Origin of the sequence: Haloferax litoreum (assembly GCF_009674605.1) — an archaeon.
Taxonomy (GTDB): Archaea; Halobacteriota; Halobacteria; order Halobacteriales; family Haloferacaceae; genus Haloferax; species Haloferax litoreum.
Genome location: NZ_WKJO01000001.1, coordinates 54,927 through 166,998 on the forward strand (window position 1 = coordinate 54,927; position 112,072 = coordinate 166,998).

Below are 112,072 nucleotides of genomic sequence, written 5' to 3' on the forward strand. Positions count from 1 at the left end.
CGCGCGCGACCCGGTCGGCCTCCTCGCGAACGTCGTCTGTCGTCCGTGCCGGGACGACGGTTTCGCGGAGAATCTCTTCTTCGTGGACGTTCTCGCCGACGGGAAAGGTGCGAATCTCACCCTCACCGCGGACGCCGATGACAGAGAGTTCGCGCTCGAAGTCCACGAACGCCTCGGCCATCGCCGGGCCGCCGACTTCCTCGATGGCGGCCTCCGCGTCCTCGGGGTCGGTGACGGGGACGTTCCCGCGCCCATCGTAGCCACCGGTTCGGGCCTTCAGCATGACCGACCCGAACTCGTCGAGTGCGGCGCGCAGGTCGTCTGCGTCGTCGACGCGGTGGAACGGCGGAATCGGGATGTCGGCCTCGCCGAAGGTCCGCTTCTGGACCAGTTTGTCCTCGATGGTCCGAAGCGCGTCGGGCGAGGGGTGGACGTCGATTCCCTCTTTGGCGGCGAGTTCGTCGAGCAGGTCCGGGTCCGCGAGTTCGATTTCGAACGTCAGCGCGTCGGCCCGCGCGGCGAGTTCGGCCATCGCCTCAGGGTCGGTGAAGTCCCCGACGATTTGGTCGGCAACTGCTGCTGCGGGACAGTCAGGTGTCGGGTCGAGAACCACGATGTCGACGCCGAGTGGGGCGGCGGCCTCGCCGAGCATACGGCCGAGTTGGCCCCCGCCGACGACGCCGAGCGTGGGTCCGGGTACGGTGACGGTCACGGTCGGCGGTTCAGTACGTCGGTGCATAAATGTTGCCACCTCGAGTGGTAAAATACCCACATTCGTGTGTATCTCCCGGCGCGTCACCCGATAGATTCGACTCCGAGAGAAGCGCGCGCGACGAAACCGAGCGGTGCTGTCGGTCGACTCTCGGCTTCAGGACTGCAACTGCGTCGATGCGTCGAGTGCGTCTTCGTCGATGAAGACGACGACGTCCTCGTTCCAGAGTTTGAACGCGTGCTGGCGGACGACGTACCCGTCGAGTTCCGATTCGAGTTCGTCGCGGTCCCACTCGTAGGCGACGACGACGGGCGGTGCGTCTGCCGTCGCGTTTCCGACGCCGGCATCTGGAGGACTACTCGTTCGGACCACGTCTGCACCTTCGAAGTACCACGGAAGCGGGAGGCGACTGTGCCACGACGGTCCGCCGAGAGGATTTGACTCGTTTTTCACGTAGAAGTGCGTCACGTCGCTGTCCGGCGGGTGCGTGCCGTAGAGCAACACGTCGTTTCCGTCGTTCGTCGCGGCGACTCGTTCCACGTCGCCCAGCGTGGTTTTCAGGTCGTTTTCGGGTTGTGCCCACTGGAGTATCTCTTTGTCCTCGTCTGTGGACGCGTTCCAGTAGTCGACGTTGGCGGCGGCGACACCGCCGACAGACGCGAGAACGACGAGTGCAGCGAGGCCGATACCGACCGTATCGCGGGCGTCGTAGGCTTGCCGTGCGGAGCGGAAGACGAACGCGGCACCCACCGCGGCGGGGATAGCCAACGGGACGACGGCGTGGACGACGACCCACGGCGCTTGAATGTCAGTCGCCAATGGGTAGCCGAAGATGCTCACGACACCCCAGTACGTCGCGAAGGCGACGAGCCATCGCAGTCGCTCGGTGACGACGCCGTACCGGTCGACGACGATACCGACGAGTGCGAAGACGATGAGCACTGGCGCGCCGTAGACGAACGTTTCGAGGAAGTCCTTCAGGTACGGAAGGTACTCGTGGGACTGGTGACCGCCGCCAATCCAACTATCGACCATCTCGGTGACGGCACCGACAGTCCCCGCCTCGACGACGCCGGGGAACGCCGCCGGGTTCCCGAACGCGTTCCAGAGGTCCGGTCGCGGGGCATAGAAGAACACGAACACGACGATGAACGCGGCGAGTCCGCCGACGATACCGGCGGCGTATCGGAACGCACCGGACCCGAGACTGCCCGCGCCGCGTGTGCGAAGGCGGTCTGCGATACTCTCGGGAACCTCCGCGAAGAGAATTGCGCGCGACGAGTCACCCGACGAGGTGCGGGCGACGAGTCGGTGGTCGAAGACGAGGAACGCCGCGCCGAGGAAACAGAGGAGGTAGACGACGTAGTTCTCTTTCGCGGCCGCACCGGTCGCGAACGACGCACCGGCAGGAATCAGATACGCGAGGCGGCCGGTGTCGTACGCGCGGACCACGAACCCGAGTGCGATAAACGAGAACGCCGCCACGAGCACGTCGTTGCGCATGAACCGCGAGTAGTAGACGAGAAGCGGGTTGGCCGCGAAGAAGAGCGCGAGGGCGACCATCTCATCGCGGCGAAGGTGTTCCCGGAACAGCCACACCGAAAGCGGGAGCAAGGCACCCACGACGGCGACGGGGAGGCGCGCGGAGAAGTCCGTCGCCGGGAGAACTGCGAAGACGTAGTCGTTGACGATGGGCAAGAACGGCCCGTGGATGATGGGTCGATACGTGAACTCTCCCGTCTCGTGATAGCGGAGAATCCAGTAGCCGACGCGCCCTTCGTCCCAGTGGAAGATGCGGTCACCGAGGCTCACGACGCGGACGAGGAGCGCGATAGCGGCGGCGGCGACAATCGCGAGGAGGGCGTGAGACCGAGTGAGCAGTTCGGTCTCAGTGTCAGCACTCATGTACACACATCCATACGCCGACAATACAACAGTTTTGTTTGGGAGTGGCCGCCACGGCGACACCCAGTGCGTCGCTTGCACGGCCAATTTCGGTGGGTGTCGGTAGTTCTTTTAGCCGCCACGGGAAGGGTCGGCTATGGTCTCTCTCGGACTCGTAGTGGCCCGATTCAACTCGTCGGTCACCGAACAGATGGAGGAGGCGGCCCACGATGCCGCCGCCGAACGTGACGCCGAGGTGGCGGAGACGATTCACGTCCCCGGCGCGTACGACTCACCCCTCGCGGCGGACCGACTCGCCCGCCGCGACGACATCGACGCCGTGGCCGTCGTCGGCGCAATCGTCACCGGCGACACCGACCACGACCGAGTCATCGCCGACGCGACGGCGAGGTCGCTGACCGAGGTGTCGCTCGACCGTGACAAACCCGTCACGTTCGGCGTCTCCGGCCCCGGAATGAGCGGTGCCGAGGCACGCGAACGCGTCAGCAAAGGTGCGGAAGCGGTTTACGCCGCGACCGAGATGGTGGAGGCGTTGGCATGAACTTCGAATTTAGCGAGCGCGTGGGACGGGTCGAACCCAGCGCCACCCTCGCCATCTCGAACCTCGCAAGTGAACTGGAAGCGCAGGGCGAAGACGTGGTCGACCTCTCGGTCGGCGCACCGGACTTCCCGACGCCGGAGAACATCGTCCAGGCCGCCAAAGACGCGATGGATGCCGGGCACACCGGCTACACGTCGTCGAACGGCATCCCGGCGCTCAAGGAAGCTATCGCGGAGAAACTCCGCGGCAACGGCGTCGACGCCGAGGCTGACGAAGTCATCGTCACGCCCGGCGGCAAACAGGCGCTCTACGAGACGTTCCAGACGCTCATCGACGACGGCGACGAAGTCGTCTTGCTGGACCCCGCGTGGGTGTCCTACGAGGCGATGGTCAAACTCGCCAACGGGTCGCTGAAGCGCGTCGACCTCGCACCGCACGACTTCCGTCTCGAACCCGCACTCGACGAACTCGCAGACACCGTCTCCGACGAGACCAAACTGCTCGTCGTCAACTCACCGTCGAACCCGACGGGTGGCGTCTTCTCCGACGAGGCACTCGAAGGTGTCCGTGACCTCGCCGTCGAACACGACATCGCCGTTATCTCCGACGAAATCTACGAGCGCATCACCTACGACGGATTCGAGCACACCTCGCTCGGTTCGCTCGACGGGATGGAAGACCGAACCATCACTATCAACGGCTTCTCGAAGGCGTTCTCGATGACTGGCTGGCGACTCGGCTACCTGCACGCGCCGTCGGACCTCATCTCGCAGGCGGGCAAGCTTCACTCGCATTCTGTCTCCTGTGCCGTCAACTTCGTCCAGCACGCCGGCGTCGAAGCGCTCTCCGAGCGTACCGACGACACCGTCGAAGAGATGCGCGAAGCGTTCGAGGGTCGCCGCGACATGCTCGTGGACCTCCTCGCCGAACACGACGTCGACGTCGCCGTCCCGAAGGGCGCGTTCTACATGATGCTCCCCGTCGACGACGACGACCAGGCGTGGTGTGAGGGCGCGATTCAGGACGCGAAGGTCGCAACCGTCCCCGGAAGCGCCTTCAACGCGCCGGGCTACGCCCGCATCTCCTACGCTGCGAGCGAAGAGCGCCTCCGTGAAGCAGTCGAGCGTCTCGCCGAACACGACTACATCTAAGCGCAGTTCTCCCTTCTTTCGTCGACTGCCGAGTGAGTAGCTGATGCGCGCGGTGACGCAACGAGGACTCTCAGGTCACTTCCGTAACGCTTCGACCGGGCGCTCGTTGGCCGCTTTCCACGCCGGATACAGCCCCGAGAGGATACTCGTCCCGATACCGAACCCCACCGCGAGGGCGATGTAGAGGAAGTTGATGGGTTGGAACGTCGCCAGCGGGTCGTTCAGGACGAACGAGTTGAGTGCGATGCCCGCACCGACGGCGAGAATCGCACCGATGACGCCGCCCGCGACGCCCAGCAGACCCGCTTCGGCGAGAATCATCCGAATCACGTCCCCTCGCTGGACGCCGACGGCACGGAGGACACCAATCTCTTGCCGGCGCTCGATTGTACTCATGAGCATCACGTTCAGGATGCTCACGCCGGCGACGACGAGCGAGATAGAACCGATACCGATGAGGAACGTGTTGATGATGCCGAAGAACTGGTTGATTCCGGCGGTGATTGCTTGCAGTTCGAACACGTTCACGCGCTCTTCGCGTTCGTTCAGCGACTCGCGGATAGCGACGGCGGACTCGTTCGCCGCCTGCCCTGACTCCGAACTCACGACGACCTGCGAGTAGCCAGTTCCGTTCACGTCTTCGAGTGGAACGATGACGGCGTTGTTCGGGCTGACCAGCGAGATGCCCTGTTCTTCGGCGAGAACCGCGGCGATTCGGTAGGTTCGGCCATCGACGGAGATGGTGTTTCCGGGTTCGACGTCCAGAATCTCGGCGGTCCCCGACCCGATGAGTGCGCCCTGTCGGAGTCTATCGGGTATCCGACCTTCTTCTGCCTCGTACAGCGCACCCGGATTCTCCATCCCGTATATCGTCGCCACCGTCTGTTGTTGTCCCCGCGACACCAACGCCGACTCAGACCGGAGCGGGACGACTTCACCGTCGGTGACCGCCCGTTCGATTTCGTCTACGTCCCGGTCAGTCAACTCCTCGATACCCTCCTGAAGGTTGGGCGAGATGCTGATTTCGTTGCCAATCTCACCGAGTTGTTGACTCGCACCCACGCGGAGCGTCGTCCCGAACATCCCGAGCGACGCGATTGCGAGAACACCGATGATGATGCCGAGGACGGCGAGACCGGAGCGAATACGGTTCCGTGAGAGGTTTCGTCTCGCCATCAACAGCGCCGGGACGCGCCGAAAGAGGTCGTCGAAGAAACTCATTGAATCCTCCCGTCGACGAGTTGGACGGTCCGGTCTGCGTACTCACCGAGTTGCGGGTCGTGCGTGACGGCGATGACGGCCACGTCGTCTTCGCGTCGAATCTCGTCGAACAGGTCGAGGACGCTCCGGCCGGTCTTTCGGTCGAGGTTGCCCGTCGGTTCGTCGGCGAGGAGAATCCGCGGTTCGTTCACGAGGGCGCGGGCGACGGCGACACGCTGTTTCTGCCCGCCGGAGAGTTGGTCCGGCCGGTAGTGGAGTCGGTCCCCGAGTCCGACGCGTTCGAGGAGGTCAGTCGCTCGCTCTCGCGCCGTCGGGTCGTCACCGAAGAGGGTCGGTACCTCCACGTTCTCCAGCGCCGACAGCGTCGGAATCAGGTGGAAACTCTGGAAGATGAACCCGATGAACTGCTTTCGCTGGGTCGTCATCTCGTGGTCCGAGAGGTCGGTCACGTCCTGTCCGTCGAGGAGGACGGTCCCTTCGGTGGGTGTGTCGAGTAACCCGAGGACGTTGAGCATCGTGGACTTCCCACTCCCCGAGGGACCCATGACTGAGACGAACTCGCCGGGGTCCGCATAGAAGTCGACGTCCTTCAACGCCTCGACGACTTCACCGCCGGTGTCGTACCGCTTCCAGACGTGCTGGAGTTCGATGATGTGTGTCATCTCGAATCAGCGCCGTCGATACGCGAAGATGCCGACGCCGACCACGACGAGGAGTGCGACGACTCCGCCGACGAGGAGCAACGTGGAGTTGAGTCCGCTACCACTGTTCTGGTCGGGGGTTTCCGAGAGGCCTGACACGTCGACTTCCGTCTGGACCGTTCGCTCCGTGCCATCGGTGAGGTACGTGACTTCCACGGGAACCGTCGTCACGTCGTCGTCCACGGTTGCGTAGAGGTCGAACGACGCGAAGTCACTCGCGGGGACGCTCCCAACGAAGTATTCCTTGTACGGGCGGGCGGGAACGACGCCATCAGTGGGGATGACCCGAACGACGACGCTCTGGGCGTCGCTGAGACCGACGTTACTCGCACTCCCCGAGATGTGCACGTCACCGTCTTCCAGTTCCACGTCGATACCGGTGAGTTCGATTTGTCCCGGTGACGCCACGTATTCGACCGACGTTTCCGCTGTTCCATCTTGGCCGCCAGTCTCGTAGGCGGCGACCACGTCGAGCGTCGCTCGGTCAACCGAACTGACGTTCAGTCGGACCGCCCGTTCTGACTCGGCCGGGACGGAGGCGACTGGTTTCCTGAGAACCACCGAATCACCGTCTCGAACTGTGAGAACGAGGTTTTCGAGCGGTGCGTTCCCGAGGTTTGTTACGTCTACCTCGATGGCCGGGCGTGCGCCGTCACCGAGCGATGCATCCAGACGGACCTCCTCACGGAGTGGGTCGGCGAGGAGCGGTGCTGATGCCGTCGCTGTCCGTGCGTTGCCGTCGGCGGTGGTGTACTGCAGACTCGCAATTAGTTCAGATTCTTCGGTCGTGGGGTTGACGCTGAACTGGAACGTCCTCGCCTCGCCTGACTCCAGTCGCGGGACAACGCGCGTGTCGTTTTCGACCGTCACGCTGTCGCCGGCTAGCGAGAGGCGAACGTTGCGAGCGATTGCTTCCTCGCCGTTCGAGACGGTGACCTGTACTGGCGTGTCGGTGCCGATGACGGCGTCACCGACTTCGACCGAGAGTTGTGGGCCACCCTCGCGAACGCGGACGACCACGGGGTACTGGAGTCGCTGTGTCTGCCCGTCGCTCCGCCCCACGACGGTCACGCGAAGGTCGTAGGTTCCTTGGTCTTCGAGTCGGGCCGAGAGCGGGATTCTGAGGTCACTTCCGGGGGGGATGACGCCGAGGTCTTCGACTCGCGCGAGGTCTCTCGTTCCGTCAGCGGTCCGGACGAACACGTCTGTGACTTCGAGGTTCGCCTGACTGTTCTGTGCGTTCACGACGACAGTCGTGAGCGTGAACCGTTCGCCCGGCGTCGGTTGGGCCGGCGAGACGGTCACGTCGTCGATGTAGGCGGTGGCCTCTTGGCCGAGCGTCGGGGCCGGAACGCCGGCCAGAACGACGAGGGCGAGGAGGACAACCGGGAGGGCGCGTCTGCTCATGTTACTCGACTCACTTATCGTACAGACGACGGAAATACCTGCCGAGTAATACTATCACATGAGACTGAATGCACTGGTTCTGCGTTCGAATTGCCACCGACCAAATGTGTTCTCGACCGGCGAAGATATTTAAGTGAATCCGGACCCAGTGTGTGACAGATGCGCGTGCGTGACCTCCCGTTGTCGGCGACCCTGGTCTCTCACTACGAGTCGAACGGTATCGAGGAGTTGTACCCACCGCAGGTCGCCGCCGTGGAGGCCGGTATCGCCGACGGCGGGCGAGTCGTCGCCGCGATTCCGACGGCCAGTGGCAAGACGTTCATCGCCGAGTTGGCGATGCTCACCGCCGACGGCCCGGGCCTGTACATCGTCCCACTCCGCGCGCTTGCCCGCGAGAAGTACGAGACGTTCGCCAAACTCCCCGGCGTGAGCGTCGGCATCTCGACCGGTGACTTCGACTCGGCCGAAGAGGACCTCGGCGAGTACGACATCGTCGTCGCCACGAGTGAGAAGGTCGATTCAGCGATTCGAAACGGGGCGTCGTGGGTCGAAGACCTCGCGTGCGTCGTCGTGGACGAGGTACACCTCCTCGGCGCGCCCGGACGTGGGCCCACGCTCGAAATCACGCTGGCGACGCTCCAGCGACGCGTCCCCGACCTGCAACTCGTCGCACTGTCGGCGACAGTCGACAACCCAGAGGTCATCGCGGCGTGGCTAGACGCCGAACTCGTCGAGAGTACGTGGCGGCCTGTCTCCCTCCGAACGGGCGTCTACGCCGACGGGACCGTCGAGTTCGACGACGACTCGTCGCTGTCCGTGGATGTCCCGCCGATTGGACCGAACGACGACGGTGCCACCGAGGCAACTGTCTCGCTCGTCGCCGACGCCGTCGAGAACGGTGGCCAGTGCCTCGCGTTCGTCCGGTCGCGCCGGGAAGCGGAGACACTCGCCGACAGACTCGCCGACGAAGACCTCTCGCCCGCCCCCGAACTCGGCGACGAACTCGCCGAACTCGGCGGGACGACGACAGGAGAACGCCTCTCTGAATGCGCACGGACTGGCGTCGGATTCCACCACGCCGGCCTGCGAAGCACGCACCGCGCCGCCGTCGAAAACGCGTTCCGCGACCGGCGACTCTCGGTCATCTGCGCGACGCCGACGCTCGCGGCGGGCGTGAACGTCCCGGCCCGGCGGGTCGTCATCCGGGACCAGAAGCGCTACACCGGCGACTCGATGACGTGGATACCCGTCCTCGACGTCCACCAGATGTGCGGCAGAGCAGGCCGTCCCCACCTCGACCCATACGGTGAGGCAGTCCTCGTCGGCGACGAGTCGGTGAAAGACGAACTCGTCGAACGGTACGTGACGGCGGACGCAGAGGCGGTCGACTCCCAGTTCGCCGACCCCGAAGCACTCCGCACGCACGTCCTCTCGGTCGTGGCCTCTGGATTCGCCGACTCTCTGGACGGCATCGCCGACGTGTTCTCTGCGACCTACTACGCGCACCAACACCCGAACGTCTCGCTCGCCGACCTCGTCGCGGACGTCGTCTCCGACCTCGAATCGATGGAGATGCTCGCCGTCGACGGCGCGTCGTTGTCGGCGACGACGCTCGGTGCGCAGACCTCGCGGCAGTACGTCTCGCCGACGACTGGCGCGCGAATCATCGCCGGTGTTCGGACAATCTCCGAGATGGCCGACGAGAACGTGACGGCGCGAACCGCACTCGAAGTCGTCTGCGACACGCCCGACATGCACGACACGTACCTCGGGAACCGAGAACGAGCGCTCATGTACCAGTACGCCCGGACGCACGCCGCCGAGTTCACCACCGCGATGCACGAGGCCGACCCGTTCGAAGACTGGTTGACCGCGGTCAAGACCGCTCGCATCCTCCACGAGTGGTCCGAAGGTGCGGACATCGAAACCCTCGTAGACCGCTACCGCATCGGGCCGGGGGACCTCGAATCGCGCGTCGAACGCGCCGAGTGGCTTTTGGGTGCCGCGGATGCGCTCTGTGCCGCACTCGACACCGACGTTCCCGAGTTCCGTGAAGTTCGAGCGTTGCTCTCTCCGTGAATCACTGAGGCAGCATCCACGCGTTCGACCCGACAGTTTACGTCGTCTCACTGAGACGTTCGCCTCACGAGATGATAGTCGAGGCTACGTTGTTCGTCGCTGGCCTCGCCACCCTCGTCTTCGGTGCCGACCGGGCCGTCACCGCGGCAGCGAAAGTCGCGCGGTTCTACGGCGTCTCAGAGTTCTTCATCGGGGTGACGCTCATCTCTGTGGGAACGTCGCTTCCGGAGATGACCACCTCCGTCATCGCCGCGTCCTACGGCGCGGGCGACATCGTCGTCGGGAACATCGTCGGGTCGGAGACGTCACAGATTACCCTCGCTATCGGCATCGTCGCGCTTATTTCGCCAATCGTGGCGAAGCGCCGTGAGGTGATGGTCTACGGCGGGGCGATGACGCTCGCGATGATTATCATGCTCCTCACGCTCGAAGACGGCGTCGTCCAGCGCTCCGAGGGCTTTCTGATGATGCTCGCGTACGTGAACTTCGTCTACACCCTCTACACCAACGAAGGCGGGGCGGAAATCGCCGAAGAAGTCGTCGAAAAAGAAGAGACGCCCGAGCGAGGACTGCCGCGCGTCGCGTTCGGCCTCCTCTTGGTCGTCGTCGGAGGACAGGTGATGGTGACGAACGGCATCGCTCTCGCCCGTCTCGTCGGTATCTCCGAGTATTTCGTCGGATTGCTCACCGGTCTCGGGACGACGGCCCCAGAAATCGTCGTCGCCGGCATCGCCGCAAAAGAGGGCCGCGGCGGTATCTCGGTCGGCGCGATTCTCGGGAGCAACATCACCGACCCTGTCTTCTCGCTCGGTATCGGCGCGTTGGTCGCTGATGTGGTCGTCACCGACCTCGCGTCTGTGACACTCTCCGGTGTCTACATGCTCGCCGTCTCACTGGTCGTGTTAGCGCTGTTCTACTGGCGTGAGGGAATCGACCGACGGGCGGCACTCCTCTGTATCGGCCTGTATCTTCCGACGTTCGTGGTGTTGTGAGGCTGGGTCGTGGCCCACGACGGCGGGTGGGCATCGAACCGTACTGATTGGTCCCCACCCGAGAAAGTCGCTTCGGGATGGCGTTTTAAGATTCGTCGGGCCGTAGGCGAAGCTATGGGCATCACATACGAGGACTTCCTCGACCTGGACTACGAACCGTCTGCCGAGGAACTCGTCTGCACCTTCCGAATCGACCCCGCGACCGGAATGACGCCCGAGGCGGCAGCGAGTCGCGTCGCCTCAGAGTCCTCCAACGGAACGTGGGCCGCACTCCAGACCGGCGACGACTTCACCGACATGGGTGCCACGGCGTTCTCCATCGACGGTGACACCGTCAAGGTCGCGTACCCCGCCGGCCTGTTCGAACCCGGCAACATGCCGCAGGTGCTCTCGTGCATCGCCGGCAACATCATGGGGATGAAAGCAGTCGACACCATCCGACTGATGGACTGCGAGTGGCCGGAGTCCATCGTCTCGTCGTACCCCGGTCCCCTCCACGGGTCGTCGGTCCGAGAGGAGATATTCGGCGTCACCGACCGTCCCATCACCGCGACGGTCCCCAAGCCGAAAGTCGGTCTCTCGACGAAGGCGCACGCCCAAGTCGGGTACGACGCGTGGGTCGGTGGTGTGGACCTGCTGAAAGACGACGAGAACCTGACCGACCAGGACTTCAATCCCTTCTCCGACCGCCTCACCGAGTCGCTGTCACTCCGTGACGACGCCGAAGACGAGACTGGGGAGACGAAGTCGTACCTCATCAACGTCACTGGGGACACCCAGACGATGCTGGACCGCGTGGACGAGGTGGCCGCACAGGGCGGCGAGTACGTCATGGTGGACATCATCACCGCGGGATGGGCGGGCCTCCAGACCGTCCGCGAGCGAACCGAAAAACACGGCATCGCTATCCACGCCCACCGTGCGATGCACGCCGCATTCGACCGCATGCCGACCCACGGCGTCTCGATGCGCGTCCTCGCACAGGTCTCCCGTCTCTGTGGGGTGGACCAACTCCACACGGGGACTGCCGGCCTCGGCAAACTCGCCAACGAAGACACCGTCGGCATCAACGAGTGGATGCGGAGTGACCTCTACGGCATGACCGACGTGTTGCCCGTCGCGTCCGGTGGTCTCCACCCCGGCCTCTTGCCTGACCTGCTCGACGCCACGGGGACGAACGTCTGCGTCCAACTCGGCGGCGGTATCCACGGCCACCCGGACGGGACTCGCGCAGGAGCAGTCGCGCTTCGGGCGGCCATCGACGCCTACGTCGACGGAAAACCGATTACCGAGGCCGCAGAAGAGACACCAGAACTCGCCGTCGCCCTCGACAAGTGGGGCACAGAGACGCCGCGGTAACGGACCCGAATCTCGTTTCTCGTTTTTCTTGGCTGTCGTCACGACGCGTACGAGCGCCGTCGCCCTCGTGAACCGATTGGGTTCTGCGAGCGACCCAACGGTTATTCGTGTGATACATTTACAACATCAGTAAATAATTCACCCCGATATCGCGGGGATGGATGCGATTTGCGCACCAGCCAATATCAGTGACGATAATTGGTGCGAGAGGTTTAACCGGCCGTTTTTTCTCGGCTACAATAGCAGCCCGCAATTTACCACAGAATCGCCGTGACATGGGTTCTCTGTCAATAATTGCGGGAACTACAATCACAGATACCAGCAATGAAAATTCGGACAAAACTCGTCGCGTTGTGCCTCGCTATCTCTCTGATACCAGTTTCGGTAGTCGGCGTGGCAGGCGTACAGAACATGCAGTCAGTTGGGTCGTACGCACAAGACCAGAGTACGGACCACCTCGAAGGACAGATTACAGGCGAACTGAACAACACCGTCGACGCGAGACAAGAGGGGATTCAGAATCTGCTCAACTCGCGGCAGGTGAACGCACGCTCACTCGCGGACTCCGCGCCGGTGCAGAACTATCAAGCCGCGAGTGCGGGAGAGATGGAACTCGTCAAGCGTCAAAGCCAGAAACAACTCGGCTACACGGCACTCCAACTCCACGATACCATCGAGACAACCAAGCAGACTATTCTCGAATCGGAGTACGACGGTCGGGCGTGGGAGGAACTCAGCCCAGACGAGCAACGTCGAGTCGAGGACAGAGTCGAGCGAATCATCTCTGGGACGGACGGAGACGGCGTAGCCCAGCGTGGCACGGCGGCCGAGATGTTCCAGCCAGGATACATCGGTACGGGCGGGTACGTGTTCATCACCGACCTTGATTCGAACGTCGTCGTCCACCCGGCACTTCCGGATGGTTTCAACGCGAGAGAAGAGGCGTCGTTGACGTTCTTCGAGGAGGTCAAAGAGGAAACTCGTTCGACGCCCGCCATTCAGAGTGGTGAGGAGTGGGGTATCGCCGAGTACGAGTGGGAAGACACGACCCAAGCAGGAAATCCGATGGAACAAAAAGTCGTCGCGTACACCTACTACGAGGACTTCGACTGGGTTCTCGCACCGAGTGTCTACTACTACGAACTCCAGAAGACGGCCCTCGCCGACGCAGAGGCAGGCATCGAGGACTCCTTCGAGAACTACCTCCGGACGCGAACCGTCGCAGTCAACGGCGAAGAACTGCCCGCGTACGACGAGATTATCCTCACCGACGAGGACGGGAACGGAATCGTCCGTGCGGCACGAACCGACGGCGACGTCGTCGCCGAGTCTGTCGACACGTCGTACTCGAACAGTAACTGGTTCGGCGCGACGAAGTCGCTGGAGAAAGGCACAGTACACGTCGGCGAGGTCCGAACGGTCGACGGGAAGGCGAAAGGATACATCTCGACACCCGTCTACCGTGATGGCGAGTTCGCAGGAGTCGTCGCACTCAGACTCGACTACGAAGTCTTCAACGCGGTGCTCGACGACATCACCGTCGGCGAAACCGGGCACCTGACCATGGTGAACGACAGGGGGAAACTCATCACCGACGGCGCGACCAACTTCGGAGAGGTCGAATCAGCGGTTGCGACCACGGATTACGTCCTCTCGGACACGAAGGGACTCCAGACCTACGAACAATCGACCGACAGTAGTGCCGGTGACAGATACTACGTCGGGCACGCGCCACTCGACTTCGGTGACACGCAACTCACACTCGTCGCGACGGTTCCGGAACAGGACGTGACGGCACCGAGCGAACAGTTGGGAGACGCGCTTCGTGACCGAACCGACTCCGCGCGGAACTTCCTGCTCTTGCTCGTCGGCGGCATCGTCGTCGTCGTCGTCGGACTCGGGTTCGCCGCGGCGAGGTACTTCTCGGAACCCATCGAAGCACTCCGAGACCAAGCGCAACTGCTCGCCCGGGGACGATTCGAGGACGATATCGACGTCGACGCCACCGACGACGAACTCGGCGAACTCGTCGTCGCGTTCGAGGACATGCAAGAGAACCTGCAACGACAGGTATCCGAACTCCAGACCGTCGGCGAAGAACTGGGTGACGGAAACCTCGACCAGGAACTCCGCACGGACCTCCCCGGTGCGTTCGGCGCGATTATGACCGACCTCGAAGCGGGTATCGAGAAGTTACAAGACGGGTTCGTCGAGGTGCAATCGGTCGCCGACGAGTTCGCGGAAGTGAGCACGGAAACGGTCGCCAGTGCCGAGGAAATCGAGTCTGCGAGTCAGGAGACTGCGCAGTCCGTCGAAGAGATTGCCCACGGTGCAGAACAGCAGACCGAACAACTTCAGGTCGTGGCCAACGAGATGAACGACCTCTCGGCGACCATTGAAGAAGTCGCCGCCTCCGCCGACGGTGTCGTCCAGACGGCGAATCAGGCGGTAGACCTCGCTGAACAGGGCCGCGAACACGCCGCGGACGCCACAGACGAGATTTCGACCATCGAGGCGGAGGCCACCGACGCCGTCGAACAGGTCGAATCCCTCGGCGACCAAATCGGCGAAATCAACGAAATCGTCCAACTCATCACCGACATCGCCGAGCAGACGAATCTGCTCGCGCTGAACGCCTCCATCGAGGCCGCACGTGCGGGTGAGGCAGGCGAAGGCTTCGCCGTCGTCGCGAACGAAATCAAGGCACTCGCGAACGAAGCGAGCGAGGCGACCGACGAAGTCGAAGCGCGCATCGACGAGATTCAGGACCGAACCGACGACACCGTAGACGACATGCAGGAGATGCACGAGAGCGTCGAAGCAGGGTCCGAGACTATCGAGGACGCTATCGAGATGTTCGACGATATCTCCGATGCGATTCGAGAGGCCGAACACGGCGTCGCGGAGATATCCGAGGCCACCGAAAATCAGGCTGTCTCGACCGAAGAAGTCGTCTCGATGGTCGACGACGTGTCGAGCGTCAGCGAGGAGACCACGTCCGAAGCGAGCACTGTCTCGGCGGCGACCGAAGAACAGACGGCGGCACTGAACGAAGTCACGAAGAACATCCAGCAGGTGTCGGCGTCTGCACAGTCGCTAAACGACCTCGTCGGCGAGTTCGACGTTGGAGCAACCGAAACCGGCACACGGACCGCAGATGCCACGACCGGTGCAGCAGCTGACGCGCAGGCGAACGTAGCAGGGAGCGCAGCACGCGACGTCGATGCCGCCCTCGCAGACGGTGGGTCTGCCTCTCCGTCACGCACGGACGACTGAGACCTCCGGAGACCGACACCGGGTGTCTCCTGTTCGGCATCACCGGTCAACTTCGCCCATAATCGTATCGAGACTCCCGAGCGACGCGATGAGGTCCGGAATGTACTCACCTTCGGCCATCTCTGGAAGCGCTTGAAGGTTCGAGAACGAGGGGCCACGAATTTTAAACCGGGCCGGTTTGTCTGTCCCGTCGGCACGGATGTAGATGCCGAGTTCACCTTTTGCGGCCTCGACAGCGCGGTAGACCTCAGTATCGTCTTCCGGTTTGATGGTCCGAGGGACGTTCGCCTGAATCGTCCGCTCGTCTGCTGGCCAGTCTTCGAGCAGGTCCACACATTGGTCGATAATCTTTGCAGACTCCTCGACCTCTCGGAGTCGAACGAGCAGGCGCGCGAAGTTGTCGCACTCCTCTTCGACGACGACGTCCCAGTCGAGTTCGTCGTAGTAGCCGTAGGGGTCGTCGCGACGCAGGTCGTAGTCGATGCCTGACCCGCGGGCGACGGGACCGGTGACGCCGTAGGATTTGGCGACGTTCGGTGGGAGGACACCCGTATCGACCGTCCGGGCCTGCAGAATCTCGTTCGCAGTCAGCAGGTCGTGATACTCTTCGAGTTTCGCGGGCAGGCCGTCGACGAACGTCCGAATCTTCTCGAAGAACTCCTCGCGCGGTTCGGGGAGGTCCCAGACGACGCCACCGAGGCGGAAGTAGTTGAACATCAATCGCTGGCCCGTGAGGTCTTCGAGGATGTCCTGGACGAGTTCGCGGTCACGCAGGGCGTACTGGAACGTCGCCGTGAAGTCGCCGATGACGTCAAGGGCGTACGCGCCGACGGCGAGCATGTGTGAGAGAATTCGACTCAACTCGGCCGCAAGCGTTCGGACGACTTGCGCGTACTCCGGCACCTCGATGTCTGCGAGTGCCTCCGCAGTCCGTGCATAGGCCCACTCGTTGAGGAGGCCTGCACCACCCCAATCCCAGCGGTCGGGATACGGCATAATCTGGTGGCGGTACGTCCCCTCTTGACACATCTGCTCTTCACAGCGGTGGATGTAGCCGATGTCGGGTTCCACGTCGACGACTTGCTCGCCGTCGAGGACCACCTGGAGGTGCATCACCCCGTGGGTCGCCGGGTGGTGCGGGCCGATGTTGAGGAGCATCGTGTTGTCCTCGGCCCACCCGTCTTTGTGTAGCGGGTTCGCGTTCTCGTCGTACGGGACGATTTGTGGTCGCTGTTGGTCGTAGTCGCGGCTGAGTGGATGCCCCTGCCACGTCTCGGGGAGGAGGATGCGGCGAAGGTCCGGGTGGTCGTCGTACTGGATACCGACGAGGTCGTACGCTTCGCGTTCGTGCCACGCCGCCGTGTGAAAGACGGGCGCAGCAGACTCACTCACTGGTTCGGACCGAGGCGTGGGAACGACGACACTCAGTTCGTGTGTTGGGTCGTCGTACGACTTCAGGTGGTAAATCGACTCGTAGCGGTCTTCGTACTCCTGTGCGGTCACACACGAGAGGTGGTCGAACCCCAGTTCGCCTCGAAGTGTCGAGAGGACCGCCTGCACATCGTCGGGGCGAATCGTCACTTCCGGGGCGTGAACGTGCGTGTCGAGGTCGACGATGGCATCACCGACGTGGCGCCGGAGTCGGTCGGGAAGCGACACCACCGTCGACGACACCTGTGGAGGATTGGATGACATACCGGGTTCGATACGCTAGTGTTGGTTCACGAACCAGTTCGGCGTTCTGCCTCACTGGTGCGGCGGGTATTTATTGAGGAGTGTAGTCAACTGACTCACATGAAGTCGCTTCGGTTACGTCTCCACCCGGACGACGAACAGATGCATCCGATGCACGCATTTGTGGTCGAACACGAAGCGTTCGAGCAGACGCGATTGCTCCACTGGAACCCCGCTGTCAGCGAGGTGAACACCATCATCTTCGAAGTCGTTGGGACCGACGTCGAGGCGTATCGGGACGCGCTCGACGCGAGTCCGTCTGTCCTGTCGTACGAAGTGGTTCCGACGGGTGGCGAGACGTTTTATCTCTCGGTTCAGGACCGACTCGACGTGACGGCTGCCGAGCAGACGACTGCGTTCACGCAGGACGGTCTCGTCGTCGTCCCGCCGGTCGTCTTCGACGGCGACGGGTCGATTCAGGTCACTGTCGTCGGCACCACCACCGCGTTGCAGTCGGCAGTCGACGAGACGCCGGACGGTATCGACGTCGAAGTGCTCCAGATTCGACAGTACGCCGGTGAAACAGAGCTATCTGCCCCTGCTCTCTCGCGTCGCCAACGAGAGGCGGTCGACGAAGCGGTCGCCTGCGGTTACTACCGAGAACCGCGCGAGGGAACAGTCTCGGAAGTGGCAGACAGACTCGGTTGTTCAGCGGGGACTGCGGCAGAGCACCTCAGGAAAGCGGAGATGAAGGTCATGTCTGCTGTCGCCGACGAACGTGGTGTCGACTGATTACGGTTCGACCCACGGTTCGGTCGTCCCTTCGCCGAACAGTTCACGCATCAAGATGACGATGCTCTCGGGCGGGAACTGTCCGCGCTCGGTGACGATGGCGTCCACGTAGCGCGGGGGCGTCACGTCGAACGCCGGGTTCTTGACGGTCGGATTCCCCAACTCTGCGAGTGTCTCGTCGTCGATGACCTCGTCCGTGTCTCGCATCTCGATATCGACGGTGTGGCCGGTCATCGTTCCCGGATGGAGTTTGAGTGTCTGTGCGGCGACCATGATTGGCGTGCCTCTGTCGCGGGCGTTGACCGCGAGGCCACTCGTCCCAATCTTGTTGATGACGCTCCCGTCCGCGGCGACGGCGTCCGCACCGACCAGCACGTGGTCCACGTCGTTGAGGTAGCGTCGGGCCGCCGAGTCGACGATGAGCGTCACGGGGACGCCCATCTCGTGGAGTTCGCTCGCCGTGATGTGCCCCTGATTCCGCGGGCGCGTCTCTTTGACGATAGCCTCGATGTGTTTTCCTTGCTCGACTGCGGCTTCGACGCACGCGAGGGCGTCAGTCGAGTGACAGTGGGTCATGATGACGTCCCCATCGCGGAGGCGGTTCGCACCGACGTGGCCGAGGTCGGCCTGTGCCCGGTCGAGACGCGCACAGAACTCGTCTGCCGATTCGACGACGTTCTGTCGGAGTCCTTCGACTGTCGTACTCGACATTCCACGGAGGACGTACCGGAGGGCGTTGGGGAGACTCACGGCGGTCGGACGGGTCTCGTAGAGTGTCCGGGCCGCAGCACGGAGTTCACCCCGAAACGCTCCCGGGTCGATGGCGTCGCTCTCTTCGGCCTGCGTTCGGAGGGCACGGGCCACCGCGTCGGCGATGGTCGCCGCACCGCGAATCTCCATCGTGTCGATTTCGTCCGCGATGCGTCGCACCTCGGGGTGTACGCGCTCGTCCATACGCCGAACTACGTCGGTAGAGTGGAAAAAAGGTCGCTGCGGTGGTGGGTTCTGAGAGACGCGACCAGCGAGGTCGGATTATACGCGGTCGACCAACGCCTCGTCGGGGTGTCGGACGCGAACCATCTCGACGCGTTCGGTCAGGTCGACCGCGTCCGCGAGTTTGTCCGGCGACTCCGCGTGGATGGTAAAGAGCGATTCACCTTCGGCAGCCATGTCTCCAGTCCGGAGGTGGAGTTCGATTCCCGCCCCGGCGTCTCTCGGTGCGCCCGCGCGTCTGGCGATTTCGTTCACGAGGCGGTTGTTGATGTGGGTGACCACGCCGTCTCTGTCGGCACGGACGGTGTGCGTGTGCCGACCGGGAACGAGGTCCGCCGCCGTCACGTCGGGGTCGCCGTTCTGCGCCGCGAGAATCTCGTTGAACGTCTCACGGGCAGTCCCAGAGTCGAGTATTTCGGCGGCGTCGGCATCGACGCCCGCAGACTCGAACAGGAGGTCGGCGAGGCGAATCGCTTTCACCCGGAGGTCGTTGGGGCCGCCACCCGCGAGTGTGGCGAGTACCTCGCGCGCTTCGAGGACAGGACCGACACCGCGTCCGACCGGTGCGACGCCGTTCGTAATCGCGCACTCGATTGCTATCCCGAGGTGCGACCCCACGCGGTTGAAGTCCTCGGCGAGTTCGCGTGCCTCGGCGAGACTCTCGACTTTCGCCCCCTCGCCGTAGGGGATGTCGACCACGACGTGCGTCGACCCGGCACTCTTCTTCTTCGAGAGGACAGAGGCGATGAGTTGCCCCCGGGGGTCGATAGAAAGCGGCGTCTCTGCGCGGATGATTCGGTCGTCGACAGGCGAGAGGTTCACCGCGCCACCCCAGACGAGACACCCGCCCGTCTCGCCGACGATGTTGCGAATCTCTTCGACAGAGAACTCCACGTCGCAGAGGACTTCCATGGTATCGGCGGTTCCTGCGGCGGACGTGACCGCCCTCGACGACGTTTTGGGAATCTTCAGACCGGCGGCGGCGACGATTGGGACGAGAATCGGGGTGACACGGTTGCCCGCGACGCCGCCGATAGAGTGCTTGTCTGCGATTATCGACTCGTCCCACGTAATCGACTCACCCACGTCGGCCATGCACTCGGTGAGGTGGAGCGTCTCTTCCATCGACAGACCGTTGGTGTACGTCGCGGAGACGTACGCCCCGAGTTCCACGTCTGCGAGACGCTCTTCGTAGATGTCGCGAACGATACGCGAGAGTTCGTGTCGTTCGAGTTCGATGTCGTTGAGTTTCTTTCGGATGTAGTAGACCGAGTTGGGTTGGGGTGCGACAGAGACGTCGATTGTGCCGTCGATGTGTCCGAGTCGACGTGTCACACCGAGCGTCCCTTCCGAGACGAGTTCGTCGGTCAACTCCACGATGCCGATGGTGGTTCGGTTGTCGTGCCGGAGTTGGATGCGTTCGAGGGCGTGCACACCGAGTTCGGCCGCGTCCGACTCGTTGAGGATGACCGTGGGAGAACGCGTCCCGATGTCGATGGGTTCGGCGACGAGTTGCATAGGTGAACTTCGAGCGAGTGTGACATAAACGAACCTCGCGGAGTCTCAGTTGGTACGTCACGATTCCTCAGACGCGAGAACCACGTCGCCGTTATATCGGATTTCCGGGCGTCTTGACGACTAGAGGTGTACGTCACATGGCAACGAACGATTTCGAGAGTACCGTCGCGGGGGTGACCGTCCACGCAGAGGCGCACCCACTCAGCGTGTGGTTCGTCCTCGCGCTCAGACTCGTGATGGGTATCGCATTCGCCGTCTCAGGCGTCGAGAACATCGGTAGTGGGTTCGATGCACGGAATTATCTCCTGTATTCCGTCGTCGAAAACGGGAGTCCCGTCGCCGACCTGTTCGTCGCACTGGGTGGGAACGACCTCTTCGTCCAGTTCGTCAGCGTCGTCGTCCCGTGGGGTGAGTTGTTCGTCGGTCTCGCACTCGTCTTCGGCGTCGCGACTCGACTGGCGGCCTTCTCCGGTGCGGTGATGATGGCCCTGTTCTATCTCGGGAACTGGAACGTCGAAAACGGCGTCGTCAACCTCACCTACATCGTCGTCTTGCTCGCAATCGCGGCGTTCGGTGCGGGTCGTATCCTCGGCCTCGACCTGTTCGTCGAACGGTACCGCGTCGGCGGCGTCCCACTCCTCGAACGGTATCCTGCGCTCGATTACGTCCTCGGGTGAAGAACTGCGCGTACGAGTGTCTCTGTGTCGGTGTGGAGGTGGGCGGCGAAGAACGCCGCCCAGCATGGTGGTGGAAAATCGAGGAGGTGGCGACCCATATGGAGGGCCGCCAGCACGGTGCTGACGCGGGTGTTCTGGATTGGTGGTGTTTCAGATGCCTACGGACAGTCTCGCATCGACGTGTGGTGGTGGTGTTGTGGTGGTGATGGGGGAGCCGTCGATGCAGACTGAAATACCGAGTGGTGGGTGGTGGTGATGGGCCGATGGAACGTCTCCCACTCGGTACAGTCACGTCAGCACGCAGGTGGGGGGGCCGATTAGGCGAGGTGGGAGTCGATGAGACCCTTCAGGTCGTCGTATCCGCGGACGCCGACGATTTGCTCGGCGACTTCGCCGTCGGCGAAGAGGACCATCGTCGGGACGCCACGAACCTGATACTGCGCGGCGAGTTGCTGGTTCGCGTCGACGTCGACTTTCACCATCGCGGCGTCGGTGTTCTCGGCGAGTTGCTCGACGGTGGGTTCGAGCATCTTGCACGGTCCACACCAATCTGCGTAGAAGTCGGCGAGGACGACGTCGTACTTCGAGACGGCGTCGTTCAGCTCGTCGGCACCGTTTACGTAGATTGGCTCGGAGGGCGCTTCGGAGACTTCCTCGACGGCACCACTGCCGTCACCGCGGAGCTGGGATTCGAGTTGTTCGCGTTTTTGCTGGCGAATTTCGTTCAGTTCGTCGTCGGACATACCTATCGGTATCGTCCGCACCCTAATAACGGTTTTGCACATTTCGAACAATAGTAATCGTGAGACGGTATGGCATCTCAGAGGTAGAGACGAGTGAAGAAAAGCGGCGGGTCGCGGGTCGCGACGAGCGCTACTCGACGTAGAGCGAGTAGGTGATGACTGCGAACCCGATGAGCGTCAATATCGCGTCGATGAGGACGCCCGTCGCCAAATCGACGGCGAGGAGGACGTCGAAGGCACCGGCGAGGAGAGCACCCGAGGTGACGACTCCGAACCCGATAGCCAACGCCCGAAGCGACGGCGAGCGAGTTCGTCTGTACGCCTTGTAGCTGAAGTAGGTGATGAGGCCGCCGAGGACGAGGATTGCCGTCTTGACGACGATGATGAACGTCGTAATCGTCGGCGACGCGGTCAGGTGTCCCATCTACGTCTCCCTCCGGACTTGCGTCCAGATGTCTGCAATCCGTTCTTCGGGCGTCTGTTCGGGTCGGCCGACGGCCACGTCGAAATCCCGGTCTTCGTTGAGGGCGATTCGTACCTCGTCGAACGCTACCTCGTACGTCGTCGCGTGGTGACCATCGGCCCGAATCTGCGTTCCTTCTGCGAGGAGCGCTGCATCGGTGAGTAAGTCCAACTTTCGGTACGTGGTCGAAAGTGGGATGTCACACGTATCTGATATTTCACTTGCCGTCATGGGTTCTTCGAGTCCTCTGATGATGGCTCGTGCGTCCGCGTCGTCGAGCGCGTTGAGCACCGCCGTTAGTTCGGCCGACTCCATCGCGGACCGGTCGCGCGCCATTATCCTGACACTCCGGCGAGAGCCTTATTAACCCACCGGGTCATCGTCGTCTCTTGCCCCGATTTCGGTGGGTCTGGTGTATGAACCCTCCTTTCTGTGGGTTCCCGCCCGGCGCAGCACCGCGGGCGTCTGGCAGACGCCGCTCACACCCGTCACCTGCGGCACCGCGCAGTTGTTGCAACTCTCGCAGACGACGCGCGTGTCGCTCGACACGCCGGGTCCGAGGAGTCGCGCCGGGAGTTCGGGTTCCGCGTAGAACGGCCGGGCCATCCCGACGGCGTCGCATGCATCTCCGAGGAGGTTGTCGATTTCGCCTCGCTCGCGGATGCCCCCCTCACAGAACACGGGGACAGAGACTTCCTCGCGGACCCGACGACACAGTGAGGCGTTCCACGCCGGGTCGAAGTCGTACCACGCCGCTTCGATGCGACTCCCAAGTTCCACGAGTCGTGCCCGAATCGGTCCGCCGAACGCGTCCGCGTACCCCTCGCGGTACCGTTCGTCTCGCCACGCGCGCGCCGGGAACGACCCGCGGACGATACTCGCATCCCAGAAGACGGACCCCGAGACGGGTACCAACGCGTCGTACCCGTAGTCTGCCAGTCGACGACAGATGTCGACTGCGTCGTCTTCGGTCAAGTGGGGGCGAAGTCCCGGCGGGGCGGCAGTCTCGGCGGGCACTTTCGTCATCAGCGGAACGTCGCCGGCCTGCGCTCGAATCTCGTCGGCGACGACTTCGAGGAACCGGACGCCGTCTGCGAATTCGTCGTCGCGGCGGTTGTAGAACGGTGAGAGGAACTGGTGGACGATGCCCATATTCGCGCCGGCGATGTGAATCACGTCGTACCCGGCGTCGACGGCCATCGACGCGGACCGCCCGAAGTCGGCGGCGAGGTCGTACACCTCCTCGGTGGTCAACACGTGCGCGTCGTAGTCGAGAAAGCCGAGTGCGTCGAGGAGTCGGAGGAGACGCGGCGGGCGAGAGACGGCGAGTTGACGAAGCGCGGGGTGTTTTCGGCGATACTCGGCGTGCCACGTCTCCATACTCCGTAATCCGCCGTGTTCCAACTGGATGGCAATCGCCGACCCGTGGGCGTGGACTCGGTCCGTCACCGTCTGGAGGGCCTCGACGAACGCCGGGTCGGCGACGCGAGTCATCCCCGGCGCGGCGCACCCACCTGTCTCCCTGACGATGGTCGCCCCCTGACAGACGAGACCAGCGCCGGCCTTCGCAGCGGGGGCGAGTTCGGACGCCAGTATCTCGGGGGCGTCCGCCCCGTTCCCGGCGCATTCGAGTAACGGTGCGCGGTACAGTCGGTTCCGGAGTGTGAACCCACCGACGTCGACTGGGTCCTCGAGTCGAGGGGTGGTCATACCGGGGACGTAGGGTTCGAGAGAGGTAAACTAGCACACTCGGGCAGGTAACTGGCAGTTCCGCCGCTGGTCAATCTTCTTACCAGTCGCTCCCCTCTGCCGTCTCATGGAGTCCAAACCGTTCCGCTACGACTCGGAGGTCCCCCCGGGCGAAGTGCGGCACCTCCGCTACGAGATTAGCGAGACCTATCTCGGAGACCCAGTCGAGATTCCCGTCACTATCATCAACGGTGAGCACGGCGGCCCCTCGGTGTTCATGAACGCCGCCCTCCACGGCGACGAACTCAACGGTGTGAAGGTGATGCAGGAAGTGGCGAGTCGGTACGACCCGTCAGACATCCACGGAACGCTCGTCTGCATCCACGTCGCGAACGTCCCCGGCTATCTCGCCCAACAGCGCTACATCCCTATCTACGACCTCGACCTGAATCGGTCGTTTCCCGGGCGAGACGGGGCCAACACCGCAGAGCGAATGGCGAACCAGATTTACCGACACTTCGTCGAACCCTGCGACATCGGCATCGACTTCCACACCTCGACCCGGAATCGGACGACGATGTATCACGTCCGCGCCGACATGGCACGCCCCGACGTCGCCCGTCTCGCCCGGGCGTTCGGTGCCAACCTCATCCTCTCTGGAGAGGCCGAAGCGAGTTCTCTGCGGACCGTCGCCACCAACGACGGTATCCCGACGATTACCGTCGAGATGGGTCGCGCCCACCGATTCCAACCGGCGCTGGTGGACCGGGCGCTCGACGGCGTCGAGAGCGTGCTCGCCGAGTACGGCGTCCTCCCCGACGTTCCCGTCAGTTGGCCGGGGTGGACGCGCATCATCGACTCCGCGAGAGACAAGACGTGGCTTCGCGCAGACGTGGGCGGACTCGTCGAGATGCAGTACGGCGAAGTCCCACTCGTCCACGAAGGCGAGACCATCTGCACCATCTCCGACCACTTCAAGACGAGGGAGAAGCGCGTCGCGGCACCCTTTACCGGCCTCGTCGTGGGCGTCCTCCAGAACCCAGTCGCGGCACCGGGCCACCCGTTGTGTCATCTCGTGAGCGTCGACGACGCGACACTCCGCGAGATAGAACGCGAAATCGAGGCTGGAGAGTTCACCGAACGGCCGTGGAGTTAGGATTCACTCGTCTGTCCCCACTTGTTCGTGCGTGTGGTGGAAGAACTGGACGTGTGGGCGACCATCACGTTCCACCGGGTCGAAACAGACCCGGCGATAGCGAGCGTTGTCGAGCAGATTGACCATCAATCCGTGGTCGTGAATCGACACGGAGTCGTACGCCGTCGAGCAGACGGGGCACCGGTCGGTGGTCGGTGAGGGAGTCGAATCTGGCACAGTTCCTCTCCACGTCGATTCGGGCGCAAAAACGAAGACAGTTTGTGGAAGTCGACTCCGCAGTCAGAGCGTGTTAGTCATGCCGCCGTCGACGACGAGCGACTCTCCGTTGACGTAGTCTGCCATGTCGCTCGCGAGGTACAGCGCCGCGTTTGCCACGTCGTCGGGATGACCCTCACGTCGTGTCGGAATGGTCTCGATGTATCCCTCTTCGGCTTCGGTGCCGAAAATCGGGACGTCCTCAGTCGTCATCGTCGTCTCGATGAGGCCGGGGTGAATCGCGTTGACTCTGATACCCTCGGGACCGAGTTCTGCGGCAAGTGCGTAAGTCAGGAGTCGCACCGCACCTTTCGAGGTGTGGTAGGCCGAAAAGCCCGCCGACCCGCGGAGCCCAGCGACGCTGGACAGGTTGATGATGGACCCTCCTTCGCCGCTGTCGACCATCTTCTTCGCCGCCTCTTGTGCGCCGAAGTACACCCCCTTGACGTTGATGTCCATCAACTGGTCGTACTCCGCTTCGGTCGCTTCGAGGAAGTCGTGTTGTCGGAAGATACCCGCGTTGTTCACCATCACGTCGACGCCTCCGAACTCGTCGGCCGCGTCGACGGCGGCGGCGAGTTGGTCGAGGTTCGTCACGTCGCACTCGACGAACGTCGCACTCGCGTCTGTCTCTTCTTCGACGTACTCGTGGGTCGGGGTCCCGCCTTCCCGCGGGTCTGACTGGATATCTGCGACCACCACGTTGCAGCCTTCACGAGCGAACGCCATCGAAATCGCGCGTCCGTTCCCACTTGCACCACCTGTTACCACGGCCGTCTTGTCTGCCAAGAGAGACATGTAATCTCGTACTACATGACAGGTTTTCAATCATTTTTCACGATTTCCGACGGGTTCGTTCTGCGTCCGTAGACGTCACTCGACTGCCTCAGCAACCCGGGCGATGGTGGCGTACTCGTCGTCACTGTAGGCGACGAACCGAACGTCACGGAGCGAGTCGGGGTCGAAGTCGCGAATCTCCTCGGCGATGAGGCGGGCACCGTCTTCGAGGTCGAATCCAGCGACACCGCACCCCAACGCCGGGACGACGACGGACTCGCAGTCCCGGTCGTCTGCGGCCTGTAAGGCGTTCCGCGTCGCGTCGCGGAGGCTCTCTTCGGTCGCTCTCCCGTCCCCGTAGTGAGGCATGGCCGCGGCGTGAACGACGTACTTCGCGTCCAAGTCGAACGCGTCGGTAACCGCGACCTCTCCGAGGTCGATAGGTCCCTTCGCCATCGCGGCCTCGTTCAACTGTGGGCCGCCCCTCGCCGAAGCGCGCCGGCGACACCGGACCCCATGCGAAGACTCGTCCCGGCGGCGTTCACGAGGGCGTCCGCCGACAGCGTGGCGATGTCGCCCTGTACGACGATGAACTGCATGGTCACTCGTCGAGGCGGGCCATGTCCTCGTCGTCGAGGCCGATGTGCGATGCAGCGATGTTGTCGCGGAGGTGCGACACGCTCGCGGTTCCGGGGATGGGTAACATCACGTCCGACCGGTGGAGCAACCACGCGATTGCGATTTGCTGGGGGGTGCTGTCGTGCTTGGTCGCGACTGCGGAGACGGCATCCGCTTTGTCGCCGAGGTCACCTGCACCGAGGGGGAACCACGGGATGAAGCCGATGTCGTAGCCTTCGCAGGCGTCGAGTACCGCCTCGAATTCCCGGTCTGCGACGTTGTACCGGTTCTGAACCGTCGCGATATCGACGATGTCGCGTGCGGCGTCGAGTCTCTCGACCGAGACGTTCGACAACCCGACGTGTCGAATCAGCCCTTCGTCTTTCATCTCTGCGAGCGCGTGGACCGAGTCCTCGAAGGGGACGTGCGGGTCCGGACGGTGTAGTTGGTACACGTCGATAGTGTCGACGCGAAGTCGGTCGAGGCTTCCGAGGATGGCGTTCCGGAGATAGTCGGGGTCGCCGTTCGGTTTCCAGTCGCCGTCGGTGTTCCGGAGCAACCCTCCCTTCGTGGCTACGACGAGGGTGTCCGGGTAGGGTGCCAGCGCTTCGCCGATGAGACGTTCGGAGACGGCCGGGCCGTAGGAGTCCGCCGTATCGATGAGATCGACACCGTGTGCGATGGATTCGTGGAGAACTTTCTTCGCGTTCTCGACGTCGTCGGGTTCGCCGATGATGTCGTCACCGGTGATGCGCATCGCGCCGAATCCGAGTCGGTGGACTGTCAACTCGCCGCCGATGTCGAAGGTTCCGCTCGCGTTCTCGACCATGGTAGATGATAGACGGCCAACAAAGTGGTCGTTTCGGCGAATCCGGGGCGACGCACGCGCGTCCGACCACCGACTGCCGAAATCGACTCCCGTCACCAGCTCCTACACCTCGTATGGACCTCCTCTCGATGCGGTGGCGAGACACGCTGTTCGCCCACTGGCCAGTGGACCCAGAACTCGTCCAGTCTCACCTCCCGGAGCACCTCTCCGTCGCGACGTACGATGGGGACGCGTGGCTTGGCGTCGTCTCGTTCGACATGGTGGATATCCGTCCGCGCGGGTCGCCGCTTGGCCTCTCGTTTCCCGAGGTGAACCTCCGGACGTACGTCGAACCCGCCGATGGAGGTGAACGGGGCGTCTACTTCTTCACCCTCGAAGCGGCGGACCGACTCGGTGTGCTGACCGCGCGGCTGGGCTTTCGACTAGCGTATCACCACGCGACGATGTCCGTAGAATCACGGGACGGCACCGTCGATTTCCAGAGTTATCGACCTGCCTCTCGCGACTCGCCCGCGGCGCACTTCGACGCGACGTACCGGCCAGTCGGCGACCCAGAACCACCAGAACCGGGGTCGCTCACCGAGTTCCTCGTCGAGAACTATCGGTTCTACACCGACGAGTGGCCCGTCGTCGTGGGCGTCATCGACCACGACCCGTGGCCGATACAGGGAGTCGACGTCGAGATTCGAGCCAACACGCTGTTCGAAGCCTGTGGATTCGACCACCCCGGAAGCGACCCACTCGTCCACTACGCGCGAGAAATCGATGTGACGGCGGAACCACCGGCGATACTCCGGTGACAATCGTCGCCACGGTGGAGTACCACCCAGGACGAAGGTGAAACCTTCAAGCATCGGTGAACGAACCTCACGGACATGGCACTCATCGACACCGTGATGGCAACAGTCCACCTGCTGGTCGGCGGCCTGTGGACCGGGAGCGTCCTCTTTTTCGCACTCGCAGTCCTGCCCACCGCGCGCGCCGGGAACATCCGCGCCGCCGCGTTCGAATCGATAATCTCTCGGCTCACCATGGGGTCGCGCGTCTCTGCACTCCTCATGTTCGTCACCGGTGGTCACCTCGCCGGGACCCGCTACACCGTCGGGAGTCTCTTCGGGTCGGGTCGCGGCCACCTCGTCCTCACGATGCTCGCCCTCTGGTTGGTCCTGACCGGACTCGTCGAAGTCGGTCGGAGTCGGGCGGTAGACGGACTCGTCGAGAAGAAGGTTCGTACCCCTGCGGAGAACGCTGCACCGTTCTACCTCGGTGCCGCCCTCGTCGCCGTCTTGCTCCTCCTCGACGCCGGACTCCTCCTCAATTGAACTATTGAGGACTCTGTAGAATATCTATAACTATAATCTAAAATATATATTCTGTGCGATATGTTTATCATTCCGCTACTGGTGGATACGCGTGTATGCAAGGGGACGAGTCAGGCGTCGTCGATACGTCACTTCGAATCGAGTTGTGTCCCGACACCGGAGAGATTCGCGTCCACAGAACGACCGAACTGGGCACGTACACCCGAACGATAGACCGATGAGGTGGGACGGGTCCCCCTCCGCCGGACCTGTGCTCGCTCGACTCGCACGGCCGGTTTCGCGGACACCGACTCGACTCGCCGTCGTCTCGGACCCGCACGTCACCCCGACGGGGTCGGGAACGTGGAAAGTGTACCACCGAACCGAGACCAGACTCCGAACCGCCGTCACGACCATCACGGACCTCGACGTCGATGCCACCGTCCTCCTCGGTGACCTGACGCGAGACGGCCGGCCCAGCGAGTACGACGTCGTCGACGAGATTCTCGCAGACCTCCCGGCCCCGTGGGTGTCGGTTCCCGGCAACCACGACGTGCCGAAGCAGTGGGACGACTACGACGCCCCGACGCCGGACGCATTCGCCGACCGATACTCGACTGGCGAGTTCCCGTTCGTCCACCGCGTGGGTGGCGTCGACATCGTCGGCCTCGACTCCGCCAGCGGCGGTCCTGCCCTCGACCTGTACGACTCGCACGAAGGAGTCATCCCCGACCAGCACCTCCGCTGGTTGGACGAACACCTCGCTGACGCGACGACACCGCTCGTCGTCCTCCACCACAACCTCTTCCACCCCCGCCAACACACCGGTCAGTTCCCCGACGGCGACTTCTATCAACTCCGGAATGCTTCGGCCCTGACAGAGATTCTCGCCACACACCGTGTTCCACTCGTTCTCTCTGGACACATCCACTGGTCCGCGACTGCCGTTCGAGACGGTGTCCGGGAGATAATCGCACCTGCCACGTGTTCGTTCCCACAGTCGTTCCTCCTCGTGGACATCGACCGGATGGGAACAACGATTCGACTCGTCCCCCTCGCCGGTCCGAAGGGAATCGCCGAGGCGTACACCCTCGCCAGCAGGGGCGCAGCACACGGACAGGGAATCGCTGCCCACGCCGACCGTGGCCTCCTCTCGTCGCTCCCGTTGGTCGACGAACGAACGCCGCCAAACCGACCCGTCGGGTCGGACGTTCCGGGGGCGGTTCGATGGCGGTGAGTCTCACCCGACTCGACGCCGCTCAGGAGGCACTTCGACAGGAACGTCGCCGATGCGTGGACGAACGGGAAGCGTTTCGCGCGTTCCGAAGCGACCTCAGCGACCTGACGGCGACGGCACCGGCGCGGACACCGATGGCCGCGCAATCACTCGGACACGTCCAGGCGAACGACGGGTCACTCACTCGTGTCCGGCGGTCATACGAACGGACCGTGATGTCGGTTCCGCACTACGACGAAGAGTACGGCGACACGTTCGAAGATAGCATGGTCGCCGAGTTCGGACCCGACGTAACCGTGGCGTTCCAGTCGGCGAGTGTCTTCTCACCTGCACTCCACCAGACAGTCACCTCCTCCGCGGCCACAGCAGTCTCCGAGCGCGACGAGTTCATCGAGGTACTCGACGACGAAACCGCGTCTGTCGAGTCCATGCGGGAGCGTCTCTCCTCACTTCTCGACCGACTCGTGGCGCTCGACGACCGGCCACTCTCCGAGCGTGGGTTCGGCGAGTTGCTGGCGCTTCACGAGCAGGTTTCGGTCCTCCGGACGCGACTCGAAACCATCGCCTCGGACAGACAGGAGACACTCGTCGCGCACCGTCGTGCGCTCTCGTCGTTGGTACCTGACGTGACCGAGTTTCTGTACGAGGACCTTCCGTGTCGCTACCCCGTCTTAGCGACCATCGCCGACGTGAGAGAGACACTAGACACTGCCGAACGGCGCGTCGAACGCCACATCGCTTCGACACCGTAGGTCGATTCGGCCACAGATATTTATCTACTCACGGCGACCCCTGAACTATAGTATGTTCACGCCTGCGGAGGGGTTCCGATGAATCGCCTCCACCCTCGTATTCGTCTCCTCTGGGTCGCCCGCGCAGTCGTCTTTGCACTTCTCGTCGGTGGTGTGGCAGCAGCAGGAGTGTTGTTTACGCCGCTTCCGATTCCGACACTCGCCCCGGTGGCGATTAGTTTCGTCTTGCTCGTCGTCGGCGTCGGGTACGCCCTGCTCCGCTACCGCGCGTGGGGGTACGAGGTTCGAGACGACTCGCTGTACCTCCAGCGCGGCGTCCTCACCAAAGTCTACACCGTCGTTCCGTACGTCCGCGTCCAGCACGTCGATTCGGCGCGTGGCCCCCTCGAACGTCTGGCGGGTCTCGCTTCGACTATCGTCTACACTGCGGGGTCACGCGGGGCCGATGTCTCGATTCCCGGATTGACACCTGAAGGTGCAGAAGACCTCCAAGACCGCCTGAAGCGACTCGCCATCCGGGCCGAGGGCGACGACGCGGTATGACCCACCTCTCGCCACTCTCGGTCCCGTATCGGGCGGCACAGCGGAGCATCAGCATCGTCTTCGCACTCGCGTTTCTCGCGTTCTCCGGTGGTGCTGCGTTCGGTGGATTCCTCGGCGGCATCGGCGCGGTGGCACTCGTCGGGTTCGCCGTCCTCGCTATCGCGGGGTACGAGTTCGCCTACTACCAGCGGTTCGAGTACGAACTCACCTCGGACACCCTCGACATCCGGTCCGGCGTCTTCTCACGTCGCAACCGCGAGATTCCGTATCGTCGCATCCAGAACGTCGATATCTCCCGCAACGTCGCGCAACGACTCTTCGGCCTCGCCGCCGTCGACCTCGAAACCGCCGGTGGCGGCGGCACCGAAGGAAGTCTCCGCTTCGTCACCTACGAAGAAGCCCTGCGCATCCAGAAGGAAGTCGCTCGTCTGAAGCGTGGCGACACCGCACCGGACGCTCCCGAACCGGACCGCGACGTCCTCTTCGAGTTGACGCCGCGTGAACTCGCCATCGTCGGCGCACTCTCGTTCGACCTGCGCTTGCCCGGCATCGTGTTCCTGTTCGCGACGAGTGTCTTCCCCATCGCCGCCTCGTTCGTGGACGTTCCAATCCCCACGAGGGGTATCGCCGCAGGAGTCGTCGGCGCGGCCACCATCGCCTTTCTCATCGCCGCGGCCTCGTGGGTCGCTGGATTCGCCTCGTCGGTGGTGAACTACTACGGGTTCAAGTTGACCCGCGTCGGTGACGAACTCCAGTACGAACGCGGCCTCATCCAGCACTACACCGGGTCGATACCAATCGATAAACTCCAGACGCTCACTATCGAGGACAACCCGCTGAAGCGGCGATTCGGCTACGCGACGCTCCTCGTAGAGACGGCGGGATACGCTCCCAGTGCGGACAACGGCGCCAGTGCGAGTCGTTCGCGCCGCGGGTCGGAGGCGGCGATTCCACTCGCCACCCGTGACCGGGTGCAAGCACTCGTCGAAGAAATCGAAGGCGTCACCGAACCGAGCTTCGAGCGTCCGCCGACGCGCATCCGTCGCCGGTACGTCGTCCGGTACCTCCTCGCTATCGGTGCCATCGTGCTCGGCCTCTACGGGGCGAACACCATCTTCGGCGGGATTCCGTGGTACACACCGCTGATACTCGCTCCCGTCGCCGCCGTGGCCGGCGTCTACCAGTGGCGGCACCGCGGCCGCGCCCTCACCGAGAACCACTTTGTGACCCGAAACGGCTTCTGGAAACGCGAGATTCGGTTCGTCCCGTACTACCGCATCCAGACGACAATCGAGACGCGGACTATCTTCCAGCGTCGCTGGCGCGTCTCGACGGTTACGGCCGACACCGCCGGGAGTCTCTCTCTCGTCGGCGGTGACGCGGCAGCGGTCGATATCGAAGTCGCCGCCGCCACAGACCTTCGGGACGAACTCGACGACCGACTCCGTGACGCACTCGCCGCACGTCGTGAAGAGCGGAGACTGGCCCGGCAACGAGCACTCGGCATCGACCCGACTGGCGACAGTCACACGCAGACGGACGCGCCCGACACCGACGACCGGTCGCCCGACGACCTGACGGACCCATTCGTCTACCGCACCCCCAAATCACGGACGGAGCAACAAGAGAGGGTCAGCGACCGACAGGTCGACGACGACGCAGGTGCGGAGACCGGTGACGACGCCGACTCGAACGACGACGCGAGGGGCGGCACGGACAACCGGTGACCGACTCGGGAGAGCATAATATCTTTCTCACGTCCTGGAGACGTACAGACATGGCCGACCACCGCATCGACGACGTGGACCGCGCGATTCTCCACGCCCTGCAAGAGGACGCGCGAAATCTGTCGTCGGGCGACATCGCAGAGCGGTCCGGAACGTCCGACAGCACCGTTCGAAAGCGCATCAAGCGCCTCGAAGAGGAGGGTGTTATCAAAGGGTACAACGCCGCCATCGACTACCCGAAGTCGGGGTTCCCGTTCAAGATGCTCCTGTTTTGTACCGCACCGATTCCCAAACGAGGAGAGATGATAGAGGACGTGTTGGCAATCGATGGCGTCGTCTCCGTGCAGGAACTCGTTACCGGCGAGAAAAACCTCCTCGTCACGGTCGTCGGCGAAAACGACGACGACGTCACACCGGTCGCACAGGAGTTACTCGAACTGGGACTGACCGTCGCCGACGAGGTGCTCGTTCGAACCCACAAGACGACGGCGTTCGGCGGGTTCAAGAGCGACCAATCTACAGAGACCGAGTGACTGACCCCCAGCGCCACCGCGAACACCGCTGTCTTTTCGCACCGACGTAACCGAGACTGCACAGTTCGCTCGATACGTCTCGACACTCGAACAGCGGTGCAACCGGAGAGGGATGCGCTATCGACGACGAGCGATGTGGTGCCCCCCGAAGAACAGGGCCGAACAAGACCATAGATACGGGCAGACCCGACCATCTGGTAATTGTTAACAATGACTATGATGTTCTCCCAATGGCTGTTTTGCGAACAAATTGTTCGGATGGGAGTTTTTATTAACTAATACGTTCGTACTAAGGGTGAACAAGACGGTCTGTGGTCGGCTCACTCCCGAGGTGGAGAGACTCACGGACTGTCGACAGCCCACGAACGATGACAGACGAGACGAGATTACCCCAGGTCGGACCGCTTCCGAAGACGACGACTGCGACAACACGGGTCCCGGTTGCTCTCACGCGAATCGTGTGGCTCCTGTGGACGGTGAGTCTCAGTCTGGCGATACTCCGACTGTCGAGTTCCGAGAGCTGGTCGCTGCTGGGTGTGTTCTCGGTCGACGGGCTGACCGTCGTGATGTGGGTCGTCGTGACGTTCTTCAGCGGAATCGTCCACAGTTACTCGCGGCGCTACATGGCGGGAGACAGTGGGCTCACCAGATTTTTCGGCACCGTGTTCGCGTTCACGCTCGTCGTGATGGCGCTCGTCGCGGCGGATTCACTCGTCGTGTTCGCGGCGCTGTGGTTGACGATGGGGCTGGTGATGGCCACCCTCATCGGTCACGTCGATTCGTGGCAACACGCGCGCACGGCCGCCACATACGCCCGTCGCGCCTTCGTTGGAAGCAGTACGTTGCTGGCCGTCTCCTTCGCGACGCTGTGGTGGCACACCGGCGCGACGACCATCTCCGGTCTCGCCTCAGTGCAAGTCACACCCTCTGCGACTGTTCTGTTCGCAGTTGTGATGCTTCTGCTGGCGGCGATGATTCAGTCCTCACTGCTCCCGTTCCACACGTGGTTACTCTCGTCGATGACCGCGCCGACGCCCGCGTCGGCACTCATGCACGCCGGATTCGTCAACGCAGGGGGAATCCTGTTACTTCGGTTCGCACCGGTCGTCACTGCTGACGGCGGCTTCATGCTCGCAATCGTCGTCGTGGGCGCGACGAGTGCCCTCCTCGGAAAACTGCTGAAGACCGTGCAGACGGACGTCAAGAGTCAACTCGGCTGTTCGACCGTCGGACAGATGGGGTTCATGTTCATGCAGGCGGGACTCGGCTTCTTCGGTGCCGCCATCACGCACCTCGTCTTGCACGGCTTCTACAAGGCGTACCAGTTCCTCTCGTCGGGGAGCAGTGTCGAACACGGAAGCCCAGATGGAAAGTACGCTGTGACACAGTCAGCGGGAATCACCGGTGCCGCCGCGACGGTGCTGACTGCACTCGCAGGTGGTGTCTTGTTCGCCGTCACGACCGGCGAAGGACTGGCGTTCGATAGCGGACTGATTCTCGCAGGACTCGTCGTGCTGACCACGATGCACGCTACCCGCGAGACGGTTCACCACACGGCGCTCCCAACGGTCCTTCGCTACGGCACCATCCCGCTGGTATTCCTGCCAGCAATCGTGGTGTACGCGGCGGTGTACAAGCTCATCGAGCACGCGTTAGTCGGGGTCCCTATCGTTACGGCACCAACCGAACTGACGCCCGTCCACGTCGTCGTCGCCGCGGCGTTCGTCTTGTCGTACGTCGTTATCGAGAGCGGGTTCTACCGCCGCAGCACTCGCCTGTACGTAACACTCGTGAATGCGACGCGCCCCGCGTCAGGGACTATCGTGACAACCAGAGAGGAGTACAATGAACACTAACGAACCAATCCGCGACACCATCGAACAGGCTGCAACGACCGTCGGGTCGGTCTGGCCGCTTCACTCGTTCGTGACGGCGAACCCCCTCAGTGGCTTCGAAGACGACCCGTTCCACGAGGCCGTCCAACAGGCCGAACGCCTGTTCGGCGGTCGCGGCTACCCGAGTGCGGACGTGTTCCGCGCCGCGCTCGAAACGGGACAAATCGACCCCGAGACGCTTCGGAGCGAACTGCGTGCACACGGGTACGAGGAGGACCCAAAGACCCTTCTGGCGCGCATGGAGACCGACGAAGAGCCGACTTCCGAAACTGACGAGTCGAGTCCACACGACGCCGTGGACACGGTACTGACGAAGTGGCTCGCCGCCTTCCTCGACGAGGAACAGGCGACGTGGTCGATGCCGAACCGCGAACGTGGGTTCTACGCCGCATTCCGCTCTGTGGCGCGCTACGACGCGTCGCTCCCGGACCAGAGTGCGGTCACGGCCTTCCCGGACGACCCAGTCGAGGCAATCGAACAGGTCGTCTCGACGTACCCACGAGAGCAATTGCCCGACCTCTTCGAGTTCCACCTCGGGAAACTCCCGGGATGGACCGGGTTCATCAAACAACGGGCGGCCAGTGGCGGTTCCTGGCAAGCGACGTACCCCATCACGCTCACGGAGTATCTGGCGGTACGGTTAGTTCTCACCGACTGCTTCGATGTACCGCTCGGCCCGCCGACGGACGCATCAGAATCGACACGTACCGAACGGAGCCTGCAAAACGACGACGGCCTCCCGCTTCCGGAAGTCTGGTTGAACGCGTGGGAGGACACGTATCGCACGCAACTCGTCGAGGCGATAACCGAACAGCGCCAGTCGTCGTCAGCATCCGAAGACGGCGAGAAAGCGGTCGCTCTCGAAGATGGGGGGCGTCCGGACGCCCAACTCGTCTTTTGCATCGACACACGCTCGGAGGTCATCCGTAGGCACGTGGAGAACGTGGGTGCCTACGAGACCTACGGCTACGCGGGCTTCTTCGGCATTCCGATGCGCTACGAAGCTTACGACTCCGGGGTCACGATAGACGCATGCCCGCCCATTCTCGATGCACAACACTACATCGCAGAGAATCCGGCCGAGGGGTGTGAACCCGAACACGGACGCTACGAGACGTGGGCAACGGGCACCCGTGCTGCCTCGAACGTCCTCAAATCGCTCAAATCCAACGCCTCGACCGTGTTCAGTTTCGTCGAGAGTGCCGGGAGTGGCTACGGTCTGGCACTCACCGCACGGACGCTCTTCCCGGCGCGGGTGTACGACTTCCTCACCGCTACGTCGAAGCGGGTCCCCAGCGAGCCGGACTTCTGTGAACCAGCACTCGACCACGACCCGAGCGCCGAGGGTAACCTGCCACGCGGACTGTCCACTGCGGAGAAAGTCGAGTACGCCGCAACTGCGTTCGAACTGATGGGGTGGGACGAATTTGCCCGCGTCGTCGCGTTCGTCGGCCACGCCAGTCAGACGGCGAACAATCCGTTCGAGTCCAGCCTCGATTGCGGTGCTTGTGCCGGGAACGCCGGCGGCCCGAGCGCTCGCGTCCTCGCGGCCATCTGTAACGACGACGCGGTCAGGTCCGCACTCCGCGAACGCGGGTTCGACATTCCGTCGGACACCGTCTTCGTCGCCGGCGAACACAACACCACGACGGACGAAGTGACACTCTTTACGGCGTCTGTTCCGGAGAGCCACGAGGCCGACGTCGAACAACTTCGGTCTGACCTCGAAACTGCCCGTGAGGGCTCGACCGCAGAACGCACCGAGTCGATGGACGTGTCGTCGCCGGGGCCGCGCGAGACCGAACGCCGCGCCACAGACTGGGCCGAGACGCGGCCCGAGTGGGGACTGGCCGGCAACGCAGGCTTCGTCGTCGGTCCCCGGTCGCTCACACAGGGACTCGACCTCGACGGTCGTTCGTTCCTCCACTCGTACGACTGGCGGAACGACGACTCCGGCGAGGCACTGGCGGCCATCGTGGGCGGACCGATGGTCGTCACCCAGTGGATAAACATGCAGTATTACTTCTCGACTGTGGACAACGCAGTCTACGGCAGTGGGTCGAAGATTACCCACAACCCGGTCGGGAACGTCGGCGTCTATCAGGGGAACGGCGGCGACCTGATGACGGGCTTGCCGCTCCAGTCGGTCATGGCGGCCGACGACGACCCGTATCACCAACCGCTGCGCCTCTCGGTGGTGATTCACGCACCGGTCGAGCGTGTGACCACCATCCTCGCCGAGAATTCAGACGTGGCCGAATTGCTTGACAACGGCTGGCTCTCGCTGACCGTCGTCGACCCGACGCAAAACGGGGCATCGTTCCAGTACGACGGGAACCTGACGTGGGTCGCCGACGAGACGACCGATGCGGCCGAGGAACCGAAACGGACGGAAGAACCGGTCGTCCCACCGATGGCGGCCGACGACTGACCGGACGGCCTGCCGGTCTCTCGGTCGGCGTGAATCTTCGTCTCTTTCCCCGGTATTTACCTCTCCGGGGCGATAGTCAATCGCAATGGCGAATTCGGTACTGGAAGCGCTCATGACCGGAAACGAACACTACGTCGAACACCTCGACTCGGACCACTTCGAGGGAGTCCGAGACGTGCAGAAACCGCCAGTCGTTTCCGTCGGGTGCGCAGATTCTCGCGTCCCGGTCGGGGCGCTCTGGGCGACCGATGAAGCAGGGAAACTCTTCAAATCGGTCAACATCGCCAATCAGGCGTGGACGACCATCGACGGCCGACTCGTCGTCAACGACGTCGTCGGCTATGCAGTCGCAGAACTCGGCGTCTCGGATATCGTTATCCTCGGACACACGGGGTGTGGCGGGGTCACGTCGGCTTACGAGTCCGTCGTCGGAGACGGGTCGAAAGACCTGCCAGTCGCCGTCGAGGAGGCAGTCTCGCGTCTCGTCCCACTGGTCGAAGAGGCACGCGAGTTAGGCCTCTTCGACGAAGAGACACCCACGAAAGACGCCGTCAACCGTCTGGTCGAGTACGCCGTCGTCCGGCAAGTCGAGTTCCTCACCGAGAGCGACGAGGTACCCGAAACCACCGACTGCTGGGGCTTCGTCTACGACTTCCAGCACGTCTACGGTGACGACGACGGCGCGGCGTACCTCGTCGCCGCGAACGGCGACTCGGACCCGGACCTCGTCGCCGAGTGGGTCCCCGACGAGTTCGCGGGGCGTGTAAAATCGATACGGTGACAAGGCGATTCGAGGCGGTTACTCGTCTCTCGCGCCGTCGATAATCTCGGAGAACTCGCGGGCCATCTCGGTGATGACTTCGAAGTCGCCGTTCTCGATGGCCTCGTCGTCCATGAGTGCGCCGCCCGCACCGACGACGACTGCTCCCGCCTCGATGTAGTCGGCGGCGTTGTCGAGGCCGACGCCACCAGTCGGCATCATCGGAATCTGCGGAAGTGGGCCCTTCATGCTCTTGAGGTGGCCCGGCCCGAGCGACGAGGCGGGGAAGACCTTCACGAGGTCGGCACCGGCCGAGTAGGCGTCGACGGCCTCTGTCGGAGTCATGATACCCGGCGCGACGAGCGTGCCGTACCGATTGCACGTCTCGACGACGCCCTCGTCGAAGTTCGGGCCGACGACGAACTCCGCCCCGGCCTGAATCGCCGCGTTGGCCGTCGGCGCGTCGAGGACGGTCCCTGCACCGACGATAGCCTCACGGTCCGAGAACGACGCCGACACCTCGCTGATGAGGTCCATCGCGTCGGGGTTGTCGGCCGTAATCTCGTAGGCGGTGACACCACCTTCGTTGAGGGCGTCGGCGACGTCGATGATGGTGTCGGCGTCTGCGCCGCGCATCACCGCGACGACACCACTGTCGGCGAGTCGTTGCATGTTCTCGTGTACGTCGAGCGTGACCATTGTCGACCCGATATTTACTACAGAAGTTAATAAATTGAGGGTCCGCGATATCTGACGGTCGATGTGTCGTCTGCTGGCCAACGTGCCAACTCGACGGGGAACCGTCACGGGCCGCGTCGATATCGACGTGTCTGATTCACGTCCACGGTGACTGTCATCACACGACATGCTCAAATTCTCCGGGCACTAACCCGAGGTAAGCGACCGCCGGACGGCGTGTGTCGTCCCGCTTTCGCACCATCATGTCCACTCACCTCGATTTCGAAGGACTGTACCGCGACGTCATCCCGTCGGTCGTCTCCGTCTACGTCGGCGGGCGACGTCGCCCCGGCGGTGCCGGCAGTGCGTTCGTCTACGACGACCAGCACCTCGTGACGAACGAGCACGTCTCCAGACTCGCCGACCGCGACTCGAAGCGCGTCGAACTCCGGTTCGCCGACGGGTCGTGGCGCGTGGGCGACGTCGTCGGTGCCGACGCGTACACGGACCTCGCCGTCGTCGCCCTCGACGACCTGCCCGACGACGCCGTAGCACTCCACCTCGCGACACAAAACCCGGCCCCGGGCCGTGCAGTCGCCGCCCTCGGGAACCCACTCGGTCTCGACGGGTCGATATCCGCCGGCATCGTCTCCGGAGCGAACCGGTCGCTCCCCACCTCGAACGGGTTCGCTATCCCCGATGTCGTCCAGACTGACGCACCAATCAACCCCGGAAACTCCGGTGGTCCACTCGTCGGGATTACGAGCGACGGCGACGGCCCACCCTACGAAGTCGTCGGCGTCAACCGGGCGAAGCAGGGCGACAACATCGGATTCGCCGTCTCACCAGTCATCGCGAGTCGCATCCTCCCTGACCTCGTCGCCGATGGCTACTATCGCCACTCGTATCTCAGGGCGCGGACCCTCGACGTGACGCCTACTATCGCAGAGGTAAACGGCCTCGACGCGCCTCGTGGCGTCCTAGTCGTCGGGTCTGCCTCCAGCGATGGCGGTGACGCCGTTCTCCGTGGATGCACCGACAAGGCGGTGTTCCGTGGCTGGGAGATTCCCGTCGGCGGCGACGTCGTCGTCGCCATCGAAGGGAACCCGGTCCGGACACACGAGGAGTTGATGCGCTACCTCATCACCGAGACTCGGCCCGGCGAACCCGTCGCAATCGACGTCCTCCGCGAAGGCGACCCGATGACGCTCGTCGTCGAACTCGACGAACGGCCGTCTGCGACCCGAGACAACCGGGACGGTGGGAGCCAAATCCCCATCGAGTGAGTACCATTTTGACACTACTTCCACAATATCGTGGTCGTGTCTTCACGCTTCGACCACTCGACTGACGACGCTCCGACGGCAGTCCCGCCCGACGCCTCACTGTTCGACGAAATCGCCCCGCTCAGACTCGCCATCGGCGTGGTGTTCAGTGCGTTCGCTGCCCTCGCCGTCGTCACAGGATGGCTCTCACCCCTCTCTCCCGATGCTGTCGGCGTCGTCCTCCTCTGTCTCGTCTTCCTCTCGGGAGGGTTCGTCCCGTTCAACTCGACGCTGGCGTACAACGTCAGCCAATCCGCGGCGTTCATGCTCTGGGGAGGTCTCAGATTGCTGGTCGTCGGGTTCGACGTGATTCCACTCCTCCTCGGTGGGTTCGGCGTCGTCAGCCTCGTCTTCTACGGCCGGCGAGCACTCACCGACGGACTACGGGCGTACGCCTGAGTGGCCCAGTCGGGACTGCCGACAGCGAACGCTCCGCTACTCGCGAACGGTCAACACCGGAACCTCGGAGAGTCGAACGACTCGTTCGGTCGTACTCCCCAAAATCGCGTGTTCGAGGCCGGTCCGACCGTGTGTCGCCATCACGACGAGGTCGGCACCGACTTCCTCGGCGTAGTCGAGTATCTCACGGTGTGGGACGCCGATTCGGACCGCTGTTTCACAGGGGAGGCCGGCGTCGTCGGCGAGCGACGCGATTTCTTCGACGGCCATCTCTGCGGCGTCGCGAAGACTCGCCTGAACTCGTTCGACCGGCACGTCGGCGGCGGTCCAGAGACCGAGGTCACTGGAGTCGATGACAGACAAGACGCGAATCGTCGCGTCGTAGGTGTCGGCGATGTCGATAGCACGGCGGGCGGCGGCGAGAGAACGGGCGCTCCCATCGGTAGGGACGAGGACTGAATCATACATGTCGTACTGTTTGCGTGCTGCGGCTATGGTTCTTCGCGTCGGATTTCGGGCGTCTCGCGGCCGCGAAGCTACGGTGTGTCAACTATCGTCGTGAGAATGGAGGTTACCGGGGGTGTCGGATTCAGACGCGGGTGCGCGGCCGTGGCACTGCCTTGCGGACTGCCGCGGCGGACGCGACAAGAAGTCCACCGAACAGGATGGAGACGAACAGTTCGGGCGCGACAGTCAGGCCAGCCACGCCACCGACGGTGGCGAACAGTGCGTACCCGGCGACTACCGTGAGGGTGATGCCGATGACGACTGCGAGGCCGATTCCGACTTTCATCAAGTCGAGTTTCATGGTCACCTCTGTCTACGCCACAGAATTCCATATATAGGCAGATTGGTTCCCAGTCACCGGGAAACTGCCGGGATTCCCCCACGTTATCGAGGGGACATTATATGCGCTCTTCGCTCGTCGAGAGCTATCGAAAAAATCGCAGCAAAACCGGTCTCGACGACCGGCGATTACGACGCCGACTCCGATCCCTCACCGTAGAGTCCGTACAGCACGAACATCAAGGCGAGGAACAGGAACTCGATGACTGCGATGGCGATGAGGGGCAAGTCGATGTTGAAGAACCCCGCAACAGTCCGGAGTTCGATGGCGATGGGAACGCTGAACGCGATGATGACCAGCGCTCGTGCCTTGGTCAACTTCATGCGGCCACCTCCAGCAGGGTGTTGACCGTCGTGGTAACCAGCGTCGTCACGAAGTCGAGACCCGCCGAGACGGTAGCCGGAATGGGCAGGCCACCGCCGAACAGGCCGCCACCGTTCTGGATGATGCCAGCGAGCGGAAGCGTGTAGGCGAGGATGACGAGGACGACGGCGATGCCGGTCCACAGACCAAGGTTGTCGAGGACGCGCGGACTGCCCTCGGGACCCGAGAGCGGTTCGGGGAGGTACTCGTCGACCGGACGGTCGGACTTCTCACCGAGCGAGGTCAGGAGCATGTTGAACAGGAACAGCACCACCGACAGGAACAGGAGCGTTCCGCCGAGGGCAATCTGCACACGTAGTTCGAAGATGCTCCCGATTGGCGTCAGGAACTCGAAGTTCTGGTACTGCGGTTCTGCGGTCCGACGCGGGATGCCAGCGAGGCCGGCGCGGTGCATCGCGTTCGACATGAAGACCATGCCGATAAACCACATGATGACCTGCAGGAGGCCAATCGGTCTGCTGTAGAGTTTCGTCCCGGTGAGTTGCGGAACCAGCCAGTAGGACCCTGCCATCATGGTCAAGGCGACGGCAGTCCCGACGGTGAGGTGGAAGTGACCGGGGACCCACAGCGTGTTGTGGATGAGGTAGTTGATGTTCATCCCGGCGTTGATCATACCGGAGAATCCACCTGCGGCGAACAGAATCCCGGCGAGGGCCATGCCGGTGAAGGCAGGGTCACGCCACGGGAGTGCACCAAGCCAGCGAAGGTAGCCTTCGCCACCACGCTGTCGTGCACCGTGTTCCATGCTGGCGACGGCGGTGAACGCCGTGAGCAGCGACGGAAGCAGCAGGAACATCGTGTTCGTCATCGCGATGAACTTGAAGCCCTCTGCGATACCCGGGTCGAGGTACTGGTGGTGAATTCCGACCGGCGTCGAAAGCAAGAGGAACAACAGGAACACCACGCGTGCGAGGGGGTCACTGAACAGGCGACCACCCGAGAGTTTCGGGAGGATGGTGTACCACATCATGTACGCCGGCATCAGCCAGAAGTACACGATGGGGTGCCCGAAGTACCAGAACAGCGTCCGCGTGAGAAGCGGGTTGACACTCGGAATCAGTCCGAGCGACCACGGGATGAGGAAGAACACCACCGAGACGGCGACACCGAGCGTCGCGAGGTACCACATAATCATGGTCGTCAGGACCATGAACATCTGCAGCGGGATGCGCTCGCCCTTGTTGTCGCTCCGCCACGCGCGGTACGAGAGGAACCAGTCGGCACCTGCGAGCCACGTTCCGACGATGAACATCGCCAGCCCGATGTAGAATATCGGGTGGGCTTGCAGCGGGGCGTAGAACGTGAACAGCACGTCTGCGCTAATTCCAAGGTTCGGGACGAGGCCACCGAGAATCGCGATGGTGGCGAGGACGGTTCCGGTCGTCATCAGTCCGAACCACGCCCACGAGTACAGCGTACTCACGGCCGGTTGGTCCAAGCTCCGGGCGGTTGCCCAGTGGAAGAACCCGGTGAGGAAGAAGATGGTGAACACGATTGCCAAGAGGACACCGTGCCCAGTCAGCATCGTGTAGTAGTCCGCGGAGTCGATGACGCGAAGGATGTCTGTCCGGTGGAGCGCCTGAATGAGGCCGAAGAACGCCCCGATTCCGAGTGCGACGAACGAGACAAGGAGGTTCGCCTTGATGACACCTGCCTCGGAAGGGAACCTCTCGACGAACGTCCGGGCCGGGCCAGAAGCGGTCGCCATCAGTTACTTCCCTCCTGTTGCTGCTGTTCGTACCAACTGTCGAATTCACTCTGTTCCATGACGACGAGTTTGCCTTCCATGACGTGGTGGCCTGAGCCACAGTATTCGTTACAAACCAGACCGTACTCACCGGCCTCGTCGAACTCGACGGTGAACTTAGCCACTTGGCCGGGAATCGCCATCGTGTTCGCGTTGGTTCCCACAACGTTGAAGCCGTGGATGACGTCTGCTGCGGTCACGTAGAACGTGACGGTACTCCCTTCGGGGACGCGGATGGGTTGCGTCGTGCCGGGTTCGAAGACGAACTGTCGAGCGACGACGTACACGTCGTAGGAGTTCTCACCGGTCTGTTCGACGCCCGGGTCGCCGAACTTCGGGTGGTCGTCGAGCGTTGCCGGGTCGACGGTTCCACCCTCGTCGTCTATCATCTCGATACCGACGCCGGCAGCGCCGTACGTAATCGTTCCAATGAACCCGACAATGAGGACGAGTGCGAGTGCCAGCCAGAGTTTCTCGTACGTGTGTATCTCCATCTGTCACCCCACCACCGTCAGACCCCGACCGAGGAACTCGATGAAGTACATGAACACCCACATCGAAAGCAGGATGACCATGTAGATGATGACGAGAATGAGTGTCCCGACTGGGTCGAAATCGTCGTGCCCAATTTGCCGTACGATACCGTCGTCGGCCGTCCCGACGATAGAATCTACAGGTGGTTCTGACGAACCACGTTGAGTCGCCGCATCTGCTGGCACGTCTCCAGAGCCTGAAGCCTGTGAGACAGGGGCCGCGGCGCTCCCCTCTGCTGTCGAATCAACGGCCATACCCGGTCATGAGCAAGAACGTACCTTCAAAGCATCAGGCGATTCTCACCACGTTGGAATGAGCGAAATCCGAAACAATACCACCGCGTATCAACCGATATGGAACTCACTCCGCGTCTCGCCGGAACGGTCGCACTCCTAGCACTCTTGCCAGCAATCGTCTTCGGTGTCACGAACAACCTACTCGCGGGCGTCGTCACGGCTATCAACGTGCTTCTCATCTCGGCGATTATCTACCTCCTCATGAGTCCGACCGAGGGTGGACACGAACACGAGACCGAACACGACGTCGAGCAGGAACAGGCAGTCTAAGATGGACGGAGGGGTGACACCGCCCGTCCTTTCCGCGAACCCACCGGAGGCCGCCGCCTTTCTCCTCGTTGGCCTCCTCGGTGGCGCGCACTGTCTGGGGATGTGCGGACCACTCGTGAGCGTCTACGCCGACCGACTGAGCGGCCGTGCTGGGACGGACTCACTCACACTCTTCCACGTCCGACAGCACGCGCTCTTCAACGTCGGCCGGGCGCTTAGCTACGCCACTATCGGGGCACTCTTCGCCCTCGTCGGTGGGTTGTTCTTCGGTGCGTTCGACTCGCTCGCAACCATCGGGAATGGTGTCCGTGCGACGACGGGTCTGCTCGTCGGGACGGCAATCATCCTCACTGGCCTCGGCTACGTCGTCGGGCGTTCGGCCGCACTCGACCGACTCACGCCCGCGCCCGTGACACGGCTATTCGGCCGCGTCAGTGGGTGGGCGACGGCACGGGTCGACCGACTCGTCGGTGGCCCGCGAATCCTCGGACTCGGAGCGATTCACGGACTGCTCCCCTGTCCCATCATCTATCCAGCGTATCTGTACGCCTTCGCTACCGGTGCCCCGGTTCGGGCCGCCGCGTTGCTTGGCCTGCTGGGACTCGGGACGATACCGACGCTGTTCCTGTACGGAACGCTGCTCGGTACGGTCTCGGCGCGTCGTCGCGCAGTCCTCCACCGGGCGCTCGGAGCGGCGTTCCTCGTCCTCGGGTACATCCCGCTGTCGCACGGGCTGATGCTCCTCGGCGTCTCGGTCCCACACCTTCACGTCCCCTTCTACCAACCCTTGGGGTGAGCATGGCGACGAAGACGCAGTCGCGTGGCGCAGGTGACGACGAAGCCAGCGGATGCGACCTCTGTGGGTTGCCGACGCCGACACCGCCCGTGACGGGCGACGACGTCGATGGCGAGTTCTGCTGCCGTGGCTGTCTCGAAATCACGCGCACGCTTGGCGACGCCGCGAGCGCCGACCCAGAGACGGTCGAGCAAGAACTCGCCGGCGAGGCAGAGGCGGTCCCAGAGGGTGCCGAACGTACCTACATGTCCGTCGACGGGATGCACTGTGCCACGTGTGAGGCGTTCGTCTCCGGAACGGCACGGTCCTGCGACGGTATCTACGCCGCGGACGCGAGTTACGCCAACGACATGGTCCGTGTCACCTACGACCCGGAGACCGCTGACCTCGATGGGCTCTCGGGGACGCTCTCGCGGTACGGGTACGGAACGCGCGACCCGAACGAACGTGAGGCCGCAGAGCGCGGCGACAACCAAGTCGCGCGGTTCGTCATCGGCGGCGGCGTCTTCGGGATGATGGTGATGATGTGGTACATCCTCTTTCTGTACCCGACCTACGTCGGATTCTCGCCGGTGGTCGAACTCGGTGTCTTCGACGGCATCTACATCGTCGCCAACATCTGGCTGATGACCTCTATCGTCCTGTTCTACACTGGGTTCCCCATCCTTCGGGGGGCCGTCGTCAGCCTTCGGGCGGGCCAACCGAACATGGACTTGCTCGTCTCTCTCGCGGCAACGAGCGCGTACGTCTACTCGACGGCCGCCATGGTCGTCGGCGAGACGCACGTCTACTTCGACGTGACCGTCGCCATCATCCTCGTCGTGACGCTCGGAAACTACTACGAGGACCGAATCAAACGAAAGGCGGCCGGGATGCTCTCGGACCTCGCCGCGTCGCGCGTCTCCGAGGCCCGACTGCGGACCCCCGACGGCGTCGAGTCTGTCTCTGTCGATACCCTCGACCCGGGCGACATCGTCGAGATTCGACCGGGTGAACGAGTTCCGGTAGACGGGACGGTCCGCGAAGGGACCGCGGCAGTGGACGAAGCCCTCGTCACGGGCGAGTCGATGCCACGGACGAAACGACCCGGCGACGACGTTCTCGGTGGCACCGTCGTCACCGACCGGCCACTCGTCGTCGAAGTCGGCGAGGACGCGACGAGTACGCTCGATAGACTCGTCGAACTCCTCTGGGACATCCAGAGCGCTCGCTCGGGCGTCCAGCGCCTCGCGGACAAACTCGCGACGATATTCGTCCCGACTGTCCTCGTCCTCGCGGTCATCGCGTTCGGGTGGACGCTTCTCCGTGGTGAGTCGGCGACGGCGGCACTCCTCATCGGCCTCACGGTCCTCATCGTCTCGTGTCCGTGTGCGCTCGGCCTCGCCACACCACTGGCCGTCGCGTCGGGCATCAAAGAGGCCGCGAGTCGCGGCATCGTCGTCGCCTCCGAGGCCGTCTTCGAAGCGGTCCCCGACGTGGACGTGGTCGTCTTCGACAAGACAGGAACACTGACCGACGGCGACATGACCGTGCTTAGAATCGACGGTGGCGACGACGACACTGACAGCGAACACACCGACAGCGACGTTGAGGCCACACTCCGAGTGGCCGCCGCGCTCGAACGCTTCTCCGCACATCCACTGGCGACAGCAATTGTCACGGCCGCCGACGATGCCGATATCGAGATTCCCGATATCGCCGCAGACGACGCCGTCGTTCACGACCGAGGCGTCTCCGGAACCGTCGACGGCGAACGAGTCGTGGTCGGGCACCCGACGCTCGTCCGCGACGAGGGAATGGCCATCGGCGACGACGTCGAATCCGCAATCGACGCGGCCCGCGACGAAGGCGCGGTGCCAGTCGTCGTAGGGCGAGGGAGTCGCGCCCGCGCAGTACTCGTGGTCGGCGACGAACCGCGCGAGGCGTGGGACGACGTGGTTTCGGCCGTCGCCGACGACGGCAGGCGCGACGTGGTCGTCCTCACCGGCGACTCCGAGCGTGCCGCACGCCGGTTCCGCGACCACCCGGACGTGACTGACGTGTTCGCCGGCGTCCCACCCGAGGCGAAAGCCGAGACGGTCGAACGCCTCCGAAGTCGCGGGACCGTCGCGATGGTCGGTGACGGGAGCAACGACGCGCCCGCACTCGCGGCCGCAGACATCGGTATCGCGCTCGGCACCGGGACAGATATCGCAGGTGACGCGGCAGACGCCGTTCTCGTCGGCCGTGACATCGACGCGATTCCGGAGGTGTTCTCGCTATCTGCCGGCGTGAATCGACGCATCCGCGGGAACCTGACGTGGGCGTTCGGCTACAACGCCGTCGCCATCCCACTGGCCGCACTGGGCGTCCTCAACCCACTGTTCGCCGCGATTGCGATGGGAACGTCGAGTCTCCTCGTCGTGGCCAACTCCGCTCGGTCGTTGGACTGACCGCCGTCGACTGAGACAGGTGGTCGTCACGAAATGGAGTCGTCCCGGTCGCTGCCGCGAGCGTACCAATCAAGTCCCTCCGCTTCGTCACAGAATATAATGACAGACGACCCCTTCGCACTCTCGATTCCACAGGGGTGGACTGTCGCTCTCGACGAGGACACCGACGACGCCAGCGCACAGACCATCTACGAGTCGCCGGAGTGTGACTACCGAGTCGTCGTCACCGAGTTCGCACGTGGACTCACGCTCTACTGGTGGGTCGATATCTTCGCCCGCGCGGGCGGTGAGTGGCACCGCCGAGAAGTCGGCCTCGGCGATTCGTACCGCGACCCGGCAGTCGTCGCCGACGCGGCACAGGACGCCATCGACGGCCTCGCAGAGCAGTCGTCCAGCGTGCTCGAAACGTACCTCGACGACTGACGTATCGTCTCTCGGGAACGACTGACAGGTCTGTACCTCGTCGCCTACGAGGAGAACGCAGACACCGTGGTCGTCGGTAGTGAAAAAGCGGTTCCCGGAGTCAGACTTCTCCCTCCCCTGAGCGACCTGTCACCCCTCTCAAAAAACCGCCAGACAGCGTCGAGCCGTCATTTCATGTTCCGGGGGTGCGAAGGAGACGTATGAAAGACATCAGGTACGTCTACACGGTGGGGATGGACGCCGACGACATCTCCAGACGCCTCGACGAGGTATCCTCGGGGATATTGTCGCTCGCGGACGATAGTCGGGCGTACGGAATCCCCGTCCACGTCTCCCTCGACGAGGAGAACGGACGCCTCCTCTTTCGCCTGACCGACGACGGCCACAGCGAAAAGTTCGAGTACATCGAATCGACCGACGAAGCGACGTTCATCTGCTACGAGGACGCCGGGAAGGACTCGTGGAGCATCATGGCGCGAGGGTCGATTCGGGTGCTCCCAGACGACGAACTCCCCGACGAGTCGACCATCAACGAGATGTACGGAGGCGTTCGCGTCTTCGACGAAGAGGTCGACGACTTGCAACTCCACATCGTCGAACTGGTCTACGACGAGTTGACGGGGCGTGAGACGGCCAGATGACGCGCGTCGCGGGCGTCGTCCTCGCCGGCGGTCGGTCACGACGGTTCGGTGAGACGGACAAAGCACTCGCCCATCTCGATGGCGTCCCCCTCGTGCGCCGAACCGCCGGGCGGGTGATGCAGGCCAGCGACGAACTCGTCCTCAACTGTCGGCGCGAGCAGGCGTCTGCACTCGAAGACGCGTGTGCCGACCTCGCCCCCAGGATGGCTATCGATACCGACCCAGACACCGGTCCACTCGGCGGTATCCGAACCGGTCTCGCTGCCACCGACGCGCCACTCTCTGCCGTCGTCGCCTGCGACATGCCGTTCGTGGACCCCGGCCTCCTCGAATTGCTCCTCGCAGAGGCCGACGAGACGGGTGCCGACGTCGTGGTTCCCCGGGTCGAAGACGGATGGTTCCAGACGACACAAGCGGTCTACCGAACTGCCAGTGTCTCGATGGCCGCCGAAGAAGTCCTCGACAGAGGCGGTGGGCGGATACTCGACGCCTTCGACTCACTCGACGTTCGCACCGTCGGTGCCGAGGTTCTGGGCCGATTCGACCCGCGGACCTTCGAGAACGTCAATACACGGGCAGAACTCGACGCCGCAGAAGCGGAGATTCGGCGTCGAAACGCCGAACTGGGGTGAAATAGCGGTGCTGTGCGGCGTCGGAGACTGCGTCCGTCAGTAGATGTCGACGATGGGGTCGTCTGCGACGAGTCGAGTTGCGACGACCCGTTCGACACGCGGGTGCTCGCGAACCCACCCTGCGATTCGTTCCGCTGTCTCCGCCTCTGTCTCTCCATCGACCATGTTGAGCACCGGCACGATACGTGCCGTCTCGGGTACGTCTTTCATCCCGCCGCGGTCACTCGTCAATACTGCTGCGACGTCCCACGCCGAGATTGGGTCGCCGGTGGCCGTGCCCGTAATCTCCGAGACGAGTGCCGGTCTGTGGACGTGTGTTTCTTCCAGTGGTTCGCCGACGACGCGGACGCTCGCAACCGGGCAGACGAGGGTTGTACTGTGGGGGACGCGCGGTTCGTGGTCGGCAGGTGCCTTCAACCACCGCGAGCGTGCGCCATCGGCTTTCGTCAGCACGACATCGTCTGTTCTGCGACCAACGGTGTCGACAGTTTCCGGGTCGTAGCCCCGGTATCGGTCTGCGCGTTCTCGCTCTGGAACGACGCCGAGGGGGCGCGTCGAGGTTTCTTCGACGACCGTGGCAGGGTCGTCGGTGACCATCACCTCGGCCACTTCGTCGTCGAAGATGGGGATTCTGACGGTACTCGTGACGACGCCGTCGAGCGACCGAGCGAGTCGATAGATGAGCGACTTCTTGCCGCCCGCGCCGACCATGCACGTCAGGTCGTCGGGGCCGACACCGAGGGCGTCCGCGAGCGTCGTGTCAGCCGGGTTCTCAGTCATCGTTCGCAGGGTCGACGAGGACGCGGACGGCGCTGTGTTTGTACTCGGGGATCTTCGCTGTCGGGTCGAGAGCGTCCCCCGTGAGTTTGTTCACGAGTGGGTCGGCGTAGTGGAACGTGGTGAACACGGTTCCTCGGCGAACGGCAGGCGTGACTTCGGCGGCGACGGTGACGGTTCCGCGGTCGTTTTCGATGCGGACTCGGTCGCCATCCTCGATACCCCGGTCTGCGGCGTCGTCGGGATGGATCTGAAGCACGTCCTCGCCGCGCATCCGCATCAAGACGCCCGACCGTCGGGTGAGCGCGCCGCTGTTGAAGTGCTGGAGGACGCGCCCCGTCGTGAGGACGAGTTCGTCGTCTTCGACGGGGTCTGCCGGGTCCACGTGTTCGACGACGCGCAGAGGGGCAGTCTTCGACCCGGTTTCGAACTGTTCGGTGTGGAGGATTGCGGTCCCCTCGGTTGCACCCTCGGGGAACGGCCACCGCTGACTCCCGGTGCCGATTCCGTCGTACGACATTCCGGCGTAGAGTGGTGAGACTGCTCGTAACTCGTCGAAGACGCCTTCTGGCGTCTCCGGCGTGTCGAGACCGGCGACGCGCTGGGCGAACTCTCGGAGCACGTCGAAGTCGGTTCGGGCGTCGCCCGGCGGTGCGACGTTCTGGCGCATGCGAATGACCTGTCTATCGGTATTGGTCACGGTTCCCGACTTCTCCGCCCAGACGCTTCCGGGGAGTACCACGTCGGCGAACTCGGCCGTTTCGGTCGGGAACACGTCGTGGACGACACAGAAGTCGAGTTTCTCGAACTGCGCTTCGACGTGGTTCGCGTTCGGTTCGGTAACGGCGGGGTTCTCGCCGAAGACGTACGCCGCTCGGACCTCGTCGCCGAAGCGGTGGGTCGCTTCGACTTCGGTGAGACCGGGGGTCGCCGGCGGTTCGAACCCCCACACCTCGGCGACAGCGGCGCGGGCGACGGCGTCAGTGACCTGCTGATAACCGGGGAGGACGTTCGGTAGCCCTCCCACGTCACCAGCACCCTGCACGTTGTTCTGGCCGCGAAGTGGGTTCACGCCGGTCCCCGCCTTGCCGACGTTGCCGGTGAGGAGTGGCAGATTGATGAGCGTCTGGACGTTGTCGGTGCCGCAGTGATGCTGACTCATCCCCATCCCGGTGAAGATGGCGGCGCGCCCCGCTTCGCCGTAGATTCGGGCCGCTTCTCTGAGGTCCTCGGGGTCCACGCCGGCGCGGTCTGCTTCCGCGTCGATGTCGATACCAGCGAGGTACTCGCGGAGGTCCTCGAACCCGGTGGTTCGCTCGGCGACGAACTCCTCGTCCACGAGTCCCTCCTCGACGATGACGGCCGCCATCGCGTTCAACAGCGGGATGTCGAATCCGGGTTTGACGGGGAGGTGGATGTCGGCGGCCTTCGTGGTCGGGTTCTCTCGTGGGTCGACGTGTATCAGTTTCGTGCCCGACTTGAGCGCCGGGAGGAGGTACGACCGGAAGATGACGGGATGCTGTTCGGCCGGGTTTGCACCCGTGACGAGGTACACGTCTGCTTCCATCAGGTCTTCGAGTGAGTTCGTCATCGCCCCCGCGCCGAACCGGTCGCCCATCGCAGCAACCGTCGAGGAGTGACAGAGACGCGCGCAGTTGTCGATATTGTTCGTCCCGAGTTTCCGTGCCGTCTTCTGGAGGAGGTAATTCTCCTCGTTCGTGCAGTTCGAAGACGTGAAAAAGAACACCGAGTCAGGACCGTGGTCCGCGACGATACGGTCGAACTCTCGTTCGATTCGGTCGAACGCCTCTTCCCACGTCGCTTCGACTAACGTTCCGTTGACGCGGACGAGCGGTCTCGTCAACCGCTCTTCATGTTCGACGACGTCCCACGCCGCGGCACCCTTCGGACAGAGTTCTCCTTTCTGATTCACCGGTCCTTTCCACCCGACGGCGCTCTCGCGGTCTGCATCGTACTTGATGCCGCACCCGACACCACAGTACGGGCAGACGCTCTCGTTCGGTTCTACCACTCGGTCACTCATGGTCGGACCCCACGCATAGTCGGACATGCAACGGCAGTGATATTCATCGTACCGCCGGAACCAGCGACGTGACAATCGTCGGTGGAGATACGTCCTCGCGTGTCGTTCAGTCGGAACGTGCGGAACCGTCCAAATGCGCGAGACTGGAGGCCCGAGCAAACGCACCGAAGAAGCTAGCGTCTCGCCTCTCTCGTTCTTCGTCTCGCAGTTCACTGGTTCGTTCGTCCCGTCTCTCTCGCAAACCTGCATCCCAGCTGGGTGAACGGCTGCGTGTTCACCGAGTGAGTGGGTTCTGAATCCTCATCCGCCGACCATGGCCATGATTCGGTCGCGGTAGAGGTATCCGAAAACCGACGCCGAGACGAGGACAGAGACGAGTACCACGACGAGGACGGGGTCGCCGTTTGCCGCCGCGGACCCTGCGAGGTTCACGAGGAGGAAACCCGGAAGTCGCCCGACTGCGGCGACGGCGACGATACGCCGAATCGGGATGTCTGTGAGACCCGCCGCGAAGCAGATGGCGTCGTCGGGGAGTCCCGGAACGAGGAAGATGAGAAAAAGGACGGCGAGGCCGTGGTCCGCCACCACGTCGTCGAAGAGGGCGAGGGCGTCGTCCGTGATGACGCGTTCGACGTAGGGCCGACCGTAGTAGCGGGCGATAGCGACGGCGAGTGCCGTCCCGAGGACGATGCCGACCATGCTGTAGACCGTGCCCCAGAACGCACCGAAGAGGAACCCGCTGGCGAACCCGAGTGCCTGCCCCGGAACCGGTGCGAGGAGGACCTGAAGGACCTGGACGGCGACGAACGCCACCGGTGCCAGCGGACCGACGTCGAGGAGCACTACCCTGAGTTGCCTCGGGTCGGCGAGGAAGGGGTACTGACTCACGACGTACGACCCGCCGACGAGCGTGAGCGCGACGAGTACGCCGACGAGAAGCACCGTCTGCCAGCGGTCGGACGTCGACTCGAAGAGGGACGGAACACGAGACACACTGACGCTCTCGCGCGCCGGAGGGAAAAACCTCGCCGCGAGAGCGCTTTTGTGTCGAGAGCGCGTACTGACACGTATGCCCGATGTCATCCTCGTCGCAGTCGATGGGTCACCACTCTCGAAGCGAGCGTTCGAGCAGGCGCTCTCGGATGCCGGCTCGACCGTCATCGCGCTGCACGTCATCGACCCCTCTGACCCGGGGTACAGCGCACCGATAGACGTGGACGTGACCCTCGAACCGCTCCACGGGTCCGCAGAATGGTACGAGAAGGCGAACAAAATCGCCGACGAGATATTCGAGGAACTCACCGCCCTCGCAGACGGGAGCGGTGTCGACGTTCGGACGGAGACGCTCCGCGGCGACCCCGCTCGGAGCATCGTCGAGCACGCGCGTGACGAAGACGTAGACGCCATCTACGTCGGTGGTCACGGCCGGACAGGTGAGACGAACCTTATGCTCGGGAGCGTCGCGGAACTCGTCGCGAGCAGAGCACCGGTCAGCGTCACCGTCGTCCGCTAGCTGGGCGCAGACGACCATTCGACGGCCGTTCTGACAGGCCCCGTCCGGGCGTCTTCACTCGTCGTCGAGCGCGGGTGGAACACACATCACTGGCACGTCTGAGAGTCTGACCACTCGCTCGGCGACACTCCCGACGAGGTATCGTTCGAGTCCACTCGTTCCGTGTGTCCCCATCACGACGAGGTCTACGTTTCGCTCCTTGCCGTAGTCGACAATCGTCTCGGACGGCAGTCCGACCCGAATCTCCGTCTCGACGGGCACGTCACGTGCTGCAGCGAGGTCAGCGACGGAGGAGACTACCGCTTCGCCGCGCGTCTCTTCGTCGTCTTCACCGGGACTGTCGGTGTGCGACACTCGCACGTCGACGACGTAGAGCACGTGGAGTGCCGCGCCGTACGTCGCCGCGAGGTCGACCGCGTACTCGGCCGCACGCTCTGCGTGGGTACTTCCGTCGGTGGGAACGAGGATGTGGTCGAACATGTGTGGAGACACGCAGGCAATCCGGATAAAACCGGATACCCGACCACGAAGTGGTGGAAATTCACCCGTTTTCTCGGGTGTCGGGAAGTGAGAATCTGTCTTATGGTGAGTGCAGTCGTACTTACTCACGGGGGAGTTACAGATGCCAACCAACGAACAACGAACTGCCGAACTCTGGATTCGACCGATTCGAGACGGCCTCAGAGAGGAACACCAGTCGCTCGTCGTCCGACTGGAGCGACTCGTCAGAGAGGGTTACCTCGACGACGTGTGCATGCGGACGTGGAACCGTAACGTCGACGTCGAGGGCGACACTGCGCCGACACAGCGGGACGCACTCGTCCGAGAACGTCTCGCTGCATTCAGACAGTGGGCGCGTCGCGAGGGTGTCGAGCTGCCGACGCTCGACGAACACGCCACTGTCGGGTCGGGGCGGATGGGCCCTTCCCACGACACTATCGTCCTCCCACAGACACTCGTCGCAGTGTTCCGTGGCGAGGACGTCGAGGCAGTCTACCCGCACGAACGGCGCGGGGAGATGAAGGCTGTCGCCGATTGGGTCGAAGACGCAGAGTCTGCCCTCGGTATCGATACCGACCGAATCGACATCTGAGTCACTGACTCGACGGAATGTCGGAGCAGACGGTGGACGAGACGAGTGTGGCGATGCCCCGCCGGAGGCGTTCGGATGCCGACTGAGGAGAGATGTCCAAGTCGTCCGCGAGGTCCGATAGCGACACCGACCGGGGTATCTCGAAGTATCCCGACTCGGCGGCGAGGGTGATGACTTGCCGCTGTTTTTCACTGAGACCGTACCCAGTCGCACTCGGGGCATCACCGCGGTAGATGCGCTCGACGGACATCTCGAGACCCATCTCGGCACAGAGTCTTCGATACCGAACGAGTGCGTCTCGGTCTGGGAACCGCATTCGGGTGTGGAGTCCGTCCGTCGTGAACGACACATCGAGACGTGAAGCACCGACTTCGACGTCGTTCGGATAGATGACTGCACCGGCGTCGTCCGTAATCTGAACCCGGTAGAGTCGCCGTTGTGGGAGTGACTCCATCAGTTCAGGAGACGCAACCGTCTCGTCTCTTCGCATCCCCTCTTCGAAGGCGTCGAAATCACCGCCACTCGCCCACACGAAGAGGACCGGACGCTCTGGGTCTGCCGCGACGGCCTGTTCGACGTCGAGTCGCATCGCCGGTGCGTAGCCAATCGCGGTCGTCAGAGGAAGGACTTGACTGGTAATGGTGAACTCTGCGATGCAACTCATTTTCGTCAGCAACGTGCTGGAGAATATAAAATACAGTCATTCTGACTGTTATATTCGGGGTCGTACGAAGGGCCCCGGGCGAGGCCCAAAACTGTTGTCAGAGGCACGCCCACTGGCACGACAGTGTCGTATAATCGTGGGCGAATCAATTTTCTACGTCTGGTCACGAATAGGTGCGCCCTGATTTATCAAGTCATTATATATGGGCGACGAAGCGTCACCCTTACTCGGAGTCACGCAGTGGGACAGATATGAACGTCCCCTGTGTCCGTGTTCCCCGCGAGACGGGTGAAGCGACACGCCAACGTCTCGCAGACGCCGGCCTGTTGGACCACGAACATCAGATAACGGTCGTGGAGGGACACCTCTACATTCCCGTCGTCGCTGTCGGTGCAGTCCCGGCAGATTTCGAAGTCGTCGAATACGAATCGCCGGCCCGAGACACGCAGACGACGCCCGCCGAGATTCTCGGCTACGAACCGTCGTACGAACGACTCGGTGATATCGTCATCCTCGACGAAGACGACCCGGAACGCGCCCGAGAGATTGCCGAGGCCATCGTCGAGTCCGACCTGAAGGCCGACACGGTAGTGAATCGCGCTTCGAAGATTAAAGGCGAACTCCGCGTTCGTGACTGGGACGTACTCGTCGGCGACTCGACGGAGACGGTCCACCGCGAGTACGGTACCGAACTGCACCTGGATATCGACACGGTCTACTTCTCGCCTCGTCTCGCCACGGAGCGTCACCGCGTCGTCGAGCAGATTCGCGAGGGAGAGCACGTCTTCGACATGTTCGCCGGTGTCGGCCCGTTCGCCGTCCCGGCGGCCGAGGCGGGCGCTGAAGTCGTCGCCTGCGACCTGAACGAAGCGGCCATCGAGTTCCTCCGGGAGAACGCCAAGCGAAACGACGTGGCAGACCGAATCACCGCGGTTCACGGCGACGTCCGTGAAATCGCCGACGACTACGAAGGGTGGGCCGAGCGCCTCATCATGAACCTCCCCCACAGCGCCGACGAGTTCCTCGACACCGCGGTCCGACTCGCCGGTGACGAGTGTGTCGTCCACCTCTACGACATCCAGCACGAAGACGACCCGTTCGGACCCGGCCTCGCCGCCGTCCGCGCCGCCGCCGAACCCGAGTACGACGTGGAGGTGCTCGAAGAGCAAATCGTCCGCTCGTACGCCCCCCACGAGTTCAACGTCTGTCTCGACGTTCGCCTGACGAAGCGGTCGTGAGGTGGCGTGGTGACGACCGGCAGACACCGGGTTGATTCGCAAGTCTTAATTACGTCTCCGGGGTACGAAAGAATGCGTTCGGAAGCCCACCGCGCCGGTGTAGCTCAGCTGGCAGAGCGATTCCTTCGTAAGGAATAGGCCGAGGGTTCAAATCCCTCCACCGGCTTCTACTGATTCCTTAACAATCCCACGAGTCAACTCCAGAGACGAAGGTCTCTGTTCGTGGGGTGGTCTCGCGTGAGCGACGATTCCACCGGTGAAGTCGTCGCTGAGTTCTCCGCACTCGAAGACGCCGAAGTCGTCACTTCCGATAGTGATGACACAGTTGGGTCTTCGGTCGAGACCGATTATGAACCGGGTTCAACCGTCGACGATAGTGAGGAAGAACCCGAGTTCGAGCTTCCCGAGTTCGTCGCGGCGTGCCGTTACTGCCAGACGACTTTTGAGACCGAAGAGAATGCGCTTGACCACGAATGGAATTGCGACCTCGAACCAACCGGAGAGTGTCGCTTCTGTGGTGACACCCACATCCGGAAAGACGATCGCGAGGATCACTTCTATTCCTGCAGCGAAGCCGAGATGCACGAGCGGAGGCAGAAGCGTGGGGTCCGGGCTCGGTCGATGCGCGGACAGGACGCCAGGACCACTGCCTCCGGGCTCAGAAAGTTCCTTCTTCCGCAGGCACACGAGTTCTCTGCTTACCTCAAGTGGGACGACTCTCTTTCGACGTACTTCGGTCTCGTCTCCCTCTACAAAATGCACGACTTCGAAGAGCACGGCCGTCTCCGTGCCGGTCTAGAACACAACGGGGAAGAGTGGAACATTGAGTTTGGTTACGCCGACAACCCCGGTCTCGCTGTTCCCGGTGAAGATACAGATCTGGGTCCGTACGATTGGCGTCTTGAGGATGTTCCTGAGTTCACCATTCACGTCTACCCAGACGCTTACGAGTCGTATACAGATGCGAAAGACGACAACCGCAAGCGTGCGTATTTCCGCGTGCGTCCACGGTGGCCCGGTGTATACTCGAAGAGTGGGAAGAGTGTACCGAACCCGCACGACATTCTCGGCGTCGACGTCGAGACTCGCGGAAGCTACTTCGAGTTCACTGAGTACCCTTCGCTCCTGTACCACGCACTCGACGAACTCGGTGACCGCCAAGAGGCGTTCAACTGGAACTCGTACACAGAAATTAACGCCGAACTCTGCCACCCAGAAAAGTTGCACCGTTCGTCGAATATCACCGACGCCGAACTCTACGTGCGCGGGAAGAAAGGAGAGACTGGCAAGGTATTCGCGATTGACGGGACGCTACACCGAATCTCGCTGATTCTCGGCCGTGAGCGGAGCGGATACGCAAAAACTGTTCGCGATGACCGCAAGTGCAAAGGATTCTACCACACTGCTACGATCTGCTCGATGCGTGCCAGCGAGGTTGTTGGCGATCACAAACTCCCCAAGGAGTTCAAGCACTACCACGTTAAGCACCCGGACGCCGTCGAAGGCACCGAACTCGAAAATCCGAAGATTGGTGTCTCTTATCAGAACTCACTGCATGACGATGTTCTCCGTTTCAAAGACGTCGACAGGCTCCACAACGAGCTCGAAGAAGGATTGCTGAACGTCCTCAAGTGGTCCGATATGCCGGTGACGCCGGACCACCAGAAGTACGTTGAGGACGATTATTTCAAAGTCGAAGGTGAGGCCAGGATGGTCAAAATCATCGACAACCCACTTCCACGTATTGCCCAACAACAAGACGAAGAGGTTCGCCTCTTCGCGACTGCAGGTAACCTCTACGAAACCGACGTTGCGATTGTCGACGAACTCGTCACCGACGGCGGGAACTGGTCTCCTGCCGAACTCGCTGATGCAATCGGCGTCACTCTCGATACTGCCTACAAGTCGCTCAAGCGACTCGGTGACCTCGTCATCCGCGAGTACGGTCACGTCGAACTCGCTTCGAAGCATATCGCGAACGGGCTGGTCGAGCATATCGAATCCGCCCGTCGCACTGTTGAAGCGACTCTCGAAGAGACCGCTGAAGATATCATCCGGGCGGATACCTACGGCGAGAGCGACGACCCGTGGTCGCATTGGCTTCGCCACTGGGTCCGAAATCGAAAAGACGGCGAGTACAACGAGCGCCTCGAACTCGCCCCACAGAAGTCTCGGTCAGAAATCAAACGCCTCATCCGCTCTGGTGTGAATGCGTGGGCGCAAGTCACCGGAAACAACCAAGCCGACTTCGCACACGAGTTTGAGGTTGAGGCTACTGACCTGGATACATCACGGAGACACGTGTTCAAATTCATCGACTTGAAGAATCTCATCGGCACCAGGAGTGTAGTCAAACTCGCCAGATAGAGCACGACTGCTGAGTGGCAACACTATCGCTAGTCTAACTTGGCGGCAATTTGTTCCGCATTTCCAGAACCTTAGCGACTGTATTTTTCTGGACATTGTCTCGACCTTGCAGGGACCGCGTCCGCCGTCACTTCGAATCCGGGGGGTCCCCCCTGATTCTCCGTTAGATGTGTGGCTAAAGAGCCACACACCAAGATTACCGGAGTCTGCTTCGCAGACTCCAGATGAAGCACATGAAACGGAGGTCGCCGCGCCTACTCGGCGCGGCTTGTCTGCGCTGAAATGTCTACTATCCAATCCAAACAAAAACTCAGAATAAAAGTGTAGATAAGTACAATATGGTATAGAGAAGTAACCCACCCAGTAGGGTCTTCACCATATTTTTAATGCTCATGTCATACTGATTACTATGTCGTAAAAACATACGAATCACGCTCATCGCAATCAATAGCATGAAAACTTCGACCGCTTGAATTGCATTTTCAATTGCAGGTGAACTGGTTGATCTAATGAGGTGATCACCTAGTTCTTTTCCAGCATAACCTAGTGTCAAGAAGCCTGAGGCTACAGTAGCAAGGACCACGTACTCATTTGTGGATTCGTCACCTAATTTCTGGAGTCCGTATTGGCTGATACCCAGCCAGAGGGACAATGCGACGAGAATCGCGGGATACAAACTGAGCGCAACATTTGTATCAGATATTTGAATATTAATCATGCATCAGCAATTGAGTTTGGATACTAAACCCACTCCATTATTTCTATGGATGGAATAGAGTCATAGTTCACAACCACAAAAACAGGCCCTTCTCGAGTATGAGTGAGACCAGCCGATAACCACAGAGAGTATTATTGTCAAATCTTCCAAATTTATCGGAAATTCTAAACTTACTCTGGTCATGTTATTCGTTGATGACCGCCATCTTCGCAATGTGTTTGAAAGACGGGGCGTTTATTGCAGCCGACTCATTAGTGCGGCTTCCCGACGGTAGCACACGTGATATTCAGGACACACCTGAATTCTCCAACAGCAAAATTACAAAAGTCTCGGAGCAATTGGTCTTGACGTCTTCTGGAGCTGTCGACACCGACTTCCGCCTTATTGAGTCTCTGAAAACCAACTCACCTTTTGACACAGTAGACGAGATCGGTAGTGAAATCTCCAAACTAACAAGGCGGGATCATCAACGAAGTCTTGGAGACGAAGAGAATCAGCAATATGATAGGGAACAGCTCGATTTTCTTGTCCAATTTGGTGGTATTGATCCAGCCTCGGGAACGGGCTTCGTCGGAAATGTCGTAACGAGAAAAACGCAGAACCGAGACCCATACGAGCCATTTATCTCTAAAGAACCGGGATGGCGGCTTGCCGCCGGAACAAATCATGATCTCATCACTACTGTTTCGGACCAAGTCGCGTCTAATATTAAGAGACAGCAGGGGCACATCGCCCCAGATCGATGGGCCTCAACTTCGATTAGCGAGATTTCAAAGCAATCTGACAACGTTAGCCTACCCGCCCACCTTGTGAGCATTACTCAATCGAACGGCTATTATTTCGACGAATATGACACACCACAGCAAAAAAGGAACACCCCGTTTGACGTGACTATTTGATACAATCTCGTCGAGAAGATTAACGAACTTAGAAAAACACTTTCCGCTTCTGTTCAGTGAGTTGTGGGTGATCGGGAAAAGCGACCTATCCGCTCAGCATGTAATTGCGTCAGCATTCAATTATCCTGTTGGATGTTGAGAACTGAGATTTAACATGCTACATGTTGTTAATCCAACAATGTCGGGGAAGAATCTACAGGTGAGAAGTGCTAGACTCGATGCACCCTCTTTTCGCGAGTACCGGATGCTAAAACATGAAGCTAGACACAAAATTCCAGAGAAGTTTAGAGAGTCAACGCTGTTCGTCCTCGTTTCCATGGGCGAGCTAGGCCTACGCGCAGGTGAAGTCTCACATATGCGCCAGAGCTGGGTCGACGTCGACAACAAGGTCATCCGGATTCCGTCCTATGAACAGTGTAACCAAGGGCAAGACGGTGGGGTCTGTGGATACTGCAAACAACAGGCGAAACAGGCACTTGGCGATGGGAGTTATGATTCGTATGAAGAGGCACTCGCCGACCGATGGACACCTAAAAACGAGGAGTCTGCACGGACAGTCCCCTACGGGTGGTCAGATGAAATTGTAGACATCTACGACCGATTCTTCTACAAGCACGACGGGTATCCGTACTGCAGAACCTCAATCAACCGCCGAATATCCCGACTTGCCGAAGCGTCGGAGATTTTTGACGACCGTAACGACCTTTACCCTCACGCATTCCGGGGGCACGCGGGGAAACTCCATGCTTCAAATGGAATCAACGCGCTTCAGCTCAAGAAATTCATGGGTTGGGGGTCAGTTCGGGGGGCACTTCCCTATATCAAGATGGCTGCAAAAGACGTTCAAGCGGCTTTCACGCGAGTTTACGAGTAACCAGACCCTTGCTCAGATATAATTGAGTCTCAGTCCACTCTTGCACAAGCTCACTTAGTTTCGGACCACTCAACCAATCCGTCAATGAGTTCCTCACGTACCTGATCCGGAACGTCGGACAGCTTCCACTCAGAGGACTCGACGAAAATCGTAATCGCGTCGCGAGTCGCACGTTCAGGCACCCAGTACGGGAGAGAATATCCGGGCTCAGATTCGAACTCGATAACGATTCCCGAGTCGGACTTCCAAAGCCAGAGTAGCAAATCGTGGTTCTCTTTGTGGTAGAAGAGTGCCAATAGCCCATCGTCTTCAAGCACCCCCATGTCATCAGCTTCCTGTTGAGATATTGGGCTTGCCCGTTCCGGGACCCACGTAGGGGCGTCGTCAAGTGTGTGTTCTCCGTCGCCGTCTTTGACAATCCAGGGACGTTTCAGTTCGTCTTCTTTCCGTTCGGTGTATTCTGACATCGCGCTATAGTCACACTCAGGGGCTAAAACTCCCCATCTCGCCGCCTTTAGACGCAATCTAGACGTATTGATACATGTAATGGCAAGACTAGGATCAGGCGGTGAGACTGCACCTGCCGAGGCGCAGGACCCGCCAGACGAAGAGAGAAAAGTGTCCGACAACGACACTTCCTCTAGCGACCCAGTAGGTGGCAACGACCCCGGAGAGAGCCCGGACCCACTCGGCAGTTCGTCCGGTGGTAGTTCTGGTGGTTCGGCAACTTCGAACGGCGACAATTCTGCAGAACAGGACCGGCAGGCGGTCGAAGAGCGAAAGCGACAGATGCGCAACGACCCGCCAGAGACGGGTGACGACACTACGCGCAGGCTTCGGAAAGACGCGAACTCAGACCCAATGCGTCAGCAGACCGAACCCGACCAACCGCAGGGTGGGGAGATGGTAAGAGAGTCAGGCTACAGCGTCGGTAGCCGCGGCCCGATGACCCGACAGGAGGCACGCACCCGCCGCGCGGTTCGCGAGCAAGTGGCCGAAGAAAACAACGTCGACGTCGGTGACGTCACGGTGAGTCGTGACGAGAACGGCGACACAAACGTGAACCTTCGGCCATCGGCACAAAGCGAACTTCAACAACGGGCGGAAGAGGACGCCCGACAAGCTCGACGTGCCGAACAGAACAAGGCACGGTCGGCACAGATGGACGTAAGTTCACAGTCGGCAGAACCGCAACCTCGACAACAGTCAGGGCCAGTTAACCCGCCGACGCTTCGAACGGTTGCGAAACAGCAAGTCGCGGCCACTGCGTCGGAACAGACCGGTCTCGACTACTCACCATCGGACGTCCAGGTAATGGAGAACCCCGACGGTTCTCTTGATGTCGACGTCCAGGAGAAGGAGGCGTTCGACATGGATTGGTCGTTCGGACTCGGCGGGCCGGGTGACGAAGTGGAGGACGCAGTGAACTTCGCCAGTCAGACCTACTCGCAGTTCGCTGGCGGCCTCGCCGATGCTACAACGTCAACGTCCGCCCTTCGGACGGCCTTCAACCCGAGTGTTGTGTTCCTGCAATCGATGGGCGCGGACGTTGGCACGGTCGCTGAGCGGCCGACGGGGACTGCCGAGTTCGACACGCCAGAGGAGTTCTTGTCGTCGTACAACGAGCAAAGTTCTCGCGTGGCCTCAAAGACGTTGGAAACACGGTTCGCATCGTCGGCCCTTTCGTCGTCGTTCGAACTGGTGAACCTCCCCGGACTCGGAAAAGCCGGAATGGAACTCGGCGAGACGGGTGGTGCGGCTGTTAACGACGCTGCTACTGGGGATGCCGAGTTCGCTTCAAAGGCGAAGAAGCGGGGAACTGCACTCGGTACGCAAGCCGTCGAGACCGCCACCGAGAATCCGGCCGAGACAGCTGGAATGGTAGCCGGTTCGCTGGTCGCATCGTCAGCTATCATGTCGGGCGCAGCCAAGATCGGGCCGCGTGCCGGAGCTGCAGCCCGATACGCAATTCAACCGGGGGAAGAACTCGCCGGGACTCTCGGCTACAAGGCGACGAAAGCGGCAGGTGGCACCCGTGCCGCAGACAAACTGTTCCCCAACCAGGAACCACTGATATTCTCGGAAGAGGCGGCCCTGGCGGCCGGTGGAAAGCTTGCAGGAAAGGTGAAAAGCCTCGAATATCAAGACGCAGAGACACGTGCGCGGCCGTCTCGGCTGGCGCAGGAAATGACGTCGGCCCGGTTCAAAGCCGAAGAGATACTTCGTGCAGGCGGACCCACCCGCGTCAACACTGAGTTGAATACTCCCGTAGCGGACAGTCTCCGCCGTGAGATAAAGTCTGCAGAGTTCAAGGCGGCGGAAGGCGCGTCGGCGGCCAAGAGCAAGATTCGAGATATTCAGGACGGTCTCGATGAGTTCACAGGAGATACGCGGGGGCAAGGTCAAGTCCCCCACTCGAAACTCCGTGGCGAACTTGAGACCGACCAAGGTCCATCGTCGACGTTCCAGTCTGGCCTTCGGTCGGAGCTAAGCACCGACTTACAGAGTGACCTGCAGGGCGGGTCTCGGGGGGCGGAACTCGGGCGTCCGTCGTCGGACCTCGGCATCAGTACGTTCCGCTCCGAACTTCGGACCGAACTCGGCGGCCGTGACACTGGGAGTAGTCTTTCGAGCACGATGGAAAGCCCACTCTCGCGGGCGGCTGATGCGCAACGCCCATCTCTTGACGTCGGGCACGGCATGCGGTCCGACGCACGGACCGACATCTTTGGACGGTCGGACCTCAGCATGGATACGGAACTCGACATGCGGGCAGAGACGGGCCTTGATCTGCGAAGTGATACCGAACTCGACCTGGGAACAGAAACCGGCCTCGACCTCGAAAGCGAACTGGCGATGGACTTCGAGACGGAACTTGAGTTCGAGACGGAGCTAGCGACGGAAAGTCGACGAGAGTTCGAAGACACCGGCCTTGACCTTGGCATGGGACCGTCCGGCGGCCGGTCGAAGAAACGAAAGGCGAGTGCGACGCGGTTGGAACGCGATCTCATCAATCCGTTCACCGGTCGCTGACGTCTGAAGTTGTGGCTCTGTTGAAATCTCCAGAAGATGACACGAGTGGTGTGCTGAATATAGAGGGAGAATTCAGCAGACTGCTATCGTTCGTTTCAGCCCGTCGGTGATGAACCACCTAATAGGTAGGTGTCCAAAAACCACGGAGTAATCTTCTAAGAATGCTATTGTTCGAGACTTCTTCAGCAGTGGGTTATTTATCAAGTAGATTCAAGAAAGTATGGCTCATCAGATTATTACATGAGTGACGAGAAGCTGGCTCTCGTTAATGAAATAGCCGACAGTGGCGACCTCATTGTAGGTTATACAGATGGTTCTGGGTCAGCCACCGTATCTAATTATACGGACGATGCCGAAGTCGGTGATATCGTTAAAGTTGAAGAAACAATCTATAGAAGTGACGGTGACAGGGCGGTAGAAGTTGTCAAGAAAGGAGGCTACGACCGAGGACGAACGATTGGAGTTGTAGAAGCTATCTTCGACGAGAACATTGCCGTAAGAACGGAAAACGGACTCGCCGAAATCAACCGTCCCGATGAAACCATAGAGGAAGGATACACCATCGCAATAACACCTTCTCAAACCTTCTCTCAGGTCTTATCCGAGGACCCCATCGAAATCACGCCCAAGCCAGACCTTGAAGTAGACGCAATCAACCTGAACCTTGGATCTGACAACGAAGACGAGCAAGAACAAACCAAGGAAAAGAGCCTATACAAACCTGAAAATATCGAAGAGGTCTCATTTGACGATGTAATCGGGTTACAGGACGCAAAAGACCGGCTTACAGAGGCAGTGAGCCTTCCAATGGAAAAACCCGACAAGATGGCTGAATTCGATCTTGAAGGCCGGTTCGGAATTCTATTCTACGGGCCACCAGGCACAGGAAAGACCATGATGGCAAAAGCAGCTGCCAACGAATGGGGATCTTCCGACTCATTCTTCCATATCGGCGGACCAGAAATAGTGAGCAAATACTATGGAGAGAGCGAACGCCAGATCCGAGATGTTTTCGAAGCCGCTAAACAGAAGGCAGAGGAGGAAGACAAACCGGCAGTAGTATTCATCGACGAGATTGACAGCGTCGTACCACGCCGGGATCGGGCCGATGAGACGGAACGTCGGATCGTTGCACAGTTTCTGAGTGAGCTAGACGGGTTAGAGGATCGAGGAGACATCGTAGTGATTGGTGCAACCAACTTGATTGAGGTTATTGATCCAGCGGTGCGACGACCAGGGCGATTTGACGAAGAGATTGAATTTAGCTTGCCTGACGCCGGAGAACGAAGAAGTATTCTGAAAGTCCACTCACAGAATATGCCAGTTTCCTCCACTGTGGATTTCCAGGATATCGCGGAGCGGACTCGTGGATGGTCGGGTGCCGACCTCGAATCCATAGTAAAGAAAGCCGGACTCATAGCGGTCAAGGAAGACAGGCCTGAAGTTCATCACGAGGACTTCATGATCGCTCTCGAAAGGTTCGATGAGCAAAGAGAGGCCAAACGCAGGCAATTAAAAGAGGTGAGGCAGCAGGAATGACCCGTCTAAAAATCCGTCAAAAGCTGTATATAGTTGTCACACGGCTACAGCGATGGCTTGCTAATAACCAGTTTGACGATCTCCGAGAATTCGTTTATCTTGACGAAATCAGTGTTAGAAGCCTGCTGGCTTCAACCGGAGAGGGAGGTATTGTTTCTGAGACGGTCAATGAGGAGATGCGAAGGCGGCGTTCTGGGTCTAGTGCAGGTGGTTCAGTATCTGCTGGGGCCTCTGTCAATGCAAAGGTTTCAGAAGAAAGTGAGCACCAAAGGACGACAGTTGAGACTCGGAACTACGACTTGATTCAGTCAAAGTTTACGAGGCTGTACAAGAGCGATGTAGTAGAGAAGAAGCTGTCACTGGATCGGATACCGAAAGAAGATGAATCTGTAGACGACCCGTTTTCAGGTCTTGCAACATCCGAGTTGACTCGTGGTGATGTAGCCGAGCTTCGAGTGAACATTTCTGCGAATCTCTTATTCAGACTCTATCGGACTATTGATTACTTCGCTGACGCATTCGAAGATCAAATTGATTCAGATACCGAAGAAATGCTGGAGCTAATCGGCAGCAGTCTCGGTAATCGTATTCCGGTTGTTGGCAAGGCTGTTGACTACGAAGTCGTTGACGAAGGCGACGGGCAGACGATCAAACGCAGTACTGAAATTGATGACGACGAGGAAGCGCAGGGTTTGGAGGTTGTTACACTGCTTAATTTGGATAGTCTGTGGGTTGACCCGATACAGACCTTATTCAACAATGATCGGTTCGTGATTTACTGTAGGGTGGAAGATGTAGACATTGATCGTTGGTATCCGTTGAAGGTGACTCGTGCGATTAACAGTCTCTCAGAGCCGGCTGCGGAGAATTTGAACCGGGAGTTCGAACGAGGACTGCAAGATGTAAGGAACCAGTTATCTGAGATTCAGAATTTCACCGACTGGTCTACTGATTCAGCTGCAAGGTGGAGCCGAGATATTCAGCAGTACACTGAATCTTTGGAAGAGGAGTACGATCAAGATGTTTCTGATGATGAACAGGAACAGTTGATTGTAGAGGCTTTGGGAACCGTTGATATTGGCGAGGAGGTTAGCCAAACGGCAAAACGAAAGAGAATTCTTAACGCGTATACAGATGCGTTCATCAAGATGTTTGATCTAAATCCTATCGGTGATGAGAAGCGTCAACAGTTACGGTCAGACGCTTCAGCAACTGGCGGAGCTGGTGATCAGGAAGATGCATCAGACGAGAGTAGCAATGTATTCCGAATTGAAGCGAAAACCGTAGCAATGTACTGGTGAGGCAGACATCGAGATATTCAGTATCTTCTAATCAGCACAGAGGACTCGTTTATTCCGTCTCACCCACGCTGAACTAACCATTAGGTAGCACCTGTATGTTTATTTGAATGAGTCAGCGTATTTATCAAACCAATCTTCCCCATCGTCATTTTTCCCATCGGATACCGAATGAGATGAGAATTGCCAACGATCACTACTTTCTTTTGAGGGTTGCCAACTACCACTACTATCTGTTTCAACATTTTCAACTTTGAATTTGTCAGCATCAACTTCGCTAATGAAAGAGAGACTACCAATATACCAATTCCACATATATCCGGGGGAAAATTGTCCTGAAGATTTCATCTTCGATACTATCAAATCGGATGTGAATTTCTCATTAAATATTTCTTCAAAAATGGGTTCAAATTCTACCGCCTTATCGGCGATCATATTAGCTCCACTTTCAGTACATCCGAACGTTTCCTGAAGTTGCTTAACAAGCTCAGTCCGCTTAACCATATATCAATGAGAAATAGTCAATGTCAAAAAATCGTTGCTTGATACGGCGATTGGCTGTTCTGAGCGATTCGATTCTCTCGTACTGGTCGCTATGTCAGCGACCAACTCGCGCGTTGTATTCAGCACGACAGCGGAAACCCATCACCGATTGAGGGTTTCAACAATGCCGAAGTTGTTGACCTATCACGACTTTTTTTTTGTTAATCCGGCGGTGTGCGGGGAGTTCGCCGGTCTGGACGCTGTTTCACCCGACCGAACCTTGGTGTCATGCCCTTAGGATGGGCACTCGGCGGCGGCTATTCTTCGCCAACCGAGTATGCCGTCTCCGCACGCACGGGGAGATAATCTGTGTCGAGAACTTCGGCAATCTCCTCGGGCGTCACACTCCCCTGTTCCTTCGCCCGTGCAAGAAGTTGCTCGAGCTGGCCGTCTCGGTGTGCCCCGGCCATCGCAATGTAGAACTCCACTGCCCGGTCGATGGCCTTCGACTTAGTGTTCTCCGGCGAAGCCATCATTAGTTCGTCGAACCGTGCCTTCCGCGCCTCAGTATCCCTGATTCTCATTGTACACACATCCTCTCTGTAGTGGTGATTCTCGTCTCACCGAAACGTTTCTCGTATATATACCAATAAGAGAAAGCAGTTGTTCGTCCTCTCGTCGACGCAGTGATTCGGCCGCGTCGAGTGCGTTCTTACACACGCCGATTCTCGCGGAGTGTGCAATTCGACAGAACTCATTTTGTCGACGTCTCACCCCGTGCAGTCGCACCGAAACACCTACTCTTGAGTCTACTCCTCCTCCGGGTCTTTGGTTAGTTCGTACAACCCGGCGTGCAACTTTCGGACGTATCCATGCTCAACAAGGCGGCCAAGACGATTGGTTACATTCTGTCGGCTGTAGTTCTGCTCGCTCGCAATGTACGCAGGACTGCAGCGGCCCTCTCGCAGCATCGACAGTATCGCACGGTCTGTGGGGTTCAGATCAATATCCTCCATGCTCACCGCTTGATGCGACGAGTGTATCAGTATGTTCGTCTGCATTCATATTAGTAGTTTCGTACTGATACATTGTAAAGAATTAAGTCATTGCCCAGTTGACTAACCAGTATCATCGGAAGTTCGGCTGTAGAAGGCCGACAGGCGCGGGAACGCCTTCGACCGGTGGTAGGAGAACCACCAATGGTAAAATCGACTGGAAGAGGGAAGAATCCAACGGAAGGCCGTACCGAAAGTAAACCGAATATCTCTGACAGGGGTGCAGGTGGATGAGTTCCGCACGTGCGGGTGGGATGATTTGCACCCACTGTGGGAAGTTCGTCGACAACTTCGCCCGGCACGTTGGCCGTGAAGAGTGCTCGGCCGTCGGGTTCGTCAACCGGGGCACCACCGGTGTCGACCCTCACCAAACCGAGTTCGCTACGTCCGTCCGCATGATCACGTGGGACGACGTACCGACGTTAGAGGACGCACCCGACGGCGTGCACGGCGACGACGGTCTCGACGACGTCCGGGAGCTGGCCGACGAACTCGAAGCCGAAGGCGTTTGGCCAGCGTAACGCGCGCACGGACTGTCCTGTGTCGGCCTAGGGAGCCACGATACAGAATGTATCGACACCCACCGGAGTGACCGGGACGTCTCGGAAGCAATGGAATGGCGGGGCAAAGAGAACTCAGCTGCTCGCCCTTGGAGGGACCGGCCGGGAAGTCTGTCACTGCTGACGGGCAAGGCCACTATTCTTTATCCACGTGTTTGGTCGATTGTTCACCGATTTCTGAACAGTGCACTCGTACTCCCAGTGTTAGCTACCGGACCTCTCTCCCCACTCTCCCATATAGAACGACCAGGTACTGCTATTAACACCTGGATTTGAGAAACGAAACTGGCAGACTGCGGTGATTTCACACCGGCATAGGATGTTAGCCCCGTTGATTATAGATTTGAGAAATGCGCGAGCGGCTCAGACCAACGGCCTCGCCTACTTTCCCCTGTGGAATCCCCACCTCGACCATGTCGCATATCATCCCATTTCGGAGTTCTGTCTCAACTTCCTGCTTTGCGTTGTCAACCATCTCCTTGGCCTCAGAACGCTGTATGAATCCGTCCCCTTCTTTTCCACGGAGACGCGATTCTTTCTCTTCAGTCAGGTGCTTGTACACCGAATTAACAGAGTGACTCTTCGGTATCGGGTCCCACTCAAGCGTCCCCATACTTCTCGTCATTGGGTGGCCTGCGTGTGGGTTCCAATCCATCCGAAAAACGTTCGCGAAGCCTCTCCGTTCAACAAGAATCCAGACGTCGACGAGTGATTTCAGGTCGCCGTCAACGAGGTGGTCTGCCGGTGCGTTCATAATGAGGTATTTTTGCTCAACGCGCCCCGTTGCCACCAACTCCCGAATTGCCTTGTTGATTGCACTTCCTGACCTATACTTGTCCATCCCAACTTCAGACTCGTCAAGGACAAGCGAGGACCCGCGCGGCTGTTGTGTGTACGCCACCGACATCGGTCTGGGGTCGATCGCAACTTTCTCCGTCGTCAACCCCTCTTCGGTGCGGTCCATACCGTGGGCCAAACGGAGGGCAAAAGTGGTTTTACCGGTCCCCCGGTCGTTCGACGAGTCGGTGATTAGGACCACCAAGTCACGGTTTTGTTTAACCCGCTTTCGGTACATCTCTGCTAGCGGGTGGTCCGACTCCCGAAGTGTCTGCTTGATTTTGTCCATCGTCATAGCTTGATGTGCGGCTTGTCTTCCTCAAGACGGGCGTCTAGGCCACTCTCGTTGATGAATTTGCGACAAAGACTGTCCGCGTTTCGTGAAACGCTAATCGGGACGCTTGTCTCTAACGTCGTTTGCACTTGTTGAGGCCCCTGATGCTGCTTGTCGACGTTTATGATCCACGTATGAGACACAACTGCTGGAAGATCGACAAACCCCAAACCTGTGCCTGCAGTGCTGAAAAGCCCACTTACTGAGAAGCTTTTTTCGCGCGGACGGGAACCCAACACGCGGTCCCCCTCTAGCGAAGGTGGTCCGAGCGTTATCGGCCCCAACTCCTTGGTGAAATATTCATCTCCCCCCTCGTTTCGGATTAACCACTCCAGCTCTTTCGCGAAAGTCTTCACCTGCCGGAGAGCAAAAGTCTCCCACCTGTCCCCGTACACCTCTGCCGCCTCACCGCCGAGGGATACACTCGCGTTCTTGCGAGCCTGTGAAAGTTCCTGCAACCGAAGCCGTTGATTGTACTCTCCAGGGTCCTCAACTTGCTGCGGTGGTCTGTCATCACTCATCGCCCGTCAACCTCAGTAACCGGTGGGGTTTCAGGAAGGTCAGCGACTGCCACCACAGCGTCGTCGAGGGCTTCACCGACAGCCAACAACAAATCGACGTCCGCCCGTTTACCAGATGGGCCAAACCCATACTTTGCCGGCTCTTGCTGTCCTAACTCACCTACGAATGCTGCAACCGCTTCCTTCAGACCTGTACACTCGCCCGCGAGATCAACTTCATTCCACAATCTGGCTATTTCACCGTGGTCCTCAGCTGCACTCTTTAGGCGGTGCTCGTTGTCCATCAACATCGAACTAATCACCATCTGCAGCTCGATATGTGTCTTTTCGGTGTATTCCCGTTCGATATTTCGCTTGCAGGTCCAGAACTGACGGCGGTCTGCTTTAATGCCTTCGCGGAGCCCTTGCCGGAATTGTTCAACTGCACGGTGTCCGAACATATCTTTAGCGTCTTTGTCGGTCATAGTCCTGGTTCGTCGCTGTCGATGTTCTTTGTGCGCCATTCGTCGACTTTCTCTATCTGTTCGTCCATATTCCCAAGGTCCATTACTGGGCGTTCTTCGGGTACCTCACGCCCTGTCGAGATCCAGTCGACAGAGACGTCCTTGAGAAACACGGCGTCATTGCATGGCTTGATGAGGTAGTTCTTCAGCCCCTCCGCGACGAGAATTTGGTGCGACGAGTCTCCACTTGGGACCCACCTCCCCCCGACATTCTTCTCTAAATCGTAGCCCTCCACGTAGGGGATGTGCTCAATGGGTACTGTCGGTTTGGCGTACAGCGTCCCACTCACAAGAGCAGCAGTTTCGCCAGCTGGAACCTCACCCGGTTCTAGCGACTCACGCCGGTCAGACCAGTGATTCCGGGCCCACTCGGTCCATTCCCCCGGCCTACCAAATACTTCGAACTGTATCTTGTCGCCAGCTTCTACAGGGCCATCATTCGGGTGAATTGCCGTCCACGGTGCTGTTCCCAATCCCACGAACTTGTCCGTATAGTGGTCGAACAAATCTTGACGATGTGCCGCCTCGGTGTCTACTTGCTCCCCAAGAACTCTCCCCGGAAGGTAATATGCCGTCATGGCAGAGAACTCAATTTCCTCTACCTTTCCTCTCGAAACCAGTTCCTCAAGCCGACTTCGGATGGTATTCTTCGCGACATTGAATGCGTCCGTCAATTCTTTCACTCCCCAGACAGGCCGGGATGATTCTTTCATGTGTCGAAGCACCTCCTCTGCCGTCACAGCGGGCTTTCTACCGGGCATATTCGTTACTTCACCCATTGTTGCGCACCTGCATAACAATTCCCCTTCATAATATCATAGTGTGAGCAACTATTAAGTATGGCGAGATGGTTGTTAATAGTAGGGAGACAAGAAAGGAAGGCCGTCGCTCGGCGGTCAGAATCCAGAGTACCGATCGGGGCTGCCTTCAGTGGAAAGTTGTCAGCCCCAGACCGGGGATGCTTGCACTAAGCAACGCCCTACGTCGGTTGTAGGACATCTGTATGTTCTATTCCGACATCCTTCAAGTTGCTGATAGTGTGCATCTCCGGGAGATTCACCGATACCACCTGTCAAATTGGAATGAGCACACAGACGAACACAGACGAACAAAACACGATTAAACAAAACCTCGAACGCGGTCGCAAGGGCGGGCGTGGTGATGCCGGTTACACGCTGCTGTTAGAGCGTATGACCGTCAACCAGTTTAATGCGGTCCTCGCTGGCGACTTGGACCCCGACGAACTCCGGAAAGTCCTTCTCAAAAAATCCGACGAACAAGCCACCCTCTCGGGGTGGTCAGAGTGAACGCAACCACCAAGTGCGAGCACTTCGGCCGCGACCTCCCCGCAAATTCCGAACGATTCTCTATCACGCTTCAGCGGGGGATGACGGCATGAGTCTTCTATCGGCCCTCACCTACGCCCGCGAAGATGTTGATGTACGAGAAGTCGTAAAAGCGGTGTCCGAACTCAATGATGACCTTGACCGGAATTCTGCCGTGTTATTCCCACGGCTTGTGCGTGAACGACCCGACCTGTTTGATTTAGACCGGCTGCCGAACCATTATTCCCACCTCAAAGGTGGTCAGAATGAGTAGTCGGGGGTCAGTAGATACGGATCCCTCAAAATCAACCACTCACGGCGGATTAACCGACGACGAGCGTGAGTTGTTCGAACGTCTCCACGACAAGTTCAAAGGAGAGGACATTGGGCGTGTCTTCGAAATCGCCCTTCAGTCTTCATCGGACACGGACAACGAGGAGGCGAGTTCATGAAGTTCGTCGGCGTCCATCACCGCCGGTTTTTCAGAAAGTGTTCGGCGAGCTCGAAGCAGGTCCCGGCGGACTTCGGGATCGTCGGTTTCGACGACTTTGTCATCAAGTGCCTGTCCAACGCGGTCGATGAGCTGCTTTGCTTCGAGGTCGAGGGCTTGGTTGCAGTGGATACAGAAATCCCGTTCGCGAGGTGTCTTCTTCTCGCAGCGGGGGCAAGTCACAGGGGCGACTTCCTTGGTCTCCTCTTCGCCGATGTCCAAGCCGTGCATTGCGGCGTACTGCAGTTCTTGGGTCTCACCGGAGAACTTCGCCACATATCGAGAAATAACGGGCGACCCACGGGCACGTCCCTGGCGGTCCTCAATGAACGCCTGGGATTTCTCGCGTGTCGAGAGCCAGTACGCGTTCGACTTACGGAAGTTGGTCGGTGTAACCGGCTTCGTGACTCCTGCACGTTCACCGGAGGCCTTGAAACACTGCAGGAAGCGAGTGTAGCTGAATCGCGTCGGGTCGTTAAGTTTCGTCCAGAGATAGTCGTCGCGACCGCCGGGATGCTCGGAGAGCCAGCGCTTGACGTACGGGACGGCCATGATGAGGTGGACGTCGTGTTCACCACGTTTGCCGTCGACGCGGACTTTGAGCGAGTGCTCGCCGTCAGTGACGTCCTTGACACGCATGTCGTAGAGTTCTCCCCCTCGGAAGCCGCCTTCGAACTGCAGCGCGATGAGGGCCTTGTCTCGGGGATTGCGGGCCGCGTCAATCATCGGTTTTACATCATCCTCAAGGTCGAGCATGTCGGCCTCGTCGGGTTCGGGTTGGTAATTGCGGGAAGTCTTGGTCGAGATCCATTTGTGGGTCTCTGGAATCTCGTCTCCGCGAGTGACGTGCTTGGCGAAGAGACGGAACGCAACTCGGTAGTCACGATTGGTCTCCTGCGAACCGTCCTCGATATCGTAGGTGTCGTGAATCCATCGAGTGACAGTCTTCGCGGCGTCCTTTGCCTCATAGAACGTCTCGTCGTCCTCAACGTCGCCCTCACGTTCGGTGACGAGAGTCTCGTGGAGGCAGGCATCGGCGTGCTCGCTGATTCGGACACAGTGGCGCAAGAGCTTCTCGTGGCGATAGTGGCCGTAGTCTTCACGAAGGAGACGAAGCTCGTCGGAGAAGTCGAGCAAGAGTTCCCTATCGTGCGTACATCCCCCTCGTTTGTCGTTTCGAAGCTTCCTGCGAAGGGTGTCAACCGACTGCTTTGGGTCGGTAGGCATGACAGTCAGGTAACTCTATGGGATGGTAAAGGTTTGGTTGGAAGCCCTCCACCGGCTCTTTCTGTCGAACACAGTGAGGTTGAAGAGCCTCGCGTGGAGAGCGCGAACGAAGTGAGCGACCGTAGTTCACAATCCCAGCCAAACACCGAATTTTGGGCACCTCACCCCAACACGATACACGTACTCGTCCGCCCAACGCCTTCGATATCCTGAATCTCACCGGTGATGAGCGTCAGCAGTTCGCGTTCGGACTCAGCTTCGACTTCGGCGACGATGTCGAACTCGCCGGCGACGATACTTGCTTTTCGCACGTTGTCGAGGGTCCGGACGTGTTCCACGACGTCGCTGGTGGTCCCTGCACCAGTCTGAATCGTAACGTAGGCTTCGACCATTCGTGACTATTGTTTGTCAGACGAGATAACTTTTCGTTCGTCGTAATGGACCACGCGCAGACGAAGTATCGACGCCTCAGCGGTCAGGGATGCCACAGACGCCCGCTTCCTCGCCCATCTTTTCGACGCCGGGCGCGAACCGGCCTAACTTCCAATCGGGGTCGTGGCCCGTTTCCTCTCGGTGGTCTTCGATTCGGAGGCGAGCATCTGCGAGTTTCGAGAACGTCTCTTCGAGGCCGCACGTCGGGCAGATGACCGTCGCTCGGGTGTCCGTCATTGTCCAAAGAGAACACACGAGGAGAGGTAATTCTGTCGGAGACGCCTTTCCGTGTGGTTCCCAGCTGGTTCACTGAAGACTTGATTGTGGGTAGTGGGCAAAAATCACAACACAAAAACGAGTGAGCAACCGTGGTGGGCCGATTCCTGTCGAAAAAAGTTCCGTCAGGTGACTGTTGCTGTCAACCCATGACGAGGCTCATCCACCGGTTCCGTTTGACGAACTCCATGTTCTCTAGGTACGCGTCCACGCCGAGGATACGGCCGGCACCGAAGGCACCGAGGCCGAACAGCAACACGGCGTAGACGATGTGGTCGTCGACGACCCACCCGTGTGCGAGTGGAAGTCCAGCCAGGATACCACCTTCCAGTGCTGCTGCCCAGTAGAACAGCATCATGATGGCACCCCAGAATGCACTAAACCGGACGAACGCACCGAGGATGAGTGCTAGCCCGGTGAGCGTGAGACCCCACATGTTTAGCTGGTCGATGAGTGGATTTCCGGCCATCGAACCCCAAAGGCCCATGAGCGGGTTCCCTGGTGGAATCGCATTCGCGAGGAATCCTGCGGCCGTCCAGTTGTTCGACGGGTCTGCATCGAGGTACGTGACCAGTTTCGTCACGCCGCCCTGGAAGAGCGTCCACCCCATCACGATGCGCATGATGAACAGTGAGAGGCCGACCCACCGTTCTGAGTATTCGAACGTTACATCCTGTCCAAACAGTTTCGTCTCTAAGACACGGCTACTCGTTGCCATACAGAGGAAAGATTTACCGTCAACATATAATAATGTGGTGCATGATACCACAAGTCTGGAATGACCGCCAGTCACGCCGTTTATGACAGGTGGAGACAGAACAGGAGCATGCTCACCTTCATCGGACTCGGTCTCTTCGACGAACGCTCTATCACCGTCGAAGGGCGAGAGGCACTCGCCGACGCCGACCGGGCGTTCGCAGAGTTCTACACGAGTCACCTCGTCGGTGCGACCGTCGAGGACCTCGAAGCGTACCACGACATCGACATCGACGTTCGTGACAGAGCGGGTGTCGAACAAGACCCCGACGCGATTCTCGACGCTGCCGAACAAGAACACGTAGTCTTCCTCACCGCAGGCGACACGATGATTTCCACGACTCACGTCGACCTGCGACTCCGTGCAGAGGAACGTGGCATCGAGACACGCGTCATCCACGGTGTGACCGCTCAGACCGCTGCGAGCGGCCTCACAGGTCTCCAGAACTACCGGTTCGGGAAAGCCGTCACACTGCCGTTCCCGTACGTCCACGGGGGCGACCCGGTTCCGAAGAGTGTCGTCGACTCACTCGAAGCGAACCGCGAGCGGGGGTTACACACGCTCGTCTATCTGGATATCAAAGTCGACTGGGAGGGTCGCCGCGGTGTCGACGTCGAAGGCGACGAGTACATGACCGCCGATTACGCCGCCGAGTTGTTCGCAGAACACTGGGATGGCGACGCACTCGGCGTCGCAGTCTGCCGCGCAGGGAGTCCGAACCCTGTCGTCGCTGCCGACCGTCTCAGTGAACTCGCTGGCCGAGACTTCGGCGACCCACTTCACATGCTCATCATTCCCGGAGAGGTGCACCACGTCGAAGCGGACGCCCTGATGGGCCTCGGTGGCGCTCCCACTGACCTGTTCGACCACGACGAGCGATAAAAAAAGCGTCCTCAATCGAGTTCTATCTGGTTAGACTCGTGGTTCGTTCGGACCATCGAACCCGAGTTCGCTGTGGAGGTCGTATTCGTCTCCGGTCAGCATGTACAGCACGTCTTCGATGATAGTGAGAAGTTCCGGTACCTCACGGACGACGAGGTACGTGATGCCGACGAGAGCGACGACAGCGAGTACCTGACTGATGATGCGGTCGGAGATGAAGAACGACACCAGATACGGGTCAGACGACCCAAACAGGAACAGAATTTCGTCGACGAAGAAGTGGAAGTACTGCTTCCCGACAGAAATCGTGATGAACGTCGTCCGGAGGAGGTTCAGTGCGTAGATGATGGGAACGGCGATAGCCAGTCCACGGAGTTTGCGGCGAATCGGGGCGTCGACTGCCGCGATGAGACCTGCGAAGATAGCGATGCTCCCGAGTCCCGTACACGCAAGGACGACCGAAATCTCGATGCGGTGAGACCCCTGCATCCAGAGGAACGTGTTCAGGTATCCTTCGTCACCCGGAATCATGGTCGTGGAGTAGCCGAGCGACTGGATGAGGTAATCCGTCTGGGCCGCGACGGACTCCATCAAGACACCGCGTGGTGCCGGAATCGTCGTCCCGAAGAGCGTGAACGCAGGAATCGTCTCGAACGGGAGGTAGACCAGACCCATCGCGGCGACGGCGCGCGAGAGGACGAACAGGGTATCACGGCCGCTATACAGGAGCCATCCGGCGTAGAGCGACGCAGGGACGGCAGCAATCGTCAGCAACCCCTCGATGTAACTCTTGTGAACGAGTGTAAAGTGCGGGATGAGTTGGAGCCAGAAGAGAGCGAAGAGAACCCACGCTGCAGCCATCACACGCCGCCCGAGGTCGCGGTCGCGCCCGTTTGCGACCGCACCGGCGACGAACGTGGCGATGGCCACCCACGCAAGGATATCGGAGAGCAGACCGGGCATACGTGTTGGAACACGTGGACGAAATAAATCCCTTGTCGTTGCGTGCGTCGAAGGTGCGCTACCGGTCGGTATCTGTGAACGTTCGAGATACATCGACAGTACCCGAGGCAAATCCACGGTAGCACGACCGCTCGCGGGTGTAGGTCGATAAAGAATGTTGAGGGAACCGGGGGATGCCCGGTGGTTGGGTAGCGGCGATTAGTCGCGGTCTTCCCGTCGGAGACGGGAGTTCGTGAGAACTCAGTTAGTTCTCACGGCGGACTGCGAGGAGTGCCGCAGCGACGAGCGCGACGAGAGCGACAACGGCACCGAAGCCAGGCGTGCTGGATTCAGTGGTCTCTTCTGCCGGCTCTTCAGTCGGCTCTTCCGTCGATTCCTCGGTCGGCTCTTCCGTCGGCTCTTCCGTCGGGGTTGCCGTTTCCTCGGTGGTCTCCTCAGTCGTCTCTTCGGTCGTCTCTTCCATCGTGGTCTCCGTCTCGGCGACACCGACGACGCCGTCAGCGGTGGCGTCGGAGGCGGAGCCTTTGTCGACAGAGACAGTCACGCCGAATTCGTCGCCTTCCTTCTGCTCGGAGAAGTCGAAGGCGGCCGAGAACGAACCGTCAGCAGCGACGGTTCCGCTCGCGGTCTTGAGGAAGCGCGGCTGAGTGTCGCCGGAGGACTTCACGCGGAACGTGAGTTCCGTACCGGGTGCGACCGAAGCCGTGCCCGTGATGGTCTGCTCGGCGGCGGCCGAGACAGCGAACTCGTCCTCGTCGAGGCTGAGTTCGGGTTCGACGACTTCGAAGTCGGCAGAGGCGGTCTCGCCGTCTTCGACGTCAGTCAGGTTACCATCTTCGAGGACTTCGAACGTCGCGTTGAACGCGTCGTCGTCCTCGACATCGAACTGCTCGTTGCCGGAGACGTAGTAGTCACCGCGCGAGGCGTTGACGTTGTCGAGGTCGTAGACGAAGAAGTACGTGTCATTCGCGCCGTCGGTGATGACCGTGGCGGCGGAGCTGTTGAGAACCTTCGGGTCGCGGTTCGGACCGGGGTTCGTCTGTTCAACGGTGAGGTTGAACTCGTTGCCCAGGAGCATCTCGGTGTCCTTCGCGTCGAAGGCACCTTCGAGACCCGTTGCGACAACCTGGTGGACGACGACGTCGCCGTTGGCGACAGCGTCGGTCTGCGTCAGGCTCTCGTCGTCGATGGCTGCGTAGACGTCGTCGGAGTCACCGAGGTCAGCACCCGTGGGTGCCGTCCAGACTGCCTGACTGTCCGTGCTGCGCTCTTCGAGGACGAGCGTGCCGACGTTGTCGGCGTCGTCGTCAGTCGCGACTTCGAGGTCGTAGTCGCCAGCGTCGAGGAGGTCGCCGTCAGGAATCTCCGTGTTGATGTCGTCGACGGTGACTTCGTCGTCGCTGTCGTCCACGTCGAACGAGGACGTCTTGTTCGGTGCGTAGGTGTTGAACAGGAGGACAACCTCGCCGTCGTCGTTGCCGTCAGTGACGGAAACGTTGGCGGTGTAACCGAGGCTGTCGCCGCCGATCATCACGTCTGCTTCGTCCGTCCCCTCGACGGTGACGGTGATTTCAGCGATGTCGCCGACCTGTTCGGTGACGACGGAGGTCGAGAAGTCCGAGGACATGTCGGCGGCCTTCTTGACCGTGACCGTGTCGGACTCGACGGAGACACCAGAGTAGGAGTCCGTCACTTCGACCGTGTAGTCGCCTTCGTCGAAGGTGCTGAGGTTGTAGTCAGCCGTACCCTGACCGCTGAGGGTGAGGGAGTCAGCCGTGCCGTCGACCTCGTCACCGTCGGCGTCGAGTGCGACGATGTCGATGGTGCGGCCGCCCGCGTTCGCGGAGACCGAGCCTTCGAGCGACTCAGCGTCGGTGATGTTCGTGTCGTCGACAGAGACACCGAGGCCGAGGTCACGGACCTCGACTTCAGCGTCCTGGACGCCACCGATGGTGAACTCGTAGGTGTCGAGCATCTTGCCTTCGGTGTCGAAGACGAAGACTTCGCTGTTCTTGCCGGTGGAACCGGAGAACTGGTACGTGTTGTCGTCGTCAGCGCCTGCAACCTCAACGTCCGTGTCAGGCGAGGTAGCGACGACTGCGACTTTCGAACCCTGGTACGCCGTGTCGTTCGTGGTGGACGCGACGTAAACAGGTGCGAAGGTGACGTCTTCGGTGCCCGTTGCCGTGTTACCCGAGCCATCCGTCACGTTGTACGTGACTTCGAGGTCATCGGTGTAGAGTTGGTCGAGCGAGACGAGAACCTGACCAGCGGAGACGGAGTGTCCCGTGGAGAGGTTGGAGTCGCCGTCGGTGATGTTCATCTCGTTGACGGTGACGTCCTCGTCAAAGGCCACTTCGACCTGTGCCGAGCCATCGTCGAACTGGACTGCCGAGCTAAGCGACGGTGCTGCGGCAGACTCGATGGTGACGGAGCCGTTGACCGTCGCCTGCGTCACGCCGTCGGAGAGGGACGAAGCTTCCACGACAGAGACATTGTAATCTCCAGCAGAGATGTTGTCGTAGACGGTGATGCCATCAAAAGTGATGCTATTTTCATCAGGGATGTAACCTTGGTCACTCGTAGACGGCTCAGAGGCGTTGTAGTAGCCGTCACCGTTAACGTCGATCCAAGCTTGCATGCCGGGTGAGTCACCGTCATTGGTGTCGTCAACTGTCAGGTTGACAACTGCAGACGGGCCCTTCTCGACCGTACCCGTCGTGACGGATACGTTAGAAGCCGCGGCAGCAGCAGTGCCCGTGAACGCGATGGACCCGGCAAACACCGAGAAGACCATCAGCGCAGCGAGCAAAACCGCGCGAAGTTGTTTGTGTTTTGTCATTGTTATAGATGGTTCTATAATCGGCGAAGCAGCTTTCCGCCCCACGACGCCCGAGGGTAGGTTCGGGCGGGGGATTACTCGCTGATATCACCTTGGGTAGGGGTACGGCCAGAGGTATCTATCCATATTATATATGTTTTGTGTATCTTCTTGGTATCAATACACTTGAGAATTGTAGTAATTCAAAAATATCGACACAAACGTGTCGATGTATTGTAACTCACCGCAAAAGAACGAAGAAACGGTCGACGAGTATCGCTGTCGAAACGCTTACTCGGGCGACTCGAAGTCCGCGGGGAGAACCTCGATTTCGTGGCCGTCGGGGTCCTTCGTGAACGCGTAGCGGTCGTCACAGGACTCGGGGTCACGATAATCGTCCGCCTCACGCTCCATCAGGTCGTCCCAGTAGTCGTGCAGGTCGTCGGCACGGACGGCGAGGTGACCCCACGCGTCGCCCATGGTGTAGGTGCGACCGTCGTAGTTGTAGGTGAGTTCGACCGCCATCGCTTCCTCGGACGCGCCTTCGGGTTTCATGAAGTAGTTCGCGAACGTGTCGGACTCCCAGCGCCCAGTGTGTTCGTACTCGAACTTGCGCGTCCAGAATCCGAGTGCCTCGTCGGCGTCTTCGACGCGAATCATCGTGTGGTCGAGGCTCCACTTGGCACCCTGGTCGCGCTGGACGATTTCGACTTCGTGGCCGTCGGGGTCCTTGACGAACGCGTAGCGGCCCCCGCAGGACTCGGGGTCACGGTAGTCTTCGACGCCCTCGTCCATGAGTTGCTGGTAGGAGTCTTCGAGTTCGCCCTCGGGGACGCGAACCGCGATGTGGCCCCACGCGTCACCCATCTCGTACGTGTTGTCTCCGTGGTTGTAAGTCAGTTCGAGGACGGCACCGTCTTCGTGGAGGTCTTTCGGACCGAGATAGACGTTGGTGAACGTGTCAGCCTCCCAGCGACCCTTCTCCTCGTAGTCGAGGTGCGTCGTATACCAGTCGAGCGACTCGTCGAGGTCTTCGACACGAATCATGACGTGGTCGAGGATTCCGGACATACCCATGAGATGTGTCGGAGCGGCGAAAAACGTACCGAACGCGGAACCCCTCGTCGGTCGTTGGCACGGGCCGTCTCTCGGGGGTTCGCGTCGTTACGTGCCGCATAAGTACTCGCCGCCATTACGATTCGGTCGTGCCCTCCGTCCCCAATCCCGTCCGACTCCTCATCGTCGGAATCGGACTCGCACTCTCCCGTGTCGGCCTCCTCGACAGAGAGCGTGCTGTCCGGACTGCAGACCTCGCGTGGCCGCGTATCGTCACCGGAATCGCCCGGATGTCGAAGAACGCGGTGGACGTGGCGATGGTCGGTATCGCGTCGGGGACGGTCGCAATTACTGGTGTCGGGTTCGCCGGGCCATTCTGGGGACTCGCATTCGCACTCGGTGGCGGTATCGCGGGGGGAACAATCGCACTCGTCTCGCAGCGATTCGGTGCCGACGCAATCGAATCGTTGGGACTCGCAGTTCGGTCGAGCGTACTCCTCACCGTCGTGGCGACACTACCTGTCACGGCCATCTTCTGGCTGTACCCCACCGAACTCATCTCGCTTCTCAGTACCAATGCCGATGCCATCGACCTCGGAGCGAAGTACCTCCGAATCGTCAGCCTCGGCGTCCCCTTCGCCGGTCTGAACCTTATCGGGAGTCGAGTGCTCGTCGGGTCCGACGACGCCTACACCGCCATGGTCCTCCGCGCGAGCGGTGCCATCGTGAACATCGTCGTCAACGCAGCCCTCATCTTCGGCCTCGGGATGGGTGTCGAGGGAGCAGCACTCGGCACGGTCCTCTCGAACGTCGTCGTCACCAGTGCGTTCGTGATTGGCCTGTCGCGCGGCACACTCCCCGGTGTCGGTGCGTTCCCCGTCACCATCGACCCGTTCGGACCCTTCGTCGACTTCGCGACGCTCCGCGACTTGGTCGAAATCGGCCTCCCCGTGATGGGTCGAAACCTCGTCTGGACCGTCGCCGAGTTCCCGATGCTCGCCATCCTCGACAGTTTCGGCCCCGACGTGGTCGCGGCGTTCGTCATCGCCCGGCGTATCTGGGGTATCATGAACACTCCGGGGTGGGGGTTCGGCCTCGCCTCGTCGAGTCTCGTCGGCCAAGCACTCGGGAAGAACGACGAGACGCTGGCAGAGGCGTACGGAAACGAAGTCATCCGCTTCGCCGTCGCCACGTATCTCGTGTCCGCAGTCCTCGTCGCACTGTTTGCCCGGCCAATCGTCCTCGGGTTCGTCAACGACCCCTCTGACCCGGCCGTTCCAATCGCGGTCAACCTCGTCTACGTCGCCTGCCTCGCCGTCGTCCTCCAAGGAGTCTCCGGCGGGTCGGCAGGTCCGCTCGACGCCAGCGGCGACACCCGGTGGACCTTCGGCAGTCAGTTCGTCGGGATGTTCCTCGGGTCGATTCCGCTCGCGTACATCGGGTCGGTCACGTCGCTCGGTCTCGTCGGCCTCTATCTCGCGTTCGTCGCGGAGACGTCGATTCCGGCGACGCTCAACTACTATCGGTTCCGGACGGGGCCGTGGAAAGCGGTGAGTCGGAACTACCGCCCCGAGACGACCGCAGACGACTGACACACATTCCTACGCCGACGGTTTGCACGACGACTGGCGACGTTGTGACCGTCTCAGCGGTCTGTTTCTGCGCGGTGTGACCAGTAGAGATAGCCAGCGACGGCCCACAGGAGAACTGTTCCGACGGGCCACGCCGTCCGGTCGGGTTGGACTGAAAATCCACGCGCCAGTTCGAGTTGTGTCACGCCCGCGAGGACGAGACTCGCGGCAGTGAGTCGGATGTCCTCTCGCCCGAAGAGCACTCCAGAGAGCACGTTCACGAGAGCGACGAGGTAGAAGACCACGCTGAGGGGCCACAACAGGATGTAGTCGGGGAGCCCCATCGTGAACCGGAACAAGAAGTCGGTGATAGTCGTGAGGCTGACCGTCGAGGGCGTGACGAGTCCCCACGAGAAGAGTAACGTCGCCGCACCGGAGGAGAACGTCTGGACCGACCACGGGACGGCGCCGACTACGAGGACGAGGAGCAGTCTCGAACGACGCCGAACCGTGCCGGAGGGGTCTCCGCGCTTCTGTCCGTCGGCCGTCACCGCTGTGCGATGATGCGGAGGATGTCTTCGTCTTTCAGTTCGTGGTCGCGGCCCACTTGTTGTTCGTCGTGCTTGGCACTCGGCCCGGAGACGCGAGCGAACCGGAAGCGTTGGTCGAGTTTCGCACCGAGTTCGTGGATGGCGTCGTCGACGGTGTCGCCCTCGCGGAGGATGAGTGGTTCCTCGTAGTCGACACCGCGCCCGGGTTTGTCCATGTAGATACGGATGAGGCCGAGTGCGTCCCACATCTCTTCTTTGAGTGCGTCGAGTCCCTTCTCCGCCTCGGCGCTGATAAACGTCACTTCGTCGGGGTCGAGGCCGACCTCGCGAAGGTCCTCCTCGACTGTCGGGAGGTAGTCTTTGTCGATGAGGTCGGCCTTGTTGACGGCGACGATAGACGGCAGGTAGACGCGGTTCTTCATGATGCCGTCGATGAGTTCGTCGATGGTGGTCTCACCGCGGAGCGTCACTTCGGCGTTGACGAACCCGTGTTCGCGGAGGATTCCCTTTATCGTCTCCTCCTCGAGTTCGACACTGTCGCTCTTCGTGACGTTGATGCCGCCTTTCCCTTTCTTCGTGATAGAGAGGTTCGGCGGCGACGTGTCCAACCGAATCTTGTTGTTGTAGAGTTCGTGTTGGAGTCGCTCGTACCGTTCTATCTCGAACACCGAGAGCATGAAGACGACGAGGTCGGCAGTCCGGACGACGGAGAGGACTTCTTTCCCGCCACCGCGGCCACCCGCAGCGCCTTCGATGAGGCCGGGAACGTCGAGAATCTGGATGTTGGCACCTTTGTACTTCAGCATCCCCGGATTGACGTTGAGTGTCGTGAACTCGTACTCGCCCGTCTCGCTGTCCGCGTTGGTGAGGGCGTTGATGAGCGTCGACTTCCCGACGCTCGGGAACCCGACCAGTGCGACAGTTGCGTCGCCCGTCTTCTCGACGGCGTATCCTTGCCCGCCACCGGCCGAACTCTGGTTCTCGAGTTTCTCTTTCAGTTCCGCGAGTTTCGCCTTCAGTCGGCCGATGTGACCTTCGGTCGACTTGTTGTACGGCGTATTAGATATCTCCTCGCGGATATCTTCGATCTCCTCCTCCAGTCCCATTGTCCAAACTTCCGCCGTGTCCGTCGAAAAACCCTTTCCTTCGGACTCGAAGATTCGGCCCGGCCGTCGGCGACTATGAACGCACGGTGACGACACACACGTCCTGTGGTTTGCGGATAGTTCGCGGTGAGACAGTGTCGAAGGGAAGACTACCAGTGGTTTCTACGCGTGTACGCGAGCGAACGAACTTCGTCACGATTATGCTCGGCGGATTCGACCCAATCGATACTGACAGATGCCGAGTCCTGGGACGCTCCGCGACAGCACCCAAATCGTACTTCCGTACGACCTGTTAGACGACGTGCGAGAGGAAATCGAATCGGAATTCGTCGTCTCGATTCACGAGAACACGCCCGAGACGTGTCGAATCATCGGGAGTCCGGTCGAGATTCGGAAAGTAGGCGACTATCTGGCACGTCAGGGAATCTCGCTTCCCTAACGGTCGTTCCGAAGGGCTTGTTACCACACAGTCTAACTGGCGAGTATGGACGAAGCGCCGGGACTCTCCGACCAGTACCGCACGGCCAGTCCATGGCCGGTGTTCGTCGCACTCGGAATCCCCATCTCTGAACTTGGCCTCCTGTTCGACCTGTTTCCGCTCGCAGTTGGCGGGTTGCTCCTGTTCACCGGGAGCATCGCCGGGATGCTTCGCGAGTCGGGTTACGTGAAATCCACGATGTGGTCGCTCGTCGTTCTCGCGGCCGTCTTGTTCGCATTCGGCGGTTTCCTCGCGTTCACCGACGTCAACCTCGTCACGCGTGGATACGCAGTCATCGTCGCTGGTGTGTTGCTCCTCGTCGGTGGCGTCGTCTTCGAACTGTTCGTCCGCGACCAGCGGCAGGCGATTTGAGCGACTGACACGCGACACTGTGGTCGCAGGATGCCACGGCAGTAGTGCTGTTTGCCCAGCACAGACCGTCCCGACTCCGTCCGCAACGAGAAACCAACAATCTATTTGAACGGCGTCCCCGAGAGTCTCGATATGGCAAGCAAGACCTTCGACAAGGAGACCATCCTCGACCTGACGGTCAACATGGTTCCGTTGGTCATCATCCTGTTCTTCGTGGTGGGCTTCGCTGTCTTCAACCCCTTCGGCATCGACTCGCTCACCTCGGGGCTTCAGTTCAGCATCATGATTGCGGCGTTCGTCCTGTTGGCGGCCCTCACGTACCTCTCGGGGAAGGCCATCGCCGGGTCGGAAAAGACTGACGTCGTGTACCCGCCGGGACAGGCGACGGTCCCTGGTGTGAAACCGCTCCACGAAGAACACGCCGAAGCCGAAGCAGAACTCGAAGAATCGGGCGACGGTGACGCAGTCGAAACGGCCGAAGGAACTGCTTAAAACCCCCCGAATCGCAGGGCGTTCCCGAATCTTTCATTACCCTGCACTCCTCAGGCACTTCCATGGAGGTTAACGGACAGCTAGCACTGACGGTGTTGATGGGAATCTTCCTCATCGCCGTCGCCGCGTGGCTCGCGCGGGTCGAAGATTGGCGGTCGTACACCCCGCTCGCGGGCGGTGGGGCCGTCGGAAGCACAGAGCAGTACGTCTCGGAGGAAAAGCCGTCCGGGGTTATTCGCTGGTTGACGACTGTCGACCACAAGGACATCGGGATTCTCTACGGTGCATATGGGCTCGTTGCCTTCGCCGTGGGTGGCCTGATGGTCGTCGTGATGCGCCTCGAACTCGCGGACCCTGCGAGTACACTGATTTCGAACACATTCTACAACTCGTTGCTCACCAGCCACGGGATTACCATGCTCTTCCTGTTCGGGACGCCCATCATCGCGGCGTTCTCGAACTACTTCATTCCGCTCCTCATCGGCGCGGACGACATGGCATTCCCGCGTATCAACGCAATCGCGTTCTGGCTTCTGCCGCCGGCGGCACTGCTCATCTGGGCCGGGTTCTTCCCCATTCCGGACGTCATCCCCGCGCAGACGGCGTGGACGATGTACACTCCGCTCTCGGCTGGTGCCGGATCCGGAAACCAGATGAACGCTGGTGTCGACCTGATGCTCCTCGGCCTGCACCTCTCCGGTGTCTCGGCCACGATGGGTGCCATCAACTTCATCGCGACCATCTTCACCGAACGTAACGAGAAGGTCACCTGGGCCAACCTCGACATCTTCTCGTGGACCATCCTGACCCAGTCGGGTCTCATCCTGTTCGCGTTCCCGCTTCTCGGCAGCGCCATCCTCATGCTGCTGCTCGACCGGAACTTCGACACGATGTTCTTCGGCGTCGACGGCGGTGCAATCCTCTGGCAGCACCTGTTTTGGTTCTTCGGGCACCCCGAAGTCTACATCCTCGTGCTCCCCCCGATGGGTATCGTGAGCCTCGTGCTCCCCCGGTTCGCGGGTCGTCGCCTCTTCGGGTTCAAATTCGTCGTCTACTCCACGCTCGCGATTGGCGTGCTCTCGTTCGGTGTCTGGGCGCACCACATGTTCGCGACGGGTATCGACCCCCGTCTCCGCGCCTCGTTCATGGCCGTCTCGCTCGCTATCGCGATTCCGAGTGCAGTCAAGACGTTCAACTGGATTACGACGATGTGGAACGGGAAGATTCGACTCACGACGCCGATGCTCTTCTGTATCGGCTTCGTGTCGAACTTCATCATCGGCGGCGTGACGGGCGTCTTCCTCGCGTCGATTCCGGTCGACCTCGTGCTCCACGACACCTACTACGTCGTCGGTCACTTCCACTACATCGTCATGGGAGCCATCGCCTTCGCCGGGTTCGCTGGCATCTACTACTGGTTCCCCCTCTACACCGGTCGGATGTACCAGGTCACGCTCGGTAAGTGGCACTTCTGGCTGTCGATGGTCGGGACCAACCTGACGTTCTTCGTCATGGTGCTTCTCGGCTACGGCGGCATGCCACGTCGCTACGCGACGTACCTGCCGCAGTTCGCGACGCTCCACCAGATTGCGACGGTCGGTGCGCTCATCCTGCTCGTCGGCCAGATTATCTTCGTCTGGAACTTCGTCCAGTCGTGGCTCGAAGGGCCGAAAGTCGAAGACGGCGACCCGTGGGACCTCGCCGACGATGACCTGCTCACGTCCGAGTGGCACTGGTTCGACCGCAAACTGCAGACTGCCGTCACTGACGGCGGTGAAGAAGAGACTGAACTCGCGACCGACGGTGGTTTCTCCGAAAGAGAGAGCACGTTGGACGTGTCGTCCGACGATGGCGAACCAGTCGACGAGACTGACGCCGCTTCGGACGAGTAACTACGAACACGAACTTCCTTTTTTGACCGCCGCATTCGAGAGCGGACGCCCTCGTCGTCAGTCGCGTCGAGAGTGAGCTGTCGCTCATCGCTGTCGGCGACTGAGAAAAAAGTCGCTCGCCGTAGTGGCGACTGTTCCAACGGACAGTGCGGTTCAGATGACGAGGAGGATACCCACCACGAACATCAGTATCGCAACGGCCCCGAGGATGATTCCGAGAATGTCCGTATCCGACATACTGAGCAGTTGCGACTGTTCGGCTAAAGGTTCGTCGGTGCGTCCGAGCGGAACGAAAACTGCTAACCACGTGCGACCCAGACGGTGAGTCGTGAGTTCGAACGTCCGCGGTCAACGCTTCGTCCTCGGGTTGTACGCCGCTCTCGTCGCCGTCGCAGGCGTCGCGGGATTCCTCACTGGGACGTTCGTCTCGGGACTCTCGCAACCGCGGTTTCTGTTTTTGATTCCGTTCCCGGCGACACCGCTCGGTTTCGCGGCGTACGGCGCGTTGACTCTCGCACTCGTTCTCGGCATCCCACTCGCGCTCGTCGTCTTCGTCTCGGCCGGTATCGACGACGATGCGAAGAGTCAGTAGGCAAAATCAACGAACGTTCGACACAAATACTAAGACCAGCCCGCGGGACGTGATAGTATGTATCACGTGGTAATCGGTATCGACGACGATGCAGACCACGCACTCGCGTGTGTCGAAGAAGTGGCGAACCTCCCGGGCGAGGCCTCCGAGAAGGAAGTCACACTCATCCACAGTTTCACAGACAATCCGAGTGGTGCGTCCGCGACGCAGATTCACTCGGTGCGCGAGGCCAGCGAGTTCCTCGAAGACCACGGCATCGACTACGACGTCAACGAGTCGTCGGGTGACCCAGCAGAGGTTATCATCGAGTTCGCCGAGGAAGAAGACGCAGACCTCATCGTCACCGCGGGTCGGAAGCGTTCGCCTGCTGGGAAGGCACTCTTCGGTAGCGTCACGCAGACGGTGATTCTGAACTCCAATCGCCCCGTCATGGTGACGGGCACGACGAAGCGGTCGTAAAACTAGTAGAGTCGGTCGAAGACGTCCGATATCGCGTCGGGCGACTGTCGACCAGATTCGTGTTCTTTCAGGTCGCCGTCACGGAACCACAGGAGCGACGGCGCCGCGTCGACGTCGAACGCCCGGCAGAAGTCACCGGCCGCTTCTCCATCGACGCCTGCGATGGCGACGCCCTCCGGGACCGTGTCGAGGATTGCGTCGAGGTCTTCCTTCATGGCGTCACACGGCGTGCAGTTCCGTCGCCACACGGTGACGACGGCGTCCGGGTTCTCGTCGAGGAACGACTCGTACGAGTCGTCGTCGAGTTCGGTGAGTTCCGCTGGCACCGGCGACGACGGTGTGATTTCGACGAGGAGACCGGCCATCACGACGAGGAGGTCCTGTCCAACCGGGACGTCGAGGAACGACTGCGCCGCGAGGTACGCGACGACGTCTTCTCTCCCCACGTCGTGTTCGTCGAGTTGGGCTTCGACGTTCTCCGGGTCGAGGCCGAACAGTTCGACGACGGTGTTGTGAAACTCGTCCTGTGAGACGGCACCGTAGATGTCGTGGTAGATTGCCAGTGTCTTTTCGAACTCGTCGCTGGTCGTGAGCGTTCCGTCGGGTGCTTCGTCGACTGCACCGGCGGTGACGAGCGTGTCGAGGGCAGTTTCGGGGGTAGCGGGTGTCGTTGCCATCGTTAGACACCGAGGTATCGTTCGCGGGTCTCTTGGTCGTCACGGAGTTCGTCCGCGGTGCCGTCGAAGACGATTCCTCCCTGGTCGATGACGTACGCGCGGTCGGCCAGTTTGATGGCCGCGGCAGCGTTCTGTTCGACGAGGAGAATGGTCGTCCCGGCGTCGCTGATGCGTTCGACTGCGTCTTCGACGTCCTCGATAATCTTGGGCGCGAGTCCCTCGTACGGTTCGTCGAGGAGCAGCAGGTCCGTGTTCTGCTTGAGAGCGCGTGCGATGGCGAGCATCTGCTGTTCGCCACCAGAGAGCGTTCCTGCTCGCTGGTCTTTCCGTTCGTCTAATCGGGGGAACTGATCGTACACCTCCTCGGTCGACATCCCCTTGTGACCGAACGAGAGCGACCGTCCCCACGTGTTGGATTTGTTGTTGACGACCTCTGCGAGGTGGAGGTTCTCCGCCACCGAGAGGTTCGGGAAGATACGGCGCTCCTCGGGAACGAGCGAGATACCCTTCACCGACACGTCCTCTGCAGGGACGCTGGTGATATCTTCCCCTTTGTACCGGATTTGTCCGTCTCGAACGTCTGGCGGCGTCGCACCGGAGATACACCGGAGCGTCGTGGTCTTGCCCGCCCCGTTACGCCCGAGAAGCGCACAGATTTCTCCTTCCTCGACGTTCATCGAGAGGTCTCGAATGATGTGGCTCTCGCCGTAGTAGGCGTCGATGGCGTCGATTTCGAGCAGGCTCATATCTCGACACCTCCGAGGTAGGCTTCTTGGACATCCTCGTTCCCCCGAATCTCGTCGGGAGTCCCTTCGGCGATGATGCCACCGCGACTGAGGACGACGATGCGGTCAGAGATGCTGAAGACGATTTCCATGTCGTGTTCGACGAGGACGAACGTGAGTCCGTGGTCACGCTTGACTTGCTCGATGAGTTCGACCGTCGATTTCGTCTCTTCTGGAGACATGCCGGCGGTCGGTTCGTCCATGAGGAGCAAGTCGGGTTCACTAGCGAGTGCGATACCAATCTCCAGACGGCGTTTGTCACCGTACGGGAGGTCGGTCGCGACGGTGTTCGCACGGTCGAGCAAGCCGACCGAGTCGAGTGTGTTGCGGGCGACGTCGTGGACGTCGGTGAGCGAGTCCCGATGTTTCAGGAACTCGAAACCGAACGCACCACGCTCGGCGGCGAGTGCCGCAATCTCTGCGTTCTCCCGGACCGTCAGGTCGGGGAAGATGGACGCGGTCTGGAACGACTTCGAGACACCGCGTTGGACCACTTCGTGCGGTTCGAGGTTGACGATAGACTCGCCTTTGAACCGGATGTCACCGCTCGTCGGGTCGAGTCGGCGCGTGATGAGGTTGATGAGCGTGGACTTGCCGGCCCCGTTCGGGCCGATGATAGAGACGCGCTCGTCCTGTTCGACGGTGAGGTTCACGTCGTCGGTGGCGACGAGGCCGCCGAACTCTTTGACGAGGTTCTCGGTTTCGAGGAGTGGCGTCATTGCTCACCTCCCATCTTCTCGGAGACGAAGGTGCGGGCACGTCCAATGATTCCCCACAGGCCGTCGGGGACGACCCAGACGACTGCGACGAACACGATACCGAGGAGCAGGTGCCAGTAGTACCCGAAGTCTTGGATGAGCACGATGTCGGTGAACGGAATCGTCAGGACCTGGATGGTGCTGACGATGTTCTCGATGTAGAGGTACAAGCCGACCCCGAGGACAGGACCGAACATCGACCCTGCACCACCGAGGACGGTCATCACGACGATGTCACCGGATTCCGTCCAGAACAACGACTGGAGCGGGACGTACGCACCGTGGATGGTGAACAGGCTTCCAGCGATGCCTGCGAAGGCACCGGAGATGATGAACGCCATGAGTTTGTACCGCCAGACGTTGAGTCCGACGAACTCGGCGCGCTGTTCGTTCTCGCGGATTGCGCGGAACACCATGCCGTACGGCGAATTGAGGATACGGTACGCGACTGCGACTGCGGCGACGAAGAAGATGCCGACGAAGGCGTAGAGCCACGTGCCGAGGAGCATCCCACCGACAGACGGGATGTCTGCTTCGAGGTGAAGCACGCCGAAGAGGCTCCCGACGTCGACACCGGTCAGGCCGTTTTCACCGTTGGTGAGGAACGCGAGCGGTGAGGCCGCCATGAAGTACATCATCTGCGCGAACGCGAGCGTCAGGATGGAGAAGTAGATTCCACCGCGACGCAGTGACAGGAATCCGAGCACCCACGCGAAGAGGATTGCAAAGAGCGTCCCCGAGAGGACCATCACGATTGGGTCTCCGCTAACGTTCTTCGCGACGATACCTGCTGCGTAGGCTGCACCGCCCCAGAAGGCGGCGTGACCGAACGAGAGCAGACCGGTGTACCCGAGGAGCAGGTCGAAACCGATGGCGAAGATACCCCAGATGAGGATGAGCGTGGCGAGGCTCTGGTAGCCCTGCAAGAAGTCTGAGACGACGGGTGCGCGGGCGAAGAGCCACGGGAAGAGCGCGACGAAGATGGCCGTGAGACCGACCACCGTGCCTTCTCTGCCGCGGATTTGTTCCCAGCGGCCCAATAGGTCGCCACCGATGAGCGTCTCGCTCGTGTTCGGGTTGGCGTCCTTTGCGCTCGGGTTGGCGTCTTTCTCGCTCATGGTGCCACCTCCTCGTCACCGAGGATACCCTGTGGCCGAGTCAGGAGCACGATTGCCGCAATCGCGTACAGACCGACTTGCGACCACGCGGGTGCGAGTGACACGAGTGCGGCCGTCGTCAGGCCGAAGACGATGCCACCGACGACTGCGCCAGCGATGCTACCGACGCCGCCGATGACGACGGTGAGGAACGCCGGAACGAGGATGTTCGTCCCGATAGTCGGGTTGACGACGTTCAGGGGGCCGCCGACGACGCCCGCGACACCGGCGAGTGCGGCACCGATGCCGAAGACGACGATGTAGGGGCGGGTAATCTTGATGCCGAGCAGTCGGACCATCTCTGCGTCACGGGTCCCTGCGCGGACGACCAGACCGAAGTCCGTGTACTCGACGAGCAGGTAGACGAGTGCGACGAGGATGGCCGTGATTCCGATGACCCAGAGACGCCACTGTGGGAAGTTTCCAACGATGGGGAGTGCTACGGGCCCGGAGACAGGAATTCCGGCGAACGACCCGAACGAGAGGATTCGTTCTGGTTGGTCGAACGGCAGACTGTTACTGCCGAAGAGGATGCGGAATAGTTCCTGAACGACGATTGCGAGACCGAACGTCACGAGAATCTGGTCGGTGTCGGGCCGGTCGTAGAACGGGCGAGCGACGAATCGCTCCATCAACAGTCCGACGACGAATACCAGAAGCGGGACCATCACCAACGCGGCGAAGAATCCCCAGTCGAGGCCGAGGGTCGTCAGACCCCACTCGTACAGTTTCCCGTTCGAGAGTGGGACGTTCAACGCGACGAAGAGCCCAGCGTACGTGCCGACGAGGTACAGGGCACCGTGGGCGAAGTTGACGAACTTGAGCGTTCCCAAGATGATGGAGAGACCGACCGCCAATAAGACGTAGATGGCTCCCTGCTGAAGCCCGTTGAGTAGAATGACGACGATGTCGGAGAGGACACTCATGACCGATCACCGCCCCGTCCGTGATTTGAGTTAGGTTCTAGCATGGGTATGGTACTCTTACTCATTTACGTGTGCGTAGTTGTCTGCGATTAACTTTCATTAATATAACGGTGGTGGCAGGTGCGTTACTCGTAGGAGCCGAGTTCACACTCGGCGGCCGGACCTGCGTCACATGCGTATCCGAGGTCGTCGCGACTCGTGATGTTGACAATCTCGTAGTACAACCCGGACTCCTGTTCGGAGCCTGGGAGTCCCTTCACGACGGGCACGTCGCGCTGCGCCTGGTGGTCACACCCGCGCATCGTCTCTGCGCCCATCCCGATGTTGTCGTACTCGTAGTCTTCCAGTTGCTTGATGACCTCCGGCGGGTAGAACGTGCCTGCACGCTCGACTGCCGCGGCGTACTGGAGCGTCTGCGCGTACGCGACCTGTGCCGGACCGGATGGAATGCGGTCGTACTCGCTCTGGAACGCCTCGGTGAACTCTTTCGACGGTGCGTTGTCAATTTGTGAGTCCCACGCGAGCGTTCCGTAGACGCCTTCGATAGCGCCGCCGGCCGCTTCTGCCATCGGGCGGTTGTACAGCGGGACGATAATCTCCATGTCCTCGTTGATACCCGCGTCGACAGCCTGCTGGATGGAGTTCGCACCGTCGAGGCCGTAGTGGTTGAGGATGAGCACGTCCGCACCGGAGCTCTGTGCTTCGGAGAGGTACGTGGAGTAGTCCGTCGTCCCGAGCGGCGTCGCGACAGATTCGACTTGCTCCCAGCCTGCAACGTCGGTCATGAACTGGTTCATCGACGCCTGTTGGGTCTGTCCCCAGCTGTAGTCTGCGTAGAGCTGGTAGAAGCTCAGGCCCTCGCCGTAGGCCTCTTTCACGACAGGTGCGAGCGCCTGTCCGGTCATGTACGCGTTGAACATCTCACGGAAGGAGTAGCGGACACAGTCCTTCCCCGTGGTGTCGTTCGAGTGCGTCAGACAGGCCATGAACATGACCTTCTCGTTCTGACACAGTCCCTGCACGGCGATTGCCACCGCAGAGGACGACCCGCCGGAGATCATGATTGCGTTGTCACGCTGAATCATCCCCGACGCAGATTGTCGTGCCTGGTCTGCGTCCGTCGCGGTGTCGCCGTCGACGCTGTCGATGGTGTATCCAAGGACGCCGTCGCCCGAGAGGTCGTCGAACTGCGTGTCGACCCAGCCACCGCCCTCGTTCAGGTGCTTCACCGCGAGTTCGTACGCTCGCAGTTCGTCTTCACCCTCTGAGGCGTACGGACCGGACTGTGGAACGTTGAATCCAAAGGTCGCCGTGTCGCCTTCGATTGGATAGTTGCCGAGGGCGGGGTAGTCGTCGCCGTCACCGCCACCGCCACCGCCGCCACCGTTGCCTCCGTCACCGTCACCGTCACCGCCACCGCCACCGCCAGTACAACCAGCCAGCCCAGCCAAACCGGCTGCACCAGTTGCCTTCAGCACATCTCGTCGATTGAGTGGCTTGGTATCCCGTGCCATAGCCCAAACGACCGATAGATGGTTAATAATAGTTATGTATATATACCCTTTAATTTGTATTAGTTATCCTCCAATTGAGCACACAATATTAATACGATAACTATTAACATACATTATTTGTTTGTCATAGGTCCCGAAAGTGGAAGCAGAAGTGAGTTCCTACCGAGACTGGAGCATCCGAGTTGGCAGACGTAGAGTCGCTGAACGGACAGATGTCGTCGTCTGTCCGAGGAGCCATCACCAATCGCAATCCACGACGTGACTAGTTTCGAACGGATGGAGTTCGGCGCGAATCGAGACACAACCCGTCTCGATACCTATCCAGAACGGTCGTTATTCACTATTTAATTACTGTCTGTATACGTGATATATCGTCTGAAATTTTAGTGATTCAACTCGAACTAGAGAATATACGACGTTCATAAAATTCATCTAAACGTGAATCTCAGATGTATAACTAATCGCACGAGTGCTGTCTCTTCACTCGCCACAGTTGTGGCTGATAGACATGACGAAAGACACATTTTCGACCTCACGACGCTCGATTCTGAGACTTGGTGTACTGTCCGCGGCCGGCATCGGCATCGGTATCCCCGCTGTCTCTGGGTCTGCGGCAGCGACTGTCTGCCCGAAGACACCCGGCTACTGGGCGAACCGAGCGCCTGACAGCGAGTGGGAACCGCTCTTCGACGGCTCCGAGACATACAACATGCGCGGCGTCACGAAGGACCTCGAGGGATGGCGTGAGTTCCTCCTGGCACCGACCAAAGGCGACAAAGCGCACATCATGGCGAAACACCGCCTCGCGACGCTTCTCAACCTTCGGAACCGTCCAGGAGACGACCAGACCTGTTCAGACGCGAACATTCGAGGGACAGACTATACCATCCAGACGGTGAAGAATAACGCCGGAGCGTGGCTCGACGCCACCGACTGGGCAAACTACGGCGAAACTAACTACAAAAAACAACGGAGCTGGACCGTCGACGGGATGGACGGCGAAACAATCAAAGACACTCTCGACGCGTTCAACAACGACCCGAGTTCACTCGGGCTCTACTGCCCCTGCGACGACTAAGCTCCCGCTGAGTCGGGCCGTCTACGACACGCGCACGTCAGCGGCGCCCACCGTTCCTTCCCGCCGCTTACGCGAGTCGCATATCTCTCGACCAATAGCGCTGGAAAAATCGGGGCCATTTGTAGTCGGGTTCCAATTCTGCGGTGCCGAAGACTCGACTTCGGTTATCCTTCTCCGACCATCCGCCCTTCGTCTTCCCACTCGCGTTCGCGCAGTTCGTACTTCTGAATCTTTCCAGTCGCCGTCTTCGGTAGTTCGGCGACGAACTCGATTTCCTTGGGGAGTTTGTACGTCGCAATCCGCTCTCGACAGAACTCGATGAGGTCTTCTGCTGTCACTCCCGGTGCATCTGGGTCGCCACCTGTCGGGACGACGAACGCCTTCGGCGACTCGCCCCACTCGTCGGACGGAATCGGGATGACGGCCACGTCGGCCACGTGTTCGTGGTCAAACAGTGTGTCCTCCAGTTCGATACTGGAGATGTTCTCTCCACCGGAGATGATGATATCCTTCTTGCGGTCCTGGATGCTGATGAACCCATTCTCGTCCACGACGGCGAGGTCACCCATGTGGTAGTAGCCCTCTAGTCGGGCCGAGAACGCCTCGTCGGTCTCTTCGGGCTTGTTCCAGTATTTGTCCATCACCTGGTTGCCCGCGACGACGATTTCACCGATGCTCTGTTCGTCTCGTGGTACGTCGTTTCCGTCTTCGTCGACGACGCGAACGTCGGTGCCGAGGTAGCCGATTCCTTGCTTCTTCTTGACGGCGAACCGGTCACCATCGCCCTCCAAGAATCGCTCCGCGTCCGACGTGGTGATGAGTGGTCCCGTCTCCGTCGCACCGTAGACGTGCATCAGGTGCCACCCGAATTCGTCTTCGACCGTCCGAATCGTCGCTTCCGGCGGTGCAGCACCCGCCGTAGCAGCGCGAACCGGGTTCGCCCCTGTCGTCTCGACGCCGCCTTCGTCGCGGTAGTGTTTCATCAGGATGTTCAGCACCGTCGGCGCGGCACACAGGTACGAGACGTTCTCCGTGCGGATGGCGTCTAACACGGCCTCAGCCTCGACACCGCGGGTACAGATGTGCTTCGCGCCGTGGCCGGTGATGGCGTAGATGTGGCCCCACCCGTTGACGTGGAACATCGGGAGCGTCCACAGGTAGACGTCGCCGTCCGAGATGTCCTGATGCATCGAGATGAGGTAGGCGTGAATCGTCTCCGCCCTGTGTGTCCGACAGACGCCCTTCGGGTCGCCCGTCGTTCCCGAGGTGTAGTTGATGGTGATAATCTCGTCTTCGGCCATCTCGGGACGCTCGTACTCGGTGGACTCGGCGACGATGTCGTCGAAGTCCAACCAATCGCCGTCGACCTTGTCGGGGTCGTTGGTGACGAATATCTCTGTCGGGACGTCGTCGCGTATCTCCTCTATCTTCTCTGCGAACGCGTAGTCCGCGTAGATGGCTTTCACCTCGGCGTCGTTGAGCATGTACTCGAAGTCGGCCGGGACGAGTCGATAGTTCAGTGGCATGTGGACACCACCGAGTTGCATCGTCCCGTAGGCCGCTTCGAGGTGATAGTGCGTGTTCGGGTCGAGGACGGCGACGCGGTCACCCTTCTCGATGCCACGCGACTGCAACGCGGCACTGAACCCATCGACCCGTTCGCCGAGTTCCGCGTAGGAGAACCGTTCACCTGTCGTCGCGACGACCGCTTCCTCGTCCCCGTAGTACCGGCGTGCACGGTCGAGGAACTCGGTCACCAGGAGTGGTTTATCCATACACGCTGTCCTTCACTAACGTTAGAGATAAATGTGCGGGGTGGTGGCACACCACTCTGTATTGGGAACGGTTGTCAACGTAGTGTCCATTACCACTCGAATCGGCTAGCTAGAGATTATATTCCTACCTAATCTATGCAAGAAAATAACTTGGTGCTGCGGCGCGTGAAGGTTGTATGGCACTCTCGGATTACACCGGCCAGTCGCCCGACGGACGCGACGAGACCATCGTCCGTGTCGTTCCGCATCGACTGTGGCGGCCTGGTGAAGAGCGAATCGAACCGTGTGCGTACAGTGGCGAACGACTCAAACTCTCCGAGAAACACCTGCTCGTCGTCCTCGAACGAGATGGTGTTCGCGAACGAATGTACTTCCGCGACGAGTCGTCACTCTCGGCGTGGGTGAAAGAAAACGACGCCTAAGACGAGGCGGCGTTAGTCGACCTGGACCTTCCGCTGAATCTCTTCGACGATTTCGGGGTTTCGAAGCGTCGTCGTGTCGCCGAGTTCGTCGCCGTTCGCAATCTCTTCGAGCAGGCGGCGCATGATTTTCCCGGACCGCGTCTTCGGGAGTTCGGGCGTGAAGATGACCGCTTCCGGTCGTGCGATGGGACCGATGGCGTCTTCGACGCCTTCGACGATGCGGCCACGCATCTCGTCGTCTTCTTCCTGCCCTTCTTCGGTGATGACGTAGGCGTAGACTGCCTCGCCTTTCACCTCGTGGTTGCCACCGACGACTGCCGCTTCGGCGACACCGGGGACGCCTACGATAGCGGACTCGATTTCCATCGTGCCGAGGCGGTGGCCCGAGACGTTGATGACGTCGTCGACACGGCCGAGGATGGTGATGTAGTCGTCTGCGTCTATCTTCGCGCCGTCTTCGGGGAAGTAGACCCAGTCGTCCGGGTCGTCGCTGTCGGTGTCAGAGTACTCTTGCCAGTACTCCTGGACGAAACGCTCGTCGTTCTTGTAGAGCGTGCGAAGCATCCCTGGCCACGGTTTGTTGACCGTGAGGTAGCCCGCTCGACCGGCGTCGACCTGTTCGCCTTTCGTGTCGACGATTTGCGCGTCGATACCCGGGAGCGGTGGTCCGGCGGACCCCGGTTTCATCTTCTTGACACCCGGGAGTGTCGTAATCATCATGCCGCCCGTCTCGGTCTGCCACCACGTGTCGACCACGGGGCACTCCTCGTTGCCGATGTGTTTGTAGTACCACTTCCACGCACGCGGGTTGATGGGTTCGCCGACCGTCCCGAGCAAGCGCAGACTCGACAGGTCGTGTTCCTCGGGGAACTGGCTTCCCCACTTCATGAACGCGCGAATCGCCGTGGGTGCCGTGTAGAAGATGTCCACCGAGTACTTCTCGATGATGTCCCACAGGCGGTCACGCCGCGGGAAGTCCGGCGTGCCTTCGTACATCACCGTGGTGGTCCCGAGTGCTAGCGGGCCGTAGACGATGTACGAGTGGCCGGTAATCCAGCCGATGTCGGCCGAACACCAGTAGGTGTCTTCTTTCTCGATGTCGAGGACCGCGTGTGAGGTCCACGCCGCGTACGCGAGGTAGCCACCGGTGGTGTGTTTCACGCCCTTCGGTTGTCCCGTCGTGCCCGACGTGTACATCAAGAAGAGCATGTCTTCGGCGTCTCGCTCGACGGGGTCCACGCGTTCGCCCGCGTGGTCGTCCATCAGGTCGTCCCAGTCGTGCTGGTTACCCTTCAGGTCGTGTCCGAACCCGTCGTCACCCAGTCGGTCGACGACAACTGTGGCGTCGACGCCGTGGTCGACACCGTCGAGGCCTTCGTTGGCCTTGTCGAGGTGGTCCAGTGCGTCGCCGCGGCGGTAGTACCCGTCACACGTGACGAGGTAACGGGAGTCTGCCGAGTTCATACGCGTCGCGAGTGCATCTGCGGAGAACCCTGCGAAGACGACCGAGTGTGGTGCGCCGATACGGGCACACGCCAGCATGGCGATGGGGAGTTCCGGTACCATCGGCATGTAGAGCGTGACGACGTCGTCTTCTTCCACGCCGAGGTCCCGAAGCGCCGCAGCGAACTCGTTGACCTCTCGATACAGGTCCTGATACGTGTACGTTCGTGTGTCTCCGTGCTCACCCTCCCACTTGATGGCGACGCGGTTCTTGTCGCCGTTTTCGACGTGGCGGTCGACGCAGTTGTACGAGACGTTCAACTTCCCACCGGTGAACCACTTGTAGAACGGTGGGTTCGAGTCGTCGAGCACCTCGTCGTAGTCGTCGTCCCAATCCAGCATTTCGGCGGCCTGCTCCCAGCACGCCGGCCAGTTCTCTTCGAACTCGTCGTAGACAGCCGGGTCAGAGACGTTCGCCTGTGCGACGAACTCCTCGGAGGGTTCGAACTCCTCCTGTTCTACCAGCCGTGCCTCGAGTTCACCGTCTCCGTCACCGTCTACCATAGTACATGCTAACCAATAGAATCATCCATGATAAATCTATGTAGTGTGGTGGCGGGGACTGTCGATTTCGACCCCCAGAAAGTCCGAGGTATCGGGCGAATGTTGCGACCAAACGTGTGGCCCAGAACGAGTATGGAGTGGCGCCAGCGCGAGGGCGTTGCTGTCGACGTGGTGTCACGTTTGAGGGGCAGACCGACAGTAGCGAACAGCGAAAAGACAGTGTCACTCAGACAGTGCGATATGTTCCGACGTGGACGACGGTGCGCCCACTCGGACCCTTACATCACGCCGATGGTCTCTCGGTAGGTGCCCCACTCCTCGGCGAACACGTCCATGATTTCACCCATCGTGACGTACGCTTTGACGGCGTCGACGAGGACTGGCATGACGTTCTCTCCGTTCTGGACCGTCTCGCGCAGTTCGTCGAGGGCCGCTTCGACTGCCTCGTCGTCGCGTTCGTCTTTGACGTCGGCGAGACGTTCGAGTTGTCGGTCCTGTACCGCGTCTTCGACGTGGAGGAGGTCCGGGCGCGTGTCGTCGTCGGTGGCGTACTTGTTGACGCCGACGACGATTTCTTCGCCGTCTTCGACGCGCGACTGGTACTCGTAAGAGGCCTCGCCAATCTCCTTGTGGTAGTAGCCTTCGTCGATGCCGGCGAGGACGCCATCGCGGACAGACCCGTCACCCATCTCGCGAATCTCTTCGATGTAGGCCATCGCCTCGGCTTCGATTTCGTCGGTGAGTTTCTCTATCATGAAACTCCCACCGAGTGGGTCGATGACGTCGGCCGCACCGGACTCTTCGGCGATAATCTGCTGGGTGCGGAGTGCGACGGTGACCGCCTCCTCGGACGGGAGTGCCAGCGCTTCGTCGAAACTGTTCGTGTGGAGCGACTGGGTTCCGCCGAGAACCCCGGCGAGTGCTTGAATCGTGACGCGCACGATGTTGTTGAGCGGTTGTTGGGCCGTCAGCGACTGGCCGGCAGTCTGCGTGTGGAACTTCAGTTGCTTCGACGACTCCGCTTCGGCGTCGTACCACTCTGACATCACGTGGTGGTAGATACGGCGGGCGGCGCGGAACTTCGCCACCTCCTCGAAGATGGAGTTGTGCGAGTTGAAGAAGAACGAGAGTTGCGGGGCGAAGTCGTCGACTTCGAGGCCACGGTCGACGGCGTCTTCGACGTAGGCGAACCCGTCGGCGAGGGTAAAGGCGAGTTCCTGAATCGCCGTCGACCCCGCTTCACGAATGTGGTACCCAGAGACCGAGATGGGGCGGATACGCGGCGTCTCTTGGGCGGCGAACTCGACGGTGTCGGTGACGAGTTTGAGCGAGGGTTCCGGCGGGATGACCCACTCTTTCTGTGCGATGAACTCCTTCAGCATGTCGTTCTGGAAGGTCCCACCAATCTGGTCGCGAGGGACGCCGCGGTTGTCCGCAAGCGCGACGTACATCGCGAAGACGACGGGTGCAGACGGGTTGATGGTGAACGACGTGGTGACCTCGCCGATGTCGATACCGTCGAAGAGAATCTCCATGTCGCGGAGCGTGTCCACGGCCACACCCTCTTTCCCGACTTCGCCGTCCGAAAGCGGGTCGTCGGAGTCCTTTCCCATGAGTGACGGCATGTCGAAGGCCGTCGAAAGCCCGGTCTGCCCGTTCTCGATGAGGTAGTGGAAGCGCTCGTTCGTCTCCTGTGCGGTTCCGAACCCGGCGAACTGGCGCATCGTCCACGTCCGGCCACGGAACATCGTTGGATACACCCCGCGCGTGTACGGTGCTTCGCCCGGGAACCCGAGGTCGTCTTCGTAATCGAGGTCGGCAACGTCCGCCGGCGTGTAGAGGTCGTCGACTTCGTGGTTCGAGACGGTGGCGAACCGGTCTTTCCGCTCGCCTCCTTTCTCGAGGAAGGGGTCGCGGGTCTCCGATTCCCACTCGTCGCGGGCCTCACGAATAGACGCCAGGTCCTCGTCGTCGTACATGCTCCAAAGTCAGTATGGACGATGATTAATGATTCGGGTCATTCCCAACAGGTCACCTGTTCGACCGAGCGGTGGCCCACTCGTTCGACGGACAGACCATCGTACATATCACTCCTCGCTGACCTATGCCCGTGCATGTGTAACTTCGAGAACGACACGGGCCATCCACCGGCGTCTCGGCGCCGCGTGACCGCCATCGGTGCTGGGGCCACCGGGCACTGACGGTCGATGGCGCTCGTAACCCCGTCCGTCACGAAGTGGGTCGCCGGCACCGCGGCCCTCGTACTCGTTCTCGCAAGCGTCTCGTTCGTCGTTCCCGCCGCCGGGTCCGTCTCTCCTGTCCCCTTCGACGACACGGTGAAGACCGGCGGCACCGCCGTCGACACCCGACTCTCCGAAGTCGAAGGCTTCGAAGTCCCCGTCGCGCAGGTTCACTTCTCGCGGTACCGATACGTCATCGGGTACTACGACGTCCAGACGGCGGCGGCGGACGTGGCCACGCCGGAGAGCACCCGGCAGTTCGGCGACCCACTCGCCGTGTTCGTCTCCGACTACGCACGAGTGACGCCACTCGTCGACGACGACGGCTACCTCAGAACCCAGTACAACCGCCACCCCGGATGGGTCGAAGCGTCGGAGGCGTCCTTCGTGGTCGACTCCGGTGCGCGCGTTCCCTCCGGTCCTCTCGTCGTCCCGTTCTCCGATGCCGACGCCGCCCGGTCGTTCGCCGACGAGTACGGCGGGGAAGTCGTCGATTGGCAGACGCTCAGAGACCGGTCGGGGAGTCCGCTCTCCGCACGACTCGCCGCGTTCGATGCGTCCGTGGCCGACCACCACGACTGGGCGACACAGACCGTCGCTGCAAGTGATTCGCTCTTCGACCGGCCCGTCTCGACAGTCGTCGGCGAGGACGCACCGACCATCGAGGCGGCAGTCGAATCCGCGCCCGAGGATACCGCTGTCTACGTCCCTGCTGGGACCTACTCGGTCGAGACGGTCGACCTCAATCGCTCGATTACCCTCGTCGGGGCGGGACCAGAGACGCGACTCGTCGGCGACGGCAACGGAACCGTCGTTCACGTCCGCGCCAACCGGGCCGCCGTCTCGAACCTGTCAATCTCGGGGGTCGGCGACGTCGGCACCCGTCGCATTCGGGCGACCAACGAATCCGTCGATTGGGACACGCGCGTCCAACTCGCCTACGGACGCGGCGACGCCGGTATCGTCCTCGACGGCGCGAACGAGTCAGCAATCCGTGGCGTCCACATCGACACGCCCGCAAGCGGTATTATCGTCCGCGAGAGCGCCGACAGCGTCCTCGCCAACCTCTCGGTGCATGGTTCGGAAACAGCCTCAGACGGGTTCATGGGTGCCGTCCTCATCGGTGAACGCTCAGTCGTGGAGAACTCGACGTTCCGCGACGGCCGCGACGGCATCTACACCCACCGCGCCGACGGGAGCGTCGTCAGGAACAACCGCATGGAAGACGGCCGGTACGGCGTCCACGAGATGTACACCTCGAACATGCTCGTCGCCGACAACGTCGTCCGCGAGAGTCGAGTCGGGATTATCATCATGACTCGTCCCGTCGGCAACCTCGTGGTTGGAAACGACGTGCGCGACTCCGACTTCGGGTTCATCCCCGCCGGGAGTGATACCTACGTCGCAGACAACGTGTTCGCAAACAACGAGTACGGCATCGACGTGAGTGGTGACCGGCAGGTGTACACGCGAAACGTCGTCGTCGGCAACGAGATTGGCGTCCGCGGGAGTTCGACGTTCCCGACGAACGTCGTCGTCCACAACGACATCGTCGACAACGACGTGCAGGTCGAATCGGCCCTCGGCCCCATGCGGACGTGGACCAGCGAAGGCGAAGGGAACTACTGGGGTGACCTGCCACTGGAAGACGCCGACGGCGACGGCGCGTACGACCGGGCGTTCCAACCGTCCGGCCCCGTGGACGCCGAACTCGGCAGACACCCGGCGGCACTCGTCCTCTCACGGTCACCCGTGATGGACGCGCTTCGCAGCGCACGTGACGAAGTCGCCGGCCTCCGTGGGTCCGGCGTCGTCGATGCGGCACCGCGGACCGAACCAGTCCAACCAGACGTGTTGGGTGCGCTGACCCACGCTGGGTCGCCATCCAGTCAGAATACGACCGAGGGAGCAGATGTCTGAAGGAGACACCGACGTACGAGACGCGAGCGAGGAACCGACCGGCAGGCCAGCCAACGACCCGACCGACGAAGCGGCCGGGAAGGGGGACCACCGAGCAATCGACGCGACGGGACTCTCACACGCGTTCGGCGACATTCGTGTGCTGGACGACGTGTCACTGTCGGTCGGGACCGGCGAAATCGTCGCTCTCGTCGGCCCGAACGGGTCGGGCAAGTCCACGCTCCTCCGGTTTCTGGCGAACGTCCGCGCACCCGACGAGGGGGCGATTCGGGTCGGGACCGATGGACACACTCGCGTCGGGTACTTACCGCAACAACCGATATTCCGGTCTGGATTCACCGCCGCCGATACACTCCAGTTCTACGCGCAGTTCGTCGACGGCGACGTGGACGTTTCGAAGATTCTCGACCGGGTCGGCCTCGCTCACGCGGGGAACCGGCGTGTCGAAGCACTCTCCGGTGGGATGGCCCGTCTCCTCGGCCTCGGGAGAGCGCTCATCGGTGACCCGGCCGTCCTTATCCTCGACGAACCCGCGTCGGGTCTCGACCCCGGCATGGTCGAACGACTGTTCGACATCGTCTCCAGTCTGGCCGACACCGGGACGGCAATCATCCTCTCGTCGCACAACCTCGGGCCGGTCGAACGGACCGCCGACCGTGTCGTCGTCCTCGACGACGGGTCGTTCGTCGCCGACGGAACACCACGCGAGTTAATCGAATCTGCCGGAACCACCGACCTCCAGACGGCCTTCGGAACACTCGTCTCGACCGACGGGGTGGATGGCCGATGACCGACGTGAGCGACCTCTTCTCGATTGCGGCCCGCGAACTCCGAACCGTCGTTCGGACGCCCGCCGTCGTCGCACTCGCCGTCGTGTTCGGTCTCACTGTCGTCGCCGTCGCCGCCGCTGGGTCCGGGTCGCGCGGTGGATACGTTCCGCTCGTCCTCGACTTGCTTCCGTTCGTGGAGGCACTGGTTCCGCTCCTCGCGTTCGCGCTCTGCTATCGCGCCGTCCTCACAGACCGACAGACGGGCGAGTTAGACGTTCTTCGGACGTTCGACGTGTCCCGACGCGCGTACATCGGCGGGGTCTACCTCGGCCGGAGTCTCGCCCTCGTCACCGTCGTCTTCGGGTCACTCCTCGTCGCGGCAGCGACCGTCCCGGTGTTGTCGCCGCCCAAACCGACGTTCCTCGCGCTGAACGCGGCGGCCGACTCGCCAGTCGCGTTCGTCCGGTTCGCCGTCCTCGCAGTCGTGTTCGCACTGGCGACGGCGGCAGTTGCACTCGCTATCTCCGCCGCCGCGCGCACGACCAGACAGGCAATCGCCCTCGCCGTCGGGTTACTCGTCGCCTTCGTGGTCGGTGTCGATGCCGCAGCAATCGCCGGACTCGCCTCGGAGACCATTGGTATCGACGCGGTTCCGTTCGTCCTCGCGGTGAGTCCAAACGGGGCGTTCCGCTCGCTCGTCTTCGGCGTCGCCGTCGAGACAGGGAGCGCTGCGACACCGCTCGTGGCACTCCTCGGACTCGGCGGGTGGGTCGTTGGCGCACTCGTCGTCGCCGTCGTGACGGCGTGGCGTCCGGTAGAATAGGTGTCGAGAGAGAGGGACCGACTCACCCGACTCGGTTTGAGTCGACTCGTCAGCCGAAGTTCTCGACCTTCGCAGCGTCGGCGTCGCCGCCGGCCGCCTCGATTGCGTCGGTCGCTGCTTCGACGAAGTCGGCGAATCCGTAGACGAACACCTGTTCGTCGGCTTCGTCCGAAAGGGCATCTGCCACGGCATCCGCGAGGACACTATCGTCGTCGGTGACGACGACGCTCGCGCCGTCGTCGCTGAGTGCGTCCAGTCGGCCTTCGTGCGCGGGGGCGTCGTCAAGATAGACGACTGCGGCTTCGTTACCGTCGGCGATTGCGGCCTCGGCGATGCCGACTGCGGGACCGACGCCCGGCCCACCGGCGAGGACGACGACGCGGGCCTCGCCGTCGTAGTAGCTATTCCCGAACGGACCGGAGAGGTCGATGGTGTCGCCCGCGGCGAGCGATTCGAGGTGGCGGCTGAACGGGCCGCCCTCTTCGGGGTCGATGCCGACGGTCACTTCGAACGTGTCCGTGACACCGGGCGACGAGAGAGTGTAGAATCGAGCGTACGACTCGCCGTCGATGTCGGCGGAGAGTTTGACGAACTGACCGGGTTCTGCCTCGAAGTCCGCTGGCGTCTCGAACTCGATGGCGACCGTTCCGGGTCCAACGTCACGGACCGCGTCGACGGTGACGGTTGCGTCCATGTGCGTGCTTCGGCGCAGGGTCACAAGGGCCTTGCCTTCCACCCCGGGGTTGGCGGATGTACTCGGACGCAGAAGCGGCGATGATTGCCGCGAGAGAGTCGAATTTCGAACAATTGGACATTCGTCCACCCTCCCGAGAGAGACTGCCGAATAGGCACGGATGGTCCGTCGAAAAATACACTCTCGAAGCCTGAAAGGCCGGGTTCCATTTGTTGACACCAATGTCTATTTACACAAATTTTCAGAAGGCTTTTGACCCGGCTATGGGTAGATTTCACTCAGCATGCCTGCGGACTTCAATTGGGCCATCGGCGGCGAGGCTGGCGATGGCATCGACTCCACGGGGAAGATTTTCGCTCAGGCACTCTCCCGGGCTGGACGTCACGTGTTCACCTCCAAGGATTTCGCGTCGCGAATCCGCGGTGGCTACACGGCGTACAAAGTTCGGACTGCCATCGACCCCGTACAGAGCGTCGTCGACCGACTCGACGTGCTCATCGCACTCACGCAACGAACAATCGACGAGAACCTCGACGAACTCCACGAGGGCTCCGTCATCATCTACGACGGTGACCGCTCGACCATGGCCGACGTCGAGATTCCGGAGGGGATGATTGGGCTGGATATCCCCCTCAAAGCACTCGCCGAGGAAGCGGGTGGCGCAATCATGCGCAACGTCGTCGCACTCGGCGCGGCGTGCGCCGTCGCCGACTTCCCCATCGAGAACCTCGACAGCGCACTGCAGAAGCGCTTCGGCGGGAAAGGCGAAGCAATCGTCGAGAACAACAAGAAGGCGGCCCGCGCAGGGCTCGAATACGTCCACGAGGAGTACGACCACGAGTACGACTACGACCTCGAAACGACGGACAACGACTACGTCCTTCTCAACGGCGACCAGGCAATCGGTATGGGTGCCATCGCCGCTGGCTGTCGCTTCTACGCCGGGTACCCAATCACGCCCGCGACCGACGTGATGGAGTACCTGACCGGGCGTATCGAGCGCTACGGCGGTCACGTCGTGCAGGCGGAAGACGAACTCGCCGCCATCAACCTCGCACTCGGTGCGGCACGCGCCGGTGCCCGCTCGATGACGGCAACTTCCGGTCCGGGTATCGACCTGATGGCCGAGACGTTCGGCCTCGTCGCCACCTCGGAGACGCCGCTTGTCATCGTCGACGTCATGCGCTCCGGTCCTTCGACCGGGATGCCGACGAAGCAAGAACAGGGCGACCTGAACATGATGCTCTACGGCGGCCACGGCGAGATTCCGCGCTTCGTCGTCGCACCAACCAGCATCTCCGAGTGCTTCTGGAAGACCGTCGAGGCGTTCAACATGGCCGAGAAGTACCAGGTTCCAGTCTACGTCGCCGCCGACCTCGCGATGGCCGTCACGGAACAGACCTTCGCACCCGAAGTCTTCGACATGGACAAGGTCGAAATCGACCGCGGCAAGGTCGTCGACGACGACTCCATCGACGAATGGCTCGACGAGAAGGGACGGTTCCAACCGCACGCCCTCACCGACGACGGCATCAGTCCACGCGCGTTCCCCGGCACGGAACAAGGTGCGCACATGTCCACCGGTCTCGAACACGACGAACTCGGACGCCGGACGGAAGACACCGAGATGCGCGTCAAGCAAGTCGACAAGCGTGACCGGAAGGTCGAGACGGCGAAGGCCACCGAAGACCTCTCGCCGCGCGAGTTCGGTAACCCCGACTCCGACAAGCTCATCCTCTCGTGGGGGTCCAACGAAGGCGCCCTCGTCGAGGCACTCGACTTCCTCGAAGAGGACGGCGTCGACGTTCGCTTCCTCTCGGTCCCGTACATGTTCCCGCGTCCGGACCTGACCGAGGACATCGAGGCGGCCGACGAAGTCATCGTCGTCGAGTGTAACGCGACGGGACAGTTCGCCAACGTCGTCGAGCACGACACATTGACCCGTGTCAAGCGCATCAACAAATACGACGGCGTCCGCTTCAAGGCGGACGAACTCGCAGAAGATATCAAGGCGACCCTCGACGCAGAGGAGGATTCAGCATGAGCTCAGACGTCCGCTTCACCGACTTCAAATCCGACAAGCAACCAACCTGGTGTCCCGGCTGTGGGGACTTCGGGACGATGAACGGTATCATGAAGGCCCTTGCCAACTCCGGCAACGACCCCGACAACACGTTCGTGGTCGCCGGTATCGGCTGTTCCGGCAAGATTGGAACCTACATGCACTCGTACGCCATCCACGGCGTCCACGGGCGCTCGCTTCCCGTCGCCGCCGGCGTCAAACTGGCCAACCCCAACTTGACCGTCGTCGCCGCCGGTGGTGACGGTGACGGGTACTCGATTGGTGCAGGTCACTTCATCCACGCCGTTCGCCGCAACGTCGACATGGCGTACACCGTCATGGACAACCGCATCTACGGCCTGACGAAGGGTCAGGCGTCCCCCACGTCGCGCGAGGACTTCGAAACCTCGACGACGCCCGAGGGTCCGCAGCAACCTCCGGTCAACCCACTCGCCCTCTCGCTGGCCGCCGGTGGGACGTTCATCGCACAGTCGTTCGCGACTGACCACAAGCGTCACGCCGAAATCGTCCAACAGGCTATCGAGCACGACGGGTTCGGCTTCGTGAACGTGTTCAGCCCGTGTGTCACGTTCAACGACGTGGACACCTACGACTACTTCCGCGACAACCTCGTGGACCTCGCAGACACGGACCACGACCCGACCGACTACGACGCCGCCAAGGACAAGATTCTCGACTCCTCGAAGGAGTACGAGGGCGTCATCTACAAAGACGAGAGTTCGGTCTCCTACGAGCAGAAGTTCGGCGTCACGGAGAACATGTCCGACATCCCGTCGGGCGCGCCCGACGACGCGATGGACCTCGTTCGCGAGTTCTACTGAACCGCGTTCGAGACGACCGAATTACCTCGTTCGACCTACCGCGACCCACTCACTTCGACTGTTCTTTCGACCGTTCCCGGATGCTCGACAGCGCTCGCCAGCGCCGCGATGGCGTCCATCTCGTCTCCGTCGGCCCCGTGAACAGCGAGGACGACGAGTATGTCTCCGTCGTGTTCTACCGTCGCGAGGTGGAGGAGTACCTCGGCGCTGCCACCCTCGTAGGCGACTGCCTCGCCATCGACAGTGGTCTCGCCGGGTTCGACGACGACGGTTCCGGTGTAGGTGACGAGTTCCGTCTCCTCACCGAGTATCGTCACGTCTCGCGCCCCGACTTCCCGAAGGCCGTTGACTTCGGGGACGTTTCCGAGCGCTTGCGCGTCGGAGAGGAGTTCGAGGCCGGTGCCGACGAGTTCACGGTTCCCGAGGTTCGCGAGTGGATTCACCGACTGGCCGGCGACTTCCCGGTTCGGCGAGGAGAGAACGAGGAGGACCGTTACGTCGTCGTCTGCTGTCGTCTTCGAGTACCCAGATGCCCACATCTCGACGCCGACGGTTCTCGACGCCGGACCGACGCCAACCTCGTACGCGAAGGGAATCACGGTGCTGTTCCCGTGGACGTAGCCGTGTGATTCGTACGCCGCCGCGGGAATCGTCGCCGGTTCGGCAGAGAGAGTGGTCGTCCCACCGAGACACCCGGCGAGAACGACGACGAACGCGAGCGCAAGGGCTGGTCGAAGTGGTCGCATGACGCCTCTAGAGGCGCGCTATCGACAAGACAGTCTCGCTCGCGTAGAAAATCGAATCAGGAGATAGGTTCCCCCGCGATAGTGTCTCCCCGCGACGACTTGCCAGTCGCTCTGAACAGTCAATCCACGACTTCCACGTGGAGTCGGTAGCGCTGTCCACAGTCGAGACATCGGGCGTCGTCTGCTTCGATGAGTTCGGTCACGAGCACCTCGCCGAACTCGCAGTTGGGGCACTCGTAGACGAGCGAATCACCCGCGATTCGGTGGGCGAAGGCGTTCGTGTTCTCTTCGGTCAGTGGTTCCGACGTGGAAGACATTTCGAATCACCACTAGAGAATTGGTATCACACATCACATAAAGATGTACGTCGGCCTCACTTCGCCCGAGAGAGGCGGAAATTCACCTCCCCTTTCGGAACGTCTTTTCGACTCGCGGCCCTCGACTCGGACATGTCAGAGCTTCCCTCCGCAGAGGACACGCCGACAGCCAACGGGATGCCGATGCTCGGCCTCGGTACCTGGGAGAACACGAACCCCGACGAGTGTGAAAACGCCGTGAAGACGGCGCTGGAGATGGGGTACCGCCACATCGACACCGCCCAGATTTACGGGAACGAAGCCGAGGTCGGTGCCGGTATCGCCGCCGCCGACGTCGAACGCGACGACATCTTCCT

The 112,072-nt window shown here is 61.0% G+C and carries 112 protein-coding genes, 1 tRNA gene and 1 pseudogene (2 of these 114 only partly in view); 56 read left to right on the top strand and 58 right to left on the bottom strand.

Going from position 1 to position 112,072, the window contains the following annotated elements:
• Both GJR96_RS00295 and GJR96_RS00300 read right to left on the bottom strand, forming a co-directional pair.
• A protein-coding gene (locus tag GJR96_RS00295; protein ID WP_151160944.1) for a 5-(carboxyamino)imidazole ribonucleotide synthase crosses the window boundary here: on the bottom strand, window positions 1-712 show its 5' portion. The gene continues 440 nt to the left of window position 1, outside the view; 712 of the gene's 1,152 nt are visible here — the first part of the coding sequence; its start codon is at window positions 710-712; its stop codon lies beyond the left edge, outside the window.
• Window positions 713-868: 156 nt separating this feature from the next.
• Window positions 869-2,617, bottom strand: a complete 1,749-nt coding sequence (locus GJR96_RS00300) for a flippase activity-associated protein Agl23 (RefSeq protein WP_151160946.1) — start codon at window positions 2,615-2,617, stop codon at window positions 869-871.
• A gap of 136 nt (window positions 2,618-2,753) precedes the next feature.
• Between GJR96_RS00300 and ribH the strand changes: the two genes are divergently transcribed.
• Together ribH and GJR96_RS00310 are read left to right on the top strand one after the other, a co-directional pair.
• Window positions 2,754-3,158, top strand: coding sequence for a 6,7-dimethyl-8-ribityllumazine synthase (gene ribH, locus GJR96_RS00305; RefSeq protein WP_151160948.1), 405 nt, complete (start codon window positions 2,754-2,756; stop codon window positions 3,156-3,158).
• Window positions 3,155-4,309, top strand: coding sequence for a pyridoxal phosphate-dependent aminotransferase (locus tag GJR96_RS00310; RefSeq protein WP_151160950.1), 1,155 nt, complete (start codon window positions 3,155-3,157; stop codon window positions 4,307-4,309). Before ribH ends, GJR96_RS00310 begins: the two co-directional genes overlap by 4 nt.
• A gap of 75 nt (window positions 4,310-4,384) precedes the next feature.
• On the opposite strand, the gene GJR96_RS00315 is transcribed toward GJR96_RS00310, so the two are convergent.
• Genes GJR96_RS00315 through GJR96_RS00325 form a run of 3 tightly spaced genes read right to left on the bottom strand, consistent with a single transcriptional unit; the run spans window position 4,385 to window position 7,638 of the window.
• Window positions 4,385-5,530 (bottom strand): ABC transporter permease, encoded by a 1,146-nt coding sequence (locus tag GJR96_RS00315; protein ID WP_151160952.1) that lies wholly within the window; start codon window positions 5,528-5,530, stop codon window positions 4,385-4,387.
• Window positions 5,527-6,192 carry an ABC transporter ATP-binding protein gene (locus GJR96_RS00320; RefSeq protein WP_151160954.1) on the bottom strand — a complete coding sequence of 222 codons (666 nt, stop codon included), beginning with the start codon at window positions 6,190-6,192 and terminating at the stop codon, window positions 5,527-5,529. The genes GJR96_RS00315 and GJR96_RS00320 overlap by 4 nt, the downstream gene beginning before the upstream one ends.
• Window positions 6,193-6,198: 6 nt before the next feature.
• The gene (locus GJR96_RS00325; protein ID WP_151160956.1) at window positions 6,199-7,638 is read right to left on the bottom strand and encodes a CARDB domain-containing protein; all 1,440 of its coding nucleotides are present in this window, start codon (window positions 7,636-7,638) and stop codon (window positions 6,199-6,201) included.
• A 159-nt stretch (window positions 7,639-7,797) separates the two neighbouring features.
• On the opposite strand from GJR96_RS00325, the gene GJR96_RS00330 reads away from it, so the two are divergent.
• The 4 genes from GJR96_RS00330 to GJR96_RS00345 all read left to right on the top strand — a co-directional run bounded on the left by GJR96_RS00330 (window position 7,798) and on the right by GJR96_RS00345 (window position 15,344).
• A complete protein-coding gene (locus GJR96_RS00330) occupies window positions 7,798-9,717 on the top strand; it encodes a DEAD/DEAH box helicase (RefSeq protein WP_151160958.1) in 1,920 nt (639 codons plus the stop codon).
• Between the two features lie 71 nt (window positions 9,718-9,788).
• Window positions 9,789-10,709, top strand: coding sequence for a sodium:calcium antiporter (locus GJR96_RS00335; protein WP_151160960.1), 921 nt, complete (start codon window positions 9,789-9,791; stop codon window positions 10,707-10,709).
• 114 nt (window positions 10,710-10,823) lie between these two features.
• Complete coding sequence (gene rbcL / locus GJR96_RS00340) at window positions 10,824-12,068, top strand: type III ribulose-bisphosphate carboxylase (protein ID WP_151160962.1); 1,245 nt, start codon at window positions 10,824-10,826, stop codon at window positions 12,066-12,068.
• A gap of 324 nt (window positions 12,069-12,392) precedes the next feature.
• Window positions 12,393-15,344 carry a methyl-accepting chemotaxis protein gene (locus GJR96_RS00345; protein WP_151160964.1) on the top strand — a complete coding sequence of 984 codons (2,952 nt, stop codon included), beginning with the start codon at window positions 12,393-12,395 and terminating at the stop codon, window positions 15,342-15,344.
• 39 nt (window positions 15,345-15,383) lie between these two features.
• Here the strand turns inward: GJR96_RS00345 and GJR96_RS00350 are convergent, their stop codons facing one another.
• Window positions 15,384-17,039, bottom strand: coding sequence for an NADH-quinone oxidoreductase subunit D (locus tag GJR96_RS00350; RefSeq protein WP_151160966.1), 1,656 nt, complete (start codon window positions 17,037-17,039; stop codon window positions 15,384-15,386).
• Window positions 17,040-17,138: 99 nt separating this feature from the next.
• Here GJR96_RS00350 and GJR96_RS00355 point away from each other — a divergent pair, with 99 nt between their 5' ends.
• Window positions 17,139-17,810, top strand: coding sequence for a helix-turn-helix domain-containing protein (locus tag GJR96_RS00355; RefSeq protein WP_151160968.1), 672 nt, complete (start codon window positions 17,139-17,141; stop codon window positions 17,808-17,810).
• Here GJR96_RS00355 and GJR96_RS00360 read toward each other — a convergent pair whose 3' ends face one another.
• Window positions 17,811-18,764 carry a ribose 1,5-bisphosphate isomerase gene (locus GJR96_RS00360; protein ID WP_151160970.1) on the bottom strand — a complete coding sequence of 318 codons (954 nt, stop codon included), beginning with the start codon at window positions 18,762-18,764 and terminating at the stop codon, window positions 17,811-17,813.
• Window positions 18,765-18,842: 78 nt separating this feature from the next.
• A complete protein-coding gene (locus GJR96_RS00365) occupies window positions 18,843-20,321 on the bottom strand; it encodes an AMP phosphorylase (protein ID WP_151160972.1) in 1,479 nt (492 codons plus the stop codon).
• 137 nt (window positions 20,322-20,458) lie between these two features.
• Between GJR96_RS00365 and GJR96_RS00370 the strand changes: the two genes are divergently transcribed.
• On the top strand, window positions 20,459-20,998 hold the full coding sequence (locus tag GJR96_RS00370; RefSeq protein ID WP_151160974.1) for a DoxX family protein: 540 nt from the start codon (window positions 20,459-20,461) through the stop codon (window positions 20,996-20,998).
• Between the two features lie 317 nt (window positions 20,999-21,315).
• Here GJR96_RS00370 and trxA read toward each other — a convergent pair whose 3' ends face one another.
• The 4 genes from trxA to GJR96_RS00390 form a co-directional block, all read right to left on the bottom strand.
• On the bottom strand, window positions 21,316-21,741 hold the full coding sequence (gene trxA, locus GJR96_RS00375) for a thioredoxin (protein ID WP_151160976.1): 426 nt from the start codon (window positions 21,739-21,741) through the stop codon (window positions 21,316-21,318).
• Window positions 21,742-21,871: 130 nt separating this feature from the next.
• Entirely contained in the window at window positions 21,872-22,165 is a 294-nt protein-coding gene (locus tag GJR96_RS00380; RefSeq protein ID WP_151160978.1) for a DUF7521 family protein, read from the bottom strand.
• On the bottom strand, window positions 22,166-22,540 hold the full coding sequence (locus tag GJR96_RS00385; protein WP_151160980.1) for a winged helix-turn-helix domain-containing protein: 375 nt from the start codon (window positions 22,538-22,540) through the stop codon (window positions 22,166-22,168).
• A gap of 27 nt (window positions 22,541-22,567) precedes the next feature.
• Window positions 22,568-23,914, bottom strand: coding sequence for an oxidoreductase (locus GJR96_RS00390; protein WP_151160982.1), 1,347 nt, complete (start codon window positions 23,912-23,914; stop codon window positions 22,568-22,570).
• 106 nt (window positions 23,915-24,020) lie between these two features.
• On the opposite strand from GJR96_RS00390, the gene GJR96_RS00395 reads away from it, so the two are divergent.
• The gene (locus GJR96_RS00395; RefSeq protein ID WP_151160984.1) at window positions 24,021-25,049 is read left to right on the top strand and encodes a succinylglutamate desuccinylase/aspartoacylase family protein; all 1,029 of its coding nucleotides are present in this window, start codon (window positions 24,021-24,023) and stop codon (window positions 25,047-25,049) included.
• Window positions 25,050-25,052: 3 nt separating this feature from the next.
• Here the strand turns inward: GJR96_RS00395 and GJR96_RS00400 are convergent, their stop codons facing one another.
• From GJR96_RS00400 to GJR96_RS00415, 4 genes and pseudogenes are all read right to left on the bottom strand, one after another.
• Entirely contained in the window at window positions 25,053-25,265 is a 213-nt protein-coding gene (locus GJR96_RS00400) for a hypothetical protein (protein ID WP_151160986.1), read from the bottom strand.
• Between the two features lie 63 nt (window positions 25,266-25,328).
• Window positions 25,329-26,102, bottom strand: coding sequence for an SDR family oxidoreductase (locus GJR96_RS00405; protein ID WP_151160988.1), 774 nt, complete (start codon window positions 26,100-26,102; stop codon window positions 25,329-25,331).
• Between the two features lie 75 nt (window positions 26,103-26,177).
• Window positions 26,178-26,680 (bottom strand): annotated as a pseudogene (locus GJR96_RS00410) (macro domain-containing protein).
• Window positions 26,681-26,682: 2 nt separating this feature from the next.
• On the bottom strand, window positions 26,683-27,528 hold the full coding sequence (locus GJR96_RS00415) for an aldo/keto reductase (protein WP_151160990.1): 846 nt from the start codon (window positions 27,526-27,528) through the stop codon (window positions 26,683-26,685).
• Between the two features lie 113 nt (window positions 27,529-27,641).
• Here GJR96_RS00415 and GJR96_RS00420 point away from each other — a divergent pair, with 113 nt between their 5' ends.
• The 11 genes from GJR96_RS00420 to GJR96_RS00465 all read left to right on the top strand — a co-directional run bounded on the left by GJR96_RS00420 (window position 27,642) and on the right by GJR96_RS00465 (window position 38,728).
• On the top strand, window positions 27,642-28,328 hold the full coding sequence (locus GJR96_RS00420; RefSeq protein WP_151160991.1) for a YqjF family protein: 687 nt from the start codon (window positions 27,642-27,644) through the stop codon (window positions 28,326-28,328).
• A 75-nt stretch (window positions 28,329-28,403) separates the two neighbouring features.
• Complete coding sequence (locus tag GJR96_RS00425) at window positions 28,404-28,850, top strand: transporter (protein ID WP_151160993.1); 447 nt, start codon at window positions 28,404-28,406, stop codon at window positions 28,848-28,850.
• Window positions 28,851-28,945: 95 nt separating this feature from the next.
• Window positions 28,946-29,071: a hypothetical protein gene (locus GJR96_RS18365; RefSeq protein ID WP_255471219.1), complete on the top strand. Its 126-nt coding sequence runs from the start codon at window positions 28,946-28,948 to the stop codon at window positions 29,069-29,071.
• Entirely contained in the window at window positions 29,068-30,066 is a 999-nt protein-coding gene (locus GJR96_RS00430; RefSeq protein WP_151160995.1) for a metallophosphoesterase family protein, read from the top strand. The genes GJR96_RS18365 and GJR96_RS00430 overlap by 4 nt, the downstream gene beginning before the upstream one ends.
• A complete protein-coding gene (locus GJR96_RS00435; RefSeq protein WP_151160996.1) occupies window positions 30,057-30,818 on the top strand; it encodes a DUF7260 family protein in 762 nt (253 codons plus the stop codon). Before GJR96_RS00430 ends, GJR96_RS00435 begins: the two co-directional genes overlap by 10 nt.
• Before the next feature lie 78 nt (window positions 30,819-30,896).
• Window positions 30,897-31,361 carry a PH domain-containing protein gene (locus tag GJR96_RS00440; protein ID WP_151160997.1) on the top strand — a complete coding sequence of 155 codons (465 nt, stop codon included), beginning with the start codon at window positions 30,897-30,899 and terminating at the stop codon, window positions 31,359-31,361.
• Entirely contained in the window at window positions 31,358-33,088 is a 1,731-nt protein-coding gene (locus tag GJR96_RS00445) for a PH domain-containing protein (RefSeq protein WP_151160999.1), read from the top strand. Before GJR96_RS00440 ends, GJR96_RS00445 begins: the two co-directional genes overlap by 4 nt.
• Window positions 33,089-33,138: 50 nt before the next feature.
• Window positions 33,139-33,621, top strand: coding sequence for an Lrp/AsnC family transcriptional regulator (locus GJR96_RS00450; protein WP_151161001.1), 483 nt, complete (start codon window positions 33,139-33,141; stop codon window positions 33,619-33,621).
• 368 nt (window positions 33,622-33,989) lie between these two features.
• Window positions 33,990-35,477: a proton-conducting transporter transmembrane domain-containing protein gene (locus GJR96_RS00455; protein WP_151161003.1), complete on the top strand. Its 1,488-nt coding sequence runs from the start codon at window positions 33,990-33,992 to the stop codon at window positions 35,475-35,477.
• Window positions 35,467-37,947, top strand: a complete 2,481-nt coding sequence (locus GJR96_RS00460; RefSeq protein WP_151161005.1) for a DUF2309 domain-containing protein — start codon at window positions 35,467-35,469, stop codon at window positions 37,945-37,947. Before GJR96_RS00455 ends, GJR96_RS00460 begins: the two co-directional genes overlap by 11 nt.
• A gap of 85 nt (window positions 37,948-38,032) precedes the next feature.
• The gene (locus tag GJR96_RS00465) at window positions 38,033-38,728 is read left to right on the top strand and encodes a carbonic anhydrase (RefSeq protein ID WP_151161007.1); all 696 of its coding nucleotides are present in this window, start codon (window positions 38,033-38,035) and stop codon (window positions 38,726-38,728) included.
• Window positions 38,729-38,746: 18 nt separating this feature from the next.
• Here the strand turns inward: GJR96_RS00465 and GJR96_RS00470 are convergent, their stop codons facing one another.
• Complete coding sequence (locus GJR96_RS00470; protein ID WP_151161009.1) at window positions 38,747-39,406, bottom strand: bifunctional 4-hydroxy-2-oxoglutarate aldolase/2-dehydro-3-deoxy-phosphogluconate aldolase; 660 nt, start codon at window positions 39,404-39,406, stop codon at window positions 38,747-38,749.
• 242 nt (window positions 39,407-39,648) lie between these two features.
• Between GJR96_RS00470 and GJR96_RS00475 the strand changes: the two genes are divergently transcribed.
• Both GJR96_RS00475 and GJR96_RS00480 read left to right on the top strand, forming a co-directional pair.
• A complete protein-coding gene (locus GJR96_RS00475; RefSeq protein ID WP_151163836.1) occupies window positions 39,649-40,671 on the top strand; it encodes a S1C family serine protease in 1,023 nt (340 codons plus the stop codon).
• A gap of 36 nt (window positions 40,672-40,707) precedes the next feature.
• Window positions 40,708-41,109 (top strand): hypothetical protein, encoded by a 402-nt coding sequence (locus tag GJR96_RS00480; protein WP_151161011.1) that lies wholly within the window; start codon window positions 40,708-40,710, stop codon window positions 41,107-41,109.
• A 36-nt stretch (window positions 41,110-41,145) separates the two neighbouring features.
• Here GJR96_RS00480 and GJR96_RS00485 read toward each other — a convergent pair whose 3' ends face one another.
• The 6 genes from GJR96_RS00485 to GJR96_RS00510 all read right to left on the bottom strand — a co-directional run bounded on the left by GJR96_RS00485 (window position 41,146) and on the right by GJR96_RS00510 (window position 44,875).
• Window positions 41,146-41,577 (bottom strand): universal stress protein, encoded by a 432-nt coding sequence (locus GJR96_RS00485; RefSeq protein ID WP_151161012.1) that lies wholly within the window; start codon window positions 41,575-41,577, stop codon window positions 41,146-41,148.
• A 121-nt stretch (window positions 41,578-41,698) separates the two neighbouring features.
• Window positions 41,699-41,917, bottom strand: a complete 219-nt coding sequence (locus tag GJR96_RS00490) for a hypothetical protein (protein WP_151163838.1) — start codon at window positions 41,915-41,917, stop codon at window positions 41,699-41,701.
• A 167-nt stretch (window positions 41,918-42,084) separates the two neighbouring features.
• On the bottom strand, window positions 42,085-42,279 hold the full coding sequence (locus GJR96_RS00495) for a hypothetical protein (RefSeq protein ID WP_058573077.1): 195 nt from the start codon (window positions 42,277-42,279) through the stop codon (window positions 42,085-42,087).
• Window positions 42,276-44,048 (bottom strand): b(o/a)3-type cytochrome-c oxidase subunit 1, encoded by a 1,773-nt coding sequence (locus GJR96_RS00500; RefSeq protein WP_151161014.1) that lies wholly within the window; start codon window positions 44,046-44,048, stop codon window positions 42,276-42,278. The genes GJR96_RS00495 and GJR96_RS00500 overlap by 4 nt, the downstream gene beginning before the upstream one ends.
• Window positions 44,048-44,581 (bottom strand): cytochrome c oxidase subunit II, encoded by a 534-nt coding sequence (locus GJR96_RS00505; protein WP_151161015.1) that lies wholly within the window; start codon window positions 44,579-44,581, stop codon window positions 44,048-44,050. Before GJR96_RS00505 ends, GJR96_RS00500 begins: the two co-directional genes overlap by 1 nt.
• A gap of 3 nt (window positions 44,582-44,584) precedes the next feature.
• Window positions 44,585-44,875 (bottom strand): ba3-type terminal oxidase subunit CbaD, encoded by a 291-nt coding sequence (locus tag GJR96_RS00510; RefSeq protein ID WP_154326148.1) that lies wholly within the window; start codon window positions 44,873-44,875, stop codon window positions 44,585-44,587.
• Window positions 44,876-44,974: 99 nt separating this feature from the next.
• Between GJR96_RS00510 and GJR96_RS00515 the strand changes: the two genes are divergently transcribed.
• From GJR96_RS00515 to mobA, 6 genes are all read left to right on the top strand, one after another.
• Complete coding sequence (locus GJR96_RS00515; RefSeq protein WP_151161017.1) at window positions 44,975-45,187, top strand: hypothetical protein; 213 nt, start codon at window positions 44,975-44,977, stop codon at window positions 45,185-45,187.
• A gap of 1 nt (window position 45,188) precedes the next feature.
• Entirely contained in the window at window positions 45,189-45,983 is a 795-nt protein-coding gene (locus GJR96_RS00520) for a sulfite exporter TauE/SafE family protein (protein WP_151161019.1), read from the top strand.
• Window positions 45,984-45,985: 2 nt separating this feature from the next.
• The gene (locus GJR96_RS00525) at window positions 45,986-48,415 is read left to right on the top strand and encodes a heavy metal translocating P-type ATPase (RefSeq protein ID WP_151161020.1); all 2,430 of its coding nucleotides are present in this window, start codon (window positions 45,986-45,988) and stop codon (window positions 48,413-48,415) included.
• Window positions 48,416-48,514: 99 nt separating this feature from the next.
• Window positions 48,515-48,838: a hypothetical protein gene (locus tag GJR96_RS00530; protein WP_151161022.1), complete on the top strand. Its 324-nt coding sequence runs from the start codon at window positions 48,515-48,517 to the stop codon at window positions 48,836-48,838.
• Between the two features lie 200 nt (window positions 48,839-49,038).
• Entirely contained in the window at window positions 49,039-49,479 is a 441-nt protein-coding gene (locus tag GJR96_RS00535) for a pyridoxamine 5'-phosphate oxidase family protein (protein WP_151161024.1), read from the top strand.
• Entirely contained in the window at window positions 49,476-50,111 is a 636-nt protein-coding gene (mobA, locus tag GJR96_RS00540; protein WP_151161026.1) for a molybdenum cofactor guanylyltransferase, read from the top strand. Before GJR96_RS00535 ends, mobA begins: the two co-directional genes overlap by 4 nt.
• A gap of 36 nt (window positions 50,112-50,147) precedes the next feature.
• Here mobA and yqeC read toward each other — a convergent pair whose 3' ends face one another.
• From yqeC to GJR96_RS00555, 3 genes are all read right to left on the bottom strand, one after another.
• On the bottom strand, window positions 50,148-50,891 hold the full coding sequence (gene yqeC, locus GJR96_RS00545; protein WP_151161028.1) for a selenium cofactor biosynthesis protein YqeC: 744 nt from the start codon (window positions 50,889-50,891) through the stop codon (window positions 50,148-50,150).
• A complete protein-coding gene (fdhF, locus tag GJR96_RS00550; protein ID WP_394349471.1) occupies window positions 50,884-52,932 on the bottom strand; it encodes a formate dehydrogenase subunit alpha in 2,049 nt (682 codons plus the stop codon). Before fdhF ends, yqeC begins: the two co-directional genes overlap by 8 nt.
• A 300-nt stretch (window positions 52,933-53,232) precedes the next feature.
• Complete coding sequence (locus GJR96_RS00555) at window positions 53,233-53,925, bottom strand: TVP38/TMEM64 family protein (RefSeq protein WP_151161029.1); 693 nt, start codon at window positions 53,923-53,925, stop codon at window positions 53,233-53,235.
• Window positions 53,926-54,001: 76 nt separating this feature from the next.
• On the opposite strand from GJR96_RS00555, the gene GJR96_RS00560 reads away from it, so the two are divergent.
• Window positions 54,002-54,445: a universal stress protein gene (locus tag GJR96_RS00560; protein WP_151161031.1), complete on the top strand. Its 444-nt coding sequence runs from the start codon at window positions 54,002-54,004 to the stop codon at window positions 54,443-54,445.
• Between the two features lie 54 nt (window positions 54,446-54,499).
• Here GJR96_RS00560 and GJR96_RS00565 read toward each other — a convergent pair whose 3' ends face one another.
• Window positions 54,500-54,925 (bottom strand): universal stress protein, encoded by a 426-nt coding sequence (locus GJR96_RS00565; RefSeq protein WP_151161033.1) that lies wholly within the window; start codon window positions 54,923-54,925, stop codon window positions 54,500-54,502.
• 142 nt (window positions 54,926-55,067) lie between these two features.
• On the opposite strand from GJR96_RS00565, the gene GJR96_RS00570 reads away from it, so the two are divergent.
• Window positions 55,068-55,538 (top strand): HTH domain-containing protein, encoded by a 471-nt coding sequence (locus GJR96_RS00570; protein WP_151161035.1) that lies wholly within the window; start codon window positions 55,068-55,070, stop codon window positions 55,536-55,538.
• Between the two features lies 1 nt (window position 55,539).
• Here GJR96_RS00570 and GJR96_RS00575 read toward each other — a convergent pair whose 3' ends face one another.
• Window positions 55,540-56,202, bottom strand: a complete 663-nt coding sequence (locus GJR96_RS00575) for a helix-turn-helix domain-containing protein (RefSeq protein ID WP_151161037.1) — start codon at window positions 56,200-56,202, stop codon at window positions 55,540-55,542.
• A 251-nt stretch (window positions 56,203-56,453) separates the two neighbouring features.
• On the opposite strand from GJR96_RS00575, the gene GJR96_RS00580 reads away from it, so the two are divergent.
• Together GJR96_RS00580 and GJR96_RS00585 are read left to right on the top strand one after the other, a co-directional pair.
• Entirely contained in the window at window positions 56,454-57,440 is a 987-nt protein-coding gene (locus tag GJR96_RS00580; protein WP_151161039.1) for a class I SAM-dependent methyltransferase, read from the top strand.
• Window positions 57,441-57,533: 93 nt separating this feature from the next.
• Window positions 57,534-57,606 (top strand) — tRNA-Thr (locus GJR96_RS00585).
• 194 nt (window positions 57,607-57,800) lie between these two features.
• Here GJR96_RS00585 and GJR96_RS18570 read toward each other — a convergent pair.
• Window positions 57,801-57,968, bottom strand: coding sequence for a hypothetical protein (locus tag GJR96_RS18570; protein ID WP_449271772.1), 168 nt, complete (start codon window positions 57,966-57,968; stop codon window positions 57,801-57,803).
• 93 nt (window positions 57,969-58,061) lie between these two features.
• Between GJR96_RS18570 and GJR96_RS00590 the strand changes: the two genes are divergently transcribed.
• The 3 genes from GJR96_RS00590 to GJR96_RS00600 all read left to right on the top strand — a co-directional run bounded on the left by GJR96_RS00590 (window position 58,062) and on the right by GJR96_RS00600 (window position 62,298).
• The gene (locus GJR96_RS00590) at window positions 58,062-59,807 is read left to right on the top strand and encodes a DUF7845 domain-containing protein (RefSeq protein WP_449271781.1); all 1,746 of its coding nucleotides are present in this window, start codon (window positions 58,062-58,064) and stop codon (window positions 59,805-59,807) included.
• A 912-nt stretch (window positions 59,808-60,719) separates the two neighbouring features.
• Window positions 60,720-61,424, top strand: coding sequence for a hypothetical protein (locus GJR96_RS00595; RefSeq protein ID WP_151161043.1), 705 nt, complete (start codon window positions 60,720-60,722; stop codon window positions 61,422-61,424).
• A 178-nt stretch (window positions 61,425-61,602) separates the two neighbouring features.
• Window positions 61,603-62,298, top strand: coding sequence for a tyrosine-type recombinase/integrase (locus GJR96_RS00600; protein WP_191965786.1), 696 nt, complete (start codon window positions 61,603-61,605; stop codon window positions 62,296-62,298).
• A 50-nt stretch (window positions 62,299-62,348) separates the two neighbouring features.
• Here the strand turns inward: GJR96_RS00600 and GJR96_RS00605 are convergent, their stop codons facing one another.
• Entirely contained in the window at window positions 62,349-62,765 is a 417-nt protein-coding gene (locus tag GJR96_RS00605; protein ID WP_151161047.1) for a hypothetical protein, read from the bottom strand.
• A gap of 79 nt (window positions 62,766-62,844) precedes the next feature.
• Between GJR96_RS00605 and GJR96_RS00610 the strand changes: the two genes are divergently transcribed.
• The 3 genes from GJR96_RS00610 (at window position 62,845) to GJR96_RS00620 (ending at window position 68,171) form a co-directional block, all read left to right on the top strand.
• Window positions 62,845-65,331, top strand: coding sequence for a hypothetical protein (locus tag GJR96_RS00610; RefSeq protein ID WP_151161049.1), 2,487 nt, complete (start codon window positions 62,845-62,847; stop codon window positions 65,329-65,331).
• A gap of 240 nt (window positions 65,332-65,571) precedes the next feature.
• Window positions 65,572-66,870, top strand: coding sequence for an ATP-binding protein (locus tag GJR96_RS00615; protein WP_151161051.1), 1,299 nt, complete (start codon window positions 65,572-65,574; stop codon window positions 66,868-66,870).
• Window positions 66,867-68,171 (top strand): DUF6414 family protein, encoded by a 1,305-nt coding sequence (locus GJR96_RS00620; RefSeq protein ID WP_151161052.1) that lies wholly within the window; start codon window positions 66,867-66,869, stop codon window positions 68,169-68,171. The genes GJR96_RS00615 and GJR96_RS00620 overlap by 4 nt, the downstream gene beginning before the upstream one ends.
• A gap of 99 nt (window positions 68,172-68,270) precedes the next feature.
• Here GJR96_RS00620 and GJR96_RS00625 read toward each other — a convergent pair whose 3' ends face one another.
• The 3 genes from GJR96_RS00625 to GJR96_RS00635 all read right to left on the bottom strand — a co-directional run bounded on the left by GJR96_RS00625 (window position 68,271) and on the right by GJR96_RS00635 (window position 69,712).
• Window positions 68,271-68,672 (bottom strand): hypothetical protein, encoded by a 402-nt coding sequence (locus GJR96_RS00625; protein ID WP_151161054.1) that lies wholly within the window; start codon window positions 68,670-68,672, stop codon window positions 68,271-68,273.
• Between the two features lie 296 nt (window positions 68,673-68,968).
• A complete protein-coding gene (locus GJR96_RS00630) occupies window positions 68,969-69,235 on the bottom strand; it encodes an RNA polymerase sigma factor region1.1 domain-containing protein (protein WP_151161056.1) in 267 nt (88 codons plus the stop codon).
• A gap of 225 nt (window positions 69,236-69,460) precedes the next feature.
• Window positions 69,461-69,712 carry a winged helix-turn-helix domain-containing protein gene (locus GJR96_RS00635; RefSeq protein ID WP_323849389.1) on the bottom strand — a complete coding sequence of 84 codons (252 nt, stop codon included), beginning with the start codon at window positions 69,710-69,712 and terminating at the stop codon, window positions 69,461-69,463.
• Window positions 69,713-69,936: 224 nt separating this feature from the next.
• Between GJR96_RS00635 and GJR96_RS00640 the strand changes: the two genes are divergently transcribed.
• Window positions 69,937-70,227: a hypothetical protein gene (locus tag GJR96_RS00640; protein WP_151161060.1), complete on the top strand. Its 291-nt coding sequence runs from the start codon at window positions 69,937-69,939 to the stop codon at window positions 70,225-70,227.
• A gap of 361 nt (window positions 70,228-70,588) precedes the next feature.
• Here GJR96_RS00640 and GJR96_RS00645 read toward each other — a convergent pair whose 3' ends face one another.
• Genes GJR96_RS00645 through GJR96_RS00660 form a run of 4 tightly spaced genes read right to left on the bottom strand, consistent with a single transcriptional unit; the run spans window position 70,589 to window position 73,240 of the window.
• The gene (locus GJR96_RS00645; protein WP_151161062.1) at window positions 70,589-71,398 is read right to left on the bottom strand and encodes a hypothetical protein; all 810 of its coding nucleotides are present in this window, start codon (window positions 71,396-71,398) and stop codon (window positions 70,589-70,591) included.
• Window positions 71,395-71,958: a hypothetical protein gene (locus tag GJR96_RS00650; RefSeq protein ID WP_151161064.1), complete on the bottom strand. Its 564-nt coding sequence runs from the start codon at window positions 71,956-71,958 to the stop codon at window positions 71,395-71,397. Before GJR96_RS00650 ends, GJR96_RS00645 begins: the two co-directional genes overlap by 4 nt.
• Entirely contained in the window at window positions 71,955-72,422 is a 468-nt protein-coding gene (locus GJR96_RS00655; protein WP_151161066.1) for a hypothetical protein, read from the bottom strand. Before GJR96_RS00655 ends, GJR96_RS00650 begins: the two co-directional genes overlap by 4 nt.
• On the bottom strand, window positions 72,419-73,240 hold the full coding sequence (locus tag GJR96_RS00660) for a hypothetical protein (RefSeq protein WP_151161068.1): 822 nt from the start codon (window positions 73,238-73,240) through the stop codon (window positions 72,419-72,421). Before GJR96_RS00660 ends, GJR96_RS00655 begins: the two co-directional genes overlap by 4 nt.
• A gap of 303 nt (window positions 73,241-73,543) precedes the next feature.
• On the opposite strand from GJR96_RS00660, the gene GJR96_RS00665 reads away from it, so the two are divergent.
• On the top strand, window positions 73,544-73,768 hold the full coding sequence (locus GJR96_RS00665; RefSeq protein ID WP_151161070.1) for a hypothetical protein: 225 nt from the start codon (window positions 73,544-73,546) through the stop codon (window positions 73,766-73,768).
• 427 nt (window positions 73,769-74,195) lie between these two features.
• Here GJR96_RS00665 and GJR96_RS00670 read toward each other — a convergent pair whose 3' ends face one another.
• The 4 genes from GJR96_RS00670 to GJR96_RS00685 form a co-directional block, all read right to left on the bottom strand.
• On the bottom strand, window positions 74,196-75,503 hold the full coding sequence (locus GJR96_RS00670; RefSeq protein ID WP_151161074.1) for a tyrosine-type recombinase/integrase: 1,308 nt from the start codon (window positions 75,501-75,503) through the stop codon (window positions 74,196-74,198).
• Between the two features lie 161 nt (window positions 75,504-75,664).
• Window positions 75,665-75,895 carry an Lrp/AsnC family transcriptional regulator gene (locus tag GJR96_RS00675; RefSeq protein ID WP_151161076.1) on the bottom strand — a complete coding sequence of 77 codons (231 nt, stop codon included), beginning with the start codon at window positions 75,893-75,895 and terminating at the stop codon, window positions 75,665-75,667.
• A gap of 76 nt (window positions 75,896-75,971) precedes the next feature.
• Window positions 75,972-76,172: a DUF7542 family protein gene (locus GJR96_RS00680; RefSeq protein WP_058573058.1), complete on the bottom strand. Its 201-nt coding sequence runs from the start codon at window positions 76,170-76,172 to the stop codon at window positions 75,972-75,974.
• 181 nt (window positions 76,173-76,353) lie between these two features.
• Window positions 76,354-76,929, bottom strand: coding sequence for a DoxX family protein (locus GJR96_RS00685; protein ID WP_191965787.1), 576 nt, complete (start codon window positions 76,927-76,929; stop codon window positions 76,354-76,356).
• Between the two features lie 108 nt (window positions 76,930-77,037).
• On the opposite strand from GJR96_RS00685, the gene dph5 reads away from it, so the two are divergent.
• Window positions 77,038-77,850: a diphthine synthase gene (gene dph5, locus GJR96_RS00690; protein ID WP_151161078.1), complete on the top strand. Its 813-nt coding sequence runs from the start codon at window positions 77,038-77,040 to the stop codon at window positions 77,848-77,850.
• A gap of 30 nt (window positions 77,851-77,880) precedes the next feature.
• Here the strand turns inward: dph5 and artA are convergent, their stop codons facing one another.
• The 3 genes from artA to GJR96_RS00705 all read right to left on the bottom strand — a co-directional run bounded on the left by artA (window position 77,881) and on the right by GJR96_RS00705 (window position 82,705).
• Window positions 77,881-78,813, bottom strand: a complete 933-nt coding sequence (gene artA, locus GJR96_RS00695; protein ID WP_151161080.1) for an archaeosortase A — start codon at window positions 78,811-78,813, stop codon at window positions 77,881-77,883.
• 244 nt (window positions 78,814-79,057) lie between these two features.
• A complete protein-coding gene (locus tag GJR96_RS00700) occupies window positions 79,058-81,655 on the bottom strand; it encodes an ArtA-dependent S-layer glycoprotein (protein ID WP_151161082.1) in 2,598 nt (865 codons plus the stop codon).
• 270 nt (window positions 81,656-81,925) lie between these two features.
• Complete coding sequence (locus tag GJR96_RS00705) at window positions 81,926-82,705, bottom strand: VOC family protein (RefSeq protein WP_151161084.1); 780 nt, start codon at window positions 82,703-82,705, stop codon at window positions 81,926-81,928.
• A gap of 134 nt (window positions 82,706-82,839) precedes the next feature.
• On the opposite strand from GJR96_RS00705, the gene GJR96_RS00710 reads away from it, so the two are divergent.
• Window positions 82,840-84,282 carry an MATE family efflux transporter gene (locus GJR96_RS00710; RefSeq protein ID WP_151161086.1) on the top strand — a complete coding sequence of 481 codons (1,443 nt, stop codon included), beginning with the start codon at window positions 82,840-82,842 and terminating at the stop codon, window positions 84,280-84,282.
• A gap of 53 nt (window positions 84,283-84,335) precedes the next feature.
• Here the strand turns inward: GJR96_RS00710 and GJR96_RS00715 are convergent, their stop codons facing one another.
• Entirely contained in the window at window positions 84,336-84,812 is a 477-nt protein-coding gene (locus tag GJR96_RS00715; protein ID WP_151161088.1) for a TIGR04206 family protein, read from the bottom strand.
• The gene (locus tag GJR96_RS00720; protein ID WP_151161090.1) at window positions 84,809-85,918 is read right to left on the bottom strand and encodes an OBG GTPase family GTP-binding protein; all 1,110 of its coding nucleotides are present in this window, start codon (window positions 85,916-85,918) and stop codon (window positions 84,809-84,811) included. Before GJR96_RS00720 ends, GJR96_RS00715 begins: the two co-directional genes overlap by 4 nt.
• 235 nt (window positions 85,919-86,153) lie before the next feature.
• Between GJR96_RS00720 and GJR96_RS00725 the strand changes: the two genes are divergently transcribed.
• The 6 genes from GJR96_RS00725 to GJR96_RS00750 all read left to right on the top strand — a co-directional run bounded on the left by GJR96_RS00725 (window position 86,154) and on the right by GJR96_RS00750 (window position 90,203).
• Window positions 86,154-86,357 (top strand): VNG_1110C family protein, encoded by a 204-nt coding sequence (locus GJR96_RS00725; protein ID WP_151161092.1) that lies wholly within the window; start codon window positions 86,154-86,156, stop codon window positions 86,355-86,357.
• Between the two features lie 45 nt (window positions 86,358-86,402).
• The gene (locus tag GJR96_RS00730; RefSeq protein WP_151161094.1) at window positions 86,403-86,768 is read left to right on the top strand and encodes a DUF7541 family protein; all 366 of its coding nucleotides are present in this window, start codon (window positions 86,403-86,405) and stop codon (window positions 86,766-86,768) included.
• Between the two features lie 132 nt (window positions 86,769-86,900).
• Window positions 86,901-87,260 carry a DUF6684 family protein gene (locus GJR96_RS00735; RefSeq protein ID WP_151161096.1) on the top strand — a complete coding sequence of 120 codons (360 nt, stop codon included), beginning with the start codon at window positions 86,901-86,903 and terminating at the stop codon, window positions 87,258-87,260.
• A 98-nt stretch (window positions 87,261-87,358) separates the two neighbouring features.
• On the top strand, window positions 87,359-89,152 hold the full coding sequence (locus tag GJR96_RS00740) for a cytochrome c oxidase subunit I (RefSeq protein WP_151163845.1): 1,794 nt from the start codon (window positions 87,359-87,361) through the stop codon (window positions 89,150-89,152).
• 328 nt (window positions 89,153-89,480) lie between these two features.
• The gene (locus tag GJR96_RS00745) at window positions 89,481-89,744 is read left to right on the top strand and encodes a DUF7520 family protein (protein ID WP_151161098.1); all 264 of its coding nucleotides are present in this window, start codon (window positions 89,481-89,483) and stop codon (window positions 89,742-89,744) included.
• Between the two features lie 57 nt (window positions 89,745-89,801).
• A complete protein-coding gene (locus GJR96_RS00750; RefSeq protein WP_058572911.1) occupies window positions 89,802-90,203 on the top strand; it encodes a universal stress protein in 402 nt (133 codons plus the stop codon).
• 2 nt (window positions 90,204-90,205) lie between these two features.
• Here GJR96_RS00750 and GJR96_RS00755 read toward each other — a convergent pair whose 3' ends face one another.
• The 6 genes from GJR96_RS00755 to GJR96_RS00780 form a co-directional block, all read right to left on the bottom strand.
• A complete protein-coding gene (locus GJR96_RS00755; protein WP_151161100.1) occupies window positions 90,206-90,880 on the bottom strand; it encodes a thioredoxin family protein in 675 nt (224 codons plus the stop codon).
• A gap of 2 nt (window positions 90,881-90,882) precedes the next feature.
• A complete protein-coding gene (locus GJR96_RS00760; protein WP_151161102.1) occupies window positions 90,883-91,626 on the bottom strand; it encodes an ABC transporter ATP-binding protein in 744 nt (247 codons plus the stop codon).
• The gene (locus GJR96_RS00765) at window positions 91,623-92,384 is read right to left on the bottom strand and encodes an ABC transporter ATP-binding protein (protein ID WP_151161104.1); all 762 of its coding nucleotides are present in this window, start codon (window positions 92,382-92,384) and stop codon (window positions 91,623-91,625) included. The genes GJR96_RS00760 and GJR96_RS00765 overlap by 4 nt, the downstream gene beginning before the upstream one ends.
• Entirely contained in the window at window positions 92,381-93,541 is a 1,161-nt protein-coding gene (locus tag GJR96_RS00770; RefSeq protein ID WP_151161106.1) for a branched-chain amino acid ABC transporter permease, read from the bottom strand. The genes GJR96_RS00765 and GJR96_RS00770 overlap by 4 nt, the downstream gene beginning before the upstream one ends.
• Window positions 93,538-94,506, bottom strand: a complete 969-nt coding sequence (locus GJR96_RS00775; RefSeq protein ID WP_151161108.1) for a branched-chain amino acid ABC transporter permease — start codon at window positions 94,504-94,506, stop codon at window positions 93,538-93,540. Before GJR96_RS00775 ends, GJR96_RS00770 begins: the two co-directional genes overlap by 4 nt.
• Window positions 94,507-94,631: 125 nt before the next feature.
• The gene (locus tag GJR96_RS00780; RefSeq protein WP_151163847.1) at window positions 94,632-95,957 is read right to left on the bottom strand and encodes a substrate-binding protein; all 1,326 of its coding nucleotides are present in this window, start codon (window positions 95,955-95,957) and stop codon (window positions 94,632-94,634) included.
• Window positions 95,958-96,519: 562 nt separating this feature from the next.
• Here GJR96_RS00780 and GJR96_RS00785 point away from each other — a divergent pair.
• The gene (locus GJR96_RS00785) at window positions 96,520-97,098 is read left to right on the top strand and encodes a Tat pathway signal protein (protein WP_394349492.1); all 579 of its coding nucleotides are present in this window, start codon (window positions 96,520-96,522) and stop codon (window positions 97,096-97,098) included.
• A gap of 164 nt (window positions 97,099-97,262) precedes the next feature.
• On the opposite strand, the gene GJR96_RS00790 is transcribed toward GJR96_RS00785, so the two are convergent.
• Window positions 97,263-98,873, bottom strand: coding sequence for a long-chain-fatty-acid--CoA ligase (locus GJR96_RS00790; RefSeq protein ID WP_151161112.1), 1,611 nt, complete (start codon window positions 98,871-98,873; stop codon window positions 97,263-97,265).
• Between the two features lie 176 nt (window positions 98,874-99,049).
• Between GJR96_RS00790 and GJR96_RS00795 the strand changes: the two genes are divergently transcribed.
• On the top strand, window positions 99,050-99,295 hold the full coding sequence (locus tag GJR96_RS00795; RefSeq protein ID WP_151161114.1) for a hypothetical protein: 246 nt from the start codon (window positions 99,050-99,052) through the stop codon (window positions 99,293-99,295).
• A 12-nt stretch (window positions 99,296-99,307) separates the two neighbouring features.
• Here GJR96_RS00795 and acs read toward each other — a convergent pair whose 3' ends face one another.
• Window positions 99,308-101,302 carry an acetate--CoA ligase gene (gene acs / locus GJR96_RS00800; protein ID WP_151161116.1) on the bottom strand — a complete coding sequence of 665 codons (1,995 nt, stop codon included), beginning with the start codon at window positions 101,300-101,302 and terminating at the stop codon, window positions 99,308-99,310.
• Window positions 101,303-101,580: 278 nt separating this feature from the next.
• Entirely contained in the window at window positions 101,581-103,281 is a 1,701-nt protein-coding gene (locus tag GJR96_RS00805; protein ID WP_151161118.1) for an acyl-CoA mutase large subunit family protein, read from the bottom strand.
• A 228-nt stretch (window positions 103,282-103,509) separates the two neighbouring features.
• Here GJR96_RS00805 and GJR96_RS00810 point away from each other — a divergent pair, with 228 nt between their 5' ends.
• From GJR96_RS00810 to GJR96_RS00820, 3 genes are read left to right on the top strand one after another with little or no spacing between them, the layout of a single operon-like run.
• Window positions 103,510-105,462: a NosD domain-containing protein gene (locus GJR96_RS00810; protein ID WP_151161119.1), complete on the top strand. Its 1,953-nt coding sequence runs from the start codon at window positions 103,510-103,512 to the stop codon at window positions 105,460-105,462.
• Window positions 105,455-106,252, top strand: a complete 798-nt coding sequence (locus tag GJR96_RS00815; protein WP_151161121.1) for an ABC transporter ATP-binding protein — start codon at window positions 105,455-105,457, stop codon at window positions 106,250-106,252. The genes GJR96_RS00810 and GJR96_RS00815 overlap by 8 nt, the downstream gene beginning before the upstream one ends.
• Complete coding sequence (locus tag GJR96_RS00820) at window positions 106,249-107,055, top strand: ABC transporter permease (protein WP_151161123.1); 807 nt, start codon at window positions 106,249-106,251, stop codon at window positions 107,053-107,055. Before GJR96_RS00815 ends, GJR96_RS00820 begins: the two co-directional genes overlap by 4 nt.
• A gap of 49 nt (window positions 107,056-107,104) precedes the next feature.
• Here the strand turns inward: GJR96_RS00820 and GJR96_RS00825 are convergent, their stop codons facing one another.
• Window positions 107,105-107,749, bottom strand: a complete 645-nt coding sequence (locus GJR96_RS00825) for an FAD-dependent oxidoreductase (protein ID WP_151161125.1) — start codon at window positions 107,747-107,749, stop codon at window positions 107,105-107,107.
• Between the two features lie 283 nt (window positions 107,750-108,032).
• Here GJR96_RS00825 and GJR96_RS00830 point away from each other — a divergent pair, with 283 nt between their 5' ends.
• Both GJR96_RS00830 and GJR96_RS00835 read left to right on the top strand, forming a co-directional pair.
• A complete protein-coding gene (locus GJR96_RS00830; protein ID WP_151161127.1) occupies window positions 108,033-109,793 on the top strand; it encodes a 2-oxoacid:acceptor oxidoreductase subunit alpha in 1,761 nt (586 codons plus the stop codon).
• Window positions 109,790-110,653: a 2-oxoacid:ferredoxin oxidoreductase subunit beta gene (locus tag GJR96_RS00835; RefSeq protein WP_151161129.1), complete on the top strand. Its 864-nt coding sequence runs from the start codon at window positions 109,790-109,792 to the stop codon at window positions 110,651-110,653. The genes GJR96_RS00830 and GJR96_RS00835 overlap by 4 nt, the downstream gene beginning before the upstream one ends.
• Before the next feature lie 35 nt (window positions 110,654-110,688).
• On the opposite strand, the gene GJR96_RS00840 is transcribed toward GJR96_RS00835, so the two are convergent.
• Both GJR96_RS00840 and GJR96_RS00845 read right to left on the bottom strand, forming a co-directional pair.
• Entirely contained in the window at window positions 110,689-111,399 is a 711-nt protein-coding gene (locus GJR96_RS00840; protein ID WP_151161131.1) for a DUF6517 family protein, read from the bottom strand.
• Between the two features lie 119 nt (window positions 111,400-111,518).
• On the bottom strand, window positions 111,519-111,716 hold the full coding sequence (locus GJR96_RS00845) for a hypothetical protein (RefSeq protein WP_058572864.1): 198 nt from the start codon (window positions 111,714-111,716) through the stop codon (window positions 111,519-111,521).
• Between the two features lie 177 nt (window positions 111,717-111,893).
• Here GJR96_RS00845 and GJR96_RS00850 point away from each other — a divergent pair, with 177 nt between their 5' ends.
• Window positions 111,894-112,072 carry the 5' portion of an aldo/keto reductase gene (locus tag GJR96_RS00850; RefSeq protein ID WP_151163849.1) on the top strand. 604 nt of this gene lie beyond the right edge of the window, so only the first 179 of its 783 coding nucleotides appear in the window; its start codon is at window positions 111,894-111,896; its stop codon lies off the right edge, out of view.

Bases quoted from the DNA above. Each gene is read 5' to 3' on its own strand.
- GJR96_RS00300 (WP_151160946.1), bottom strand. From the start codon at position 2,617: ATGAGTGCTGACACTGAGACCGAACTGCTCACTCGGTCTCACGCCCTC.
- ribH (WP_151160948.1), top strand. From the start codon at position 2,754: ATGGTCTCTCTCGGACTCGTAGTGGCCCGATTCAACTCGTCGGTCACC.
- GJR96_RS00310 (WP_151160950.1), top strand. From the start codon at position 3,155: ATGAACTTCGAATTTAGCGAGCGCGTGGGACGGGTCGAACCCAGCGCC.
- GJR96_RS00315 (WP_151160952.1), bottom strand. From the start codon at position 5,530: ATGAGTTTCTTCGACGACCTCTTTCGGCGCGTCCCGGCGCTGTTGATG.
- GJR96_RS00320 (WP_151160954.1), bottom strand. From the start codon at position 6,192: ATGACACACATCATCGAACTCCAGCACGTCTGGAAGCGGTACGACACC.
- GJR96_RS00325 (WP_151160956.1), bottom strand. From the start codon at position 7,638: ATGAGCAGACGCGCCCTCCCGGTTGTCCTCCTCGCCCTCGTCGTTCTG.
- GJR96_RS00330 (WP_151160958.1), top strand. From the start codon at position 7,798: ATGCGCGTGCGTGACCTCCCGTTGTCGGCGACCCTGGTCTCTCACTAC.
- GJR96_RS00335 (WP_151160960.1), top strand. From the start codon at position 9,789: ATGATAGTCGAGGCTACGTTGTTCGTCGCTGGCCTCGCCACCCTCGTC.
- rbcL (WP_151160962.1), top strand. From the start codon at position 10,824: ATGGGCATCACATACGAGGACTTCCTCGACCTGGACTACGAACCGTCT.
- GJR96_RS00345 (WP_151160964.1), top strand. From the start codon at position 12,393: ATGAAAATTCGGACAAAACTCGTCGCGTTGTGCCTCGCTATCTCTCTG.
- GJR96_RS00350 (WP_151160966.1), bottom strand. From the start codon at position 17,039: ATGTCATCCAATCCTCCACAGGTGTCGTCGACGGTGGTGTCGCTTCCC.
- GJR96_RS00355 (WP_151160968.1), top strand. From the start codon at position 17,139: ATGAAGTCGCTTCGGTTACGTCTCCACCCGGACGACGAACAGATGCAT.
- GJR96_RS00360 (WP_151160970.1), bottom strand. From the start codon at position 18,764: ATGGACGAGCGCGTACACCCCGAGGTGCGACGCATCGCGGACGAAATC.
- GJR96_RS00365 (WP_151160972.1), bottom strand. From the start codon at position 20,321: ATGCAACTCGTCGCCGAACCCATCGACATCGGGACGCGTTCTCCCACG.
- GJR96_RS00370 (WP_151160974.1), top strand. From the start codon at position 20,459: ATGGCAACGAACGATTTCGAGAGTACCGTCGCGGGGGTGACCGTCCAC.
- trxA (WP_151160976.1), bottom strand. From the start codon at position 21,741: ATGTCCGACGACGAACTGAACGAAATTCGCCAGCAAAAACGCGAACAA.
- GJR96_RS00380 (WP_151160978.1), bottom strand. From the start codon at position 22,165: ATGGGACACCTGACCGCGTCGCCGACGATTACGACGTTCATCATCGTC.
- GJR96_RS00385 (WP_151160980.1), bottom strand. From the start codon at position 22,540: ATGGCGCGCGACCGGTCCGCGATGGAGTCGGCCGAACTAACGGCGGTG.
- GJR96_RS00390 (WP_151160982.1), bottom strand. From the start codon at position 23,914: ATGACCACCCCTCGACTCGAGGACCCAGTCGACGTCGGTGGGTTCACA.
- GJR96_RS00395 (WP_151160984.1), top strand. From the start codon at position 24,021: ATGGAGTCCAAACCGTTCCGCTACGACTCGGAGGTCCCCCCGGGCGAA.
- GJR96_RS00405 (WP_151160988.1), bottom strand. From the start codon at position 26,102: ATGTCTCTCTTGGCAGACAAGACGGCCGTGGTAACAGGTGGTGCAAGT.
- GJR96_RS00415 (WP_151160990.1), bottom strand. From the start codon at position 27,528: ATGGTCGAGAACGCGAGCGGAACCTTCGACATCGGCGGCGAGTTGACA.
- GJR96_RS00420 (WP_151160991.1), top strand. From the start codon at position 27,642: ATGGACCTCCTCTCGATGCGGTGGCGAGACACGCTGTTCGCCCACTGG.
- GJR96_RS00425 (WP_151160993.1), top strand. From the start codon at position 28,404: ATGGCACTCATCGACACCGTGATGGCAACAGTCCACCTGCTGGTCGGC.
- GJR96_RS18365 (WP_255471219.1), top strand. From the start codon at position 28,946: ATGCAAGGGGACGAGTCAGGCGTCGTCGATACGTCACTTCGAATCGAG.
- GJR96_RS00430 (WP_151160995.1), top strand. From the start codon at position 29,068: ATGAGGTGGGACGGGTCCCCCTCCGCCGGACCTGTGCTCGCTCGACTC.
- GJR96_RS00435 (WP_151160996.1), top strand. From the start codon at position 30,057: ATGGCGGTGAGTCTCACCCGACTCGACGCCGCTCAGGAGGCACTTCGA.
- GJR96_RS00440 (WP_151160997.1), top strand. From the start codon at position 30,897: ATGAATCGCCTCCACCCTCGTATTCGTCTCCTCTGGGTCGCCCGCGCA.
- GJR96_RS00445 (WP_151160999.1), top strand. From the start codon at position 31,358: ATGACCCACCTCTCGCCACTCTCGGTCCCGTATCGGGCGGCACAGCGG.
- GJR96_RS00450 (WP_151161001.1), top strand. From the start codon at position 33,139: ATGGCCGACCACCGCATCGACGACGTGGACCGCGCGATTCTCCACGCC.
- GJR96_RS00455 (WP_151161003.1), top strand. From the start codon at position 33,990: ATGACAGACGAGACGAGATTACCCCAGGTCGGACCGCTTCCGAAGACG.
- GJR96_RS00460 (WP_151161005.1), top strand. From the start codon at position 35,467: ATGAACACTAACGAACCAATCCGCGACACCATCGAACAGGCTGCAACG.
- GJR96_RS00465 (WP_151161007.1), top strand. From the start codon at position 38,033: ATGGCGAATTCGGTACTGGAAGCGCTCATGACCGGAAACGAACACTAC.
- GJR96_RS00470 (WP_151161009.1), bottom strand. From the start codon at position 39,406: ATGGTCACGCTCGACGTACACGAGAACATGCAACGACTCGCCGACAGT.
- GJR96_RS00475 (WP_151163836.1), top strand. From the start codon at position 39,649: ATGTCCACTCACCTCGATTTCGAAGGACTGTACCGCGACGTCATCCCG.
- GJR96_RS00485 (WP_151161012.1), bottom strand. From the start codon at position 41,577: ATGTATGATTCAGTCCTCGTCCCTACCGATGGGAGCGCCCGTTCTCTC.
- GJR96_RS00490 (WP_151163838.1), bottom strand. From the start codon at position 41,917: ATGAAACTCGACTTGATGAAAGTCGGAATCGGCCTCGCAGTCGTCATC.
- GJR96_RS00495 (WP_058573077.1), bottom strand. From the start codon at position 42,279: ATGAAGTTGACCAAGGCACGAGCGCTGGTCATCATCGCGTTCAGCGTT.
- GJR96_RS00500 (WP_151161014.1), bottom strand. From the start codon at position 44,048: ATGGCGACCGCTTCTGGCCCGGCCCGGACGTTCGTCGAGAGGTTCCCT.
- GJR96_RS00505 (WP_151161015.1), bottom strand. From the start codon at position 44,581: ATGGAGATACACACGTACGAGAAACTCTGGCTGGCACTCGCACTCGTC.
- GJR96_RS00510 (WP_154326148.1), bottom strand. From the start codon at position 44,875: ATGGCCGTTGATTCGACAGCAGAGGGGAGCGCCGCGGCCCCTGTCTCA.
- GJR96_RS00515 (WP_151161017.1), top strand. From the start codon at position 44,975: ATGGAACTCACTCCGCGTCTCGCCGGAACGGTCGCACTCCTAGCACTC.
- GJR96_RS00520 (WP_151161019.1), top strand. From the start codon at position 45,189: ATGGACGGAGGGGTGACACCGCCCGTCCTTTCCGCGAACCCACCGGAG.
- GJR96_RS00525 (WP_151161020.1), top strand. From the start codon at position 45,986: ATGGCGACGAAGACGCAGTCGCGTGGCGCAGGTGACGACGAAGCCAGC.
- GJR96_RS00530 (WP_151161022.1), top strand. From the start codon at position 48,515: ATGACAGACGACCCCTTCGCACTCTCGATTCCACAGGGGTGGACTGTC.
- GJR96_RS00535 (WP_151161024.1), top strand. From the start codon at position 49,039: ATGAAAGACATCAGGTACGTCTACACGGTGGGGATGGACGCCGACGAC.
- mobA (WP_151161026.1), top strand. From the start codon at position 49,476: ATGACGCGCGTCGCGGGCGTCGTCCTCGCCGGCGGTCGGTCACGACGG.
- yqeC (WP_151161028.1), bottom strand. From the start codon at position 50,891: ATGACTGAGAACCCGGCTGACACGACGCTCGCGGACGCCCTCGGTGTC.
- fdhF (WP_394349471.1), bottom strand. From the start codon at position 52,932: ATGAGTGACCGAGTGGTAGAACCGAACGAGAGCGTCTGCCCGTACTGT.
- GJR96_RS00560 (WP_151161031.1), top strand. From the start codon at position 54,002: ATGCCCGATGTCATCCTCGTCGCAGTCGATGGGTCACCACTCTCGAAG.
- GJR96_RS00565 (WP_151161033.1), bottom strand. From the start codon at position 54,925: ATGTTCGACCACATCCTCGTTCCCACCGACGGAAGTACCCACGCAGAG.
- GJR96_RS00570 (WP_151161035.1), top strand. From the start codon at position 55,068: ATGCCAACCAACGAACAACGAACTGCCGAACTCTGGATTCGACCGATT.
- GJR96_RS00575 (WP_151161037.1), bottom strand. From the start codon at position 56,202: ATGAGTTGCATCGCAGAGTTCACCATTACCAGTCAAGTCCTTCCTCTG.
- GJR96_RS00580 (WP_151161039.1), top strand. From the start codon at position 56,454: ATGAACGTCCCCTGTGTCCGTGTTCCCCGCGAGACGGGTGAAGCGACA.
- GJR96_RS00590 (WP_449271781.1), top strand. From the start codon at position 58,062: ATGCGCGGACAGGACGCCAGGACCACTGCCTCCGGGCTCAGAAAGTTC.
- GJR96_RS00595 (WP_151161043.1), top strand. From the start codon at position 60,720: ATGACCGCCATCTTCGCAATGTGTTTGAAAGACGGGGCGTTTATTGCA.
- GJR96_RS00600 (WP_191965786.1), top strand. From the start codon at position 61,603: ATGTCGGGGAAGAATCTACAGGTGAGAAGTGCTAGACTCGATGCACCC.
- GJR96_RS00605 (WP_151161047.1), bottom strand. From the start codon at position 62,765: ATGTCAGAATACACCGAACGGAAAGAAGACGAACTGAAACGTCCCTGG.
- GJR96_RS00610 (WP_151161049.1), top strand. From the start codon at position 62,845: ATGGCAAGACTAGGATCAGGCGGTGAGACTGCACCTGCCGAGGCGCAG.
- GJR96_RS00615 (WP_151161051.1), top strand. From the start codon at position 65,572: ATGAGTGACGAGAAGCTGGCTCTCGTTAATGAAATAGCCGACAGTGGC.
- GJR96_RS00620 (WP_151161052.1), top strand. From the start codon at position 66,867: ATGACCCGTCTAAAAATCCGTCAAAAGCTGTATATAGTTGTCACACGG.
- GJR96_RS00625 (WP_151161054.1), bottom strand. From the start codon at position 68,672: ATGGTTAAGCGGACTGAGCTTGTTAAGCAACTTCAGGAAACGTTCGGA.
- GJR96_RS00630 (WP_151161056.1), bottom strand. From the start codon at position 69,235: ATGAGAATCAGGGATACTGAGGCGCGGAAGGCACGGTTCGACGAACTA.
- GJR96_RS00635 (WP_323849389.1), bottom strand. From the start codon at position 69,712: ATGCAGACGAACATACTGATACACTCGTCGCATCAAGCGGTGAGCATG.
- GJR96_RS00640 (WP_151161060.1), top strand. From the start codon at position 69,937: ATGAGTTCCGCACGTGCGGGTGGGATGATTTGCACCCACTGTGGGAAG.
- GJR96_RS00645 (WP_151161062.1), bottom strand. From the start codon at position 71,398: ATGACGATGGACAAAATCAAGCAGACACTTCGGGAGTCGGACCACCCG.
- GJR96_RS00650 (WP_151161064.1), bottom strand. From the start codon at position 71,958: ATGAGTGATGACAGACCACCGCAGCAAGTTGAGGACCCTGGAGAGTAC.
- GJR96_RS00655 (WP_151161066.1), bottom strand. From the start codon at position 72,422: ATGACCGACAAAGACGCTAAAGATATGTTCGGACACCGTGCAGTTGAA.
- GJR96_RS00660 (WP_151161068.1), bottom strand. From the start codon at position 73,240: ATGGGTGAAGTAACGAATATGCCCGGTAGAAAGCCCGCTGTGACGGCA.
- GJR96_RS00665 (WP_151161070.1), top strand. From the start codon at position 73,544: ATGAGCACACAGACGAACACAGACGAACAAAACACGATTAAACAAAAC.
- GJR96_RS00670 (WP_151161074.1), bottom strand. From the start codon at position 75,503: ATGCCTACCGACCCAAAGCAGTCGGTTGACACCCTTCGCAGGAAGCTT.
- GJR96_RS00675 (WP_151161076.1), bottom strand. From the start codon at position 75,895: ATGGTCGAAGCCTACGTTACGATTCAGACTGGTGCAGGGACCACCAGC.
- GJR96_RS00680 (WP_058573058.1), bottom strand. From the start codon at position 76,172: ATGACGGACACCCGAGCGACGGTCATCTGCCCGACGTGCGGCCTCGAA.
- GJR96_RS00685 (WP_191965787.1), bottom strand. From the start codon at position 76,929: ATGGCAACGAGTAGCCGTGTCTTAGAGACGAAACTGTTTGGACAGGAT.
- dph5 (WP_151161078.1), top strand. From the start codon at position 77,038: ATGCTCACCTTCATCGGACTCGGTCTCTTCGACGAACGCTCTATCACC.
- artA (WP_151161080.1), bottom strand. From the start codon at position 78,813: ATGCCCGGTCTGCTCTCCGATATCCTTGCGTGGGTGGCCATCGCCACG.
- GJR96_RS00700 (WP_151161082.1), bottom strand. From the start codon at position 81,655: ATGACAAAACACAAACAACTTCGCGCGGTTTTGCTCGCTGCGCTGATG.
- GJR96_RS00705 (WP_151161084.1), bottom strand. From the start codon at position 82,705: ATGTCCGGAATCCTCGACCACGTCATGATTCGTGTCGAAGACCTCGAC.
- GJR96_RS00720 (WP_151161090.1), bottom strand. From the start codon at position 85,918: ATGGGACTGGAGGAGGAGATCGAAGATATCCGCGAGGAGATATCTAAT.
- GJR96_RS00725 (WP_151161092.1), top strand. From the start codon at position 86,154: ATGCCGAGTCCTGGGACGCTCCGCGACAGCACCCAAATCGTACTTCCG.
- GJR96_RS00730 (WP_151161094.1), top strand. From the start codon at position 86,403: ATGGACGAAGCGCCGGGACTCTCCGACCAGTACCGCACGGCCAGTCCA.
- GJR96_RS00735 (WP_151161096.1), top strand. From the start codon at position 86,901: ATGGCAAGCAAGACCTTCGACAAGGAGACCATCCTCGACCTGACGGTC.
- GJR96_RS00740 (WP_151163845.1), top strand. From the start codon at position 87,359: ATGGGAATCTTCCTCATCGCCGTCGCCGCGTGGCTCGCGCGGGTCGAA.
- GJR96_RS00750 (WP_058572911.1), top strand. From the start codon at position 89,802: ATGTATCACGTGGTAATCGGTATCGACGACGATGCAGACCACGCACTC.
- GJR96_RS00755 (WP_151161100.1), bottom strand. From the start codon at position 90,880: ATGGCAACGACACCCGCTACCCCCGAAACTGCCCTCGACACGCTCGTC.
- GJR96_RS00760 (WP_151161102.1), bottom strand. From the start codon at position 91,626: ATGAGCCTGCTCGAAATCGACGCCATCGACGCCTACTACGGCGAGAGC.
- GJR96_RS00765 (WP_151161104.1), bottom strand. From the start codon at position 92,384: ATGACGCCACTCCTCGAAACCGAGAACCTCGTCAAAGAGTTCGGCGGC.
- GJR96_RS00770 (WP_151161106.1), bottom strand. From the start codon at position 93,541: ATGAGCGAGAAAGACGCCAACCCGAGCGCAAAGGACGCCAACCCGAAC.
- GJR96_RS00775 (WP_151161108.1), bottom strand. From the start codon at position 94,506: ATGAGTGTCCTCTCCGACATCGTCGTCATTCTACTCAACGGGCTTCAG.
- GJR96_RS00790 (WP_151161112.1), bottom strand. From the start codon at position 98,873: ATGGATAAACCACTCCTGGTGACCGAGTTCCTCGACCGTGCACGCCGG.
- GJR96_RS00795 (WP_151161114.1), top strand. From the start codon at position 99,050: ATGGCACTCTCGGATTACACCGGCCAGTCGCCCGACGGACGCGACGAG.
- acs (WP_151161116.1), bottom strand. From the start codon at position 101,302: ATGGTAGACGGTGACGGAGACGGTGAACTCGAGGCACGGCTGGTAGAA.
- GJR96_RS00805 (WP_151161118.1), bottom strand. From the start codon at position 103,281: ATGTACGACGACGAGGACCTGGCGTCTATTCGTGAGGCCCGCGACGAG.
- GJR96_RS00810 (WP_151161119.1), top strand. From the start codon at position 103,510: ATGGCGCTCGTAACCCCGTCCGTCACGAAGTGGGTCGCCGGCACCGCG.
- GJR96_RS00815 (WP_151161121.1), top strand. From the start codon at position 105,455: ATGTCTGAAGGAGACACCGACGTACGAGACGCGAGCGAGGAACCGACC.
- GJR96_RS00820 (WP_151161123.1), top strand. From the start codon at position 106,249: ATGACCGACGTGAGCGACCTCTTCTCGATTGCGGCCCGCGAACTCCGA.
- GJR96_RS00825 (WP_151161125.1), bottom strand. From the start codon at position 107,749: ATGGACGCAACCGTCACCGTCGACGCGGTCCGTGACGTTGGACCCGGA.
- GJR96_RS00830 (WP_151161127.1), top strand. From the start codon at position 108,033: ATGCCTGCGGACTTCAATTGGGCCATCGGCGGCGAGGCTGGCGATGGC.
- GJR96_RS00835 (WP_151161129.1), top strand. From the start codon at position 109,790: ATGAGCTCAGACGTCCGCTTCACCGACTTCAAATCCGACAAGCAACCA.
- GJR96_RS00840 (WP_151161131.1), bottom strand. From the start codon at position 111,399: ATGCGACCACTTCGACCAGCCCTTGCGCTCGCGTTCGTCGTCGTTCTC.
- GJR96_RS00845 (WP_058572864.1), bottom strand. From the start codon at position 111,716: ATGTCTTCCACGTCGGAACCACTGACCGAAGAGAACACGAACGCCTTC.